Raw genomic sequence first — 91,174 nt, forward strand, 5'->3', positions numbered from 1 at the left:
GCGCCTTGCGGAGGCTAACAACCCTGTTTTACAAGCCATGCTTGCCCATAAAGCACAACCAAACTCTGTTATTGGCTAGTACTTAATGAAAAAGGCCGCCCCTTTTCGGACGGCCTCTTCGTGTTTAACATCCAACCAAATCAAGTTTTTTCAAGATTCTATCGCGCAACTTGCGTTAATTTCATAAGTACTTGTACAGTTCTTCTTTCATGCCCTTTTTGGCAGGCAGTTGCCAGAGCAGTTTGCACCAATTATGATTGCCTTCTATCAGTTCAGGACCTTGTGCGGTAATGGCAATGTCCCAGCCGATAGAGCGACATTCGGGAAAACTTAGCGCGGCTTTTTTGACCATTTCCAAAGTTTCTTGCCAAAAAGGCACTTGAAAACCTACAATCGGTACGCGGGTGACGGGGTGGATGTATTCGTCGGGTTTGGTGATGTCGCTGTACACGCCCGGTCCGCTGACACGCCCCGTTTGGCTGTCAATCGGGGCGGCGATGTTGCCCGCTGCCATGTTGTCCACATGCGAATTAACCGTAATGCGCAAACGGCAGCCCAGCAGTTCCACTTCGTTGTTGCGGTTGAGTTGGGTAAAAATGCGCACCGTATTAAGCCCCGCAGGCGAAAGCCGCATCAAATCGGGGTGCTGCACAATGTACTCTTCCACCAAATCGTTGCCCGTTTGTTCCAAATGCTTGATGAGTTGGTCTTCGTCCATGGTGCGCACATCTACCACTTCCACGCCCACGCCGCACTGCCCGTTGTGGCTTTTGAGCACCAACTTACCCGATGAATTGATGAAAAGTTCGTGCGAAAGGGCTTTATCTTGTTTGAGCGCATCCAGCGATACGTGGCGATGGCGTACAAAATCTTTGAATTTTTGCAAGAATACACGCTTGTCTTCCAAATATACACGGTATTTTTTCGGATTCATGAGCAGTTGGTATTCGTACATATAGCCTGTACCTGCCCATTTTTTCCTTTCTTCGTGCGGCAAATCGTAAAATCGGAATTGGAAATATTCCAAAATGGAAATGTTGTAGCGCAAAACGGCATACAATGCCCTCAGGGCAATACCTGTTTGCGACCAGCCTTTGAGCTCTTGCAAGTGTTTGGCAAATTTCCGATAGCGGGCTTTGTCTAAGCCTTTCAGGTAGTACATCAGATACAGAAGTCGTTTCATTAGTTTGTTCCGTTAAAGGGTTCTACAATCAGGTTTTTTGATACATTGACGCCTTCCCGTTTGAGCACCTTGCGAACGGTGAGCCACAGGATTTTCATATCCAATGCAAAAGAGCAATGGTCTACGTAATAGACGTCGTATTCAAATTTTTTTGTCCAACTGATGGCGTTGCGCCCGTTCACCTGTGCCCAGCCCGTAATACCGGGTTTGACCAAATGGCGGCGGCGCTGTTCGGGCGAATAGAGCGGGATGTATTTAAAAAGCAGCGGGCGCGGACCTACCAAACTCATATCGCCTTTGAGTACGTTAATCAGTTGCGGGATTTCGTCTAAAGAAGTTGCCCGCAGGAATGCGCCTATTTTGGTAGTGCGCAAATGGTTGGGCAGCAGTTGCCCGTTGGCGTCTTTCTTGTCGTTCATGGTTTTGAACTTAATGACGCGGAAAGGGCGTTCGTTCAGCCCCGGGCGTTCCTGAAAAAAGAAAGGCTTGCCCCTGTTGGCAATGAACAAAACGACGGTAATCAGCAGAAAGACGGGGGAAAGCAGCAACAAGGCAACTAATGCTACCGATTTATCTATCAGCGGTTTGAAGAACTTTTGGTACATGGCATCAGGCAGTTTTTGCAGTCATTAAGTTACCCAATTCGTTGGCAGACATAAAATTTACGTCAGGCCATTTTTTGGTCAGTCGGTGCAAAAGTTCTTTGAGCGCCGCAATACCTTTTGCGCGATTTTTCGGGTCTATGTGCCCGCAAAAATTGACGCGGTGCGAACTGATGATAGCGGGGCTTTTCATGCGGAAGGCCGCTTCTATTTGCCCCAATGTATGATTGACCCAATCAAAGCCGCGGTCGTCGGTAGGTTCAAAAACGACGTTGCGCACCATCAGCGCCTGCCCTGCGGCAGTTGGTTTGCCCGTGTAGTTCAGGCTGCGTTGGTGCTGCCCGCTGCCCATGTGCTGGTGGTGGATTTGGTTAATATCAATGTATCGGATGCCTTCCCGATACAGCAAGTCATGGTGCATCGGGTGGATTTTGGACGTGGGCGGCATAAAATGGACGGCGCGGTAGCCGTACACTTCGGCAAAGCGTTGCAGCCCGTCGGTGATGACGGTTTGCAGGCGCTCATTTTCGCTTACGTCCCAAAAGTCAAAGGCGGCGGTGTAGGCAATGGTCGGGTAGTCGCCGTCGGAAAGGCTTGTAAATGAGCGATTTTGCAGCGCGGTGAGCAGTTCGGGGTCGCGGCGCTGCAACTTTTCTTCAAACACTTTCAGGTTGAGATGTTCGCGCCCGTGAAACTGCGGCACCATCAGCCCGCGGGCGATGCTTTCCTGCCACATTGCCCATGCGCCTTCGTAGGCGGCAGGCTGCAAGGCGGCTAATTTTTCGTAAGTCTGCGGCAGTGTTTCGTAGTGGTAGTGCGTGTAGTTTTCCGCTGCCATTTGCTCAAAATTGATGTTGCAGGGCAGCGCAAAAGGCGTAAAAACGGCGTGCCTGCCGTTGGCATCTTTCACCGAAGAGAGCGTTTCGCAGAGCATTTCCAAGTCCTCACGGGTTTCCAGCGTATCGTATGCATCAAAACGCGATTCGGTGCGCAAGCCTGCCTTGTCCATGTTTTGGCGGGCTTTTTTGGAATCTACGCGCACGTTGCCGTAGTCGTCAACAGAAAAAACCACGATTTTACGCCGCGTTTTCCAGCCGAAAAGATTTTTCAGGTGATTGACAATCAGTTGCTTCATAGTTCGGGTTGGGGGATTTCGGATTTAATCGTCAATCGTCAATCGCCCGCAAGGTATTTTTCTACAAAAGCATCGGCGTTGTCGCGCTTGAAATATTGGGCGGCTTTTCGGGCTTGTTGCGCCATGTAAGCATATTGCTGCGGGTTGCGGCTGAGTTCCAAGAGGAAAGCCGCCGCTTCGTCCAATCGGTCGGCGGCAAAGCAGCGCGCATGACCGAACTTTTCGGCGTATTCGTGCAACTGCGAATCTTCACTTGCAATGTAAAGCGACGGAATGCCGTAGCTCATCAGGTTGTACGACTTGCTGGGAACGCTGCCTTTGGCTGTAACCGCATCCAAAATGACCGCGCCCACATCGGCAGCCGACAGCGAATAAGGGAACATATCGTCGGGCTGGAAGGGCAGAAATTGGCAGTTGGGCAGTGCCTTTTCTTTCACCATTTGTTCCAAAACGGGCTTGCGCGGACCTCTGCCGATGATTTGAAACAAGATGTGCCGATGTTCCTGCATTTTTTCGGCAAGGTCTATCAGCAGTTCTACCTGATGGGTCAGCCCGATATTTCCCGAATATTGTACCACAAATTTGTCTTCCAAACCATGCGCTTTGACAAACGGATTGGCAGATTTTTCCACTTTGCGGTCTTCCTGAAAAATAGACCAAATGGGCTGAATGAGCAGCTTTTTTCTGTCCGTGTACTGTTCCAAAAGGTCTGCCATGCGTTCGCCGATGGTAAACAGGCGGTAGGCTTTGGCAAAAGAGCGACGGTTGAGCCGCGCCCACATGCGATACAAAGGGTGCGACTCTTTCATGCCCGTAATTTTGAACGTATCGGGGTACACATCCCAAATAACCATGCTGAACCGATGCGGCAACAGCAGGTTGAGCAGGTAGCCCATCGGCGGAATGGACACAAAAAACACTTCGTAGCCCCGATATTTGGTCTGCAACAGCGCATAGATGCGGACACAAGCCCACAGGTACGACCACATTTTTTTCCACGCGGGGCGCTCTACCCAATGGTTGATGTAAGTTACGGTTACATCGGGGTGCAGTTCTTCGCCTTGTATGTGAACGCTGCCTGTTACCAGCGCCACCCGTTCAAAACGTTGCAAAAAGGCATTGCAAAACCCGACAGTCAGGTAGTTGGATGCCTGATTGACAACAACAATTTTTCTGTTTACTTTACTCTTCATACCGTCTGAAAGACGCTTTCGGATTTCGGATTCGGGAATGCGGATTTGGGATTTTACCGCTAAACCCCGTCAGCGGACGAAATCCCTGCCGGCGGTTTCATACACTAAAAGGTTTTCATACAGCCGCAAATAGTCGCCGTAGCGGTCTTCTTTGTTGAAATGCGCTTCGGCGCGGGCGCGACAGAGCGGCTGGTAGTGCGCCTTGCCCCGTGCGGCAATTTGTTGTACGGCTTGCCAAATGCCCGCTACATCGCCTTTGGGAACGGTAAAGCCCGTTTGCGGGTCAATGGCTTCGGGGCTGCCGCCCGTGTTGTAGGTGATGACGGGCGTACCGCAAGCCAGTGCTTCCAGGTTGGTGGTCGGGAAATTGTCTTGCCAAGTCGGATTAACAAAAGCCGTTGCCGCTGTGTACCAAGCCGCCAATTCGCGGATGCTTTCCGTGCGCGGGATGCCGATAATATCGGGCGGCAGGTTTTTCATCTGCGCAGGCGAAAGCCCCACCAGCGCAATAACGAAATCTTTGGTTATCAGGCGGTTGAGTTGCATAAAATCGTCTAAGCCTTTGCGCCTGTCCCAAATGCTGGCAACGCCCAACAAAATCTTGCGCCCGCCAATCGGATATTTTTGCAGCAAGTTTTCAGCCTCTGCAATCGGCTTAAATTGCTGTAAATCAATACCGTTGTGAATCACCTCTACGGGATGCCGTTGCAGAAACGACTGCCCGACCAATTGCGCCAGCCACCGCGAAGGCGTTACAATGTGCAGGCGGGGCAGGTTGCCGAACCATGCTTTTTTGTCGGCATAGTTTTGCTTGGAACGGTCAAGCCCCCAACTTGCGGGGTAGCAGTTTTTCTTGGGGCATTGGTAGCAGCCCGTTTTCCATCGTTCACAGCCTATGTCGTCAAAAAAGGCGCAATGCCCCGTGAAAGCCCAACAGTCGTGCAGCGTCCAAACAATAGGACGTGCCAATTTTTGCAGAAATTCAGCCAATTTGCCCGCGTGCAGGTAGTAGCCGTGCAGGTTGTGCAGGTGCACAATGTCGGGTTTGAGTGCAGCTATTTGCCCGATGAGCTTTTCGGTTGGTGCGGCGGAAGCCAGCCCGTGGCGGTCAAAAAGCAGGGTTTGCAGCCCGTGCAGGTACATATCAGCCTTTGAGCCGATGCGCAGCAATTGCGATTGACTGGGGCGGTCGCCGCGCCCGAAGGCAATATAGCTTTCATGACCGTTTGCCATTGCCACGCGCCCGATGTCTTCGGCTATTCGCCCCGTGCTGCCCGAATTAACGGTCGTATTGATTTGCAGCAGTTTCATATGGAACAAACCTGACGGGTTTTCAAAAACCATCAGGTTTAACAGGTTGATTAATGACGCGAATTTTGCGGCAGAATCTTGGAAAAATTTAATTTGGTTTTGTGTTGCACCCGTAAGGGACAGGGCATGCCCTGTCTCTACTTTTTCAATTTCAATTTGCCCTGCCCAACCTGTGAGCGGTCTTCAGCCCCTAACAGCGGTTTTTCACCCGTCAGCAAGGCATAAAACTTTTCACCGATGGCATCGGCAGAAAACTGTCGGATGGATTGTTGCGCTGCCTGCCCCATCCGTTGGCGCAGTGCGGCATCGTCCATGAGTGCGGCTAATCGTTCGGCAAACAGTTCGTAGTTGAACAGAGGCACTAAAAAGCCGTTTTGTCCGTCCTGAATCATATCGGAAGGGCCGGCGATGCAGTCAAAAGCCACAACGGGCAAGCCTGCCGATTGGGCTTCGCCAATCACATTGGGGAAACCTTCCGAACTTGAAGTAAAGGCAAAAATGCTGCTGCGCAAGTAGAAATTTTCCACATCGTTGCGCTTGCCTGCCAACTCTACGTAATCGGCAGCGCCCAATTCCTCAATGAGTGCCTGCAAGCGGCGTTTATTTTGCTGTTTGATGGCATCATCGCCTACAATGATGAGTTTCCAATCGGGGCGGCGCACCCGCACAAACAGGCGAATGAGTTCGTCGTGGTGCTTGGTGGCTATCAGCCTACCGACTGAAAGCACAATCTTTTCGCGGCTGAGAGCTGCCTGTGGCGCAATGCTGCGAATCGGGTTGCCGATGACCGCTATATTGGGCTGTCGGTACATGCTTTCGTATATCCGCTTGGCGTGGATGGTTTGCGCAATTACGCCCGCCGCTTTGGGGTAGAGCAGGTTGCGCAAGCGGTCTTGCACGCGCCCCAAACTCTTGTCGGGTTGGCAGCGGTCGGACACGTACACGGGATAGCGCAGCCCGTAGAGCGCCAGCAGCACGAAGTTGTTCCAATATTCACCAAAGCTTAACACGCTGTCGGGGTTCAGTCGGCGGACGGTTTGCCGCACAAACCACAGCGTTTTCAGGGTGCTTAACAGGCGTTTGTTGTTATCAAATGCAAAGGGCGGGCGGTGAACGGTCAGGTTTTCGGGCAGGGTATAGAAAATTTCCCTGTTGATGCCGTAGAGCACCAAATGCACGTCCGATTCGGGCTTTTGGCAGAAATGCGCCGCCAGCTCCGACATCACGCGCTCCATGCCGCCCGCGTGCATAGACGGAATGAGCAAACAAATTCTTTTAGCAGGCATTCATTACTTCGTATAAGGCTTCTACCATCCAACCTTCGTGGTTGTATTTGCCTTCGTACCAGTTCAAATCTCTGTCCCAATAGCCGAGGCAACGGTCGTAAGATTCCATTACATAGCCGTAGCTGATTTCCACAATGAGCGGTTCGTTTTGCTCATTGAATACAAAATCGAACGATAAGCATTGGGCATTTAATTTTTCGGTAACCTCAAAGGCAATTCTGATGCAGCGTTCGTCGAACAGTTCGCGGTCAAACTCCATGATGCCGCTGCCCGAAGCGCGGAAGTCATTTTTGCGGACATAGCGCCGCAGGGCAATGGCTTTGCCGTAGATAACCGCCACGCGGGTATCGTATTTGTTGTTGGGGATAAAATCCTGAAAATAAACATAGCCTGTTTCGCGCTTCAATCTTGCATAGGGCGGCGGCTGAAACAGTCTCAATACGCCTTTAATAGGCTCCATGATGCCCGCCTTTCCCAGCCGATACTTGCGCCAGCGTTCTTTGAGGCTACCCCAGCCGTCGTAGTTGGCAAAGCCGCCGTGAAATGCCTGATGAATCAGTTGTTTTGCCTGTTCGCGGGTGTGTACTAACCGCACATTAGCCGAGGCAGAGCCGCCGCGCAGTTTAAAGACCTTCGGGAACTCGGCTTTTGCTGCCCACTCCATAGCATCGGCTTCATCGTAAAAAACATAAGTAGGCACCAATGGCGCATTGATGCGCTCCAAAAGGTACTTCTGCCCCAGCTTGTCGTCAAAATGCCAAGCGGTGCGAAAGTCGGGAAATACCTTGAACCCTGTGTGCTCCAGCGCAAAAAGAATTTGCTTGGCAATGATGATGTCTTTGGGGTTATTTTGGTGGATATACCACATCAGGCTTCTACAGCCTTTTAACTGATTGGATATCAGGTCGTTTGCATAGCAATCAACCAACTTGTAGCGAATGCCGTTTCGCTCACAATAAGCTATCCAACGGCGCGTTACGCCTGCGTTGCTATTGTGAATGGCAATCATTTCAATTTAAGTATTGTTTTGCCCATAGTTCAAAACCAACCATCAGCCAGATGGCTTCTAAGTCCATAGGAGTAGCGGCAGGAAGGTTGGCGTAAATTTGTTGCAAGTAGGTAGGGTTAAAAATACCCCGATTACGGATACCGGGCAGCCATTCGCTTTCCCAGCGCTCCTTGAATGCACGACTTTTCATAAAAAGTTTCAGGGGAATGCCGAAACCCTCTTTTCTGCGAAAAGCAAAGTCGGTATCAAAAACGGTGGCGCAAATGTCTTTCAGTATTTTCTTGCCTTGCTGCTTGCCGTTGTGGGGTTGTACCAACAGTTGCGAAGGCAAACGGAAAGCAAGCGAAATGAGTTCGTTGTCCAGAAACGGGACGCGATTTTCAATGCCATGCGCCATTGACATTTTGTCTTGGCGCAAGAGCAAATCGGGCAGATAGGTCAGCAGTTCATATTTCCGATGGCGGTTGATTTTGTTCGGGTCTTGTATGTTTTTCAGTACCGAAAGGCGATAAGCCAGCGCTTTTTCCATGACAAAGTCGGGTTTGAGCAATGCGGCATTGTACATGCCTCCGAAAGCCGAACTCATCACCATGCGAGCATCGGGGTCGGTATAGTAGCGCAGGAAATCGGGCAGGCATTTACTGTTGTGTTTGAGCCTGCTCAAAAAAGTGCGCGACAAATATGGGTGGCGGATAGTATCGGCAAAGCGGGGATACCCTGCCAGCGCTTCATCGGCACCCTCACCGCTCAATAGTACTGTTACGTGCTCTTTGGCTTTTTGACTCAACAAATAAATGCCCGTTGTGCTGGGATGGTTCAGAGGTTGCTCAAAATGCCAAGTAACCTTATCCATGATGTCGAAAAAATAATCGCCGCACATCATATACTGATGGGAGCGCAAATCCAACTTGGCAGCCACTTGATTAATGTAGGGGGCTTCGGAAAAACGGGGGTCTTCAAAGATGATGGAGATAGTTTCCAGCGCCCCTTTTTCCACAAAACGGGAGGCGTAATGGGCTACCAAAGAAAAATCCACCCCACCCGATAGCTGGCAACCTAATTTGACATCGCTAATCATCTGTCGGCGGATACACTGCTCCATGGTAGTGTCCAGCGCCAAAAAAGCATCTTCATCGGGCAACATAGTGCCTTGTTCTTCCGCAACTTGATAATATGCTTTTCGGGTAATCTTGCCGCCGGCTGTAATTTCCCAATATTCGCCGGGCGGTATGTTTTCTATGTTTTTGAATAAGGTACGGTTGATGATATTGCGAAAAAGTAAAAATTCATCTAAGTAGGTATCGTCCGGTTCAAAGCGAAAATCGGGCAATGCGCGAAAACTTTTCATTTCCGAAGCAAAAGCCAGCCTGCCGGGTTGTTGCAAAACGTACAGGGGCTTGATGCCGAAGCGGTCGCGCACCAAAAACAATTTTTGCTGGTTTACATCGGCAATGGCAAAGGCAAACATGCCGTTCAGACGGCTCAACATGCCTTCTATGCCGTATTCGCAATACAGATAAAGCGCTACTTCTGTATCGGAAGTACCGCGGAAGCGATAGCCCAATTGTTGCAGCCGATGGGTGTATTCAAAGGCATTGTAAATTTCCCCGTTCATCATCAGGGCTACCTTGCCGTCGTGGCTTAACATGGGTTGATGCCCATTGGCGGAAAGGTCTAAAATACTTAGGCGATTAAAGCCAAACATCAACTCTGCGGGCACTTCCATGCGCATTTCGTCGGTAAAATCAAATGGCTGAATATATGCCCCGCCGAAGTGAATGGCAGCCGCTCCGGAGTCATCAGGCCCGCGATGCCGTTGCAAGGCTGTCATCGTCTGAACAATTTTTCGGTTCGTTTCTAACCTGTCAGTCAGTAGATAGCCCGCGAATCCGCACATAAAAGCAGTTGTTATGGATTAAAAGGTTCATAGGGTATAGATGCTTTAAAACCACCGCTCAAACCACATCTGGAACATGAGCAGTTTCCAGATAAAGGGTTTGTAGTGTAGTTTATTTGCTTTGAACAAAGCCACTTGCTCTGTTACGAAATCCATTTGGAAAACGCCCGAAGCCTGCAAGGTGCTTTGACTCAGATAGTGTTCGGTCAAGTAACTCAAATCGTGCCGCAGCCAAGAGTAAATGGGCAAACTGAAGCCGGCTTTCGGCCGATTCATCATTGTTTCGGGAATGTATTGGTGAACGATGTCTTTCAGAATTTTTTTGCCTGTGTTGCCGTCGTATTTGAACGAAACGGGCAACTGAGCGGCAAACTCTACTAACCTGTGGTCGAGCAAGGGTTCGCGCCCTTCCAATGCAACCGACATGGTGGCGCGGTCTACTTTGGTCAGGATATCATTGGGCAGGTACATCTGATAGTCCATCGCAAGGGCTATATCCAGTGGCTCTTGAAACCCTGTCGGTTTTTGCAAATAGGGTGTAGGGTATGCCTCCATGGGTCTGGTAAACAGTCTATCCGAATAACTTTCGGGGAGGCTGTTCATCAGCCGAAAAAGGTCGGCTGCCTGCTGAAAAGTATCCGTATTGAGCGAATGAGCTACACCGTCTAACCTGTGTTTCAGATAAGCATATCGGTGGGGGGTGCATCTTTCCAGCAACCGCACCGCCATGCGAGCAGGCATTTTCAGCGAGGCAGGAATCGCATTTAGCAAATTCAGTTTGTCGGAAAGCGAGGCATAACTTGTATAACCGGCAAACACCTCATCGCCTGCATCTGCCGAAAGCGCTACCGTTACGTGTTGGCGGGCAATACGACTGACCAGCATGGTGGGAATGGCCGAACTGTCGGCGAAGGGTTCATCATAAAAATATGGCAGCATCGGGATAATATCCTTTGCTTCTTCGGGCATACAGATAAACTCCGAATGGTCTGTACCTAAGTATTCGGCTATTGCCCGTGCTTGCGGTGCCTCGTTGTTCCCCTCCGGAAAGCCGATGGTAAAGGTTTTCAGGCGGTCTGTGCTGTCTTTTTGCAGAATGGCGGCAACGGAAGAGCTGTCATAGCCTCCGCTCAGGAATACGCCCACGGGAACATCGGCAACCATTCGGTAGTTGCAGGCCGAGGCAAGCAATTTGTTCAGTTCCTGTTTGGCCTCCTCGTAGCCAATATCCAACTTGGGCTTCCGATAGTACTCCGTAACGCTCCAATAGGCCTCTATCTGCCAAGATTGTTTGGCAATAGAGAACAGCAGGCTGTGCCCGGGTTCTAACTTATACGTATGCCGGAAAATGGTATAAGGAGCCGGAATGTATCCGTAATGAAAATACAGGGACAGCGCATTGTAGTCTAACTCTTTTTTAAACCTCGGATGTGCGTGGAATGCTTTCAGCTCGGAAGCAAACATGAACAGCCCCTCGGCATAGTAGTAGTAAAAAGGCTTTACGCCCGCACGGTCGCGGCAACACCACAGCGTACCTGCCTCGCGGTCAAAAATGACAAAGGCAAACATGCCGATGAACTCATGCACGCAGGCTTTGCCCCATTGGGCATAGGCATGTAAAATCACTTCGGTATCGGATTGTGAAACAAAACTGTGCCCCAGTTGCTCTAACTGCCTGCGTATTTCGCGGTAGTTGTAAATTTCGCCGTTGAACACGATACTGTATCGGTCGTAATGCATCGGCTGATGGCCGCCGCCGGAAAGGTCTATGATGGCAAGACGCGTTTGCCCCAGTGCTACTACGTAATCTTCATAGCCAAACAATTCCCCACCATTGTCATCAGGGCCTCTGTGAGAGAGTGTTTTTATCATATCGGCAAGTACTTCTGCCGCATTGCTTTCGTTTGCTGAAGCAATAAACCCCGTTATTCCGCACATAATATTATTCGGTTATGCAATTTCCTAATTGGTCAGTGGACATAAATTCTACGTCAGGCCATCGGGCGATAATTTGACGCAATAATGTATGAAGCAGTCGCAGGTTATTTTCTCTGTTTTCGGGCTGTAAGTAGCCCATATAATTGATGCGGTGCGAGCCGATGATGGCAGGCTTTCCCCACCTGAAAGCGATGGCAATTCTTTGCATACAATCGCTTACGCAGTCTACATCGGGCGTAATAGACGGTTCAAAAAAAGCATTGCGCACCAAATAGCGCTGCCCGTATGGATTAGGCTGCCCCTGATAGTGGTATATATTGCGGTAAGCGAATGGCTTCCCTGCAACAGGTGCCCGCTGGTAAGTAATCCCTTGTAAATATTTTACGCCCATGGCAGCCAGATGCGACTCCAAATCGGTGCTCCACGTATAGCAAGGCGCAATAAACGATTCGGAAGGATAGCCCCACAGATGCTCGAAGAGCGCCAAGCCTTCGCTGACAATTGCCGTTTGCACGGGATGCACGGGCTGCCCGTCGGTATCGAACGCATCGAGGTATTCTATGCCGTCGTCTGTTTCTCCTGTATTTCTGGGGCTGTACATGCCCCATTCAAAGGCATCCTTTGCGCCTTTCTCTCCGCGTTGCAGTGCGCGCATCCAGCGGCTTACCTGCACGTGTTCACGCGCATGGAACTGCGGACGGATGAGTTTTTCCTGCATCCCCTGCCGATACAACTGCATTACTTTGTCATGGGCAGGATATTTTTTCAGTGTTTCGGTAAAAGGCTCGTAGAAATACTGCCGATAGTCTGCCTCGCGGATTTTATCAAAATCGGGATTGGCAACCACATTGTTAGCCGTCAGAACAGCCGGATTGCCGTGGCTGTCTTTCACCGAAGCAAGTACCTCAAACAATCGGCTCAAATCATCGTTGGATTCCAGCGCATCATAGCGGTTGTAGGGGCATGTATCTACCGGATAACCTTTTTGCAAAAGCGCTTGAAAGGCTTCTTTTGACGACATCCGTATCATTCCCCAATCATCGGATTCTATTACGACAATTTTGCGGGATGTACGCCAGCCCGGTAAGTTGAGCAGATGATGTTTGAAAGTCTTCAGCATGGGGGGGGACACAATCATTTTTTGACCTTTGACAGGACTACTGCTGCGGGAGTAAATAGCAGTAGCAGCAATTTAGAAGGCAAACTGTTCACCTTGGCTAACTCTTTTGCCAAACTCATATTGGCAAGCACCCGATAAAATGCAAGTGCAAAATGAAACCGCAGTTTGAGCAGCGCTGCATTAGGCACTAAACCGGCGTATTCGTTGATAAATTCCCTATAATACAGAAAGGTTTCTAAGGCAACTTTGGTTCTGGTTCTTTTGGTCAGCGCACCCGCGTTGTTGCTTTCAATGTAGTAAACCCGCAGAATGTCGTTGATGAAGATGGTGTCATAGTCCTTGCCTATGTCGCCCCACAGAAACCCTTCGCCTACTCTTCCTTTATCAAGGTCAAATTTGTACTTTTTGAGTACATCGGTTCGCATACAGCCAAAGCGTTCCTGTGCGCCGGAGAGGTGTTTTTCAAACAGGGTAAAATAGTTGCTCACCATCAGGTCGGCAGGGAATTTACTGCCGATGGGTCGGCCGTTTTGGTCTTCGCAGCAAGCCCAAATGCCGGCAATCTTTTCATTGGCGTGTGTTTCCCATACTTGGTGAAACCGCTCCAACGTATGAGGATAAATCTGGTCATCATGCCCTACTGCTATCAGCAACTCCCCTTCTGCTTCATCAAACGCCAAATTATAGTTGTAATACAGCATTTTGTTGGTCGGGTTGTTGATAATCCGCACAGGGAAATCCGCCGTTTGCCGATACTGCTCCAACACTGCCATTGTATTGTCTGTTGAAGCATCATTGACAAGCAGCCATTCAAAATCTCTGAAAGTTTGCGCCTGTAAACTTTCAAACACGCGATGAATGAATTTTTCGGAGTTGTAACAGGGAGTAAATACCGTAAACCTGTACCTATATGATTTTTCCATGCGATTTCTGATTGAGATGTGATACAGATGACTATATCCCCTTTGGGAAACATTTCAGAGCAGCGATTTGAAAAGTTCCATCAACGGAACATTATCCGTTACCAACAGGGCAATGAAGGGATTGCCGAGAACGGTCGTCAGGCTGATAAAATCGAAGCCGGTGCGCAACTTGAACAGCAACAGAAAAATCAAAAACGGAGCAGCCGCTCTCAGAATATTTCGCTGCCAGAAACTTTGCCAACCAAGTTGCCCGTAAAACAGCAGAAAGCCGGCCAGCATCACCGACTGCGCAATTACCGCAAAGCGGCTTCCGGAAGGGAGATTGGCCGCAATATTGGCAAAAGCCGATAAAAACAAACCGGCGTTGAAGATACGCCGCACAAAAAGCGTCTGCTCCGCAGGGCGAAACCTGATGCCTAAATACAGCAGCAACGACAGCAGCAAAAACAAATAACGCTGGATGCCTTCCGCCAGCAACACGTGCCAACTCAACCCCCCGCCCGTAGCCTGTATTTCCTTAAACTCCTCAATAGAGGCATCGCTCACATAGCCTTTCCGCGTTTGCATAAAGTCGGGGAGCATGTCAAGGTATTGCTGGATTACCTCAATGTTCAACTCCCTGACAAACAAAGACACCACATATGCCACGAAAAGCACATCCGTTTGCTTGGGCAAGAAGCGATAGACCAACAAAAGCGCCAAAAGCAAACTGAAAGAGAAATGCACAAATAGCGCGGCTATGCAGTAGATATACCCTTTTTTCTCTTCCATTAAGAAAATCAGCAACAGGCCGTGAACGAAAATCTGTGCGGCCGTCCACATGCGCACGCCGTTGATTTCCCATATGGGACTAATCATAGCAAACAACACCAACAGCAGCAGCAACAGCCCGTTTGTATGTGCAGGCAATAACCGAACAACGAGTTGAATGTTTCTGAACCAAAACCAACCGAACACGGAGGCAAATAGAGCAAACAGCCATTGCGGATTATCGGTAAAATAGCTGAGCAGCCAAGTAACAACAGGCTGATAAACATCTAATTTGCCCGAGTCGGCATTGTACAGGTAATTAACGATATCCTGAAAATCCATCGGTTGCCGATGCAACTCTTTCAACTCGGCGGCATACCTCGCCGAATCGGCTGCGCCTTCTTGGTCTTCGGGCACTACGAAAGTTAATCCGAAAAAGAAAGAGAACAGCAGCAGGGTCGGAAAGACTTTGGGGTCTCTGATATGACGCAGGCTGTAAAACAGGCTGAGCAGCGGATTAATCAGCCAAAGCGCTACGGCGGTTTTTGAAATTAAAACCTCTTTCCGAATCATGGAGCAAGTGCCAAAAATTGTTTTACCACGTGGTCAATCCGATACTGGTCGGGGTTTTCTACCCTGAACGCCCGCGAGTAATCTCCCGTCAAGAAGTTTATGACTGCTTCCTCGTCCAATGCGCCTGTTTCTATCTGCAAAATCGGTTTGTTGATAATCGCATAATCAATGAGCTTGCTGGGGGTTTGCGCCGTTCCCTTGTTGCCAAAGTTGATGACAAAATCAAACGAAGAAAACTGTTTCAGCAGCTCCAAGCGCGGGATGGGGTCATGCAGCACAATGCGCGAATCGAGTACTGCATATGGTTCTACCAAATCTTTATTTTCGGTGTAGATATGAAACTCATACTCATGCGGCAGCGTTGTCAGCAAGGCAAGCAACTCGCGGGGGTCGCGCCTGCCGGGGATGAATGAACCGCCGTAGCCAAAGCGCACCTTGCCGTCATCCGATTTGCGGGCAGCTGTGGCCACATCCTCGAAACGAAAGCCTTGCGGAATGACTTTGATTTTGGAGTGAAACTCGGGGTAATAACCTCTGTATGAGGTAGGCGTAGGAACGGTGAGGTAATCGGCTTTGCGGCAAAACCATTTTTCAACCCAACCGAAATAAAAAGGCGGACGGAAGGTGTCGTTTTCCTGCCCCATGTAGGGGTCACCACAGTCTGCCACCCAAACTTTGGCAGGGTTTGCGGCACTGCCTTTTCGCCAAACGGCAGCAACTCCCCAGTGAATGGGGAAAGGCACGGCAATAGAAATGAGCAAGTCATAGTCTTTTTCCTCCTGCCGCAGATGTTTGCTGACTTTGAAAAACAATTCTATCAGCGGAAACTCCAAAAACAATTTCAGCGAACGCACCATCAATCGGTTAAACAGTGTCGCAAGCTCCGACTGCCCCGCCAACAGAGGCACGCGCCATTTCATTTTGCCCATGCTTTTAAAGCGTATGGGATACTCTTTCAGCAGTTCTTCCACGCCGGGGGTTTCGGGTGCATATACCGTTACCTCGTGTCCTTGTCTGATGAGTTCTTTGGCTAACTCGGTTGCCCGAAAAGCACGTGGGGAGTTTTCGGGGTAAAAAACATAGGTAACAATCAGTATCTTCTTTTTGCTCATAACGCTGTCAAAATAGCTGCAATTCGTTCGGCTGCTTTGCCATCCCATTTTTCGGGAACAGTTCCTTTTTTCCATTCGCCGCCAAACAATCGGGCAAGGGCAGGCGGAATGGCAGCAGGGTCTGTTCCGATAAGTTCATTTGTACCTATGCTCACCGTTTCGGGGCGCTCGGTGTTGTCGCGCAGCGTCAAGCAAGGGATGCCCATCACGGTCGTTTCTTCGGTGATGCCGCCCGAATCGGTAATGACGGCTTTGCTGTTGGCTACCAGATAGTTAAACTCCAAATAGCCGAGCGGCTCTACAATGTGCAGATTATCGGCTGCAATACCCGAGTCGCGGAAAATTTTTGCCGTGCGCGGGTGAATCGGGAAAACTACGGGCAAACCCTGAACATGGTGTACAATCTGCTCAATCAGTGCTTTGAGTTTTGCCCCTTCGTCCACGTTGGCCGGGCGGTGCAGCGTCATAACTAAATACTGCCCTTGTTTCAACTGTTTTTCATGCCAGAAAGCCGGTGCATGGAAGCGGCTTTTGTTGGCCAGCAGCGTATCAATCATTACGTTACCGACAAAGAAAATACGCTCCTCGGGGATGCCTGCCTTGCGCAGGTTGGCATTGGCAAATTCGCTGGTGGTAAAAAAGTAATCGGTAATGCTGTCCGTAACCATGCGGTTGATTTCTTCGGGCATGGTCAGGTCAAAGGAGCGAATGCCCGCCTCTACGTGCGCCACGCGCGTACAGGCTTTTTTGGCAACAATGGAACAGGCCAGCGTAGAGGTTACGTCGCCCACTACCAGCACCAAATCGGTGGGGTTTGCCTGCAAATCTTTTTCAAAAGCCACCATAATGGCAGCGGTTTGTTCGGCTTGGGTGCCACCGCCGCCGCCCAGATTTACGTCCGGTTCGGGGATGTTCAATTCTTTGAAAAAAGTATCGCTCATTTTGGCATCGTAGTGCTGCCCCGTGTGCACCAACCGATAGGCAATGTCTTTACCTGCCTCCCGCTCCTTTTGAAGGGCGTGGATGATAGGGGCAATTTTCATGAAGTTGGGGCGAGCGCCTGCAATCAGGGTTATGTGTTTCATGTTTGTTAGTCTAATCAATGGTTACACTGAATCTTTTCATCCATACAGAGAACAGAATCAGCCGCCAATAGGCGTAGTCAAAGGGTATTTTACCCGCCTGCATGTCTTGCAGAAATGCCATGCCTTCCTGCCATTTAATCAGCCCTTGGGTAAAACCGACGTTGGTGTCAAACAAATCTAAAAATTCACGGCTGTAATCTTCCAAAAACCAGCGCTGCTCGGGGGTAATAAATCCTTTTTTGTCTTTCCTGTTCCGAACGGTTTCGGGCAGTATGCCTTCCAGTGCGTGTATCATCACTTTCTTGGTCTGGTCGTGGGCGGTCAGATAGTCCAAAGGCAGCGAACGGGTAAACTCCACTAATCGGTAATCCAGAAAAGGTACGCGGGCTTCTATGCCGTGTGCCATAGAGTTGCGGTCTTCCCAGTGCAGATACTTTTGCAGAGGTTCTACGAGCATCTGATAGTTGGTGATTTCCTGTGCATCCTTTTTCTGATAGCCTTGGCGTTCGTATGGATGGATGCCCTTGCTTTCTGCCAGCAAATCATGGTTGATAACCTCATGCAGGCGGGTTCTTTTGCGCGCCTGACCGGACAACCGGAGGCGAACCTGTAAGGGCAGTTCCAAGTAGAAAAGGGTTGAGAGCGAAATCCACGGGTTGGCGGCCATTTCGCGGCGTAACCGACCGAATTGGCAGCGCCGCAGCAGTTGCCGCAGCCGCAGGGTTTCAAGTTCGCCGTAGCAACTCAGGTACTCATCGGCACCCTGCCCGTTCAGCAATACGATGACACCGTTTTTTCGGGCTTCCTGAAACACGTGATAACCCAAAAAAGCCGATTGCGACTGATACGGCTCATCCATGTGCCAGATGATTTGTTCGGTCAGCGTAAACACGTCTTCGCCTTTGGGATATACAAAATGCCCGTCCACATTGGTATGCCGCACAACCTCATCCATCCATTCGCGCTCGTCGTAGCGCTTGTCCTGCGAACAGGAGGAAAAGGTTTTTTGCAATTCTTCCTTGCCCTGTTGTTTCAAAAGCACATTGACATAGGAAACAATGGCGGAGGAATCTAATCCGCCCGAAAGTGCACTGCCCACGGGCACATCGGCGCGCAGGTGCAGTTCTACCGCCGACTGAAAGCGCTCCCGAAAGATATTTTTGGCCTCATTGAAAGTGCCTGTAAAAGTTTCCCGCGGTGCATGATACCACTTGTGCTGGCTCACTTTCTGCCCGCCGCTTTTGGGCAATCGGTCAATTGTCATCGCCAAACAATGCCCGGGCAGAAGCTGATAAACGCCTTTGAACAAGGTTTCGTCGGTATGGTCGGTCAGGGAATGGAGCAGGTAATCGGCAGCCATATCCTGATTCAGTACTGCCCGCCAGCCGCTGCAAACAGTGAACTGCTTAATTTCACTGCCAAAGTAGAACAGACCCGCGGGGGAAACCCAATAGTAAAGCGGTTTGATGCCGAATCGGTCGCGGGAAAGAAATATGCGCTTTTCCTGCCTGTCGTAAATGGCAAAAGCCCACATGCCGTTGAACTTGTGCTGGCAGTCGGTGCCCCATGCCTTGTAGCTGTTGATGATTACTTCGGTGTCGGTATCGGTGCTGAATCGGAAACCCATTGTTTCCAGTTCGCGGCGTATTTCAATGTAGTTATAAACTTCGCCGTTGAAGGTAATCCAATAGCGCCGTTCGGCATCGCACATGGGCTGGTGGCCTTTGGGCGAAAGGTCTAAAATAGAAAGCCGCCTGTGCCCCAATGCTACCTCTGCCTGTTGAAGGGCTGTATCGGTTATTGGTGATTGCGGCTGATAGGCCGTAGGATATTGCCACGAAGCGGCGGCCGTGTCTGCTCCGCCGCATACTTCCACATCGGCATCGTTGAAAAGCACAAAGCCTTCATCGTCAGGCCCCCTGTGGCGGATGATTTGATTCATTCGCACCAAGTCGCCAATGGGGAGTCGTTTGTCGTCAGTTATAATTCCGGATATGCCGCACATTAGGGTAATTTTTTAACAGAAAAAACTGCGATGTAAAACGCGCGAAGCAGGTAGTAGAGCAGAAAAAAAGCAGCCAGCGTAAATATGTTTTTGCGGTTGCCGGTCAGTGAAGCTATCAGCCGTTTGGCTTCTAAGTGGCTTCTGTCGTCAATGTGGTGTTCCTTGCCGATAATACTTTTCAGTTCGGTAATGTTATAGAGCAGCACTTCTTCTACGTGTCGGGAAAGCAGTTTGCTGCTGAGTTGAACAGAACTTTGCGACTTGCGGTACTTTGCGGTTACGGCATTCAGAAAGTATATCTTATGCCCGCTGTTGAGCACACGCATCAGCAGCGGCTTATCGTCAAAAAAAGGATACTTTTCATCGCAGCCGCCCACTTGCAAGTAAAGATTTCTTGCGAAAAAAAAAGTTGCTGCCCATACTTTGTTTTCATGGGCAAGTATTTCTATTTGCCTCTCCCGCGAGGTCTGCGGAAGGTTGAACTCCCACTTGCTGATATCTGCCACAGGAAGCGCATTTGCTTCCTCAAAGGTGTTTATGTATGGTTTTATGTTGGCATACAAGAAACGGATTTCGGGCGCAAGTTGTACCTGCTGTACGTAGCGTGCTATGGCATCGGGCTCAAGCGCATCATCGCCCGCAATTGTTTTAATCCACTCCCCTTGGGCGGCATTTACTCCGCGGTTACAGTTGGGCGAGATACCTGTATTTTTCTCGACGGTAACGAGGCGAGTAGCCACAAAACGTTGGCCGTTATCAGCCAGCCAACGGCTGCAAATATCAACGGTGTTATCTGTTGAGCAATCATCGCTTACCACCAACTCCAAAGGTGAATAGGTCTGCGCTTTGATGCTTTCAAGGGTTTCTATTACAAACGGTGCGGAGTTGTAAGTAATCACAACAATGGAAACAAGAGGGGCAGCATTATTTTCCATACAAAAATTGTTGAATGTAGACAATCAGACCGAGGCGCGCATTGAGTGCTTTGAAGGACAGCAGTGCGGCAAGCAAAAAAACCGGTATGCTCATCCAATGTGCACTTTCGGGCAATGCGAGTAGAACCAAGAAAACAATGACTACCAAAAGCGATTGCAAGAAAAATATTTTCAGATAGCTCGGCGAGAAAGCGTATCCATAGAGCCACCGCGCCAGCAAAAATACTTGCAGGAAATAAGAGCAATAGCCTATGGTAAAAGCAACGCCCAGCCCGGTCAGACCTCCCCACCGATACCCAATCAGGTTCAGTGCCGTTTGAATGAGCAGCGTAACCAGTTCGCTCCAAAAAAAGACTTTTGAGGCGCTTTTGGCAATGAAAACAAAGGCTATTGCCCAACTGGCTGCCTTAAATATCATGCCCAGCGCCGCCCACTGCATCATGGTCATAATAGGCAGAAACTGACTGGAATAAAGAATGACTACCACCCATTTAATGCCGATAATAAACAATATCAGCACGGGAGCGAGAATCAGCAGTGCCACTTCTGCCTGCTGGTTGATTATCTCGGCGGCTTTTTGGTTGTCCGATGCCACACCTGCCAAACGCGGATAATAATCGGCACCCATCGCCGTGAATATCATCCCTACGTAGGTGTTGATAATGGCAAAACCGGCGCTATACAGGCCTACATCGGCAACGCTGCCCGTTTGGCTGATAAAAAGTCGCACAATATAACCGGCACCCATCGTAAGCATGCCCGTAAGGCTGATTAAAAAACCCATGCGCAACATCTCCCTGCCTTCCGTCCACACCTCACAAAAAGCAACGGGAACTGCTTTGAGGGCAATGGTTTTGCGAACAAAGTACAAACTGAGCAACAAACTGATGCAGGATGTGCCGACAATGGCCGGCACGATGCCGTCGTTGCCGTAGAAGTAGTAGAGCGGCAGGGTAAATATCAGCCCCAGCACACTGCCGTAGAGTGTTGCCTGTGCCATTTGTCGGATGTAGCGCATACCTTGCAGGAGAACATCCTGCCCCACCGTCAGTTGATTGAGCAGCAGCGTAACGGACAGCCAATAGAATGCTGCCGTATAGTCGGAGTTGCCGAAAGTTATTTTGCTCAGCCACGGCGCAAGCACAGCCGTTATTACGGCACCCAGCAGCCCTGTTACCCATACCAACTTGCGCAAAACGCCCACGGTGCGTACAATCGCCGCCTCGTTGTCGGAAGCATGTGCTTCTGCAATATTTTTTACTGCACTTGTGGCAAGCCCGAAGTTGGTAAGTGCAGCAATGAAGGTAGTATTGGCTTGCAGCAATCCCGAAATGCCCATCCCCGAAGGGCCGAGCAACAAAGCTATCGCCTTGGAGCGAATCACTCCAACGATAATCTGAAAAACCTGTACGCCTCCGTAAATGGAGGTGGCTCTCATAATTTGTCGGTATGCCGCCCGCTGTTCGCTCATGCGTAAAATCGGCGGATAACATCCGCAACTTGTGCTACGTGTTCAGCAGTCATTCCGGGCCACATGGGCAAGCTGAGGCAGGTGGTCGCCAACTCTTCGGCAATGGGAAAAGCCCCTTTGCGCCAACCCATGTGGCGATATGCCTGCTGCAAATGCGGCGGAATGGGATAATGAATCAGAGTACCTATTTCATGCGCGGTCAGGTGCTGCTGCAGCTCGTCCCTGCGTTTGGTACGCACCACGTACAGGTGATAGGCATGTGTGGCCGCAGGGTGCGTAACGGGCAGTATCAGGTCGCCAATGCCTTGCAAAGCATCATGATACCATGCGGCTACTTGGCGGCGCTGTTCTGTCCAGCCGTGCAGGTGGTTGAGTTTAGCACTCAAAAATGCGGCTTGCAACTCATCTAATCGCATGTTGTAACCGATGACCTCGTTTTCGTATTTCACGCGGGAGCCATAGTTGCGCAATACCCTGATTTTGTCTGCCAACTCGTCGCTGTTGGTAGTTACCGCGCCTGCATCGCCCAAAGCCCCCAAGTTTTTACCCGGGTAAAAACTGGTGCCGTTGGCGTGCCCCCAACTGCCCGTCAGTTTGCCGTTGAAGGTTGCCAAATGAGCCTGCGCATTGTCTTCAATCACTTTCAGCCCGTGCCGATTGGCTATCTGCATAATGGCTTCCATCTCGCAAGCCTGCCCGTAGAGGTGTACAGGCATAATGGCCTTTGTGCGCGGCGTAATGGCCTGTTCAAGCAGGTCGGGGTTGAGGTTGTAGGTATCCGTGCGCGGTTCCGATAAAACCGGCTTTGCGCCTGTGTAACTCACCGCCAGTACCGTGGCTATGTAGGTATTGGAAGGCACAATTACCTCATCCCCTTGCCCGATGCCGCAGGCTTTCAGCGACAAAAACAAGGCATCCAGCCCATTGCTGACACCTACGGTATGTTGCACCTGATTCATTTGGGCATAGGCGGCCTCAAAGTTTTTCACTTCCTGCCCCAAAATGAGCCAGTTGCTGTTGTAAACTCTCTGAAAAGCATCGGCCATTTCGGTTTGTATGGCGCGGTGCATAGGGTCAAAATTGAGAAATGGTATTTTCATTTATTTGGTACAGTTATCTAACAGTGAGTAATTAGCCGTGTTGATTTCATAAAAATCATGCACTATCGTCCGACCGCCGAAACTTTCTTTCCAATCTAACAGCCCTTGGTTGATGAGCTGCCCTTCACTTTCGTTGCAAATGCCGAAATTAAAGTAGCGATAACCTGCATATACTTCATTGATGAGCTTGTCAAACAGGTAGTCCAGCGCACCGGTATTTCTGCCTTCGGCATTGCCGGATATGTATTGGGAATGAGCAACAGTCTTATTTACAAACATGGTACATCCGGCAACCGGCCTGTCTTCCAGATAGACATTGTGCTGCATAATATGCTGCGGGAATCGTTTGGCCAGCAGTTGAATTTCTTTCAGCGAATGAACGGGGGCAACCTTGTGTCGTTCCATTAAGTTAGGTGTAAGTATGTCGTTCCAGAAAGGTTCTAATTCCTCATAACCCGAAACTATCCTCAGCGGATATTTAACGGCTTTTTTGATGGCTCGTATCCGCCGCTCCTGATAGGGTACTTTTTCGGCATGATTGCTAATCACAATAGAAGTATCTCTTCTGTAAAGGCCGGCTTTTAGTTTCATCAGTATCCAGTCAATCTCCTGTGCAGGGTAGAGGTGATACATCACCGGAATCAGTTTCAGATACCATTTTGCAATTGATTTTTCATACAGGAAACTTAAAACTGCCTGCATCATTTCAATCAACTCACATAAACGGGTTTCTTTTTGGGTAACAAAACCGCCGTAAGTAAGCCCCTGATGGCTGAATAAACCTTCGGGGGTTATATTGGCAGGAATAACGGCTTTGAGCAAGTGCCCCTGATAAATCATCAGGGAATAATCTTTAAATCGGTCGGCATGATATTCCATAAAATCCCGCAGGAATAGGAAAGAGCCGTTTCTGGCAGAGATGACAAACTCGTCCCAGACCTCTCGCAGGTCAGAAGAGTAGAGAATAACAGTATAAGGCATATGGCAGCATTCAAAAATGATTTGTTAATTTTCTTATCAAAGTAAACTTATTGCTCATCATACAGCCTATACTTTCCTTAAACTCACACAGCCCGTAGTTGGGTGTGCCATTCTCAGAAGACGGGCCAATATCCACCATCTGCAAGCCTTTTGCTTGATAAAAATTGAATAACTGATATGCCAAAAAGTTAATGGGTTTGTATTCAGAGAAACCGGGCAGGTCGCCCCAGTAAACTACTTGTACAATCTGATGGGTTACATGCGATACAATAGCAGCCGCAATGTATGTGTTTTCAAACTTCACCACGAAACCGTCCATAGGTACAATGCGGGTTGTATCCAATACCTGATGCAGCGTCATTCGTAAAGGATATCCCTTCGCTGCACGGTTAGCGACAATAATTCCATAGGCATCTTCTAATTTGTCAAACGATAATTGCAAAAATTCAAGCCCATAGCTCAGGGCTTTTTTATAGTTTTTTCGGGCATTATGCCAAATACTGTCTAAGTAATGTTCGTTCAACTTGCTCAGAGGGAAGGCGTAGTTGATATCGGCGTATGCCAGCTGATAGCCTGACCGCAACAAACTGTTGAATTGCTTAACAATAAAGCTCTCATGGTAAATGTCGGGCGGCAACACGATTTGTATCGTATGCAAGCCTTTATTCATCGCCCATTCATCGAGCCGTGCAATGCTCTCCTCTATGTGTGCAATTTTTACGTCGGCCTGCAAATACTGAAACCCACCGAAAGGCGCAGAAAAAGGCGAAAGTAACTGTCCCTCGCATGCGCCTGCAATCAACCCCAGCCGCAACTTTGTATCTCTGAATGCCAGATAATATACCTGCGCTGCCTTATAGGCATTGAGCCGATTGAACGGTGCACTGTTGTAAATATGATAAGGTTTATCAAATGCTTGAGCGTATTCTTCGGAGCTTAACTCAATGATTTCCACTGCTTAAATGTTTCGTAGTCCCTGATGTAGTCATTAGCATCATAGGTATGTGAAGCCAGTACCAGGCAGATAGAGCCTGACGAAAAATTGATTTCCGATGCCCATATGCCGGGCGGAATGTGCAGCCCTACGTAAGGGCGGTTCACCATCGCCTGCCGCTGCACTCGGCCGTCGTCGAGCAGTATTTCAAAAGCACCGCTGGCAGCAATCAAAAACTGATGACATTCCTTGTGCGCATGAGCACCGCGCGACTCGCCGCCGGGTATATCGTACAGATAAAATACTCTTTTAACGGTAAAGGGTACTTCTACGCCATTGTTTACAGCAGTGATATAGCCTCTGCGGTCGCCTATTCTGGGCAAGTAAATCAGTTGGCAGTCAAATACTGTATGGTTTTTCATGGACAAGTTGTTGATAGTGTTCAAAGTCATAGATGTAATCGTCTCGGTCGTATGATAAACTTGACAGATGCACCGCCAACGAATTGGTAGAGAAGTTTTCCATGTGTCGCCAAGTAAGCGGCGGCAGGTAAAGGCCGTAATAAGAGCGATTAAGCGAGTAGCGTTGCGTGCTGCCGCCCGGCAAGGTTATAACCACGTCAAAACTGCCGCTTAGCGCAATGATTACCTCCTGCTGTCGGTGGTAGGCATGCCCGCCTCTGATTTCCCCGCCGGGGACATCGTATGTCCAAAACACGCGCTGTATCTCAAAAGGCAGTTGATGAGGATGTTGTATGAATGTAAGGTTTCCTCTTGGGTCGGTAACTTTCGGAAAGTTTATAAGCTGGAAGGAATGCATACCAAAAACTGTTTAAGATGCTGTGAAACAATATGTAGAAGATAAATTTGATGATTCAATTTACTTTTATTAACTTTTAATTGTTTAAAAAAAATTTTTATTAGAAAAAAACAAAAAGCAAAGCCTCGTCAGTCCCATTCACATAATTTTTAAACAAATTCAGGGGCTGTCGTAGATTGATTTTCTAACTTAATAGATGGAGGTTTCTTATGCAAGTATTTTTTGATAAATCTACTTGTTTTAAAACCTTCTCATTATCATATTTTTTACAAATATGAATTAATCGTTTTTTTTATTGTGAAAAATCAAGTTTTTTACTGTATAAATAAATACCCTGCGGTTCTGCAATTTTAATGACAGTACATACCGCTCAATCTTCGTAATAGCCGTATCCTTTTGCTTTGTTTTTCACATCATTGAAAACAAATGTGAGTTTATCCACCTGACCATCGGCATACATTTGATTGATGGATTTAATTTTCTCAGCCGGGGTGTATTTGCATCTGACAACGTAGAGGTTGGCATCTGAATACCGGACTAAGTTTATCGGGTCGCTTACCAGCCCTATAGGCGGCGTATCTATGACTATATAATCGTAGCGTTTTTTCAACTCGTTGATAAGCGTTTCCACTTGCTTGCTCATCAGCAACTCCGACGGATTGGGCGGCACAGGCCCCGCAGGAATAATATCAAGTATTTGTACCACCGAAGGCACTATGATTTTATCCAAATCTGTCAGTTGGCTCAGATAGGTGCTTAGACCCTGTCCGGCATCAATTTCACCGGCCACCAAATCCATACTCAGTTTGGGCTTGCGCATATCGGCGATGATATAAACCACCTTTTTGCCGGAGAGTGCCAGCACCAACGAAATATTGACCGAACAAAACGATTTACCTTCTCCGGCAATGGAAGAAGTTACCATAATCACCTTCGAGCCTTCTTGCTCGTTGCCTAAAATAAAGTTCAGATTGGAACGCAGGGCACGAAATGACTCTGCCAGTGCCGACTTGGGTCTATCTAAAATAATGGTGGATTTGCCTTCTTTATTTTTGATATGCGCCACCGACCCCAGCAACGGTATGCTGCTGATTCTTGCCAATTCATCGGTGTTTTCTATGGTTCCTCTGAACAACTCAAAAAGGAATATCAAACCAATCGGCAGCATCAGACCGCCCAAGAGGCCTAAGGCATAGTTGCGCACTTTTGACGGGCCTACTTGCCTTTCCAAAGAGGCTGATTCTACTATGCGGCTGTCCACCGTAGCTGCGGCACGCATCAAATCTGCTTCGAGGCGTTTTTGCAGCAGCATCACATATACATTTTCGTTGACGGTGTACAACCTGTTGATACCTGTAAACTCTCGCTCGCGCTCGGGAAGCACGCCGGAGCTTGCCTCAGCAGCTTTAATTTGGGCTTCTATATTTTTCAGGGCGAGTGCGTTGGTTGCGCGTGCGCTCACAACGGCTTCCTGCAAACTCTTCTTAACGTTGGCAATTCTCGTATTCAACTCATTGAGAATCGGGTTGCGCTCTTTCCCGTTGCGGAAATAGGTGTTTTTTTCCAATTGCAACTGAATCAACTCCGTAATTAGTGGCGACAGTACTTTGTCGTCCACATCGGCAGCGGTAGGTGCAAGTATCTTGTCATACTCTTCCGACTCTTGCATGTACTTTTCAATGTAGTCTATGTAATTGCCTGTCAGGAGGATTTTTGTTTTTTCTCTTTCCAACTCTGAAACTTTATCGAAAAAAGAAGTGGTGCTCATATAGCCGCTCGCCAGCTTATTGCCGCGCTTGAAGCGTTCCAGCCTGTCTTCCACTTTCAGCAACGACTGCGTAATCTGCCCGAGTTGGGCATCAATAAATTCGATGGTTTTAAGTGCAGACTGGTTTTTCCTTTCTATTTTTTCGGCAATGTATTCTTCCATAAGCAAGTCCAGAAAATCCATGTCGCGGTTAGGATGAGTTGAGTTAATACTCATCTTGATGACATAGGAATTTTTGGGCTCAGGGATGTTGAGGTTGTTTGCATACGAATTAACCAACGATTTGATGCTGTGCAAGCGAAACAGGTACAGTTGTGATAAATCGTTTTCGACTGCGGATTGTTGAGCGCTGATTTTCCGTGAGATAACACAACTGCACTCGTCAGATAATTTGACAGTATCGCCCCAAGTATGTACAGTTGATTGACCAATGGTCTTTTCATCCGTACCAACTTGAAAACCTTGATTTTTGAACGTCAGGTAATAGAGTGCGGAAGGAACGGTTTGGCACAAGGAAACATCCACGACAAATGGCGAGTCCTTATAGATTTCCTCGTTTCGAACGCTTCCTTTGACGTAGTAGCTTACCCTGAACTCGGGGCGTTGTAAAATTTTTTCCAACAACGGCTTGGAGCGAATAACCGCTATTTCGTCGGAAATATTTCTGTTTTGGCTGGAAAACAAGGAAGTAACATCCTTTTCGTCTCTCTCCTGAAGAATTTCTGTAATAACCCCTTCCTTTTCGCCTTTGGCAATAATGGAAGACGACACTAAATAGGTCGGGGTTGTGTATAGATTAATCGTCCATGCGCAGGCAATACCTATAACAGCGCATATAAGTATAACCCACTTATTTGCCCATAGCTTGCCAAGAACTTTTTTAAAGTCCACACTTTCAGCGTCCGGAATGGTAAAGTCTGTTTGCAGCTTGTTCATAACTCGCTCATCTAACGGATTGGACGTAAAATGCCTATCAAATTAGTGATGACAAACAGTGAGTTCACTGCCAACAGATACAGGGTAGCATCTTGGCTGGCAACTGAACGGCTTTTGAGTTTGCCGATAGGCTGCACGTAGATAATGTCGCCGGGCTCCAAGAAGAAATAAGGAGAGCTCAGCAATTTGTCGTTTGTCAGGTCTAAATAGATACTCTGCGCTTTGCCGTTAGACTGGCGAATGAGGCGTACTTTTTCTCGGTTGGCAATGTCGGAAAGCTCGCCGGCAAGAGCAATGGCCTCATAAATGGTTATCTGGTCTTTTTCTACCTGTTTTGTGCCCGGTTGCTGCACTTCACCCAAGAGGGTAACGGTAAAACCAAGCGACCGAACCTGTACATACACATCGTCAAATACTTCGTTGATGCGTTGTTGAATCCGTATGGAGGCCTCTTCGTTTGTAAGCCCTGCCACATGAACAGCGCCTATGTTGGAGAAGGCCACAGTGCCGGTATCGCTTACAACGTACTTGTCGGACGGCGGTAAAAATTTATCCGTACTAAACTTAGATGATACGTATGTAATAATTTGGATGTTAAGCACATCTTTTGGGCGAATCTTATACGTGTAGGAAGGAATCGTAAAAGTTTCGGGATTTTGCGTGGCAGGCACATTACCTTGCTTGTTTTGCAGATAGATGAGCTTTTTGGGGTTGATACATCCCGTAAATGCAAGGATGAGCAATACGCAACAATAAACAACCCCCTTCATTGGAGTGTGTGTCATAGGTGTCATCTTGATACTTTGTTTGTGTAGTTTCTCTATAATAAAATAGCAATTTATCGCTATTTATTACATGGTTCTTCAAATATAATATTGAGTATTACAAAATAGCAAAGAACATTGAAAAAATTATTTTAAAACGCAGGAAATAATAAAAAAAACCATTTCCTCGCGGAAATGGCCATGTAATAATTCAGAAAAAAAAATCCTTTTTTAAGGCTATTTACCCACTTTTATATCCATCTCTGTTTATTGCACATCGGGAACAACCTCGGCATCATCCAGAATGTAGATGAGGTAATCTACGTCGGTGCCGTTCAGGCGAAGTTTGCCTTTAAAACTTACGGTTTTACGGTTGATGCGCATGGGCGTTTTCATGTACACTTCCATTACCGACTCGGGGCCTCCTGCACCGCCGCAAAAAAAGCAGCTTTCATAGGGGTAGCGCGAAAGCACCAAGCACTCGTTGCCAACATCTACGGGCAATAAAAACCCTTTGATAATCACTTCTTTGCCTTCTAAGGCCTGTACGGCATCATCGAACAAAGGGTAATTGAATTTTTGGTTGTACTTCTTGTTGAACCGCTGCTCCCACTTAATTTTTGCCAGTGTTTCCCATGTCAATTTAACGGGTTGCTGCGATTTTGATGCGGCTGCCTGTGGGGTTTGTGCCTCTGTTACAGAGGCCAAACAGGTCAAAATGGCAGCGATTACCAATTGCTTCAACGGTTTCATCATGTGTTTATGTAATTTTTTTGAATATCTTGTTTTGTTACTCTCCTTTTGCCAGCACTGCCGAAATATCGGTTCTGTAAGCGCCTATGGCAGGTATAAGGGCTGTAAGCGCACCAATGAGTAAGGCTCCGCCCAAAATCAGCCACTCTTCGGTCAGGAAAAGCAGCCCGGTAAACTCTGCTTGCTCGGCTTCTTCGCCCAAATAGCCGATGCTTTCTGCCATTGCATGTCCTAAAACAATGCCAAACAGGCTGCCTGCCAAGGCTATCAGTAAGCCCTCGGTCATCACCAAAGTAAAAAGTTTGGTTGGCGAAGCACCCAAGGAGCGTATAACGGCAAGGTCGTAGCGGCGTTCTTTCAAGGCATTATATAAGGCTATGAAAATGCTTAACCCTGCAACTATAATGATTAAATAAGAAAAACCTTGTACGACACTCACGCCGACTCCCAAAATGCGAAACAATCGGGCAACTTCCACAGCAGGTGAGGCGGCCTGCAAGCGGCTTTGCGCATTGATGTAGCGGGGCAACTGGATGGCAGCCATCGGGTTGCGGTATTGAATGAGCATGGCAGTCAGCTCGCGTCCCTCTTTGCCGGGGGGCAGCCCGTTGAGTGTGTCCGGTCGGTCGGTAACTACCGGCATGTGGGCTGTACTGTCTTCGCTGCTGTGGTCTTCGTGTACCATCCAAACGCTGCCGATGGTTGTCAGCACGAGGTTGTCCATTACCGTACCGGAAGGTTTCATGATACCCGTAACAACATACTGATGTCCGGCATGTTCATCGCCTACACCTTCGCCCATGCCATGCGCGCCCGCAAAACGGTCTCCTATTTTCAAACCGCTTTCCTGCGCCACTTTACTGCCAATGGTTGCCTCCATATCATTTTTCCACCAGCGCCCTTGGGCAATTTCGGCTTTGTAGTGTTCGGGGTAGCGCATATCCGTTCCCACAATGCGAAAGCCCTTGTAGCTGTCGCCCAAAGCCATAGGGATGCTGTGCTTAACCATCGGGTGGCGAACCAGCGCGCGGGCATCTTCCAACCCGATGTTGCCCGTCGGATAGTCAATGTGGAAAACGGCAGACAAAATCAGTTGCATGGGGCTGCCCTTAGAACCTACCACAAGGTCAATTCCTTTGGCATTTTTAACCAATTTGTCTTCCAACTGATGGCTTGCCAGCAATAAAAAGACAATTACGGCAATACCCAAGGCCAAAATGAGCGTATTGAGCACATTGCTCAGCGGGCGGGCTTTGATATATTGAAAACTGATAAAAAGTAAGTTCATAACAAGGACTATAAACGGTGATGTTGCGGAATGAGGTCTTTCAGTCTCCCGTCGTGTGTGGCAATTACGAGCGTGGCATTGTATTGGGCAGCCTGCGAAAGCAACAGGTTGGCCACGGCACGGCAGTTGTCGTCGTCCAAACTGGCGGTCGGCTCATCGGCCAAAATCACCTTTGGCTGATTCAGCATAGCACGTGCAATAGCGGCTCGCTGTTGTTCTCCTTGGCTCATCTGATGCGGGAATGCATGCGCGCGATGGCTTAAATTTAACTCTGCCAGTACTCCGGCTATGCGTTTGTTGTCGGTAGGCAAACCGGCAAAGTATTGTGCAGCAGCCAGATTTTGCGTAACGGTCAGCGAAGGCAACAGGTGCGGTTGCTGAAAAATCAGCCCGATGTGCTGCCCCCTAAACCGGTCGGCCTCCGATTGGGGCAGTTGAGAAAGGTTTACATTGGCAATGACGATGCTACCCGCAGAAGCTCGGCGCAAGCCGGCAAGCAGGTGTATCAGTGTTGTTTTGCCGCTGCCCGACCCGCCTATAAGCAGGCTTACCTCACCCTGCGCCAGTTGCCAAGGCGCAAAACGGAGTTTTTTTCCTTCGGAAAATGTAACGGACAACTCTGTGATATCAATCATGTGCTTAAAATGCCTTACAGGCAAAATTCTGTGTTTATTGCCACAATCCCTCGCCGGAAGGTGTTGCAGGGCTATTGTTTGACATTTTTTAAGCCTTTTTAAAAAAACACCAACCGACTGCATATTCCCGAAAGAGTATAGTTTAACTTATTTTTTTCAACCAAAACAAATTTTTTTAATGGCTTTTTACGAAAAAAGGATAAAAATCATCCTATTAATTACATTCATTTTCAAAGTATTTATTGTATTTATCCAATAAAAAAGCCTAAAATAGCGAAAAAATGTATAATTTTTACCAAAAACATTACGTAAACAAATTATTGTAATAATTTGATATTAAAAGTTCTTTTTGGTTACTTTGGGACATCACTAAACTTATTAAGATATTCACTATGGACACTTCTACTGAACATAACTGGGGCAGAATAGTTTCCATGAATTCGATTTTTTCAACTACCCCTGCCGATATCTACAAACTTTCCATTCCTAATCTGTTATATGTTGGCGAAAATGCCATTCATATTTGTACAAAGATGGTGCAGGCGGGGTATGCAGGGCTTACGTTCGAGTATTGGATGCGTGCGGTCGAGTGGCTGATGCATCGGCTGGAAAGCGGGCAGTTTTTGCCTGATGCCATTATCTGCGACCAAACCATGAGTGTAGATGAGATTAAGGCTTTTCAGGAGCATCTGCGCAAAGCAGAAAAATTGCGTGAAATCCCTTTTATCTTACTATCAGATAAGTTAGACAATCAGGCACGCCAAAAAGCTATTATAGTAGATGCCGATGATGTTTACGACCTAAATCTTGACCCGCAAAAGTTGGATTTGAGGATTCGTTTCCTTAAAAAGTTTAAGTCTATCCAAGCTAAATCGGATATTATGGAGGAAGAGCCTGCCGAAGAAAACCCTTTGTTGAAAGACCGATTCAAATACTTTTTGAAACGCAGTTTTGACATTGTGGCGGCAAGCATGGCGCTTTTGCTGTTGTCGCCTTTTTTAGCCGTTATTGCAGCTATTATTAAGTTGCAAGAACCCGGCGCACCGATATTTTACGTTTCCAAACGCGTGGGAACGGGCTATAAAGTGTTTGATTTTTACAAATTCCGAACCATGCGCGTGGGTGCAGACCAAGAGTTGGAAAAACTCAGCACCCTGAACCAGTACGATACCGACAATTCGGGCAAAAAAGCCAAATTCGTTAAAATCAAAAATGACCCGCGCGTTACGCGATTCGGGCAATGGCTGCGCAACACCAGTTTGGATGAGTTGCCGCAACTTTGGAATATTCTCAAAGGCGATATGTCTATTGTAGGCAACCGCCCGCTGCCGCTCTACGAAGCCAAAACCCTCACACAAGACCGCTGGGCAATGCGCTTTCATGCGCCTGCCGGGCTGACCGGCCTTTGGCAAGTAAGCAAACGCGGCAAAAGCGACATGTCCGTAGAAGAACGCATCAGCCTCGATATCCGCTATGCAACCGACAACTCTTTTATGGAAGACATGAAGCTGATTTTGCGTACGCTGCCTGCTTTGCGGCAAAAAGAAGACGTATAACAAACTTCAAGGATGTATGGAAACGAACCCTCTGGTATCCATCATTGCCATTAACTACAACCAAACCGAAATGACGCTGGACTTTCTGCGTTCGTTGTCGCATTTGAGCTATCCGAACTACGAAGTCATTATTGTAGATAATGCATCGCAGGAAGACCCCACAAGCACCATTCGGGTGCATTTTCCCGAGGTACGGGTTATTCGCGCGGCAGAAAATCTGGGCTTTGCCGGCGGGCATAACTTAGGCATGAAAGCAGCACGCGGCGATTTCTTCTTCAATGTTAATAACGATACGGAGATTAAACCCGAAAATGCGGATTTGATAGAGCAACTATTGGCACCCTTTGCAGAAGACGCAAAAACAGGTGCCGTTTCGCCCAAAATTCGCTATTTCTTTCATCCGAATATTATACAATATGCCGGCTACGGGGCTATTCACCCGCTGACGGGCAGAGGATTTGCTATTGGCGACGGCGAAGAGGACAAGGGGCAATACGACAACCCCTCTACCACTCGGTTCATGCACGGGGCAGCCATGATGCTCAGCCGCAAGGTTGTTGAAAAAGTAGGAATGATGTATGAACCGTTTTTTCTGTATTATGAAGAAATGGATTGGAGTGCGCGTATTCTGAAATCCGGCTATCGGATTTACTATCGGCCTCAAACCGTTATCTACCACAAAGCCTCCATGAGTACGGGCAAAAACAGTCCGTTGAAAACCTTTTACCTGACGCGCAACCGCCTGCTGTATATGCAGCGCAACACAGGGAAATGGGCTTTTGCCGTTTTTATGCTGTATTTCATTTGTGCAACTATACCCGTAACGGTTGTGCGCTACCTGCTGCAACGGCAATCGGAGCATTTACAGGCCTTTTTCAGCGCCATTCGCGATTATGGCATGCAAAACATCATACCCCGAAAAACCATTACGACAAACTTACAGCCTGCTATTCACTAAACTCATAACACTATGCAAACTTCTGCGCTTACATCCGCTACCATTGCTCCGCTTACTCACAAAAAAACCGTAAGGGTACTCCACGCCATCCGTCAGGGCAGCATCGGCGGCGGCGAAAGCCATATCATAGACTTGGTAACTCATCTGAATAAATCTGATTATGAGTCGGTTATTCTTGCCTTTTCGCCGGGTGCAATGGTGGACAGGCTGCGGAAAATGGGCTACAAAGTCTATGTGATTGAAAGTACAAACGCTTTTGATTTGTCCACAGGCAGACAGGTGCGCAACCTGCTCAAATCCCAACAGATTGATTTGGTACATGTTCACGGTACGCGGGCGTTCAGCAATCTGCTGCTGCCTGCACGGCAGTTGGGCATACCTTTGGTCTATACCGTTCACGGCTGGTCGTTTCACTCTGACCAATCATTCCCCGTTTATCATGCACGGCGAATGGCCGAAGTGTTTTTCTGCAAAGCTGCACAGCAAGTAATTACTGTTTCGGCAGCCAATCACCTGACAGGGCAACAACTTTCAACCGATTTTCACTCGGTTACTATTCCCAACGGTGTTGATACAGAACGATTCAACCTCAACAACATAAAAGTTGATTTGCGCCCTTCACTTGGCATTCCGGCAGATGCTTTTGTCATCGGGTTTGTGGCACGACTGACCAAACAAAAACAGCCGCTGCTGATGTTACATGCTTTTGAAAAGGCCGTACAAAAAAGCGGCGGCATGGAAAGCAAACTGCATCTGCTCATGGTAGGCGACGGCGAACTGCGCCCCGATGTTGAAAATGTCATCAACCATTCGGAATTGCTGCAAAAAAAGGTCTGCCTGCAAGGTTTCCGCACCGACGTACCCGAGCTGCTGGCTGCCTGCAATGCCTACTGCCTGCCTTCGCTTTGGGAAGGGCTGCCCATTGCACTGCTGGAAGCGATGGCTATGCAACTGCCTTGTGTGGCTACTGCCGTAGACGGCACTTGCAACGTGCTGCAAAATGAACAAAACGGGCTGCTGATAGCACCCGAATCGGTAGATGCACTTGCCAATGCGCTGCTGTATCTGCTGCACGATGACGCAATGTGCCGAAAATTGGGCAAAGAAGCGCGCCGAACCGTAGAAAAGCGATTCAGTGCGCAGGCAATGGCAGACCGCACGGCAGCCGTTTATGAAGAAGTGCTCGCCATGCGTGAGTGATACTTGCTCATAAAAAAATCGGTTTATACAAAAGCGCAAGTAGTTTGCAAAAAACACTTTGTGTAAATTATTGAAAAACACGTATTTAACTTAAATCTGACAGGTTTTAGAGGCCTGTCAGGTTTGTGCATACCTTCCGTTTGCTGCGGGAAAACTTCGGTAAACAGGGCTTTATTTGTTACTTGCCATTGTCCACAAACCACGACCTATGGTTATTACTGTTTTCAACGTCTTGCTTGTCGTCATTGGGGCATGGGTAGCTTTCAACGCTGCTTATTTGCTGATTTTTGCGCTGGCCGGCAGGCTGATTCGCCGCAAGTCCGTGCCTGAAACCTGTGTGCGGCAAAGAAAAATTGCAGTGCTGATTCCTGCCTACAGGGAAGACGGCATTATTGTACAAACCGCACAAAAAGCCCTGCAACAGGACTACCCCGCCGATAAATACGATGTGGTCATCATTGCCGATTCGTTGCAGACCGATACGCTGAAACGCTTACACCAATTGCCCGTGCGCGTGGAAGAAGTTTCTTTTCCTGTCAGCACAAAAGCCCGCGCCATTCAGGCAACCTTGCGCAGACTGCCCGACACATACGATATCGCTTTCATATTAGATGCGGACAATGTGATGGAAAACCACTGCCTCCGAAGGGTCAATGATTGTTTTCAGGCAGGTTTCAGGGCCGTTCAATGCCGCCGCGTGGCGAAAAATCTTAATACAGCCACTGCTTGGTTAGATGCGGCAAGCGAAGAAATCAACAACTGCATTTACAGGGAAGGACATCGCTCGCTGGGGCTTTCCTCGGCACTCATCGGCTCGGGCATGGGCTTTGACTATGCGTGGTTTAAACAATTATTCCTCACAACCGACATTGCCGAAAGCGTAGGCGAAGACCGTGAAATAGCCTTTGCTTTGCTACAAGACCAAATGAAAACAGAGTTTTTGGGCGATGTGCGGGTATATGACGAAAAAGTACAGAATCGGCAGGTGCTGCAAAAACAACGCACTCGCTGGCTGCACGCCTATTTCCACTATTTCGGCAAACACTTTTTCAAAGGTTTGCGCCACCCGATTGGCAATATAGACTACTTCAATATCAGTTTGCAGTATTTAGTGCTGCCGCGCAGCCTTTTTGTAATGCTTTTTGTAAAAGGATTATTGCTTACTTTGATTGGCCAATGGATGGCTTTATCGCCAATGCTCGGCGTTTCTTTTTACGCGATTGCCGCAATAAGCTATGCGGCGGCACAAATTATTGCCTTGCCTGCTTATTTTTACAACAAGGAATTTGCAAGTGCTGTTATGACGCTGCCGGGCGTAGTGTTGCGCATGTTGTTGGCAACCGTTCCCGCCTTCAAAAAACAGCAACAGTTTATCCATACGCCTAAAAATTATCAGGCTTGATGAATTTTTTACGCTGCCGCATGAAATGGCTGATGCAACTACTCATCGGTGTTGTGCTGTTTGCAGGCTATCACCTGAGCTTTCCGGCCAATCGCTCGGAAAGTGATGACGGCTACATGTATGCCCGCATTGTGGCGCAGGAAAGCCCGATAACTACCGAACTGTACGACCTGAAATTTGTACTGTTCCTTTCTTCGGCGCACGGCATATTTTCGCTTGTCAGGCAGATAGCCCCGACAACGGATGCTTACTTGCTCATGTGCCGCATCAGTGCGGTTTGTGCCGTGCTGACGCTGCTCATTTTTTATCGGCTGCTGCATCGGCAAGGCGGCATGAACCGACCGACCGCATTGTTAGGCACAGGGCTGCTTGCTGTTTCTTACCACTTCTGGCGCTATGCAGTGGAAGCCGAAGTATATCTGCCTGCCATTTTAGCGGTTACTGCGCTGTTCTATCTGGCCATGCGCTCGGTAAACCAAGGTCTTTCGCTGCCTGTAGCCGCTCTTATGGCGCTGCTCGCGGGAGTTGCCGTACTTATCTACAAACCTAACATGATTCCCGTCGGGTTTCTGTTATTGCTGCTATTTACGCGCAAGGAAAATCGCCTGCTTACCGTCGGCACGGGTGCGCTGGCAGCGCTGATAGTTGTTGCGGGCTACTATCAGGTGTATCAACTGAACAACGAAGAGCAAAAAAATTTTCTGCAATACCTACTCACCGCTACGCACTCTCCGCATCGCGCGGCTTGGAGCGCGGTTAAAATTGCCGCCGTGATGGGTAGTTTGTTGCTTGCCCCTAATTTTATGTACGGATTTCCTGCCGTTCAGCGATTTTTACAAGCATCGTTTCAAGGGCAATATTTGCAGGATGAAATTTTTGCGGCCTCGCAGTTTCCCGCGACAATTAATGCTGCTTTGATTACGCTGGCAGGCTGCACAGTAATTTTCATTGTCTTATTGGCACGCAGCATCGGCAGGCAAACGCTCCGCGATTTCATCCAAACACCTAACCTGATTGTCATCGGCTGGCTGCTGACCTATACGGCATTACTCATTGTACAGTTAGATTCCTTCTCGCCCGAGCCGTTTGTTCCGCTGCTGTTGCCCATTGCCTATCTGGTAAGCGTCTTTATTTTTAAACCGCTGGCCACACAACCTTTGCTTCCTGCCGCATTTGTGGCAACCGTTTTTTTCCACAACCTCTTGGGCGGATTCGGCATGATATATTCACCCGATACCGAATGGCTGCATTGCCAACAGAAATGGCTGATGCAAAACGCCCGAAAAGGAGATGTGATTGTGGTACACGGTGCTATTGTTACGCAAAAAAAACTTGCCTATTACACACCCGCCAAGGTGCTGGCTTCATCTGTTTTTTATGAATCGCCCTATGCCGTTACCGATACGGTCAGAAGCGACGGGCGGATTTTCCTGCTGACGGACGCAAGCAACCTCAACCGCAAAGGATATCAGCCGACAGGCAACTGCAAGGGATATTTGTATGAAGTTCGCCGTTAGCACGCGCCGTTAAGCAAGTGAGCAATTTACTGCGTTCTTTTCTTTCGATTATTAAACTGCCGGCAGGGACTTTGTCCGCTGACAGAGTCCCTGCCGGCGGCTGAAAGCCCGGTCAGCGGATTTAGATAAACGGGTTTTAAACTGCTCAGTTACTTAGCAAACATTACTTCTTCACCAACTTCCTGACGATTACGCCTTCCGATGTTTCTATCTGCAACAGGTAAACACCCGAAACCTGTGCTTCCAGATTCAACTGCGCGCCGAACAGCAAGTCATTGGCCGTGAGCGAATGAGCGGCAATGAGCCTGCCCTGCAAATCGGTGATGCGCAAGGTATGCGCTGCGTTGCTTTGTCGCAACATCGTCACAGGGAACTTCACCTGAAAGACACCGCCTGCCGAAGGGTTTGGATATATGCGCAACTCGTGTGCCCATACAGGCTCGGTAGGCAGCGCAGTTACATTAAACCCTTCCGGCTCCGAAAATGCCGTACAACCGTTGCGGTCGGTGATGCGCACCCGATAAAAACCCGATTCGGAAGGTTCAAACTGTGCGCGGTTGGCATCGGCTACCTGCACGTTGTCTTTAAACCACTGGTAACTTATCACTTCGCCCGATGTTTCGGCTGTCATACGCCCGTTTTCGGTGCGGATGCGCACCACAGGAGCAGGATTGCGGCGAATGGTGATACTTTCCGACAAAACGGTGCATCCGCCTTCGGTCAGCATACGCACGGCATAAGTGCCCGGCTCACGTGCCGTGAAATTGAGGCTCGCAGCTCCGCCGATTCCCTGCCCGTCTTTCAACCAAAGCAACTCAACTACGTTCTGATTGCGGGCGGCGCTCAACTGCACAAAAATCGCTTCGCCTTCACAGAAGTTCAGCCCTCCCGAAACCGTCAGGCGTGTATTGATGCCTGTTACACTGCTGCCGCAACTCAGGCGCACATCGTATTCCGCGCTGAGCAGCGTCAGTGCAGGTGCTTCGGGGTTCGTAACTTCTACGGTGTAAATACCGCTTTGAGCAGCCGTTGCGCTGTTGATAGGCAGCGCGGGATTGTCGGTAGCAACCACCTGCACGCCATTGCGCAACCAACGGTAGCGGTTTTGTTCGCCTCCCGTGCGGATTTCCAGCAAAAAGCTGCTGCCCTGCTCGGCGTTGATAATTTGCGGCGTGCCGATTCGCGCTTGCGGTGCATAGATGAAGTCTATCGGACGGAACAATGGCATCAGCGGCAGTAAATCAGCAAAATCCAGTTTGTTGGAGTACGCATACAGTTTTTGCAAGCGGCGGAGCGCATCCAAGGGCGGCAAATCGCTGATTTCGTTGTTGTGGAAAAGGAATACTTCCAGCGCGGTCAGGCGACTGATGCTTGCAGGCAGTGCAGTCAGCAGGTTAAACGAAACGTCTAAATAGCGGAGCTGCTGCAAAGGTGCAAATATATCGGGCAGGTGCACCAATTGATTATTGCGCACAATCAGCGTGCGAAGTTTTTGCAGAGAAGTCAATTCAAAGGGCAGAACAGCAAAGCGATTGTTGTTCAATAGGAAGGCTTCCATATTTGCCAATGCGCCAATTTGCCCGCTTAATCGGTCAAATCGGTTTTCGGATAAAATAAGCGTTACCAACTTTCGCAGGCGGCTGATGCCATCGGGAACTTCTCCCGAAAAATCGTTGCGGCTCAGGTCTAAGTATTCCAGTTCTTCCAGATTCAGCACCCAGCCGGGGAACAACCCCGACAGGCGGTTGCCAGACAAGTTCAGGTATCGCAACTTGCCAAAAGCCACAATGTTGGCTTCAAAAACGGCTGCCAAATCGCCGGAGAGGTTATTGCCGCTCAGGTCTATGCCAACCACTTCGCCGTTTTCTACCTTTATGCCGCGCCACGTACCGGGCGGGTCGTTAAAATTCCATTTTTCGTGCCAATCTTCGCCGCCTGTGGCATTGTAGAGCCTGCGCAATCGCTCAATATCCATCGGGTTATTTACCTGCGCACTGTTAATGGTTTGTGTACCGCCCGCGGGCAGTGGATTCACACCTATTTTGGCAAGTTCATTGTTCGCCAACGTTACTTGCGTCTGAGCAACTGTTCCTATCCTAATAGTGCGACCTGCCTGTGCCTGCACGGCAATATCTGCCGTGAGGATGAGAAACAGATTGGTGCTGCGTTGCAAATTCAGGTTTAAGTTGCCGAATGTAAGCGTACTACCTGCTCCTGCGGACGGCACGACGGCCAATTCCCTGTCCTGAGGGTCATAGGAGGCATTGGACGATAACCACAAGCGGAAACCGTTGGGTTTCAGGTCTTGCGCCGTAAATGTCCCTTCGGTGCGCAATTGCAGGCCTTGCAAAACCTGCGCCTGTCCGCGGGCAAACAGGCTGATTACGTACAACGGATGCTTATCCGTATTCGGGTCAATATTGCCCGCATCTACTCCTGCAAAACCAATATTCAGCCCTGCATGAACTTCAAATGCCCTGTTTTCGGAAACCAATTCGGGAGCAGGGACAACGTCGGTGCTGTTGGCCACCGAAATTTGTGCCGTCCCAATGTTGGCTGTCAATTCGGGGGGAATGATTGCCTGCAACTGCCTGCTATTGACAAAAGTTGTGGCTAACCGTATGCCGCCATTCCAGCGAACAACAGCCCCGGGCAGGAAATCATCGCCAAATAAGGTGAGCACGGTCGCTGCCCCTTCGGCAATGGTAAAGGTAGGGGAAATATTTTGCAGTATCGGCGTAAAAGGCAGTGTTCTGCCTACGCCCGTCAGTGCCTGAGCGGTATAATTGGCTGTATTGCCTCTGCCGTTAAAGGCATATACATCTACGGCGTATGGCGTGTCGGCTTCCAGTTGTGCTGCCGAAAACTGCCGCGTATCGTCAATGCCTATGATGCGCACACCGTTGATAATTTCACCCACGTTGTACGATTTACTGTCTTCGGGCACAAAAGGCGGCGTATCGGACAAACGGATGGTGATGAGGTAATTTTCAGGCGCAGGCAGCGACTCGGTAAATTCACCACCCAAACCCGATTTGGTACGGCGGGTAAACCGTAAATCAACAGGCGTAGCGGCGGGTTCGGTTGCCAGAGTGGCCGCTGCTCCGCTCAAAGGGTCGGTGGTGCGGTAAAGCCGTCTTGTACCGTTGCCGTTGTAGGCATACACATCAAAAACATATTCGGTGGCAGGTTGTAAACCGTTGGCAACAAAGCTCAAATTATTGCCCTGTGCCACCACCCAATGGTTGGGAGCCAAGGTTGCACCTACGGCATAGTTGGTGCCGTCTTGTGGCAATATGCGCGTGCTTCCCTGCGGTCTTCTAATGACTAAATAGCCTGCCGCACCACCAAAGGAAGGCGTAAATGCACCTTCAATTTTGCGGTCGGTAATGCCTGAAAAAACAAGTGCCGTTGGTGAGGCATCGGGCGTTTTTACCTGTGTTTGAAAACGTGCCAAAAGCGATGGCGTTATCAGGTAGTTGGTGGCTATTCCCGTACCGTTCAGGGCATACACCGAAACCACGTATTCTGTATCGGGCAGCAGGTTGTTAATGAAAAAGGTATTGAGATTGCCCCGATAAACCACCCGCACATTAGGTGCAATAAAGCTGCCCACAGCATAAGCCACCCCATCCTGTGGCGGTGCTTCGGACGTGCCAAGCGGACGGATGGTTGCCAGATACCCGCTGCAACCACAACCGGTAGTAAGGATAACATTACCTGTGGCACTTGTGGCCGTAATATTGGTAATGGTCAGTGGGGCGGGCTGCGCCAAAGGGTCGGGTGTAGGCGGCAAAGTTTGTACACTACCCGATAGAACAGCACTTATCAGATAGTTTCGCGTAAGCGGGCTGCCATTGTAGGCATACACATCATACGTATAATCGGTTAGTGGTATAAGTGCATAGATATCGTTAAATGACAAACTAACTCCGGAAGCAACCACCATTTGTCCGGCATAAACAGTACCCGGCATGTAAGCCTGCCCGTCAATGGGAAACGTTTGCGGGTCGCCTGTCAGTCGGCGCAATACCAGATAGCCATCGGCAGGTGTAACAGGCGGGTCAAACAGACCTGTTACCTGTACGCCGCTCACGGGGGTAAGCGTCAGGTTCAGCGGCGGGTTGAGCGGCTCGGCTGCTAATGTGGAAAAGTTCGCGGGGTTGCCTGTATCGGGGTTGATATTGTAGGTAATATTGGGCAGATTTTCGTTGTACTCAAACACCTGAACGGTGTACTGCGCAGCAGGCAGCAGGCCTGTTACCGTTACGGGGCCTGCACCGCTGCCATTGAATACGACCTGATTGCCACTGCCGCCGTAAACGGTATTGGCCGTATAGGAAGTATTGTTGAGCGGCGGCGAAACAGGCGACGTATCATCTGTGATAATCACTAAGCGGTGCGTACCGTTGCCGTTTGCCCAGTTTAACTCTGCCGAAGTGGGCGTAATATTAGTTACCGTAACAGCTGTTGCCTGCACGGTTGGCGCCAGCCCTCCGATGGGTGTAACCAAAACAGGCACCCGCGAAGACTCACATGCCAAAACAGGGTCGTATGAGCTTACATAAAACGTAACAGGGACGATTACGGGCGGCGTAATGAACACCCCCGAGGTAGTAGCCAGAGGCGTACCGCCCGTTGGCACATCGTACCATCGGAAATTGCTGACTCCCGTAGCCGTAGCCGAAAGTTCTGCCGTGCCGCCTATTATGGGCACAAGGGTAACGGTTGCCGTTGGCACCGGCAGGCTGCAAACGGTTTGGATGCCCTGCGCGGGCAGCGAATCAATCCCGACAATAGAGGCCGCTCCATTAAATACAAAATTATTTTTCCGAATAATACCCGTCCGCACGGTTTCTCCGCTGTTGGCAAGCGGGGCTATGTCTGCCGTAACCCAGAAATAGCGCACATCGCCCGGGGCAATACTCACAGGCGAAAGTATCAGGAAGTTGATATCTTCGCCGCTGCCTGTGTTGGTCGGGAATGCCGCATTAACCAAGGTAGCGGTGCTGAAATTGTCGGCCGTATTTTGATAAAGTTCAAATTGACTGATGTCGGTATTGGTGTATGTTCCTCTGAACGGAATCAGTACTCCTGTAAAGTCAGGTAAATCAGCCGCACCCTGCGTAACGTTTTCCAAAGAAAACTGCGAGAGTATATGCCGCAGCGTGCCGGGCGATACTAATTGGTCGGGAATGTTGGTAAACGACAGCAGAAAAGCAGGCAGTTGCACAAAAGGCGATGTATTGTCCGCTATATCGGTGGCCGATACGACTAACCTATCGCCTCGGCTCACGCCCGGCAGCGATACCGACCAGTCGCCATCCAAATCGGTTAAAGTAGTGGCTATGATTTCCCTTGCCTGCCGCGGTGCAGTCGTAAAGGCACAAGTAAGGGAATTATCGCGGTAAACGGTAATGGTATCAAAAGGCACGGAACGACCCCGTAATTCCATGAAAGGATTAATCAGGTTAGGGGTAAATGAGGTAACAGTAGGAGGCGACTTGTCATTATTGCCGCCCGCAACTAACTCCGCCGCCGCCAATTCGTTACAGAAAATGCGGTTATTGCGGAAATTATTGCCCGTTCCGCCCGATACTCTCACCCCTACCTGTGCACCGCCAATCAGGTTGGGCATTCCCAACTCGGCACCGCCAATAACATTATCGTTGCCACTGATGCTGATGCCCGCACTCATCGAAGGAATAGCGTCTATATCAATGCCATTGGGTTTTACGGCTATAAAGTTGCCTTGCACCGTATTATTTGAACCTTGCAGTGTAATGGAACCGCCAAGGAGGTTGCGCTCGGCTATATTTCGTCCGCCAATTGTATTGTTATTGCCCACTACGTTTATTTTGCTGACAGAAGGAGTAGCTACAAGGTCGGCATCAGGCTCTCTGCCGATATAATTGCCTTTAACAGACACATTGGAAACACCCGCACTGATGGTAATTTCACCGAATACCCCTCCTGCAATTGCCACTCCCGACAAGTGCGAATAGCTTGCACTGCTTGTAAAAGGCGTTGTTTGCGTATCAAACTGTATAGCCCCCTGAATTTCTATCCGAATATCGGCAGGGGTTGAAAGGCTTACGGCAGGTGCAGCCCCGGGCTGTGTATAGCCGTTAATCACCACGCGGTCGCTAAAACTAAAAGAGCCGATGATAGTATGCGGCCCTGCCCCCGGAATGTTAAAATAAATAGCATTCACCCCGGGCAAAGCATTGGCTTCCTCCGCAGCTGCCCGCAGCGAGCAGTTGCCCGTTCCGTCATCGCAAATGCCATCGCCCGGGTTGCTGTCGGGCGTATTGGCCGTCGTATTCACCACAAAAATACCTGATGAAAGTATTTGTGGCGATGAAAACGGCGAAGTATTACCCGCAGCATCGGTGGCCGTTGCCGTGTAACGGTGGCCGGGGACGGGCGCAAAAGGAATTGACCACGTGCCGCCGCTGACAATGGTTTCGCCAATCAGCAGCCTGCCTTCGGCTGTGTTGGGTGAAGGTAGGCCGTTATTGGTGAAAATCTGTATTCGGTCGCCGTCGGTGCCTGTGCCGCTAAGTGTAAGGTCAGCAGCGGCAATGGCATTAATTGCGGGAGCAGCTTTGTCATTGTTCGCACCTACGTCTAACACAATGCCATCGCCCGTGTTGTTGTAGATGCGGTTGTGCAAAATGCGGTTGTTGGTGTTTGCACCAAGGCTGCCGATAACAACCCCCGCGCCGTTGTGGGCAATAATATTTCCTTGCCATGCATCGTTGCCGCCTATCTGATTGGAAGTGCTGTTGTCATCTATCAATACGGCAGTGCCTGAGTTGCCCAACGGGGCAATGCGATTGGCTGCCACACCAATGGCATTGCCCCAAACGTAGATGCCTGTGGCATCAGCCCCCAAATTAATCGCTGTGCCGCTGATGCCACTGATGAGGTTGCCTGTTTCGGTATTGTTTGAGCGTCCGATAAATTGGTCGGCCGCATTGGCAACCGAAATGCCAAGCGAAGTGGCAACTGCTGCATTTCCTGCCGCATTCGTACCGATGTAGTTGCCTATTACTTTGTTGTTTGTGCCTGCGCCTTCAATTAAAACACCTGTTTCCAAACCGGCTATTACGTTGCGGCGGGACTCTATTCCATTGCCGATAAAGTTACCAAAAGATAAACTCCCTCTGATGGCTACTCCTGTGCCAAAGTTGTTGTAACTGTTGGCGCCCGTTGCATCCAAGCCAATGTAATTGCCAACAATGCGGTTATCGTAAGCATCGTTTATCAGCACGCCCGTGCCGAATTCCTGTACTTCAATCACGTTCATGCCGGCAGGTGTACCGTCGCCGATAATGGTACTGTTTACAAATGTGCCTATGAAAATTCCGCCATCGTTGGCATTAGGCAAAAATGAGTTATCAGGCCTGATACCGATGAAGCAGCCCGTTACTTTGCAATCGGATACATCCAAACCACCGATGTTAATGGCAGCGCCGCTTTGGTTGGTAATGGAAAGCCCACGGACTTCTATGCGCGCTGCCGCAAGCCTCAACCCGTTAGATGTGGCAGCTCCTACACGGTTGATTTCTATTTGGATAACGGCATTATTGGGTAACCCAATGGCATTGCTGTTGGGAACAGCACCGGGTTGCGAATAGCCGTCTATGAGCACCTGTTCGTTAATATCGGGCAAATCGTCGGTGAGGAAGATGGTATGAGGCCCTGCCCCGGGTATATTGAAACGAATCAGGTCAAAGCCTGCGGAGGCATTGGCTTCTTCAATGGCTGCCCGCAATGTGCAGTTGCCCGTGCCGTCGTCGCAAATGCCGTCGCCCGGGTTGGCATCGGGCGTGTCGGCGGTGCTGTTTACCACCAGCTCTTCCGTTTTGAAAATGGCATATTTGCGAGGCGTTTCGCTGATGGTCATATTGCTTGCTTCCATAAAAAAATCTAACCCGCCAAAAACAGCAGAGGGATAGCGCTGCCATACGCCGTCAAATACATACAAGCGTTGGAAAGCAGGATTGCCGACATTCAAAGCCGAGGGGTAAATCATGCTGAAAGTACCTACGGCAACAGTTCCCGCACCTGTGGGCGCTTGCATCTCAATTTCAAAGTTGGCATAATCGGAAGTTAATGCAGGCGGGAAAAAACCGATTGCGGCAGGCTCCATCACCCGAAAGTAGTAAATGCCCGCCGTGGCCATGTCGCCTACATTAACCGTAATCGGGGAACCCACAATTGTGGCCATCCTCAACTCTTTGGCAGGCTCTGCCGCATTGAAAAATACGCCCCAGCGACCCGAGCCGTTGGTTTGTACAACCCCTCCTTCGGGATATGCCACAATGCCGCCCGCTACAATCAGGTTGTTTGCACCCAACCGTATGCTGCCGCTGCTCAGGAACAGGGCGTTGGTTGTTATGTTTCCTGCCGGTAGTTTGACGCTGTTGCTGACTTCCAGCGTGCGATAAACCGAAAGTGCGGGAATGATTTGCGTAGAACTTCCCCCGAAATGAATCGTGCTGTTTTCTCCCAAGCCGGAAGTTGTTACCAGCAACTTAGCATCTGTAAGCCCCGCTACGGCACCGTCTAATCGGAGTTGGTGGTCTTCGCCCTGCATGTCGAGGATGCCGTCCGCATCTACCTGCATCAGCCCGCTAATCCGCAGACTCTGCGGAAAAATGGCGGAAAAACTCCATATGCCGACTTTTATAATGAGCGAAGAAAGTAAAGTCTGTTGAGGCGAACTGTACTTAACTTCGGCTGTGGGCGTGTTCTTTTCAATGAGAACGCCCACACTGCCCGATATGTTCTCTACCGTAAAATTAACATTGGCACCACCGATAAAAGCGATTTGCCCAATGCCCGATGAGGCAGTGATAACGGCAGTGCTTGCTACCTGTTGCAGGTTGTTAAGCACTTGCAGTTGGCTGTTTCCCCGCAAGTCCAACGTACCGTCCGATTGCACAAAATCGCCTTCTACTCTCAGCCGCCCCGGGTCGCTCCCCGATGACAACCGCAAAAAACCGCCTGCAATGTTTGCATCTCCCGTAACGGTCAATTGTCTTGGGGCAGTAGCAGCCAGATTTAGCGTACCGGTACCTGTGCTAACCATATCCAGCGATGTCAGCGTGAGGTTGCGGTCTATCAAAAAATCACTGCTTTGTCCGCTGCAATCCCACGTCAAATTACCAAAAACGGGGGCTCCCCAATGGTCAAATTCCGTGGCATCGCTGATGCCGCTAATCAATACGGTTGATAAAGGTTTATAAATAGCCGCTGGAATGCTGTCGCCATTGACATTGTGGATGTATGTTGAACCGTCGCGAAAGTCTATCAACCCTTGATTGCCCGCACGGAAGGCACTGAGCCTACCATATCCCGAGGCTGGCCCTGCCACATGTGTTGCCTCAATGCTGCCTTCAATCACAAAAATTGAAAAATTATTGGCAGGTCGCAAGCAAAATACGGCATTAGGGGCTGAACCGCCGTACAGTTGCAACGACTGCCCCGACGCATGAACGAAATTACTCAATACGTTCAAGAAAGTAGGTATGGTAAGCGATGTAGTAAAGGCCACTCTGTCCGATGAGCCGAAATTGACAATTTCCAATCCTCCGACTGAGGTATTGGTAACTGAAAAAACAACCGTAACGCTTCCCGTTTGCACCCCTGCCAGCGACGAAATATCGGAGCCGTCAAAAATAGCGCGGTCTATAATGCCGGGGACACCTGCGCCGCCTGCCCCGCCTAATGTAAGCGACCAGTTAGCCGTGCTGTTCCATACGCCACCGATTCCACCCACCCAGTAATAGTCTGCGGCCGAAGTCTGTATTGCCCAGAATAACAGTACGAATAAGCCTGCAAAACTTTTACGACACCATTTTTTAAAAAAGAAAACGTTTTGTAAATAATACGGCATTTTTTTATCGTTTAGTATTTTTAGCTTTAATTACCTGATTATCAGTTCTAATTTACGATAAATAACGGACGAAAAAATGCCCGAGTAAGTTTTTAAAAATTAATTCATCTTTTAAAAAAGGCTATTCGTAGCTTTCTTTTTATTTAGCTTTCTTTTCCTACTTTCTTAGAATTACTGCAAATTGCTCATTTTCAACAAATTACACCTTTAAAATGCTACAAATTTGTGTAGATTGCAAGTAAAAATGCTACAAATTTGTGCCTACTCTCCTGCTTGTCTGCTACTAATTTGTGTTGTTTCCCCGCTTAACCGCTACTAATTTGTGCATGTTGTTTTTTTAGAAGTTGTTGATATTTTAAACACCCCCTTTTGACTGCTACAAATACGTGCATCCCCCTTTTCCCCTACTGACTGCTACAAATTTGTGTATGTGTGCATGCTTAACTGCTACAAATTTGTGTGCTGCAACAAAGCCAACGGCAGGCGCTTATTTCCGCATCAAGTCGCGAGTTGCTGACTGCTACAAATTTGTGTACACCTGTTTTTAACTGCTACAAATTTGTGCGTGCGATGCTTTTTTGCCCTACCAACAGGCTCCCTTTGAATTGATAACTGCTACAAATTTGTGCAATGCTTTTTTTTACAATTTCTGCTACGTAAAATTTTGATTTGTAGCAGCTATCAGTTAAGTTAGAACGTGTTTTTGCATGATTGCAGCGTATTTACTGTACATATAGTGCTAATATGATTCACATGAAAGAAAAGAAAAAACATCCGATACACTATACCGTATTTCATCCAAACATACTGATAGGCGTTAATACCGAACTAAAACTGGCAGAACAACGGCTGTATATGGAAGTGTTAAATTTCAACCATTTGGCCGAGCCGGACAGGTTAGACTATGAAATACCCTACGAATTTATCACCCACAGCACCGACAAAAAGGTTATCCAGAAAAAGGCACATCAGGAGTTTACCCGCATTGCCGAAGTGCTGCAAAAACGTGTTTTTCGCTTGGATAAGGAGTTTATGCAAACGCATTTCAACGAAAAATATGCCGTTACTTTTAACCCCTTTCCGGTGATTAAATACAAGGAAAAGCACTTTCAAGTGCGCCTGAATGAGTATTTAAAGGCTATTTTGGTAAAATTGGAAACCGGATTTACCAAAGGCGATATTGAATTGCTTCGCACCTTCCGCAGCGAATACTCTTTTTTGATGTACTGGCTCATCCGCGAACAGCAGTGGAAACAGCGCGGCGGCATGTTGGAGTTTACGGTTGAGGGCTTGAAAAAAGCCTTAGGTTGCGAAGACCAATACGAAGGAAGATTCAATAATTTCAAGGCACGCGTATTGGACGTAGTCTATGAAGAATTTAAAGGGACTTGGGTAGAGTTTGAATACGAAATCGTGCGCGGCGGAAAAGGCGGCAAAGCCATTCAGGCCATCCGATTTCACTTTAAAAACGATGCACAGCAAGAACGCACGCTGGCCCCTGTTGCGCAATATGAGTGGGAAAACGAACTGTTGCGCTATGGCGTACAGGAACGCGATATATGGCGCATCCGCGACTGGGTAAACACTTCTGCACCTTTGAAAGACGATTACATCTGGGATTCGTTCTATGTGGAAACCTGTATTAAGATGGCGCAGGAGCACTACCGCAGCAAAAAACAGCAACAGAAAGCCAAACAAATACAAAACATGGCTAACTACATTTATGCTGCTTTGATTAATGGCTGGTGGTTGCCCGAAATAGAGTTTCGCCGCAGTGAATTGCAGAAAAAGTCTTTGGCGATGCTGGTGCAGTCGGGTGCTAAAAGAAACCCTGCACCCGTAACGGCCGAGGCAGCGGAAAATGCCGCTGTGTCTGCTTTGACCAAAGCAACGGCCTATGCGGTGGAGCGGCAGGCCGAAATTCCATTTGCTGCTGCCAAGCCCAAGTTTACCATGCCTTATGCCGATTTTCAGGCAACCTATCGTGCGTATTGCGAAGCCACCGGCGAAACTGTCGGGGAGGCTGAGTTTGCCACACGCCTTGGCTATGTCATCGCCGGCGATGTGGTGGAAAAACGGTAGTCTTCCCCCTTTGATTTTTATGTGTTCAAGGAGCTATCCGCAAGCAAGGGTAGCTCCTTTTAGTTTTTACAAAAGGCTTTCCAAAGTATCCATCAATGCCTTTGCTTGTTCTAAGGCACTTCTGTTGCGTTTTTTAACGGCCTGCCCCAATAGTTTGACAATATTGTTTTTCACCTGTTCGGCTGCTTTTGCCGTGTCATTAGCGGTTGCGGTGTCTGCCGATACGGCTGCCGGTTCGGGGGCAGCGGTTTGCTCTTTGGCTTTTCGGTAGGCTTCGGCAAAGCTGCTGCCGTTCATGATGTACTCTCCCATTTCTGCCAATATATCGTCTTCGTTGGCAAGATTAGTGAGCTGCAACTTGCTGAATTTGACGCGCTTGTTGAGCATGTCCCATTTGAGTTGCTCGTTGCCTTGCGTGAGTTTGTCTAAGGCCTCGGCAAACTTTTCATCGGTTCGGATGGTTTTTTCCGATACCTGATGTTGTTCTGCCAATCGCTCGGCGGTGCGCTCGCCTTCACCTGTCTTCTGAAACTGATTGCTGCCTGTGCCGCCTATTTTGCGTTTTTCCTGTTTGTATTGCAAGCCGCGCAGGTAGGCTTTGGTTTCTTCGGTAACGTTGCGCTTGCCCAACTGGTTGTTAATCATCCAGTCTTTGGCGGCTTCTTCATCGGCAAAGTCAATCAACTGAACGCGAAACGGCAGGTTGTAAGTGGTGCAAATTTGGTAGCGGTTATGCCCGTCTATCAGGATATACTTGCCATCGCGTTGCCAAACGATGAGCGCATCGCGGCAGCCTTCTTTGCGGATGTTGTCTTCCAACTGGCGGTATTCGTCTTCGGCCAGCGGCGGAATGAAGTGCTTGAACTGTTCTTCAATAACAATGTTTTCGCGGATATATTCCAACGATTGTTGGTTTTGCTTTTCCGCTTGTTCTACCAACTTATCAAATTTAAATGCCTTTTTTGCCATGCTTTACAGTAGATTTTTTACACACTCAAATCACTCAACCATCCCGTCAATCGTTTCGTCATCTCATCCTTGCCCGACTATGCCACCTGATTGCCTATGATTTCTTTGGCTAGTGCCATGTAGTCTTCTGCGCCTGCCGAGCGGGGGCTGTATTCAAAAATATCTTTCCCAACCGATGTAGCTTCTGCCAAACTGATATTTTGGCGAATGGCCGATTGATAAACCTTGCCGTGATAGATATCGCGGACGGTTTCGGCTATGTGCTGACGGAAAACGGTTTTATTGATTTGCGTAATGAGCAGTCCGGCAATTTCAATGGTCGGGTTTAGGTTTTCGCGGATGCTTTCTACCAGCCGCAAGATGGTTTGCAGACCTTTTACGGCCAAATATTCGGACTGCACCACAATCATTACTTCGGTGGCTGCAATCAAGGCATTGGTGGTCAGGATGCCCAACGAAGGCGGACAATCTATCAGAATAAAATCGTAGTTGTCTTTGACGGTGCGCAGGGCATTTTTGAGGCGAAAATAGCCATTGACATCGGCTTGCAGTTTTACTTCGGCTTCCGACAGGTCTAAATCTGCCGGTACAAGGTCTAAGTTAGCCGCCAAATTCATAATAGGCAGCGGTTCGTTTTCACAAACAGCCTGATAAATATTTCGCTCGGGCTCTTCCACACCGATTGCCTGTGAGAGGTTTGCCTGCGGGTCTATGTCTATGATAAGTGTTTTCCGGCCATTAAGGGAAAGGGCTTTGCCCAAGTTGAGCGTGGTCGTAGTTTTACCCACGCCGCCTTTGTGGTTGATGATGGCGATAATTTTCATCCGTTGCAAGTTGGTTTGACGTGTACGAAATTAGGATTTTATATGGTTTACACAAAAAAACAGCAGCGTGGTAATATTTACCGCGCTGCTCTTGGGGGTGTTGTTACTTAAAAAACTTTATTCAGACCACCAAACGCCAAGTAAGAAGAAAGCCATGCATCTAATTTTTGGAAGGTTAGAGAAGCTGTTTGCAGCAATTCATCCTCCGCTTCGGGATGGTTACTTGCAAAATCGCTAAGTAATGCCTGAAATTCTTTCCACATATCCCCCAGATTTTCGGTGCCGTAGCTGTTGAAGTATGCCGCACCTTGTTCGGCAGTAAAACCGAATTTTCTTGCCAGTGCGCGGCTAAGAAATTGTCCGCCAAGTGTAGAACCTTCCATGACATAGAGAAAACCCACGCGCTGCGCATCGGTTTGAAGAGGCGGCAGGTCGCTGCTCAGAGGCAGGTTGGCGGGGTTGATTTGTAAAAACTGCAAATCTTTTATAAGCATCGGTGTTTTGCGGCGGGCTACGATGTTAAATCCGGCCTGTTGCCACAGCGCCGACTTTTCCAGCGGCGGTTCGCAAACGCTGTAAAAGCCGTAGAACTTACTCAGCAAATGCGCATAGGCCTCTTGTGTGATGGTTTCATCCACAATGGCTTTGGTGAGTGTATTCTGCTCAATCTTATCATGATGGGCGGCAGTAAACTCTTTTAGCTTTTTATGAATACTCATCTGTTCTCTCTCCTATTGAAACTTCAAGCCTTACAGCGTATTGATTGAGGATTAATCAAGGCAACCTGCTTGGCTTTTTAGTCATACAAAATAAACAACAGAATTAATATGAGTGAATAAAAACAGCATTTCATATTTTGAAAATCAGCAACACATCGGATGATAGGCATGATTACAACAACCCGCAGCGTGGTAACATTTACCACGCTGCTACTTTTACTGCTACAAAAAAGTGCATGGTTTATCGCCTGTTTTTCTTGGGATTCTGCTAATTTTAAGTTCGCTAACTAAGGTAAAATTCCCATGCAAAAGCTACCGCGCAGAGATTTCCTGAAAACCACCGGCCTTGCAGGTTCTGCATTGGCATTGGGTTTTGTTTTCGCCGACAAAAAAGCTGTATTAGCCAAAGTGGCAGACAGTGGCTCATCTGAAATTACGCCGTTTATCAGTATTGAGCCAAGCGGTAAGATTACGTTGATTAATCCACGCCCCGATATGGGGCAGGGGACATTCCATACCATCCCTTCATTAATTGCCGAGGAGTTGGAAGTAGAAATGAGCCAAATTACGGTCATTCCTTCCGATGGCAACCGAAAATACGGCGGGCAACTTTCCGGTGGTAGCGGCTCTGTGCGTGCTTCATGGAAACCGATGCGCGAAGCGGGTGCTGCTGCCCGTCAGATGCTGACGCAGGCTGCCGCACAGCGGTGGAAAGTGCCTGCGGAGGAGTGTTACGCCGCCAATGGTGAAATTCATCACCGACCTACGCAACGTAGGCTGTCCTATGGCGAACTGTCCGCAGATGCTGCCCGATTGGATGTACCTAAAAACCCGGCGTTGAAGCCTGCCAAAGATTTCCGCATCATCGGTAAATCTGTTCCGCGGATAGACGTGCCTGCCAAAACCAACGGAACGGCAATATTTGGCATGGATGCCAAAGTGCCGGGGATGTTGTATGCCTCCGTTGCCATGCCGCCTGCCATTTGGGGCAAAGCCGTTACCATAGACGACCGCCGCGCCAAAGCCGTCAAAGGTGTGAAGCAGATTGTCAGGGTAAAGCGCCCGATATTCAGCAAGGCTTCCGAAGGGGTAGCCGTTATTGCCGACAACTACTTTGCAGCCGTTCAGGGGCGTAAGGCGCTCAACATTACTTGGGAAAAAATGCCGCACAGTACTTTTCAGCAACAGGCCTACTTTGAAAAAATGCGTGCGTTGGCTAAGCAGCCCTACGGCATTGCTCACGAACACATCGGCGACGTGAAGCCTGTTTTCGCAAACGCCGAAAACAAAATTATTGAAGCTGTTTACGAAACCCCATTTGCTGCACATGCTGCCATGGAGCCGCTGGTAGCACTGGCACACGTAAAGGAAGACGGCTCATGCGAACTCTGGGCGCCTGTGCAGTCGCCCGATGGTGCAATTGGCGATGTTGCCCGCGAATTGGGCATAGCACCCGATAAAGTCAAAATACATGTGCTTTTTATGGGCGGCGCTTTCGGCAGAAAAGCCTTCTATGATTTTGTGGTACAGGCTGCCTTGCTTTCCAAAGAAGTAAAAGCACCTGTCAAGCTCATTTGGACGCGCGAGGACGATATGACACAAGGCCCTTTCCGCCCCGCGATGGTGAATAAACTGCGTGCTGCCATAGACCCGCAAGGCAATGTTACGGCCTTGCAGCATACCGTTATCGGCGGTTCCATTCAAAACCAATGGGGAGGCTTGAAAGCCGACAAAGCCGACGACTGGGCAATGGAAGCCATTGACCGCGAAAACAGCCCCTACGAAATCCCCAATTTCCTGTTAGACTACCACCATGCCGAAACGACCGTGCCGCTGCTGTGGTGGCGTTCGGTGTATTCATCTACCAACGCTTTCGGACATGAGTCGTTCATAGACGAGCTGGCACATGCTGCCAAAAAAGACCCCTTGGAGTTCCGCCTGCAACTGATGCACAAGCACGAGCGCTTCCGAATAGCACTGGAAACCCTCCGCGAAAAGGCGGAATGGAACAAGCCGCTGCCGCAGGGAAAAGCGCGTGGCGTTGCTATTGTCCGTTCGTTCAATACAATTTGCGCAACGGCGGTTTTTATTTCCAAAAATGCCGAAGGTGCTATACAAATAGACCGCGTGGTGAGTGTGTTGGATTGCGGCATTGCGGTCAATCCGGACAATGTACGCGCTCAGACAGAAGGCAATGTAGTAATGGCACTATCCACAGCCGTGAAAGATGCGATTACCTTTGAGAATGGTCAGGCAAAGCAGCAGAATTATAACAGTTATCGCCCGCTGCGCATCAACGAAGTGCCCGAGATAGAAGTACACATCGTAGCCAATAACCATGAGCCGAGTGGGGTAGGGGAACCCGGGCTGCCACCTGTGGCACCTGCTTTGTGCAATGCTATCTTTGCCCTGACAGGCAAGCGCATTCGCACACTACCGTTTTCGTTGGCTGTATAGAAGAAAAATATTAAAAAAATTTGTTGAACCATCCAAGGCTTTTTGAGATACTTGGATGGTCTTTTTTGTTTTTTGCATAGACTTTTTTGAGATATTATTGAATTTTTAATCTACAAGTCAGGTTTTTGTTGAGTCTCAGTTAAACAAAATATTTTACTATTTGCTTGGTTTATTGATAAAATTTTTATAAGACCGCAATAAACTGATGTTGATACCGTTTTCTTTGCAGAAAGGCAACCAGTCCTCTCACTAAACACCAAAACAGTATTAACTATAAAATCTCACCGGTATGTTACCTTTCAGTATTGTAGGCAAGGAGCGGATGCAATCCTTCCGTTTAGCCGAGCGCACGGCGGAACAATTGCGAAAAGAGGCCGAACGGGCTACTCAGTTTGTAGAAGCCATCACTCAGGGAAAATTAGACGAAGCACAGCATACCATTGCAGATTTAGTAACCGAGCAACCATCGGCTTTGACCCGCGCCTTGTTGAAAATGCGCGAAGAGATGCAAAACATCGCCGCCAAAGAAGTAGAGCGCCAATGGGCAAATGAAGGGTTGGCAAAGTTTGTTGAAATTCTGCGAATAGGTACACACGATTTGGAACTGCTCTACAACAGCATTATTTCCAACTTGGTAAGATATGTCAATGCCAATCAGGGCGGTCTTTTTGTGGTCAATGAAGAAGACGGCCGCGAACCGTTCATAGAAATGGTCGCCTGCTATGCCTACGACCGCCGCAAGTTCTTGCAAAAACGCATTGAAATAGGCGAAGGACTGATAGGGCAGGTGTATTTGGAAAAAGAACCCATTCAATACAACGCACTTCCGAAGAACTACTCAACCATCAGTTCCGGGCTGGGTGCGGAAAGCCCCAGTGCCCTCTTGATTGTACCGCTGAAAGTGAATGAAAAAGTAGTCGGTATGATTGAGTTGGCGGCGTTTCAGCCGTTCCAACCCTATCAGGTAGATTTCATCCGCAAATTAGGAGAAAACATCGCCTCTACGGTTGCCAATGCGCAGGTGAGCAAGCGCACGCAATACTTGTTGCGCATTTCGCAGCAGCAAACCGAGCAACTGCGCTCTGCCGAAGAGGAGATGCGGCAAAACATGGAGGAGTTGCAGGCCACACAGGAGGAGATGCAGCGCAAGGAAATGGAGATGAACGGATTGTTTGCGGCCATAGACCTGACGCTGTGCATGGTTGAGTTGAATACAGAGGGGGTGATTACTTCTGCCAACCATCGTTTTGCCGAACAGTTAGGCTTTACTACCGACGAACTGCGGGGCAGAAAATTGCACCCCATGTTTGTAGCCGGCCGCAAAACGGGCACATTTGAGCAGTTGTGGAATCAGGTAGGCAATGGTATTTCGCAAACGGGCAACTATTTGTTCAGCGGCAAAGGCAGCCGCCAGATATGGTTGCAGGCGGCTTTCAGCCCTGTAAAAGATGCCGATGGCAACATTCGCAAAGTGCTGATGCTGGGTCAAGACATTACGGCCAACAAAGAAGCGGAAATCCAATTCCAGCGCCTCTCATTGGTTGCAGACAATACCGACAATGCCGTTATCATCACCGATGCACAAGGCATTACCGAATACGTAAACCGCGGCTTTGAGCGCATGACAGGCTACAAAGCCGATGAGATTATCGGCAAAAAGCCGGGGCACATCCTGCAAGGCCCCGATACCGACCCCGAAACGGTGGCGCGTATCAGTCGGAAACTGAAAACCAAGCGTTCATTCAGCGAGGACATCCTCAACTACGGTAAGGACGGCAAACCATACTGGATTTCGCTGACCATCAACCCTATTTTTGATGAAGAGGGAGAGGTGAGTAAATACATCTCCATTCAGGCAGAAATCAGCAAAACCAAGTTGCAGGCCATTGACCTCAACGGCAAAATGGAGGCCATCAACCGCGCCAATGCCATTATTGAGTTTGATACGCAGGGGAATATTCTGACTGCCAATGAAAACTTCCTGCAACTGATGGAGTATTCGTTGGAAGAAATCAAAGGCAAGCACCACAGCATGTTTGTACCGCCCAAAGAGCTTGCTTCGGAAGAGTACAAGCATTTTTGGGAAAAATTGGGCAGTCAGGCAGGCTTCAACGACGGCGAATTTGAGCGCATTACCAAATCCGGCAAATCTGTATGGCTCAGAGGCAATTATAACACCATTGTTGACCACTTGGGCAGACCTACAAAGGTTATTAAGATTGTGCAGGATATTTCGGCTGAAAAAGTACTCCTGATGGAAATTCAGCAGAATAACGAAGAATTGAAAACACAGGAAGAGGAAATCCGCCAGAACATGGAGGAACTCCTGAGTATTCAGGAAGCGCTGCAAGCCAAGCAGAAGGAAGCCGAAGCCATTGCACAGAAGTTTACCAATATTCTGGAAGGTTGCGCCGATTCGGTGGTTACGATTGACAAAACCGGCACGATTAGTTTCTTCAACGCCGCAGCCGAGCAAATGTGGGGCTATGAGCGCAGCGAAGTTATTGGCAAGAACGTGAAAATGCTGATGTTCTCCGAACATGCCACCCACCACGACCGCTACCTGCACAACTACGAAACTACCCGTCAGAAAAAAGTAATCGGCATAGGCCGCGAGGTAGAGGCACGCCGCAAAGACGGTAGCAAAGTACCCATTCTGCTTACGCTGAGCGAAGCAAGTTTCGAGGGCGAGTCGGTTTACACGGCATTCATCAAAGACATCACCAAACAGAAGGAGTTAGAGCAGCAAACGCTGCAACAAATAGAGGAGTTACGCACACAGGAAGAGGAAATCCGCCAGAACATGGAGGAACTCCTAAGCATTCAGGAAGCGCTGCAAGCCAAGCAGAAGGAAGCCGAAGCCATTGCACAGAAGTTTACCAATATTCTGGAAGGTTGCGCCGATTCGGTGGTTACGATTGACAAAACCGGCACGATTAGTTTCTTCAACGCCGCAGCCGAGCAAATGTGGGGCTATGAGCGCAGCGAAGTTATTGGCAAGAACGTGAAAATGCTGATGTTCTCCGAACATGCCACCCACCACGACCGCTACCTGCACAACTACGAAACTACCCGTCAGAAAAAAGTAATCGGCATAGGCCGCGAGGTAGAGGCACGCCGCAAAGACGGTAGCAAAGTACCCATTCTGCTTACGCTGAGCGAAGCAAGTTTCGAGGGCGAGTCGGTTTACACGGCATTCATCAAAGACATCACCAAACAGAAGGAGTTAGAGCTGCAAACACAGCAGCAAATGGAAGAACTGCGCACACAAGAAGAAGAAATTCGTCAGAATCTGGAAGAGTTGCAGGCCAATCAGGAGGAGATGCAGCGCACCGCCATGAACCTCAACGGGCTGATGGCTGCTATTGACACCACCATGGCAACCATAGAGTTTGATATGGAGGGGCTTGTGCTGGATGCCAATACAAACTTCTTGGAAATAATGGGCTATCGGTTGGAAGAAATTACAGGCAAACCGCACCGCCTTTTTGTGGATGCCAAAGAAGCCAGTACGCCCGATTACATCAGATTTTGGGATAACCTGCGCATGGGCAGGCCGTTCATGGGAGAAGTTAAACGCTTGACCAAAAACGGAGAAGAGAAATGGTTCAATGCCAGCTATATGCCCGTAATGGACAGACACGGCAAGCCTGTGAAAGTAATCAAACTCGCACAGGAAATTACGAAGCAAAAAATGGTGAATCTGGATGTTACCGGACAGTTGGATGCCATCCGTCGCTCTTTTGCCGTTGCCGAGTTTGATATGAAAGGTCATTTGACGGAAGCCAATGAAAATTTCCTCGACCTGTTCAATTACGGTATCAATGAAGTAGTTGGCCGCCATCATAAGCTGTTTGCCGGCAAGGAAGAATCGGAAACCAATGAATATGCGATGTTTTGGACGAATCTGCGCAGCGGCAAAGCACAGGACGGAGAGTTTAAACTGTTTAACAAAGCAGGCCATGAGGTCATAGCCCGCGGCAGCTATAATCCGATTATGAACCTGAACGGCGAGCCTTACAAAGTGGTGGCTTATTTACAGCAAGTGATTATCAAGAAAAACGGCAGGTCTAAGGACAAAACCGCCGTAGAAGCAACCGACGAAAAGGCCGGTTGATAGATGTTAATACTTTTTGGGTTATTGATTTTTTGCAGCAGCGTGGTAACATTTACCACGCTGCTGTTTGCTTTATGAAGCGCACTCTTCCCACCGATACCCGCACAGCCTGTGAAAAGTGCTGCCCCAATCTGCTTCCTGATTTTCAAAAACCATCAGGATTTAACATTTTTACAGCCTGAATTTAACTGTTAACAACATGCTACGAATGAAAAAACTGCTCTCGGCGGTGATTTGCTCGGCTGCGCTGGCAGGTACAGCACAGGCACAAGCCACGTTCCGTGCCGATACGGTACAGGCAGGAAAGTTTGACAATGGGAAAATGTGGACTTTTGATGCGCCGCCCAAAGAGTTTTGGAAACAAACTTACGGTTTTGAGCCAACCGACCAATGGCTGGAAAATGTACGCCTCAGTGCGCTGCGTTTCGCTTCTTGGTGCTCGGCTTCTTTTGTGTCTGCCAATGGTTTGGTGATGACCAACCACCATTGCAGCCGCGATGTAGCTACCAAAGTGCAAAAGGCAGGCGAAAATTTCAATGAAAACGGCTTTTATGCAGCCAAACTAACCGATGAGCGCCGCGTGGCCGATTTGTACGTAGACCAGTTGGTAAAATTAGAAGACATCACTGCGCGCGTGCAACAGGCAATGGACAAAGGCAAAAGTGACCAAGAACAAATCCAACTGCGCGAGTCGGAACTTGCCGCCATCCGTAAAGAGTATGCAGAAAAAGACGGCTGGAAAGGTTTAGAACTGCAAACAGTTACTTTCTACAACGGTGGCCGCTACTCGCTCTACGGCTTCAAACGCTACAAAGATGTGCGTTTGGTGATGATTCCGGAATTGCAATTGGGCTACTACGGCGGCGATTATGACAACTTTACCTATCCACGCTATTGTTTGGACTTCACATTTTGGCGCGTGTATGACGACAACGGTCAGCCGCTGAAAACCAACCACTACTTTAAATTTAACCCAACCGGCGCGAAAGAAGGCGAAGTGGCTTTCGTAATCGGCAATCCGGGACGCACCAGCCGTCAGTTTACGGTAGCCGACTTGGAATTTATGCGCGATATTCAGATTCCTGCACAGGTAATGACGCTGCGCAACCAGTCTGCCGCCCTGAAAAAGGTATATGACCGCACCAAGAGCGACAGCATACTGAACATGATTTTCAGCATGGAAAACACCATCAAAGCGCGTTCAGGTGCGTTAAAAGCCTTACAAGACCCATACATCATCGCACGCCGTGCGGCCTTTGAAAAGCAGTTCAAAGCAGCCGCCATGCAGAAAAATAAAGAAGCCGGCAGCATTTGGGAAGCTATCGCCAACTATCGCAAAGAATACCGCGATGTATTACCTCCTGTTTTGGCCTCACAAGCGGCATCTACTGCCTTTCAGGCTGCGCAAATGGTATTTATGCTGGCGCAACCTTCGGCAATGGATGCAAACACCATGAAGCGCATGAGCGAGCAGGTAGAAAAACTCGGCAAACCTACCGAGGATGAACTGGAAGCCGACTTGTTCCGCGCCGATGTGATGGAGTTGGTGGCGATTCTGGGTGAAAGCGATATGACCGTGAAGCAATTATTGCAAGGCAAAACCGCTGCCCAATTTGCCGATGAAGCACTCAAAAACACCAAAGTTTACGATGTTGCTTTCCGCAAATCGCTGATAGAAAAAGGCATGACGGCCATCAATGATTCGCAAGACCCTGTGGTGCGCATGGCTGCCCTGCTGATGCCGCGCGTGCTGGATGCCAACCAAAAAATTCCAGCACTGAACACTGCCCTGAACGCACAGCGCAGCAAACTGGCGCGTATGCTGTATGACGTGTACGGCACATCCATTCCGCCCGATGCTACCTTCTCGCTGCGTATTTCCGACGGCGTTGTAAAAGGGTATGACTACAACGGCACCAAAGCGCCTGCCGTAACCAATTTCTACGGATTGTTTGAACTGAATACAGCTTTCGGACAAAATTCGGACTGGAGGCTGCCTAAGCGCTGGTTGGAAGCTAAACGCACACCTGAGTTCCTTGCTTCTCCGCTCAACTTCGTAAGCACCAACGATATCATCGGCGGCAACTCCGGCAGCCCGATGATTAACCGCAACGGCGAAGCCATCGGCCTGATTTTCGATGGTAACATAGAAAGCCTCGAAGGCGACTATATCTACCGTTCGGACTACAACCGCACTGTTTCTGTACATGCCGGCGGTATCATGGCCGCTTTGAAACATGTGTACAAAGCAAAACGCTTAGTAACCGAACTGGAAACAGGTAAGTAATCAGGTATCAGCCTCTTTTTAGAAAATAAAAAACCCGACAGGTTTCTAAAACCTGTCGGGTTTTTTATTGGAGCGGTTTTTCAGAACCTTAAAGCAACTGTTGTTTAATCCTCGTTCGTAGCAAACCACATCGGTTTGGTGTGATAATCCACGTCGTAGCCGCCGTTTGCACGGAAGTTGGCGCTGTTCCAATCCTCTTCGGAGAACGAAGGCGGCAACATGCGCTGAACAGGCTTGCCGTTGTTCTCTACTGCCAAGTTGGTCGGAATTTGGAAACCCATGAAAATATTGCCATCGTAGTTGTAGCGGCGCAAGTCCGACCAGATTTCAATTTGTCCGTAGAGGGCGATGTATTTCTGCGACATAATGTGGCGCAATTGCAAATCGGTGCCGTTTTGCGGGATAGCTGTTTGCAAGTAGCTGTTAATAGCCGCAGGCGCAATGCCTACGCGCTCCATGTGCGCACGGATACCATTCACAAAGGCCGTGTAAGCCAGTTGGCGATTGCCAAGCCTGAAAGCGGCTTCTGCCTTGATAAACTGCAACTCTGCATAAGTAACCAGCGGATACGGCGCGCCATCCTGATGGATATACTTGCCGTAGATGGTCGGGAAATTGGCAGTTTGTCCGGCAGGAATACCCTGTGTAGGTACTAAACCGTGCACTACGTTGGTCGTCGCATTGGGCATAAACATACCCAGCAGGCGCGGGTCGGTTACGTTGTTGAAGTATGTGCCGTTCAGCAGGTTTACAATCATGCGCCCCTGACGGTTAGCATTGAAGTTGGCACGCGAAGGCCCCATGAAGCTGTAAAAATCGGAACGAACGCCCGCGGTCGTAGTAAAGCGCAGCAGTGCGTCATCGTCATTGTTGCGGAATGCTTGGTCAACCAGTTCAATAACGCGCTGCGGATTGTAGGAGCGCTTGTTGGAAATATGGTTGGCCAGTCGGGCTTTGATGGCAAATACAAAACGCTTCCACTTGTCCGTATCGCCGCCGTAGATGCTTTCAAAGCGAGGTAGGTTGGGGTCAGGAGTGCCGCTGCGGTCGTCTAATTCGCGCAGAGCTTGGTCGCACAACTTATCGGTTTCTTGGTAGATGAACTTTTGAGAATCGTATTCAAAAGTTGCCAGTGTATTATCCCATGCCTGACGGTAGGGCATTTCGCCAAAGAGGTCGGTGCTGATTTGCCAACTGTAAGCGCGGATGGCAGTACAAATGCCCTGATAGCTCCGAAAACCTCGCTGTTGGGCAATGCGCTGAATCTGATTCAGGTTAGAACCAATTGCCCAATAATGATTGCGATATGTTTGACTGCCTACAAGGCCGCCGCCTACGGCTCTTCTACCCATTCGGTCGTAGTTATCGTTGGCCGTAGTTTGTTGCCAATACTGCGTATATCGCCCGATAAAGCGCACATCAAACATCGGCCCTTCGCCCATCGCATAAATTAGTTGCGGCAAATACAAATGTGGTTGCGCTTCCTGTGGCAGGAATGGGTCTTTGTTCACATCCAGAAACTTATTGCACGAACTGAAGGGTATAACCAGCAGCAGCGCCAATAACATCCATTTATTTTTCATGTCTTTGTTCAATTTAAGTGGCTCAAACGTGTTTTACGAATGATTAAAAGCCGGCACGAAGTCCAAGCGCAAAAGCAACAGGTGCAGGCACAGAGTAGTAGTCGAAGCCCATTGCACCGCTGCCGCGTGCAGAAGCATTCAGACCGTTCACGTCGGGGTCAGCGCCGGTATAGTTGGTTAGCAGCCAGAGGTTGGTGCCCGTAGCCGTTACTTGCAGGTTTTTCACAAACTTAGAACCTGTGAAAATATTGTTGGGCAGGGTATAAGTAAAGGTTACATCGCGCAAGCGCAGGGCTTTGATGTTCTTCTCAATGAACAGTTCCTCAATCAGGCCGGGGGCGGTAGAGCCTGTACCCAAGCTGCTGAAATAGGCGCGGTTCAATTCTACCTCGCGTGTATTGGGCGTTCCGTCGGGCAGCACGCCTTGGAATACTACACGCTGGCCGCGTTGCAGGGTGCGGGTGCTCAAACCTAAGTTGGTCAGTGCCCAGTCGGTAGCATTGAATACATCGCCGCCCCATCGCAAATCGAACAGGAACGAAAGGCTGAAGTTTTTGTATTTCAAGTTATTGGTCAAACCAAAGTTAAACAGTGGCTGACGATTGCCGATTTTGGTATAAGTATTTTCGCGAATCGGATAGCCTGCCAGTGTGCCTGTGTTGGCAATTACGATGTTGCCGTTGGCATCGCGGCGCATGGTATTGCCTGTGATGGTCATGATGGATTCTCCCGGCACATAACCTGCGCGTGCACCGCCTGCCAGCCATGTATCGGACAAGTAAAATTCGGTATAACCGTTTGGTAGGCTTAATACTTTGTTGCGGTTCAGGGCAAAGTTGCCAATCAAGTTCCAACTGAAATCATTGGTGCGCACAGGATTGGCATTGAGCATTATTTCCACGCCCCTGTTTTCTACTTCGCCGGAGTTCAGGATTTGCAGGATGTAGCCACTGGCATAGCTCAGGCGCGGTTGTACAATCTGATTGCGGCTCGTCATGCGGTAGTAGGTGAAGTCTATGCCTAAGCGGTTGTTGAAAAACTTCACGTCAAAACCTGTTTCAAACGAGGTGGTTCTTTCTGGCACAAGGTCGGGGTTGGGGCCGAAGAAACCGACGTTATAGCCGCCACCTGTTCGCGTAAATTCTTGCAAGGCAGGCAAAACCTGATGCGGAGGCGCATCTTTACCTACTTCGGCATAAGAAATACGCGCTTTGGCAAACGATACTTTGCCGCTGGGCTCCAATCCCAAGATTTCGGAAATAACGGCATTGCCGCTGATGGACGGATAGAAGAAGCTGCGGTTAGCGCGCGGCATGGTACTGCTCCAGTCGTTGCGGCCTGTTACACTCAGGTAAACCATGTTTTTGTAGTCCAATTTCAACTCGCCAAACACGCTCACCAAACGACGTTGCGTACCGCGGGCAATTACCTCACGGGTGGCCAGTGCCGTTGAGCTGATACTCAAAAGGTCGGGGTCAGCTAAGTTTTCGCCGTAGCGTGAGTCCACACGGTACAGTTTGTCTTCTGTGTAATTACCCAAGGTGAAGGCTGTATTGAAATCGCCGAATTTTTTCTTGGCATTAATCAGCAGGAAAGAGTTGAGCAAGCTGCTTTTGTTTTCATACTCCGAAAAAATACCGCCTACCAATCGGGCAATATTTCGGTTCGGGAAACGTGCCCACGACTGAGGGTCGTAGAATGTCATACCGTAGGTGTAGTAGTTGTCATATCCTAAGCGGCCGGTAACGTTGAGCCAATCCAGTACATCATAAGAGAGGCTGCCGTTCAGCAATACGCGATTGGTTTTGTCTTGGGTAATGTTGCGTTCTAAGTTGAAGAAAGGGTTGTCAAATACGTCATCCGCTTGCCCGTCGTTGTTGATGTCGGCAATGCCGGTGAGTGCGCCGTCTTCACCGCGAGTGTTGCGGATGTCGCGGGTACTGGGCCATGTAAGCGCGATATTATAGGCGCTGCCTGCTCCTTTGGTAACGGGCGGACGTTTGGCAAATGAGTTGGTGTATTGCACCGAAGTAGTCAGGCGCAGTTTTTCGCTCAATTTAGCGCCTGTACTCAGGCGGAAAGTATTGCGGTCAAATTTGGTGTTAGGAATAGAACCGTTTTGATTGAAAACGCTGCCCGATGCGTTGTAAGTAAACAAATCGGAGCCGCCGCTGATATTGATGCTGTGCATCTGATTGAAACCCCACTTAAATACGCTGCGCAGGTTGTCGTAGCGCGGTGTACCGGGAGGAATTTCAGCCCCCCAGAAGCCCATGATAACGTTCGGGGCAGTGGCCGTAGAGGTGGTGGCCGTCAGCGTACCGGAAGCAAACGGGCTGAAACCGTACACGTCCTGCAATTGCGGGAAGCGAGTGATGCGCTCCCATTGGCTGTTGGCGCTGTACTCAATTTTCATAGAGCCTTTTTTGCCCTTTTTGGTGGTGATAATGATGGCGCCGCCCGCAGCATCAACGCCGTAGAGTGCCGCTGCCGCAGGGCCTTTCAATACCGTTACACTTTCAATGTCGTTCGGGTTTAAATCGGCAATGCGGTTGGTGTAGTCGGCATTTCGGTTGGGTGCATCGCCTACGATGAAGCCTTCGCGCATGGTGCTGTTGTCCACCGGCACGCCGTCAATTACAAAAAGCGGCTGGTTATTGCCGTCCATGGAGGTAGCGCCGCGCAGCACAATTTGCGAAGATGCCCCGGGTGTACCGCCTGTCAGGCCTACGTTTACCCCTGCAATGCGTCCTTGCAAGCTGTTTACTATGTTGGGGCGCAAAGTTTCCGCCAACTCTTCACCCTTTACTTCCTGTACGGCATAACTCACTTCCTGTTTGCTTCGCTCAATACCGAACGCCGTAACCACTACCTCTTTCAGCTCGCGGGTATCGGGTTGCATACTGATGCTGAAATCAGACTGATTACCGATTTCTACCTCGCGGGTCTTCATACCGATAAAACTGAATACCAATGTTTTGGCATTGGCATCTACCACAAGCGAGAAGCGACCGTCCACATCGGTAACGGCGCCTCTGTTCTGCCCTTTAACCGTTACGTTCACGCCGGGCATGGCCTGCCCGTCTTCGGCGGAAGTAACCCTGCCCGAGAGGGTACGCTGCTGTGCAAAGGCAATACCTGCCCAGCAAATCAGCAACAAAGCATACCCCATTTGGTAAAGTTGTTTCATATTCATCACATAATTAAGTTGGTTAATCAAATGTACGGAATATGTCCTTTTGAAGTCAAATAATGTGGAATGTTTTGAGAATTGAATCGTCTGACGGCGCGGGGTCTTGGGTTGCTTCGGTATTTTTGCCGCGTTTTTACTTAATTTTGAACACCTTACCGGTAATACAGTCGCTTTTTGCCTTGATGCAACTACTTTTTGCCAAGTCGTGGTAAAAAACAAGTTAGGTCAAGGCAGCTGCGGCAGCACAACAATACATTAGCACATTCTTTCTTCCGGCTTTGAAAAGTTTACTAAACACGTTTTTATGGAAACCGAAATTTTGGCACGCATTCAATTTGCGTTCACGGTTGCTTATCATTACATCTATCCGCCGTTAAGCATCGGCATTGGTTTACTGCTGGTGATTTTTCATGCCTCTTACCTCAAAACGGGCGACAAAGCGTACGAAAACCTGACTAAGTTTTGGCTCAAAATCTTTGCGCTCACCTTCGGTTACGGTGTTGCCACGGGCATTATCATGGAGTTTGAGTTTGGCACGAATTGGGCTGTTTACTCGCGCTTTGTGGGCGATGTGTTCGGCAGCGCGCTGGCAGCCGAAGGGCTGTTTGCGTTCGGCTTGGAAAGCACGTTTTTGGGCATTTTGCTCTTCGGTTGGAACAGGGTTTCGCCTAAGATGCACTTTATTTCCGCCGTCGGGGTGCTGTTGGGGTCTATGTTCTCGGCTATTTGGATTGTGGTTGCCAACAGTTGGCAACAAACCCCCGCAGGCTTTCACATTGTAGGCGAAGGGCTCAACGCCAGAGCCGAAATTACCGACTTTTGGGCAATGGTGTTCAATCCTTCAAGTGTGGACAGGATTATCCACGTGTGGCAGGGCGCATTTTTGGCAGGCGCTTTCATGGTATTGAGTGTTCATGCTTATTACATCTACAAAGGCAAGTTTGTAGAAATTTCCCGCAAAGCCTTCAAAATTGCTTTGGTAATTGCCGTCGTTTTTTCTTTGGCGCAGCTGCTTTCGGGGCACAGTTCAGCCGACGGCGTGGCTAAAAATCAACCCGCCAAATTAGCCGCCATGGAAGGGCATTACCCCGCCAATTCGCCCGCCGACTTGTACCTGCTCGGTTGGGTGGACAACGAAAAAGAACAGGTAGCGGGCATAGCCGTTCCCGGCGGGCTGTCGTTTTTGATACACCAAGATTTCAACGCCCCCGTGCAAGGGCTGTGGAACTTCCCCAAGCAAGACCGCCCCTCGCAAGTAAATGCCGTGTTTCAGTTTTACCACATCATGGTTGCCATCGGCATGGCGATGATAGCCCTGACGCTCTTTGCCCTGCTGATGTGGTTCAGGGGCAAGCTGTTTGACAGCAAGTGGCTGATGATTGTGTTTATTTTCTCGGTGCTTCTGCCGCAAATTGCCAATCAGGCGGGCTGGTTCACTGCCGAAATGGGCAGGCAACCGTGGGTAGTTTACGGGCTGTTGCGCACAAGCGATGCCCTCTCGGAAAGCGTGAAAGCAAATCAGGTGTTGTTTTCCTTGATTCTGTTTTTTGTGCTCTACACCCTGTTGTTTGCCTTGTTTTTGTACTCGCTTAATAAAAAAATCACGACTGCCGAAGATTTGCAACCGACCGCGTAAATCTTCAATTGTTCAACGCAAAAAAATACTGTTATGGAATACTTTCTGGGGATAGATTACCCGACGCTTTGGTTCCTCATTGTCGGGGCTTTGCTTTCGGCTTACGGCATTTTGGAAGGTTTTGATTTGGGGTCGGGTTCGCTGCATATTTTCCTACGGCAAGACCAAAGCCGCCGCATCAACATTAACGCCATTGCCCCCATTTGGGATGCCAATCAGGTGTTTCTCATCATTGGCGGGGGAGCTTTGTTTGCAGGTTTTCCGGTGATGTACGCTGCGCTGATGTCAAGCATGTACATTCCGTTTATGGTGTTCCTGTTTTTCTTGGTTCTGCGCGCAATGGCTATCAAATACCGCAGCGCCGAAGACAAAGCATGGTGGCGAACCGCTTGGGACTGGATTTACTTTGTTTCCAATGTTTCCATTTCTTTCCTGCTCGGCGTAGTAGTGGGCAACGTGCTGCAAGGTTTGGCAATAGACAAAGACTTGGAATACAAGGGTGGTGTTTTCTTCGGATTTTTCAGTTTCTACTCTGTACTTGTCGGGCTGACATCCGTGAGTTTGTTCATGATGCAGGGTGCGGCATTTTTGCTGCTCAAAACACAAGACAAGCTCTATGCCCGCCTAACCATGATTCTGCGCAATGCAGTTGTATTTTTCTTGGTGAGTTTTAGCTTTACATCACTCTACACCTTGGTTTTTATTGAAGGCGTTGTTGAAAATTTCAGGGAAGAACCCGAATATTTCATCGTTCCTGTGTTTACTTTTTTGGCCGTAGCCAATATTCCGCGCTTAATCAGGCAAAAAAAGTATGAGTTGGTGTTTGTATTCTCTTCACTAACCACCGCATTTTTGATGATGTTGGTTGCGTTGCAACTCTATCCGGTATTGCTGCCTTCTACCATAGACAGCAAATTCAATATTACGATTTACAACGCGGCTTCTTCCATGAAATCTTTGGAGATAATGCTCTTGTTTGCCGCCGTTGGCACGCCTTTGATTGGGCTTTACATGTGGAATTTGTACAAAACTTTCAGAGGCAAAGTAGAATTAGACGATTTCAGTTATTGAGCAGGTAAGCAAATTTTTTGGAATGCGGGGACACGGGTTTTTACGCAGATTTGTTTTTGTAAATAGTTCAATCAGCGTTTACGCGTGGTATTCGCCAAAATCTGTCTTCCAAAAGATGTGTTTTAATTTGCCAACTGATAACTATTCATCTAACCATGACAACTGTTAAAAAAACATACCCCGTATTGCATATGTCCTGTGCTTCGTGTGCGGCAAGTGCCGAAAGCATTTTGCAGGCGCAGGAAGGCGTCGTTTCGGCAGCGGTCAATTTTGCCAATACCTCCGCCGCTGTTGAGTTTGACCCCGAAAAAACCGACAGCACCGCTCTGCAAAAAGCCCTGCAATCGGTCGGCTACGATTTAGTCATTGACGAAAGCGAAGAAGCCCACGCCGAATTGGAAGCCCGCCAACAAGCTGATTTTCAGGCGTTACAACGGCAGGTGATTCTTGCCCTTGCGCTGGCACTGCCCGTTATGCTCATCGGGATGCTGGCAATGGACATGCCCTATGCCAACGAGATTATGTGGGTGCTTACAACGCCCGTGATGCTCTTGCCGGGCAGGCGTTTTTTTGTTTCGGCATGGAAGCAACTCAAACACCGCACCGCCAATATGGATACACTGGTGGCACTCAGCACGGGCGTAGCTTACGGCATGAGCGTTTTCAATACCCTGTTCCCGCACTATTGGCACGAGCGGGGGCTGCACGGGCACGTCTATTTTGAAGCCGCCGCCGTGGTCATTGCCTTTATTTTGTTGGGCAAATGGCTGGAAGAGAAAGCCAAACGCGGCACTGCCTCAGCCCTGAAAAAACTGATGGGTATGCAGGCAAAAGTTGCCACGCGCCTCAACGAGTACGGTTTCCCCGAAACGGTGCGCATCAGCGACATCCAAGCAGGCGATAAATTACAGGTCAGAGCAGGCGAAAAAGTGCCCGTGGACGGAAAAATTGTTGAAGGTGAATCTTTTATAGACGAAAGCAGCATGACCGGCGAACCGTTGCCCGCTTTCAAACAGGCAGGCGATACGGTTTGGGCAGGCACCATGAACGGCAACAATCCTTTTGTGATGGAAGCCGTGCAGGTAGGCAGTCGCACACTCTTGGCACAAATCATCCAAAAAGTGCAGGAAGCACAGGGCAGCAAAGCCCCCATCCAGCAGTTGGCAGACCGCATCGCAGCGGTGTTTGTGCCCGTTGTTATCGGTATTTCCTTGCTGACTTTTGCGGTGTGGTATGCTTTCGGCGAACCAATGCAAGGTTTGTTCGCTGCCATTACCGTGCTGGTAATTGCCTGCCCTTGCGCTTTGGGGCTGGCTACGCCTACGGCCATTATGGTCGGCATTGGCAAGGGAGCAGAAAAAGGCATCCTCATCAAAGATGCGGCAAGCCTCGAACTTGCCAAAAAAATGGATGTGCTGGTGGTGGATAAAACCGGCACGCTGACACAAGGCAAGCCAAAAGTTGTTCATTACCAATGGTTTACCGACTCGGCGGAGCAACAGTCGGCAGCGGCTTTGCTGGCAGCCATTGAGCAGCAAACCCAACACCCGCTGGCAGAGGCAATCGTGCATCACTTGGCAGAACAGGGCATTGCAGCCGCCAACGTTTCGGGCAGTTTTGAAAGTATTGGAGGCAAGGGCATCCGTGCTACCGTTGGCGGGGCAACCTATCACGTCGGCAGTGCGCAACTGATGCGCGAGGCAGGAATTGCCCTTCCCGATGAACTGACAAGCACGCAGACAGCACAAACGCAAGTATTTTTTGCCGATAGCAGCCGTTTGCTGGCAGCCTTTGCTTTGCAAGATTTGCCCAAACCCGAAGCCGCCGAAGCCATCCGCCAACTGACTGACATGGGCATTGCCGTTCACATGCTCACGGGCGATAATCACGCTACTGCGCAAGCAATCGCCAAAGAATTGGGCATCGCACACTTTCAGGCAGAGGTTTTACCGCACCAAAAAGCCGACTACATAGCCGAGTTGCAGGCGCAGGGGCACACCGTAGGCATGGCAGGCGACGGCATCAACGACAGTGCCGCCCTTGCCCGCGCCGATGTGGGAATCGCTATGGCACGAGGCGCGGATATTGCCATAGATGCGGCAGCCGTTACCCTGATGCACAACGACTTGCGCAAAATTCCCGAAGCCATTCATCTTTCACGGCGCACGGCAGCCGCCATTCGGCAAAACCTGTTTTGGGCGTTTATCTACAACATCATCGGTATTCCCGTTGCAGCAGGTTTGCTCTATCCCTTCACAGGCTTTATGCTCAACCCCATGCTGGCTGGTGCGGCGATGGCACTCAGCAGCGTGAGCGTAGTCAGTAACAGTTTGCGCTTGAAGTGGGCGTAGGGTTATCTATCCATAGCCAATGGTTTGCAACTATTGGCTATGAATGCTGTCAATTTTGCATCCCGATTTACAAAAAATGCCGCTAAAATTGATAAAAATCTGCCAAAAAGACATCAATAAGGCGTATTTAGCCTCTTGCACGGCTTTTGATACGTGATTTGAGGGACTGATAACTAACAACTAAACAACAAAGCATATGAAAATCTTCAATCGCGACTTTAAAGTTGCGCTGCCCTCTTTTGTGGAAAACTTTTTTGATAATATTTTCGGCAGCAACAAAGATGCAAATACCACGCTTCCTTCGGTCAATATTGCCGATGAAGATGCGGCATTTGACTTACAAGTAGCTTTACCGGGGTTGAGCAAGGAAGATATTAAACTGGAAATCAGCAATAATGTGCTGGTTATTTCTGCCCATAAAGAAAATTCAAGCGAGCACAAAGGCGTAAATTGGTTGCGTCGCGAGTTTATCCAAAGCAGTTACTACCGTGCTTTTTCACTGCCTGCCGAAGCCGATACAGAAAAAATTTCGGCCAAAATGGAAAACGGCTTGCTCACCATTCGCGTAGGCAAAAAGAAAGAAGCACTGCCCGCTTCTCGCAGCATCAAAGTTCAATAATGACTTACGGAATCACTTTGCAGGCTGTAAGCTAAGTAAGCAATTTTGAATATCTTTTTCTACCGCAAGGTTCGCCAAGGACTTAGCGGTAGAAAATTTTTAAACGCATTTTACCTAAAACAAGCAATTGCGCAAATTTATCCGTCGCGTGTTTGATTGCTGATAAATCAATTCAATAAGAAAGGAGGGTTTACCATGAAAGAGTTGAGTATGGGAGTTGGTTTAGTAAGTCTTTCCTATCTGTTGGTATTGTGGACAATCTATCGCGGACGTGCCTCATGGCGTTTGTTGAGACGGCGGGTAACTGTTTTCAACAAATTGATACAGTGTGCAGTAAGCAGATATTTGCTGCCAAGCAAATATGCGCAAATGGTTGCAGCGGAAGTGTGTAAGTTGAAAATTGCCTGATTTACCTTGAAAATGCGGCGCTGTACTGCTGAATGAGGTGTTCTACGGCGATGTGCAGCAGTTTTTCGGCCGGCGTATTGGCAGCGAATGACATTTGAGGCTGCGGAGGCTCGGCATTAACGGGCATATCGGAGCCGATTTTTTCCCAACTGATGTGCCCTTGCTTCAAGGCGAAGCGGGCGGTAAGGTAGTCATTGGCAAAAACAGACCATGCCAGCCCGCGCTGCTGCACATAATGAATTTTAACCTGTAATTGTTCGGGGGTAAGTTCTGTTTGCATTAATGTGTTGAAAACCAATCCATTACCTTGTTTTCGGATGCTTAGGTTGTCATCGCCGGGGTTGAAAAAATCGCGGCGGATTTCGTAATCATACACCTCATTGTTAAAAATCACCCGCCCGGAAATGGTATGGGGCAATTTTTCGGGCATATCGGGATAGCGGAATAACTTCGCATAACGCAGTACGAACTGCTGTACAGCTATTCGCACGGCATCATCGGGGGTAGTGGTTGCCACGTTGAATCGGCTGATTTCGGCCGATTTCTCAAAAGGCGTAAAAGCGCGCTCCATGCGATTACCGCTGTACGCGTATTCTATTTTGCCTGTACTCCACTGAAATTCAGCTTCATAGAAATGCGTGTAGGATACAGCCCATGAATAATCCAAGGGAGTGGCGGCATAGATGCGCACATGCGAAATTCTGCGACTGTCGCCGCTGATGTAGGCATCACTGCTGTAAATTTTATTGGATTCTACCTCTCCCGTGGCTTTGCTGTGCTGCACGGTGCTGAGCGTAAAGTTCCACAGGTCGGGTGCTTTGGATGAAGGCTCAAAGATGTAGTGGTAAAATTTGCCGTCCTGCGAAAAAGTACGACTGTATCTTTTCTGAGCCTGCAACCATAGCGGAAGGCCGCACAGCAGCAAACTAATCCACAAAAGTTTTGATAAGCGCATAGAGGCTGTCGCTGTCAAAAGGCTTTACTACAATATCGTTCATGCCTGCCTGTTTTACTTTTTCTTTGGTTTCGGGCATGGCATCGGCCGTAAGCGCAATGATAGGAATTTGGGTGTTGATACCCGAATCGGGAGCAGCGTTGCGGATGCGTTGTGTTGCTTCTATGCCATCCATCACAGGCATTTGGATATCCATTAAAACGATGTGGTAGCTGTTTTTGGCTAACAGTTCTAAGGCTTCTTGCCCATTGTTGGCAAAAGTAAGGCTCACATTCCAACGCCCCATAATCTGTCTGGCAACAAACTGATTGATAGTGTTGTCTTCTGCCATCAGAATTTTTAACCCTTTGAGGTCTTGCGGGATACTGTCTGACATTGTAGTTTTCTGATTTTCAGGTACTTGTTCGGTAAGTTGTAAAACAACATGGAATTTAAAAACTGCGCCTCCGCCTTCGTTGTCTTCTACGGAAATGCTGCCGCCCATCATTTCAACTAATTGTTTGGTGATGGCAAGGCCTAATCCTGTTCCCCCGAATTTGTAGGCTATTTCCTTGTCGGCTTGTCTGAAACTCTCAAAAATAATACTTTTTTTATCATCAGGTATGCCGATACCGCTATCTGCCACGCGAAAATTGAGCCTGTACAAGTTGTCGGATAAGTTTTCCCCGCTCACAGAAATTTTTACATAGCCCTTCTCCGTAAACTTAATAGCATTGGAAAGCAGGTTATTAATAATTTGCTCCATGCGAAGCGTATCGAGCATGAGTATATCCGGAATGTTGGCATCTGCCTCAAAAGTCAGTGCGAGTTTTTTGCGTGTTGCCTGCCAGCGCACTCTGGTCAATATCTGTTCGAGCAGGGCACGCCAGTTAGCAGGGTGTGGGTTCAGTGTTTCCTTACCGGCTTCTAATTTGGAAAAGTTCAGTATTTCGTTCACCATTTCCATCAGACTGACCGATGCCTGATGAATTATTTCAATATTGTAGGGCTGTATGGCTGTGTGGTCATCTATCATCAGGCGGCTCAGTACCACAATGGCGTTGAGCGGGGTGCGGATTTCATGGCTGACTTTGGAAAGGAATTGCGACTTGGCCTCTACCGCCTCACGTGCAGAGTGCAAGGCTTGCTCAATGGCTCTTTCGGCTTCTTTCTGTTTGCTGTGGTCGTTGATGCGCAATAAGGTTAGTTGTTGGCCTTGTCGCATAAAGCGCGTAACGGCCACGCTGCCGGTAAAGGTGCTGCCGTCGGTGCGGGTATAGACACGCTCTCCTTCCCATTTGCCTGTTGCAACAATGGTGTCTGCTACTTTTTTGTGGAATTCGTCGGAGATACTAAGCGCAGTTTCATTGACCAACTTGCCTTTGATATCCGTTTTGTCGGCATAACCAAACAGCGCGAGCGCAGCAGCATTGCAGTTTTCAATGCGGGTTGAGGCCGTATCAATCAAAAACAGGGCATCGGTTGCATTTTCAAAAACGGCTTCAAAAGTTTTTTGGCTTTGCAGCAGTTGTTCCTGATAGCGGCGGATGGTACTGATGTCCAAGAGATAAGCCAGCACCATCTGCTCGCCGTTTTCGGCTGTTATGGGGTACATAACACCTATGTTGGTACGTTTATAGCCTTTTACTTCAAAATGTTCTTCAAAAAGCACTCGTTGTTGCGTAGCGAAACATCGCTTCAATTTTTCCGTTCTGAGAGCTGCCCGTTCCCAATGAGTGCCTGTTATTGCGGCATACTCCATTTCCGTTTTGCCGATTATTTGCTGCCGCAACTTGACGTCTTCAAAAGATGCTTTATTGACAATACGGAAACGCAATTGATTGTCAAAAACGGCTATCGGCAGCGTAATGGAGTCTATAAGGTTCTCATAAAAATTGCGTTGGCTGTTAATAATTTGCGTGCTTCGCCTTTGCAAATCGAACCATATGTACAAACCGGAAATTCCCGCTATTATGCTGCCTATGCGGGACGAAAAAATCACGGCGTAGCGGTTTTCGGGCGACATTCCTGCCAAATTAAGCCCTGCTTCACTGTAAGACATCAGAAAAAAAAACAATACATTGGCGGCAATGTGTACCCATACTTCGTAGGAGTTCTCTTTTTTAAACAAGGCAAAAAAAGCTGTCAGAAAAGGAAAACAGTACAGGTATGCTTCTGTGTGGCCGTCTAATACTACCATCCCGATAAAAGCAATCGTTCCGTACATGGAAACACAGGCATAAGTACGTGCCCGTCGGAACTGCCCGAGGTGGTTGAGCCACCATATCGGCAGGAAGAAAGACGCACACAGCAGCATGAAACCTGCAAAAACGAAGTCGCCGACAAGCAAAGCAACCAGCGTATTGACCAGCAATATGGGAATACCAACAGCGCCCACCTGATTGACGAGCGCCACAGTGTCGCTACCAATGTCTTGTGTTGGCTGCCAACGATAGTAACCTATGGTAGAGAGTTGATTCCAGATAGACCTGAACACTGCTGATGAATTTTGTAGGAAACGTTTACAGGCACGTGCTTATTGCAATATAAGCGCTTAATGATGGCTTTACAAGCGAAAATTACAATTTTGTGTAAATAAACTTGTGCTAAATGATGCTGCTGACGCGGTTTGCTCCTACGCCGAGCGGTTTCCTCCATTTGGGTAATGCTTTTTCGTTTATCATTACTTGGCTGCTGGCGCGTTTGCAAGGCGGAAGTATTTTGTTACGTATTGACGATTTAGATAACGAACGGTTTCGCCCCGAATATTTGGAAGATATTTTTTACAGTATAGACTGGCTTGGCTTAGACTATGACCTTGGCCCCTGTGGTGTGGCAGACTTTCACGCGGCATGGAGCCAGCATAGCCGCATGGATTTATACAGGCAGCTATTGCACGAGCTGCAACCCCACCTGTTTGCCTGTGTCTGTTCGCGCAAAACTTGGCAGGAAGCCAGCACCGACGGCCAATACCCGGGCACTTGCCTTGCCAAAAAATTGCCTTTGACAACCACTGATGTTGTTTGGCGGCTTGTAACACCCGACAATCAGTTGATTAGCTTTTGTGAGGCAGGGCAAATACAACCCGTGCAAGCATCTCCCTACGAATGGATGCGCCATCCGGTATTGCGGCGTAAAGACAGATTGCCAGCCTACCAAGTAGCTTCTGTGGCAGACGATTGCTATTTTGGCGTAAATCTGGTAGTGCGCGGTGCAGACCTGTTCGCCTCAACGGTAGTGCAGTGCTATATAGCCGAGTGCATTGGCGATGCTCGTTTTCGGCAGATTGTATTTTTTCATCACCCCTTGTTGAAAGATGCGAACGGAGAGAAGTTGTCAAAGTCGGCAGGCAGTACGGCCTTAAAAACCATTGCTTCCACAGAAAAAAGCCCTGCAAAAGTCTATGAGATACTTTCGGCTGCTTTGTTACCCGCAGAAACTCCTGCGCGCTCGGCACGGGAGTTGTTAGAGCGGGTTTCTGTTGATAAAATCCTGAAAATCAGCAATTTTTGAGTATATTGTACATTGTTATCGCGCAGAAAAACAAATTTGTTATTCCCGATACAATATACTACCTTCACACACGTTTATTTTTTTGGTGTTCACTTTTATCCTCTGTTTACGTATGTTACACTCGCTTACCGAGGCGCTCATTGAGACCGTTGTGCTCATTGATTCCTCTGATACCGATTGGGATTGGTTTTATCTAACAGATTAACTTATGCAGACATCGGTAGAATCGTTTTGAAGCGCCCGCATTTCAGGTATGAAACGGGCGCTTCTGTGTTTCATAGGTTTAACAGACTTTTTGGCAGGGCTAAACATTTTTGGAACAATTAATGTTTATACAATAATAGTTTTCACTTAAAAAGAAATGATGTCAAACATGAAACACACATTTTTAACAGGCATTTTTGCCTTGGCAGCTTTGGTTCTGGCAGCTTTTGTTGCGCCTAAAGAAACTTATAAAATCAACACAAGCGCTTCTACCATTGGCTGGGTAGGCAAGAAAGTAACCGGTCAGCACAATGGCACTGTGAAAGTGGCCGGCGGTACTTTGGAAGTAACCAATGGCAAAATTACAGGCGGCGAGTTCTCTATTGACATGAACTCTATCGTTTGTGAAGACTTGAAAGATGCAGCCACCAACGCCAAACTGATTGGCCACCTGAAAAGTGATGACTTCTTTTCAGTAGCTAACCACCCGACCGCTACTTTTAAAATTAAACATGCTAATCCGGGGGCGGTAAAAGACGGCAAGCAGATGTACCGAATTGCCGGCAACCTGACAATCAAAGGCATCACCAAGCACGTAGAGTTTGATGCAGAAACCAAAACCGAAGGCAACAAAATGATGGCTATGGCAGCCTTCAAAATTGACCGCTCTAAGTGGGACATCAAGTTTGGTTCCGGTTCTTTTATAGATGACATCGGCGACAAGATGATTTACGATGACATTGAGCTGACATTGAACGCAGTGTTTGAAAAATAATCTGACCCGTTAGTTTGTTAAAGTTGATTGATTGATGATTCAACGCCTGCCCAATCAAGGTAGGCGTTTTTTGGGGTTGATTAATCATTCCGGCTGGTTTTGGTGTCATGGTCGGGCAGTGCCGTAAAGAATTCGGGCAGTCGGCGCAAGTAGTTTTTTATTCTTTTGATAAGGGCGCTGCTTACGGAGCCATCTCTGAAAAGCGAGCGCGCAGATGTCCATGCTACTGCCTCCGAGTGGCGCACATATACAATTTTGCCGTGTTTCATCAGGTCAAAAGCCATGCGCCCGTCTTCGCCTACAATGCGGCGGGTATCGTAGCCGATAGCAAGTGCAGGGGCTTTTTTGAATGCCATTGCTGCGCCCGGTGCATTTAAAAATGGCCGTTTAATGTTTTTGAGTTCCACAGGAATCCATTTGAGCCATTCATAGAGCTGATACTGCCAACGGGGAGCAACCTCATCGCCCCAGAAAGCATATCGCCCAAAGGCACAACTCACCGAAGGCTGGGCGAGGTGTTTCATCAGTGCTGACAAATAGTTTACCGGATACAGGCAATCGGCATCGGCAGAGAAAACATATTCACCTTTGGCAGAAAGCAAGCCCCTTTGACGCGCCGCCCCTACGCTTTGTATGGTTTCCAGTACAGAGGTAACATGCAGGCGGTCGAGAATTGCCTGTGTGCGGTCTGTTGAGTTGTTGTTTGCCACAATAATTTCCAACGGAAAATCGGTTTGCAAATGCGACAGGGAATCTATGCAAGGCAACAGATTAGCTTCTTCGTTATAGGCAGGTATCACGATGGAAACCAGCGGTTTATCGCTTATGATTTTATCTAAACGGCTGTTGATGGCTGCTATTTTCTCCTCTTCGGAAATATGCCTGTCGGCATGGTATTGCAACAGTTGCGTTACCCATTTCGGATTGCTGAAGCTAAACATAGGCATAAGGTGTTGATTGCTTTGATTGTCAGTAGTTTATTGCATTGTTACGTGGCTTGCGGCTGCCATACGAACAGTCTTTCTAATATGGTATTTCGGCTGAGTCGGTAAAATAAAATCGGCAGCCCGATGCCTCCGACAACCGCCAGCGCCAGCAACAACAAGGCATGGTCTATTCCTAACAGCCGATAGCCTGCAATCCGAATGCCTGACACTACCAAAAAGTGCATAACGTAGATGTAGAGCGAATGGCTGCCCACATAGCGCAACCAATCGGCCACTTGCTGATGTGCCAACAGAAAGGCAATTTGTAAAATCAGGGCTTCTCCGAATATGGAGACTGCCAGATAAACCAAGCGCCCCTTCAAGTCCATGGCTGAGTGCGCCGGCACGCCCATGTAGTAGGCCAGCCAAATGGTTTGAGCAACCAGCACAGTTGGCAGCAGTACGGCGGTAACTTTCGGCGAAGCAATGCGCCTTGCGTTTTCATCATCTAACAGGTAAGGCGCCAAAGCATCGCCAATGGCAAAGTAAAGCCCAAAGAAGAAAATATCTGCCAACGAAAACAGGGGCGTATTTACAAAAGCGCCGGCCAAAAACAGCAGCAGCCCGATGCCTGTCATCGTTCGGCGATTCCATTTTCCGTATTGCAGTGCAAGGGCATACAGCAGGTTAATGGCAAAAAGTGCATACAAAAACCAGAACTGCATCAGCGCGCGCGGATTGTACAGAATGTCCAAAAATGCAGCCCAACTCATCGGATAGTTGGTATAAGGGGCAGCCGCTATTTGTACACCGACCTGAATGGCAGCCCAGACAAAGTAGGGGTAAAGTATGGTTTCCCATTTGTAGCGGATAAACAAGCCCATGCCGCGTTTGTGAAAGCTGCTGCGTACAAACATACCCGCCACAATAAAAAACATCGGCATACGTAGGTTGTAAACGCTTTCTTGCAGTATGTACGACCAATAAGGCAAATCCGTGCCGATGCTCATATGCGCAATGCCCTCATAGGCATGACGATATACTACCATAATAATGGCGATGCCGCGCGCATAATCAATCCATCCCAAACGATTTGCCTGACTCATGAATGTTTATTTTAAATGTTTGATGGTCAATCTGTTACCGGTGGCTTAACGGAGTTGTCGGGTGATGGCCGAACGTAAACCTCTATGTATGACACCTGCGATTGTCGCGGCCCCGGGAAACTGTCTATGCGCACATAATGCTGCTGCAAACAGCGACGTACTGCCCAAGGGTAGAAGTTGTTCAGTTTCGGGATAGCCTCAAACAATGCGATGTCATATTGTTGTTGCTGAATTTTGCGGCAGTATTCATCTACTTGTTTGTTAAACATTCCCACTCCCAGATGATGCCATAAAGGAACATTTTTTTCGGGCTCATAGGGCATTTCGTAGGCCAGCGGTGTGAGTTCGGTCATATTCAGCACGCGCAGCCGTTTGTTTTTTTCCTGCACCATTGGCAGTTGCATCAGGCGGTTAATGCCTGCAATGGTAGAGGGGTGCATTTTCATTTTTTCAAACGAACGGTAGCCTTTTACTACCTGCCATTCTGCAGCAGCTTTGCCCAGCGAATCTTCCATCGGGTCGGGTACGATGTAGGTGTTTCGCGATATGATGTTCTCCGTGTAGCCTGCGGCGGGTTTCTTTTGCGGCAGATATGCCAACACTTTATCGCCCACCTGCCGCCAGTAATAGTTGCCCCAAAAGAGTGTTACCATCAGTGTTGCTGTTGCAAACGGCACAAAACGGTTGAGGTATGTGCCGATATTCAGGTAAGTAAAGGCAAAAGCAAGGGCAAAGCTGTGGAAAAAAATGTGATTGTCGGGCGGAACATAGCTTGTTACCTGAAACAATACAGCCTCTACCAAAATACCCGCCGTGAGCAATACGGATACCATAAACGGCTGATTGAAAAATACTTCTTTCCATTTGGGAGCTTCTATGAAGCGGTTTATCAGTATCAGCAAAACGGCAAGCAGGTAGAACTTTTCCCACTTGGCGCCCATCATAAACTCATTGATGAAGTCGGGGAGTGCAACCCGCGAGTAGTGCGGCAATTGCCCATAGTTAAACCAGTAAGTAAATCCGCTGTTGTAAAAAGGCAGAATGAACAGGCAGGCAATGCCTACGTAGAACACCAAAAAGAAAAACAGCGAGCCGATTTGACGGTTGGCAATGCTGTGGTACAACAGCAGCGCAAGGGCTATGAGCAGCCCCATTGCGCCGGCATCTTGCTTGGTGAAAAAAGACAGGAACAGAAAAAACGCTGCCCCAGCCAAATTGGCAAAAGAGGGCTGTTTCAGCATGTGCCGCAACAGGAAATAAAGCCCGGCCAACTGAAAAACAATGACCGAATGGTTATACCAAGGCCAGAAATTGAGCAACATGTACGACAAACAGAAGGTTAGCACTGCCAGAAAGCGCACCTGAGGCCTGATGTCCAGCGTATGGAGTATGCCGCGAAAAATCAGCCCCGATGCGATGTTGATAAACACCTGCGCCTTGATGAGTGAGGTCATAAACGGGCCGAAAAGGAAAAAGAACAATGTAGGTATCAGCCAATAGCCAAAACCCAACGGCAAGCCAAAGTCGCGGTAGGGAATTTGCCCCTGATAGAGGCGGTATGCGCCTTCCCATGAAAGAAAGATATTGATGCGGTAGTTGTAGTCAAACAAAAGCGGAACGGTTGCTACGGCTACTATGAGCAACAGCTCAAACACCATGAAAGTGCGCGATATGAGCAAAGGCTTATTCATGTGTCGGTTTTAATTTTTGAAACAAGAAAGCAAATGACTGCTTGTAAATGTTGAATGTTTTCATTGCAACCCCCGCAATGCGTATGGGTACGTATTTGCGCAGCGTCGCATAAGCAAAACCGCAGCCTACCGACATCCCGACGAACAGCCCCATGGCAGCACCCGTTCTGCCCGCAAGGGAAAGTAAAGTCAGTTCTGCGGCAATACAGCAAGCGGCAATCAGCAGGTTGATGTAAAAGTTCAGGTGCGGTTTCCCGATAGCATCCATCGTATTGCCGAATTGCCGCATGAAGGGTAGTAATAAGCCCGTAGCCAGCATCCACTGCAAAATCGGGGCGGCTTCGGTGTACTGCGCGCCGGCCACTATTCGCAGCACCGGTTCGGGCAGCAAGATAATCAGCAGCGAAACAGGCAGCAGAAATACCCAATTGGCAGCTACCGACCACTCAAACAAGTTGGCTACACTTTCTTTACCTTCTTCTGCCATTGCGCGCACCGTTTTTGGGAAAGAAATTTCCGCTACTGCGCTTGCGGGCAGGTCTGTCAGATTGGTGATGCGCCCTGAAACGCTGTAAAGGGCTGTGCCTGCCGTGCCTGCCATGTTAGCTACCAAATAGCGGTCGGCACTGCGGGCTATATCGGAGAGGATGGCTGTTCCGGCCACAAAGCGCCCAAAACGCAGGATTTTTCCTGCCCATCCGAACAAGGCATCGGCAGAGAGCGGTAAAATCAGCGGTCGTGCAAGCCGCCACGCCGTAATGGCCGAAGCGGTTACACCCACCGATTGCACAAGCGCAAGGTCTGCAACAGTAACGGCATAGCCGGATAGAAAAAGCCCTGAAACGCTTATCATAATGATACCGTGCCTTGTGAGTTGCACCCAAAAGATGGACTTAAAATCGGCAGCCGCAAGCAGTTGTATTTCAAAGTGATGTGCCGCTACCAGCATGATTAAAGCCGGGCAATAGAACAACAGCATCTCCATTGTTTCTTGCGGTAAAGCCGTATGAACAACATACAAGCCGACAATGAGCAGGACAGCCACTCCCGTAAGTGCGGCATTGAGCATTAGCGAGGCAGACTGTATCTGTTGCCGATGTGTTTCCTGATTGTGCGTCAGCGTAATGGTGGCATTTTTCAGCAGTGCTATTTTGAAAAGCTCAAATATGGTGGCAGTTATCATCAGCAGGTCATAAAGCCCTTGGGCTTCTTTGCTGAGCATCCTGACCAGCAACAAAAAAGTAGTGATTGTACAGGCAGAAACACTCAGGCGCTGCATGAGCGCAAACAAACCTGATTTGAGCCAATAAGACCCGCTGATTTTTTCCCGCCAACGGTGGAAAAAAGCCGTCATTACTTCACCTGTTCAATCGGGATACCGATTAGTTTTTCCAAATCGTATTTAGCTATAAAATACTCTCTTTCAGAGGTCAGGCGCGCAATCTGTGCATTTTTATAGATGCGGGTGGCTGTTTCGTATTCTTCCAGCGTTCTTTCGCCATTTTTGAATTGTTGCTCTAAGCTCAGGTATTTCACGTATGCGTCTTCGGCTATTTCCTGCTGGAATCGGAAAAGTTCGCGTGCGGTGTAGTAAATCTGGTACTTGGTTAAGGCATCGGCGCGAATTTGCAGTTTCAGCAGGTTGTAGTCTTGTGCCGCTATCTCCCTGTCCTTTTTGGCAATTTTTACACCGTTACTTATGCGGCCAAAGAAGTCAAAAGTGATAGCTACACCGAAGTTGTAGCGGGGAAAGAAAATGTTGCCTTGCTGGTCTTTGTTGGTGCCAAAGGTTTGGCCAATGTTGAACTCGTTGAGGTTGCCCGCAGCATTGAAAGCGGAAAGCCACATCGACCTTGCCATTTTTACCTGCAAGTTGGCTCTATCGGCGTTCAGTTCGCTGCGTCTGATTTGCGGGTTGTTTTGCCATGCCAGAAATACTATCTTTTCCTTAATACCGGTTGTGTCGGAAATGGCAGGTAAGATGATTTTTTCGTAATTGATACGATTGTTCGTTTGTGCTACCATAAGGTGCGAGCCTGTCAGCAGGAAAAGCAGCAGGCAAAAGGTGCGTGTTCTCATAGGATATTGTTTGTGAAAGTAAGTTTATTCATCAGTGAAGCAAGGATTTTATACGGGCTTTTCCAATAATCGGAGTTGCGCCGTTATGGGCATCAATATAAGGAAAAAAATATTGTCGCTCAATTGCGCAATTTGCCCCAATGCACCGCTGAAAAGCACGGCTATGGAGGCTGCATATAAGGCACGTGTCAGTTTTTTACGGCTGTGGAACATATTCCAAACGGCAAACAGCATGATGGCTAAATAACTCAAACATTGAATCAGCAGCCCTATCCATCCGGTTTCCAGTACAGTCCGCATATAACCGCTGTCGGGGGGGAAACCTGCCAGCGGATGATGAGGCTGGGTTTGTTCGCCTAATTCCCCTGTTGTGCCAATGCCTCCGCCAATAGGATGCGACCACATGTAGGGCTGTGCCCGCTTGCGGTTAAAATCGCGGACGTTCATAGAGGCGTCTTTAGAAGGGTGAAATACTGAACGGATGCGGTTCAGTGTGGGGTTGTAAACAGGGGCAAAAAGAATGAACAACAGTAACAGGCCGCCTGCTGTCATAATGGGAATGGCCGCCTTATGATGCAGGTTCAGCAAAAAAAGCATCACCAAGCCGGCAAAAAAGACCGCGTAGGCAGTTCGGGTGCCGGAGTAAGAAGCTCCCAGTGCAAAAAATATCACCATAATGCCGAGCACAACTTTGGTTCGCACGCGAAAAGGCGCCAGCATAAGCCCTGTACAAAAAATACCGGCCATTGCCATCAAAATACCGAAAGTCGCCGGGTCGGACAAAGAAGAAAATATTCTGAATTTGCCGTCCACAAAAACAAGCCCCATAGACTTGGGGTTAGAAATCAGCAAATTGTACTCAAAAGCGGGCAGCCCGAACCATTCACAATAGCAGCCATAGAGGCAAACGGCAAAAGTCATCCAAAGAATAATGACCAAGAGTTGCTTCAGGCGTTGAAAAGATTGTACTTCATGCAGCACGACTGCTTGAAACAAAAAGAAACTAAGTGTTTTTCTAAAACCAATCCAATAACCCTCATGGCTTTCTAAGTCGGGGTTCAGTACCTGTAAGGTGGTGTAGGCCAGCACAATGCCCAGCGAAACGGTAACAGGATTCCAGAATTTAAATCGGCTTCTGTCGGCATTGCTTACAAACATGCTGATAGCCATCAGCACAACTAATAAGTCGTTAATAATGCCAAACGGAATGGCAAGACCTGTCAATCGGGTAATAACCGGGCCGGCATACATCAACATAAATCCGCAGGCAATGGCAAACATGCGATAGCGCAATATGAGCAGCAGGACTATTAACCCCGCCGGAAAGGCACTCAGCGCAACGATATTGGTGAAACCTAACTGCTGTACGGCTACGGCAAACACTAAGATAATCAATACCATGCCTGTAATGCCCAGCCAGTTGGCGAGCCGCTCCTGCCATATCAGCCGCCTCATGTACGTACCGAAGGCTGTTAAGGAGTTCGCTATATATGATGCCGGATGTGCCATGGTTACAAAAACATGATTTTAATGAAAGCATAGACCATCATTGCCATAATGGCAAGCATGGATACGACCATGCTCACCGTCTCTGACGGCTTGGGGCTGTCTGTTTCGTGGTTTTGCATGCCTTCAACAGGTTTACAGATGCATATTTTCCGGATTGACTCTGTTGAGTACGCCCCCCATGAAAATGCCGTTGGGCTTTTTGAGGCGTTCTATGTTTGCGCGGTCGGTGCGGTCGAGCGTATGGTAAGATGCGCCTATGCAAATAATGCGTTCGGCCACCGGTGCAAGTTCCATTGCATCGGAGTGCTGTGCCATATCGGCAGACTCTATCAGGATATAGTCATACAATTGGCTGCAATACTTGATAAACCGTTGCAATGCGGCAAGTTGGATGGTCTCCACCGGCGAGCAATTGCTCTTGTTGCATCCGATAACCTGAATAGGGCCGACGTATGTGCTTTGTGCGTCTGAGGCGAGGTAGCTGCCGGTTTCCAATATTTTTTCAATTTTGTTTTTGGCAGTATATGCTTCCGTAAGCGCATTATCGGAAAAATTGAGGTCTAACAGCAGCACCTTTCTGCCCGACTTTACCAATGCGTTTGCCAATGAACGGATAACCATTGTTTTGCCGTCGCCTTTTCGGAAGCTGGTAAAAAGAATAACTTTTTTCCCCGATGTGTCTAACTCATGACGCAACAGGCGGATATTCTCTCTGAAAAGTTGCAATACATGGGCATTATTGGCTTTTGTGCTGCCAAAGCTAAACCCGGAAGTAAGTACAACTTTGGGTGGCGTTGCTTCTTTGGAAACGGTCGGAGCAATGGTTACTGCTTCTTCGGCAGAGTTTTTCCGGCTGATTTCGGGCAATACGGCAAGCAGCGGTATTTTGGTCTGTTGGCTGAAAATCGTAGGCGTACGCATACTGTTGTCTAAAAACTCCAACAAGAATATGACCATAACGGCAAGCATGAGCGCACCGGCACCGGCTATCAGCGTTATCAGGATGCGTTTCATGCGTTGCGACTCCTGTGCGGGTTGGCCTGCAATTACTTGCTTAATGCCGCTCATCATATTTTTGCTTTCCAACACTTTGTTGTATCGCTGCAATACTTCTTCATATTCTTTGCTGGCAAGGTCGAGGTTTTCTTGCAACAGTTTAATGCGCGCGCCTTTTTGTGCAAAGGTAGATTTGCTGCCTGCCACTGCTCTCAGTCGCATACGCAAGTTTTCTAATGTTTGCGTGCTTGTCGCAATCTGGGTTTTGTATTCGCTGCGGAGGTCGTAGGCTTCCTCCAAGCGCGCCGCAATATTTAGCCCACCGCCACCCACAACGCCCATTCGGCTCAGTTCAGTATTGATGAGCACAATAGAGTCTAATATTGCCTGATTGCTTGGGTTGCGTTTGCGCCGTTGTTCCAGCATCAGCAGCGCCTGATTAAGTCTGCGTACCGAAAGATTGCCGGCAGAGATAGAAGACGCATTGCCTTTTTTCTCTTCTTCCAATTTCGCTATTTTGGCCTCTACGTCGGCAAGTGCCAGTTCTGCGCGGCGTATTTTTGCTTCTTCGTCGGTAATTTTTTCTTCCAAGCTGCTGATTTGTTTGAGTGCCGCATCGCCTTCTATATCTACATCCAGCAGGTTAGCCGCATGTTGGTACTGTTTATATTCTTCCAGCGCCTGTTCTTTAGCCCATTGTTTAGCTTTCAGCAAACTGTCCAAACGCTCTACGGTTTCTGATGCCTGTACGATATTGAGGCTGTTGTTGTAGCGGGCAAACTCCTCAAAAATCGTATTGACAATATAGGCCGACAGTTGGGGGTGGTCGGTAGTGGCTGATATGGTCAGGTAGTCCGTAAATCCGTTGCGGGCTACATAGTAGGCCTCGCGCAGCGATTTTTCGGAGTAACCGTATGCTTTCAGCACCCTGAACAAATCTTTATCTTCTTCCTTGTTCAGGTCGAGCATTTCCATATTGCGCAGTTTGGCCTTAAACGCCGAGAGGTATTTCAACTTTTCTTTTTCACTCAGCAACGGTTCACCCTTACTGTTCAGCGGCTGTCTGAACGGCTCTTTTTCCGATAAGTCGTGAATCATCAAGCGGTATGCTACCTGATTGACCACAATAGGCGAATTGATATTCTCTATCAAGTTGTTGAATTTGATATCGGTTTCATAGAATCCTCCAACCCTGTCGTCGGGGTCAAGCTGGTTCGTAACCGTAAACCCTGTGGCTATTTTAGTAACCGACTGATACAAATTGTCGTATCGTGCGGCCAACAGGTAGGCAACGGCCATTGCAACTACCATGATTAATAGAAGCCAAAACTTCTTTTTGTACAGGGCGCGGAAAATCAGGTAGAGTTCCATAGGATAAATACAATTTTTTATTGAATAAGTGAATATTTGCAACATTTGTAGCAAATATTACTTTGTTGCTTCAAATGTAATAAAATAACTAATATTATCAAGAAAAATACTGAAAAAAAGATTCATTGGCTAAAGCAAGCATGGCTTTATCACCCTTTGTATCGCCATACGCATAAATATAATCATATTCGGAGAGTTTAAAGGCTTGTTTGATGCGTGTAGCTTTTTCTTCTCCATTGCAATTTTTTGATGCAAGTTTTCCATTTATAAATCCGTTTTTTACAGATAAAATGGTAGCAATCACGCGAATCCCTTCCAGATTTGCCCAAGGCTTAATCCAGTTTTCAGCCGAAGCGCTGACAATAACTACGGTGTGTTGTTGTTGCAGGTGGTAATAAATTCGCTCGCGCGCCGTTGGCCGAATTAACCGTGGAATGCGCTCCAAGCTGTATTTGGTTGCCAGTTGCTCAAATTCGGCAAAAGGCATTCCGCCAAAAAATGCTGTCAGAAAATACTCTTTGGCCGCTGTGGCAGAAATCAATCCCGCCTTGTGTGCGGCAAGCATGGGCGCAAGCCGCAGCATGGTTTTGAAAAAAAACAAATTGCCCCGTGCGTAGCGGGCGAAATCGAACAGGGTATCCTTTCGGGTAATTGTACCATCAAAATCGAACAGGGCAAGCACCTTGCCGCCCGTACTTCCCCTGATTTCGGGGGTATTGACTTCCATACAATCGTTTGTTTGTCGTTATAGTTGTCAAGGTCGGAATTTTTTTAGAAAACAAGGTACAGCCTATCTGTTTTTACCTTGTTATCTTGCCACTCGAACTACTCTGACTTACTTGCTTATGACAGCTTTTTTCTGGGTTTGCCTGTTGCTGATTGTTTATACATACATTGGTTACGGCATCTTACTATGGTTATTGATACAAGTTAAAAGGCTTTTTGCACCGCCAAGGCTTACCCCTGCACTACCTGACGAACAATTGCCTTTTGTCAGTTTTATAGTGGCTGCCTACAACGAGCAGGACTACATTGTTGCCAAGGCTAACAACACGCTATCGCTCGATTACCCGCCCGAGAAGTTGCAAATTATTTTTATTACCGACGGCTCAACGGATGCTACACCTTCGCTTTTGCAGGCTTTTGCCGACCGTATTACCTGCCTTCATCAGCCCGGGCGTGCCGGTAAAATAGCGGCTGTTCATCGTGCCATGCAGTTTGCCGTCGGTGAGATATGTGTATTTACTGATGCCAACACCATGCTGAATAAAGAAGCGCTGCGCGAAATTGTAAAGCATTATCAACACGCCGATGTAGGGGCGGTGGCAGGCGAAAAAAGGGTTGCTTCTGCCGACAATGCCACTGCGGGAGAGGGGATTTACTGGAAATATGAAAGTTTTCTGAAACGGTTGGATTACGAACTTTTCAGCGTGGTAGGTGCGGCAGGCGAACTGTTTTCCATTCGTCGGGCTTTGTACATGTCTGTGCCTGCCAATACCCTGCTCGATGACTTTATGATTTCTCTTCGCATAGCTGCCCGCGGATATCGCGTGGCTTATGCACCGGAGGCTTATGCTCTGGAAACGGCCTCTGCCAATATTAATGAAGAGATGAAGCGTAAAATCCGCATCAGTGCGGGCGGGATTCAATCCATCATATGGCTATTGCCGCTGCTCAATATATTTCGCTACGGGTGGTTGAGTTTTCAATACATTTCGCATCGGGTTTTGCGCTGGTCGCTGACACCGCTGGCGCTGTTGCTCATCCTTCCGCTCAATGTCATGCTTTGGCAGCAAGGTGTTGTTTACCAAATATTACTGGTCGGTCAGGTTATTTTTTACACGGCCGCAGCAACAGGCTGGCTGCTGGCAACCCGACGGGTGAAGGTAAAAGCCTTTTTTATTCCCTTCTATTTCGCCATGATGAACTACTGCGTATTTCTTGGATTCCTGCGCTATTTGAAGGGAAGCCAGTCGGTTTTGTGGGAGAAAGCCAAGCGCGGCTAGCTGTTTTGTACTTTTATTGTCTTTTACAAATACTTTTTTGTGTTTCAAATTAAAGAAGTATAATTTTTTATTTGAAATTTTATATTTAATGCAATATAATTGTATGTTTGTCGTTGTAAAGTAAAATGACAACGCCGTTGAGGTATGATAGCCCATAGGTAAAAACTACTAACAAATGCAGCAACCCGTTTGGTATGAATTCAAATTCTCTTTCTCATGACAACAATCGCTTTAAATCAAACAATGACAAAAAGAGGAATGATTGTATGGAAGATGTTGCTGCTTGCAGTCATCTTCATCGGGCAGTTATTTCCTGCATTAGCGCAGCGTTTGCAGGAACGACGCACCACAAGCGGTATCGGCTACATGGAGTTTCTACCGCCTGACTACGCCACCAGTGGTAAAAGGCATCCCTTGATGATTTTTTTACACGGTATAGGCGAACGCGGTAACGGCACGACCGACTTACGCAGAGTAGTTATGTGGAATACGCCCATCCAGATGGCAGATGGCGGCAATAACATGACTTTTACCGTTAATGGACAACAGTTTTCCTACATTATTCTAGCTCCTCAGCTAACATCCAATTACGGCAGTTGGCCTGCTTCTTACATAGACCAAGTAGTGGAACACGCCAAGGCGACTTATCGGGTAGATGAGTCGCGTATCTATATTACCGGCCTGAGCCTTGGCGGCGGCGGTACATGGGACTATGCGGCTGCCTATCCTCAAAAAGTAGCGGCCATCGTTCCTATTTGCGGCGCTTCATGGCCCAACACCACGAAGGTAAACGCTTTGGCAACCAATAATATTCCCATATGGGCAACCCATGGCACGGCTGACGGTATTGTTGGCGTAGGTTCTACAACAGGTTGGGTGAGCAGCCTTAACAACCATCCGACACCTCCCACGCCTCGCCCTCGCATGACACTCTACGAGGGTGGCGACCACTATATCTGGGATAAAACCTACAATTTAGACCCTGCAATCGTAGACCCCGGTGTCCGCGACATCAATATCTATGAGTGGATGTTGCGTTACAGCAAAGACGGCGTTACGGCAAATGCCGGCCCCGACCTGACACTCACTGCACCTGTAACAAGTGTGCGACTGAACGGCTCGGCAAGTGCTCAGGGTACACAAATTGCCTCTATCCAATGGACGCAAGTAAGCGGCAGCCCTGCAATCACTATTCAACAAGGCAATACGGCCACCCCAACGCTGTTAAACGTTCCCATCGGTACATATACTTTTCGCATGACAGTTACGGGCGCTAATGGCAAAACTGCTACCGACGATGTAATAGTAAAAGTAGAACGGCTCAACTTATTACCCGTAGCCAATCCGGGCGCCAACCAGAGCATTACGTTGCCTGCAACACAGGTTGTATTTGACGGCAGACAGTCTTCCGACCCTGACGGCAGCATTACATCCTACCGATGGGAGCAGGTAGGCATCGGCAACAATTCGGAGGCCGTATTGATTAACTTCACGGGCAGCAGCCAGCAGGGATTGCCATGGAACAACACACCATCGGCGACCAATAGCGGAGCAGTGATAAACAACCTGCGCACGCAAGGCGGTCAGAGTTCACCGATAAATATCACGCTTCAATCCAATTGGGGAGGGAGCAATGAATTTGGTTCTACGGCCAACAACACGGGCGTAGTGCCTGACAACGTGATGCGTTCCTGCTTTTGGT

Annotated in this window: 61 protein-coding genes; 18 read left to right on the forward strand and 43 right to left on the reverse strand. The window is 48.5% G+C overall.

The genetic code is table 11. The features are described from left to right. Nucleotides 1-181: 181 nt before the first annotated feature. The 27 genes from NDK19_RS13415 to NDK19_RS13545 form a co-directional block, all read right to left on the reverse strand. Nucleotides 182-1,183, reverse strand: coding sequence for a sugar-transfer associated ATP-grasp domain-containing protein (locus tag NDK19_RS13415; protein WP_250632410.1), 1,002 nt, complete (start codon nt 1,181-1,183; stop codon nt 182-184). Continuing rightward, entirely contained in the window at nt 1,183-1,788 is a 606-nt protein-coding gene (locus NDK19_RS13420; RefSeq protein ID WP_250632411.1) for a sugar transferase, read from the reverse strand. The genes NDK19_RS13415 and NDK19_RS13420 overlap by 1 nt, the downstream gene beginning before the upstream one ends. 4 nt (nt 1,789-1,792) lie before the next feature. After that, on the reverse strand, nt 1,793-2,920 hold the full coding sequence (locus tag NDK19_RS13425; protein ID WP_250632412.1) for a hypothetical protein: 1,128 nt from the start codon (nt 2,918-2,920) through the stop codon (nt 1,793-1,795). A gap of 38 nt (nt 2,921-2,958) precedes the next feature. Next, a complete protein-coding gene (locus tag NDK19_RS13430) occupies nt 2,959-4,113 on the reverse strand; it encodes a glycosyltransferase family 4 protein (RefSeq protein WP_250632413.1) in 1,155 nt (384 codons plus the stop codon). Between the two features lie 69 nt (nt 4,114-4,182). Further along, nucleotides 4,183-5,457 (reverse strand): glycosyltransferase, encoded by a 1,275-nt coding sequence (locus NDK19_RS13435; protein WP_250632414.1) that lies wholly within the window; start codon nt 5,455-5,457, stop codon nt 4,183-4,185. 104 nt (nt 5,458-5,561) lie between these two features. Beyond that, a complete protein-coding gene (locus tag NDK19_RS13440) occupies nt 5,562-6,710 on the reverse strand; it encodes a glycosyltransferase family 4 protein (RefSeq protein ID WP_250632415.1) in 1,149 nt (382 codons plus the stop codon). Further along, nucleotides 6,700-7,719 carry an ATP-grasp domain-containing protein gene (locus NDK19_RS13445; RefSeq protein WP_250632416.1) on the reverse strand — a complete coding sequence of 340 codons (1,020 nt, stop codon included), beginning with the start codon at nt 7,717-7,719 and terminating at the stop codon, nt 6,700-6,702. Before NDK19_RS13445 ends, NDK19_RS13440 begins: the two co-directional genes overlap by 11 nt. Nucleotide 7,720: 1 nt before the next feature. Then, nucleotides 7,721-9,616, reverse strand: coding sequence for an asparagine synthase (glutamine-hydrolyzing) (gene asnB, locus NDK19_RS13450; RefSeq protein ID WP_250632417.1), 1,896 nt, complete (start codon nt 9,614-9,616; stop codon nt 7,721-7,723). 45 nt (nt 9,617-9,661) lie between these two features. Then, entirely contained in the window at nt 9,662-11,554 is a 1,893-nt protein-coding gene (asnB, locus tag NDK19_RS13455; RefSeq protein ID WP_250632418.1) for an asparagine synthase (glutamine-hydrolyzing), read from the reverse strand. A gap of 4 nt (nt 11,555-11,558) precedes the next feature. After that, a complete protein-coding gene (locus NDK19_RS13460; RefSeq protein ID WP_250632419.1) occupies nt 11,559-12,674 on the reverse strand; it encodes a hypothetical protein in 1,116 nt (371 codons plus the stop codon). A 14-nt stretch (nt 12,675-12,688) separates the two neighbouring features. Beyond that, complete coding sequence (locus tag NDK19_RS13465) at nt 12,689-13,597, reverse strand: glycosyltransferase family 2 protein (RefSeq protein WP_250632420.1); 909 nt, start codon at nt 13,595-13,597, stop codon at nt 12,689-12,691. A 54-nt stretch (nt 13,598-13,651) separates the two neighbouring features. After that, nucleotides 13,652-14,920, reverse strand: coding sequence for an EpsG family protein (locus NDK19_RS13470; protein WP_250632421.1), 1,269 nt, complete (start codon nt 14,918-14,920; stop codon nt 13,652-13,654). Next, entirely contained in the window at nt 14,917-16,032 is a 1,116-nt protein-coding gene (locus NDK19_RS13475; protein ID WP_250632422.1) for a glycosyltransferase, read from the reverse strand. Before NDK19_RS13475 ends, NDK19_RS13470 begins: the two co-directional genes overlap by 4 nt. Next, complete coding sequence (gene wecB / locus NDK19_RS13480; protein WP_250632423.1) at nt 16,029-17,117, reverse strand: non-hydrolyzing UDP-N-acetylglucosamine 2-epimerase; 1,089 nt, start codon at nt 17,115-17,117, stop codon at nt 16,029-16,031. The genes NDK19_RS13475 and wecB overlap by 4 nt, the downstream gene beginning before the upstream one ends. A gap of 10 nt (nt 17,118-17,127) precedes the next feature. Further along, nucleotides 17,128-19,122 (reverse strand): asparagine synthase (glutamine-hydrolyzing), encoded by a 1,995-nt coding sequence (gene asnB / locus NDK19_RS13485; RefSeq protein ID WP_250632424.1) that lies wholly within the window; start codon nt 19,120-19,122, stop codon nt 17,128-17,130. After that, nucleotides 19,122-20,057, reverse strand: coding sequence for a glycosyltransferase family 2 protein (locus tag NDK19_RS13490; protein ID WP_250632425.1), 936 nt, complete (start codon nt 20,055-20,057; stop codon nt 19,122-19,124). Before NDK19_RS13490 ends, asnB (NDK19_RS13485) begins: the two co-directional genes overlap by 1 nt. Beyond that, a complete protein-coding gene (locus NDK19_RS13495) occupies nt 20,047-21,528 on the reverse strand; it encodes an O-antigen translocase (protein ID WP_250632426.1) in 1,482 nt (493 codons plus the stop codon). Before NDK19_RS13495 ends, NDK19_RS13490 begins: the two co-directional genes overlap by 11 nt. Continuing rightward, the gene (locus NDK19_RS13500; protein WP_250632427.1) at nt 21,525-22,628 is read right to left on the reverse strand and encodes a DegT/DnrJ/EryC1/StrS family aminotransferase; all 1,104 of its coding nucleotides are present in this window, start codon (nt 22,626-22,628) and stop codon (nt 21,525-21,527) included. The genes NDK19_RS13495 and NDK19_RS13500 overlap by 4 nt, the downstream gene beginning before the upstream one ends. Then, the gene (locus NDK19_RS13505) at nt 22,629-23,609 is read right to left on the reverse strand and encodes a GNAT family N-acetyltransferase (protein WP_250632428.1); all 981 of its coding nucleotides are present in this window, start codon (nt 23,607-23,609) and stop codon (nt 22,629-22,631) included. Between the two features lie 10 nt (nt 23,610-23,619). After that, nucleotides 23,620-24,564: a hypothetical protein gene (locus NDK19_RS13510; RefSeq protein WP_250632429.1), complete on the reverse strand. Its 945-nt coding sequence runs from the start codon at nt 24,562-24,564 to the stop codon at nt 23,620-23,622. Continuing rightward, nucleotides 24,546-24,965, reverse strand: a complete 420-nt coding sequence (locus tag NDK19_RS13515; RefSeq protein ID WP_250632430.1) for a sugar 3,4-ketoisomerase — start codon at nt 24,963-24,965, stop codon at nt 24,546-24,548. Before NDK19_RS13515 ends, NDK19_RS13510 begins: the two co-directional genes overlap by 19 nt. Continuing rightward, nucleotides 24,943-25,362, reverse strand: coding sequence for a sugar 3,4-ketoisomerase (locus NDK19_RS13520; protein WP_250632431.1), 420 nt, complete (start codon nt 25,360-25,362; stop codon nt 24,943-24,945). The genes NDK19_RS13515 and NDK19_RS13520 overlap by 23 nt, the downstream gene beginning before the upstream one ends. Before the next feature lie 370 nt (nt 25,363-25,732). Beyond that, nucleotides 25,733-28,066 carry a GumC family protein gene (locus NDK19_RS13525; protein WP_250632432.1) on the reverse strand — a complete coding sequence of 778 codons (2,334 nt, stop codon included), beginning with the start codon at nt 28,064-28,066 and terminating at the stop codon, nt 25,733-25,735. A gap of 11 nt (nt 28,067-28,077) precedes the next feature. Further along, nucleotides 28,078-28,860 carry a polysaccharide biosynthesis/export family protein gene (locus tag NDK19_RS13530; protein WP_250632433.1) on the reverse strand — a complete coding sequence of 261 codons (783 nt, stop codon included), beginning with the start codon at nt 28,858-28,860 and terminating at the stop codon, nt 28,078-28,080. A gap of 237 nt (nt 28,861-29,097) precedes the next feature. Then, the gene (locus tag NDK19_RS13535; RefSeq protein ID WP_250632434.1) at nt 29,098-29,586 is read right to left on the reverse strand and encodes a DUF3299 domain-containing protein; all 489 of its coding nucleotides are present in this window, start codon (nt 29,584-29,586) and stop codon (nt 29,098-29,100) included. Between the two features lie 34 nt (nt 29,587-29,620). Beyond that, nucleotides 29,621-30,871, reverse strand: a complete 1,251-nt coding sequence (locus NDK19_RS13540; RefSeq protein WP_250632435.1) for an ABC transporter permease — start codon at nt 30,869-30,871, stop codon at nt 29,621-29,623. An 8-nt stretch (nt 30,872-30,879) separates the two neighbouring features. Then, on the reverse strand, nt 30,880-31,506 hold the full coding sequence (locus NDK19_RS13545) for an ABC transporter ATP-binding protein (RefSeq protein WP_250632436.1): 627 nt from the start codon (nt 31,504-31,506) through the stop codon (nt 30,880-30,882). Between the two features lie 434 nt (nt 31,507-31,940). Here NDK19_RS13545 and NDK19_RS13550 point away from each other — a divergent pair, with 434 nt between their 5' ends. The 5 genes from NDK19_RS13550 (at nt 31,941) to NDK19_RS13570 (ending at nt 38,139) form a co-directional block, all read left to right on the forward strand. Continuing rightward, nucleotides 31,941-33,062 (forward strand): sugar transferase, encoded by a 1,122-nt coding sequence (locus tag NDK19_RS13550; protein WP_250632437.1) that lies wholly within the window; start codon nt 31,941-31,943, stop codon nt 33,060-33,062. 16 nt (nt 33,063-33,078) lie between these two features. Then, nucleotides 33,079-34,020, forward strand: coding sequence for a glycosyltransferase family 2 protein (locus tag NDK19_RS13555; RefSeq protein WP_250632438.1), 942 nt, complete (start codon nt 33,079-33,081; stop codon nt 34,018-34,020). 12 nt (nt 34,021-34,032) lie between these two features. Continuing rightward, nucleotides 34,033-35,220, forward strand: coding sequence for a glycosyltransferase family 4 protein (locus tag NDK19_RS13560; RefSeq protein ID WP_250632439.1), 1,188 nt, complete (start codon nt 34,033-34,035; stop codon nt 35,218-35,220). Nucleotides 35,221-35,428: 208 nt separating this feature from the next. Next, nucleotides 35,429-36,622, forward strand: a complete 1,194-nt coding sequence (locus NDK19_RS13565) for a glycosyltransferase (RefSeq protein WP_250632440.1) — start codon at nt 35,429-35,431, stop codon at nt 36,620-36,622. Next, nucleotides 36,622-38,139, forward strand: coding sequence for a protein O-mannosyl-transferase family (locus tag NDK19_RS13570; RefSeq protein WP_250632441.1), 1,518 nt, complete (start codon nt 36,622-36,624; stop codon nt 38,137-38,139). The genes NDK19_RS13565 and NDK19_RS13570 overlap by 1 nt, the downstream gene beginning before the upstream one ends. A 163-nt stretch (nt 38,140-38,302) precedes the next feature. Here NDK19_RS13570 and NDK19_RS13575 read toward each other — a convergent pair whose 3' ends face one another. Beyond that, the gene (locus tag NDK19_RS13575) at nt 38,303-48,046 is read right to left on the reverse strand and encodes a CSLREA domain-containing protein (protein WP_250632442.1); all 9,744 of its coding nucleotides are present in this window, start codon (nt 48,044-48,046) and stop codon (nt 38,303-38,305) included. Between the two features lie 753 nt (nt 48,047-48,799). On the opposite strand from NDK19_RS13575, the gene NDK19_RS13580 reads away from it, so the two are divergent. Continuing rightward, nucleotides 48,800-50,128, forward strand: coding sequence for a replication initiation protein (locus NDK19_RS13580; protein ID WP_250632443.1), 1,329 nt, complete (start codon nt 48,800-48,802; stop codon nt 50,126-50,128). A 66-nt stretch (nt 50,129-50,194) separates the two neighbouring features. Here NDK19_RS13580 and NDK19_RS13585 read toward each other — a convergent pair whose 3' ends face one another. From NDK19_RS13585 to NDK19_RS13595, 3 genes are all read right to left on the reverse strand, one after another. Beyond that, nucleotides 50,195-51,097, reverse strand: a complete 903-nt coding sequence (locus NDK19_RS13585; protein ID WP_250632444.1) for a ParB N-terminal domain-containing protein — start codon at nt 51,095-51,097, stop codon at nt 50,195-50,197. A 77-nt stretch (nt 51,098-51,174) separates the two neighbouring features. Continuing rightward, a complete protein-coding gene (locus tag NDK19_RS13590) occupies nt 51,175-51,921 on the reverse strand; it encodes a ParA family protein (protein ID WP_250632445.1) in 747 nt (248 codons plus the stop codon). A gap of 107 nt (nt 51,922-52,028) precedes the next feature. After that, a complete protein-coding gene (locus NDK19_RS13595; protein ID WP_250632446.1) occupies nt 52,029-52,640 on the reverse strand; it encodes a biliverdin-producing heme oxygenase in 612 nt (203 codons plus the stop codon). Nucleotides 52,641-52,943: 303 nt separating this feature from the next. Between NDK19_RS13595 and NDK19_RS13600 the strand changes: the two genes are divergently transcribed. The 3 genes from NDK19_RS13600 (at nt 52,944) to NDK19_RS13610 (ending at nt 61,501) form a co-directional block, all read left to right on the forward strand. Then, a complete protein-coding gene (locus NDK19_RS13600) occupies nt 52,944-55,097 on the forward strand; it encodes a xanthine dehydrogenase family protein molybdopterin-binding subunit (RefSeq protein WP_250632447.1) in 2,154 nt (717 codons plus the stop codon). 289 nt (nt 55,098-55,386) lie between these two features. Beyond that, on the forward strand, nt 55,387-59,214 hold the full coding sequence (locus tag NDK19_RS13605; protein WP_250632448.1) for a PAS domain S-box protein: 3,828 nt from the start codon (nt 55,387-55,389) through the stop codon (nt 59,212-59,214). A gap of 208 nt (nt 59,215-59,422) precedes the next feature. Then, complete coding sequence (locus tag NDK19_RS13610; protein WP_250632449.1) at nt 59,423-61,501, forward strand: S46 family peptidase; 2,079 nt, start codon at nt 59,423-59,425, stop codon at nt 61,499-61,501. 104 nt (nt 61,502-61,605) lie between these two features. On the opposite strand, the gene NDK19_RS13615 is transcribed toward NDK19_RS13610, so the two are convergent. Together NDK19_RS13615 and NDK19_RS13620 are read right to left on the reverse strand one after the other, a co-directional pair. Beyond that, on the reverse strand, nt 61,606-63,084 hold the full coding sequence (locus tag NDK19_RS13615; protein WP_250632450.1) for a SusD/RagB family nutrient-binding outer membrane lipoprotein: 1,479 nt from the start codon (nt 63,082-63,084) through the stop codon (nt 61,606-61,608). 43 nt (nt 63,085-63,127) lie between these two features. After that, nucleotides 63,128-66,274, reverse strand: coding sequence for a SusC/RagA family TonB-linked outer membrane protein (locus tag NDK19_RS13620; protein WP_250632451.1), 3,147 nt, complete (start codon nt 66,272-66,274; stop codon nt 63,128-63,130). A gap of 307 nt (nt 66,275-66,581) precedes the next feature. Here NDK19_RS13620 and NDK19_RS13625 point away from each other — a divergent pair, with 307 nt between their 5' ends. The 5 genes from NDK19_RS13625 to NDK19_RS13645 all read left to right on the forward strand — a co-directional run bounded on the left by NDK19_RS13625 (nt 66,582) and on the right by NDK19_RS13645 (nt 72,362). Continuing rightward, on the forward strand, nt 66,582-67,913 hold the full coding sequence (locus NDK19_RS13625; protein WP_250632452.1) for a cytochrome ubiquinol oxidase subunit I: 1,332 nt from the start codon (nt 66,582-66,584) through the stop codon (nt 67,911-67,913). Between the two features lie 33 nt (nt 67,914-67,946). Further along, entirely contained in the window at nt 67,947-68,984 is a 1,038-nt protein-coding gene (gene cydB, locus NDK19_RS13630) for a cytochrome d ubiquinol oxidase subunit II (RefSeq protein ID WP_250632453.1), read from the forward strand. 155 nt (nt 68,985-69,139) lie between these two features. After that, on the forward strand, nt 69,140-71,335 hold the full coding sequence (locus tag NDK19_RS13635; RefSeq protein ID WP_250632454.1) for a heavy metal translocating P-type ATPase: 2,196 nt from the start codon (nt 69,140-69,142) through the stop codon (nt 71,333-71,335). A 196-nt stretch (nt 71,336-71,531) separates the two neighbouring features. Further along, nucleotides 71,532-71,954, forward strand: coding sequence for an Hsp20/alpha crystallin family protein (locus tag NDK19_RS13640; RefSeq protein ID WP_250632455.1), 423 nt, complete (start codon nt 71,532-71,534; stop codon nt 71,952-71,954). A gap of 195 nt (nt 71,955-72,149) precedes the next feature. Then, nucleotides 72,150-72,362 carry a hypothetical protein gene (locus tag NDK19_RS13645; protein WP_250632456.1) on the forward strand — a complete coding sequence of 71 codons (213 nt, stop codon included), beginning with the start codon at nt 72,150-72,152 and terminating at the stop codon, nt 72,360-72,362. A 1-nt stretch (nt 72,363) separates the two neighbouring features. On the opposite strand, the gene NDK19_RS13650 is transcribed toward NDK19_RS13645, so the two are convergent. Together NDK19_RS13650 and NDK19_RS16970 are read right to left on the reverse strand one after the other, a co-directional pair. Continuing rightward, nucleotides 72,364-73,317, reverse strand: a complete 954-nt coding sequence (locus NDK19_RS13650) for a hypothetical protein (protein WP_250632457.1) — start codon at nt 73,315-73,317, stop codon at nt 72,364-72,366. After that, the gene (locus tag NDK19_RS16970; RefSeq protein ID WP_250632458.1) at nt 73,289-75,793 is read right to left on the reverse strand and encodes an ATP-binding protein; all 2,505 of its coding nucleotides are present in this window, start codon (nt 75,791-75,793) and stop codon (nt 73,289-73,291) included. The genes NDK19_RS13650 and NDK19_RS16970 overlap by 29 nt, the downstream gene beginning before the upstream one ends. A 113-nt stretch (nt 75,794-75,906) precedes the next feature. Between NDK19_RS16970 and NDK19_RS13660 the strand changes: the two genes are divergently transcribed. Continuing rightward, nucleotides 75,907-76,809 carry a glutamate--tRNA ligase family protein gene (locus NDK19_RS13660; RefSeq protein ID WP_250632459.1) on the forward strand — a complete coding sequence of 301 codons (903 nt, stop codon included), beginning with the start codon at nt 75,907-75,909 and terminating at the stop codon, nt 76,807-76,809. 373 nt (nt 76,810-77,182) lie between these two features. Further along, the gene (locus tag NDK19_RS13665) at nt 77,183-77,788 is read left to right on the forward strand and encodes a YceI family protein (protein WP_250632460.1); all 606 of its coding nucleotides are present in this window, start codon (nt 77,183-77,185) and stop codon (nt 77,786-77,788) included. 80 nt (nt 77,789-77,868) lie between these two features. Here NDK19_RS13665 and NDK19_RS13670 read toward each other — a convergent pair whose 3' ends face one another. The 8 genes from NDK19_RS13670 to NDK19_RS13705 all read right to left on the reverse strand — a co-directional run bounded on the left by NDK19_RS13670 (nt 77,869) and on the right by NDK19_RS13705 (nt 88,193). Next, complete coding sequence (locus NDK19_RS13670) at nt 77,869-78,735, reverse strand: glycosyltransferase family 2 protein (protein WP_250632461.1); 867 nt, start codon at nt 78,733-78,735, stop codon at nt 77,869-77,871. Nucleotides 78,736-78,776: 41 nt separating this feature from the next. Beyond that, nucleotides 78,777-79,820 (reverse strand): acyltransferase family protein, encoded by a 1,044-nt coding sequence (locus NDK19_RS13675; RefSeq protein WP_250632462.1) that lies wholly within the window; start codon nt 79,818-79,820, stop codon nt 78,777-78,779. 26 nt (nt 79,821-79,846) lie between these two features. Continuing rightward, nucleotides 79,847-81,511, reverse strand: coding sequence for a hypothetical protein (locus NDK19_RS13680; protein ID WP_250632463.1), 1,665 nt, complete (start codon nt 81,509-81,511; stop codon nt 79,847-79,849). After that, entirely contained in the window at nt 81,504-82,865 is a 1,362-nt protein-coding gene (locus NDK19_RS13685) for an oligosaccharide flippase family protein (RefSeq protein WP_250632464.1), read from the reverse strand. Before NDK19_RS13685 ends, NDK19_RS13680 begins: the two co-directional genes overlap by 8 nt. Continuing rightward, a complete protein-coding gene (locus tag NDK19_RS13690) occupies nt 82,865-83,590 on the reverse strand; it encodes a TolC family protein (RefSeq protein WP_250632465.1) in 726 nt (241 codons plus the stop codon). The genes NDK19_RS13685 and NDK19_RS13690 overlap by 1 nt, the downstream gene beginning before the upstream one ends. A 48-nt stretch (nt 83,591-83,638) precedes the next feature. After that, on the reverse strand, nt 83,639-85,099 hold the full coding sequence (locus tag NDK19_RS13695) for an O-antigen ligase family protein (RefSeq protein ID WP_250632466.1): 1,461 nt from the start codon (nt 85,097-85,099) through the stop codon (nt 83,639-83,641). A gap of 132 nt (nt 85,100-85,231) precedes the next feature. Then, nucleotides 85,232-87,466: a GumC family protein gene (locus NDK19_RS13700; RefSeq protein WP_250632467.1), complete on the reverse strand. Its 2,235-nt coding sequence runs from the start codon at nt 87,464-87,466 to the stop codon at nt 85,232-85,234. A gap of 97 nt (nt 87,467-87,563) precedes the next feature. Beyond that, on the reverse strand, nt 87,564-88,193 hold the full coding sequence (locus NDK19_RS13705) for an HAD family hydrolase (protein WP_250632468.1): 630 nt from the start codon (nt 88,191-88,193) through the stop codon (nt 87,564-87,566). A gap of 118 nt (nt 88,194-88,311) precedes the next feature. On the opposite strand from NDK19_RS13705, the gene NDK19_RS13710 reads away from it, so the two are divergent. Together NDK19_RS13710 and NDK19_RS13715 are read left to right on the forward strand one after the other, a co-directional pair. Then, entirely contained in the window at nt 88,312-89,472 is a 1,161-nt protein-coding gene (locus NDK19_RS13710; protein ID WP_250632469.1) for a glycosyltransferase family 2 protein, read from the forward strand. 243 nt (nt 89,473-89,715) lie between these two features. Next, the coding region (locus tag NDK19_RS13715) for a carboxylesterase family protein (protein ID WP_250632470.1) at nt 89,716-91,174 on the forward strand (1,459 nt) is incomplete at its 3' end.

It is taken from the genome of Rhodoflexus caldus, from assembly GCF_021206925.1.
GTDB classification, from domain to species: domain Bacteria; phylum Bacteroidota; class Bacteroidia; order Cytophagales; family Thermoflexibacteraceae; genus Rhodoflexus; species Rhodoflexus caldus.

Coding starts and splice junctions, on each gene's coding strand:
- NDK19_RS13605 (WP_250632448.1), top strand. CDS start 55,387: ATGTTACCTTTCAGTATTGTAGGCAAGGAGCGGATGCAATCCTTCCGT.
- NDK19_RS13500 (WP_250632427.1), bottom strand. CDS start 22,628: ATGAAAATACCATTTCTCAATTTTGACCCTATGCACCGCGCCATACAA.
- NDK19_RS13430 (WP_250632413.1), bottom strand. CDS start 4,113: ATGAAGAGTAAAGTAAACAGAAAAATTGTTGTTGTCAATCAGGCATCC.
- NDK19_RS13470 (WP_250632421.1), bottom strand. CDS start 14,920: ATGATTCGGAAAGAGGTTTTAATTTCAAAAACCGCCGTAGCGCTTTGG.
- NDK19_RS13555 (WP_250632438.1), top strand. CDS start 33,079: ATGGAAACGAACCCTCTGGTATCCATCATTGCCATTAACTACAACCAA.
- NDK19_RS13590 (WP_250632445.1), bottom strand. CDS start 51,921: ATGAAAATTATCGCCATCATCAACCACAAAGGCGGCGTGGGTAAAACT.
- NDK19_RS13425 (WP_250632412.1), bottom strand. CDS start 2,920: ATGAAGCAACTGATTGTCAATCACCTGAAAAATCTTTTCGGCTGGAAA.
- NDK19_RS13710 (WP_250632469.1), top strand. CDS start 88,312: ATGACAGCTTTTTTCTGGGTTTGCCTGTTGCTGATTGTTTATACATAC.
- asnB (WP_250632418.1), bottom strand. CDS start 11,554: ATGTGCGGAATAACGGGGTTTATTGCTTCAGCAAACGAAAGCAATGCG.
- NDK19_RS13475 (WP_250632422.1), bottom strand. CDS start 16,032: ATGAGCAAAAAGAAGATACTGATTGTTACCTATGTTTTTTACCCCGAA.
- NDK19_RS13495 (WP_250632426.1), bottom strand. CDS start 21,528: ATGAGCGAACAGCGGGCGGCATACCGACAAATTATGAGAGCCACCTCC.
- NDK19_RS13615 (WP_250632450.1), bottom strand. CDS start 63,084: ATGAAAAATAAATGGATGTTATTGGCGCTGCTGCTGGTTATACCCTTC.
- NDK19_RS13575 (WP_250632442.1), bottom strand. CDS start 48,046: ATGCCGTATTATTTACAAAACGTTTTCTTTTTTAAAAAATGGTGTCGT.
- NDK19_RS13620 (WP_250632451.1), bottom strand. CDS start 66,274: ATGAAACAACTTTACCAAATGGGGTATGCTTTGTTGCTGATTTGCTGG.
- NDK19_RS13695 (WP_250632466.1), bottom strand. CDS start 85,099: ATGGCACATCCGGCATCATATATAGCGAACTCCTTAACAGCCTTCGGT.
- NDK19_RS13505 (WP_250632428.1), bottom strand. CDS start 23,609: ATGCCTTATACTGTTATTCTCTACTCTTCTGACCTGCGAGAGGTCTGG.
- NDK19_RS13550 (WP_250632437.1), top strand. CDS start 31,941: ATGAATTCGATTTTTTCAACTACCCCTGCCGATATCTACAAACTTTCC.
- NDK19_RS13445 (WP_250632416.1), bottom strand. CDS start 7,719: ATGATTGCCATTCACAATAGCAACGCAGGCGTAACGCGCCGTTGGATA.
- NDK19_RS13530 (WP_250632433.1), bottom strand. CDS start 28,860: ATGACACCTATGACACACACTCCAATGAAGGGGGTTGTTTATTGTTGC.
- NDK19_RS13640 (WP_250632455.1), top strand. CDS start 71,532: ATGAAAATCTTCAATCGCGACTTTAAAGTTGCGCTGCCCTCTTTTGTG.
- NDK19_RS13415 (WP_250632410.1), bottom strand. CDS start 1,183: ATGAAACGACTTCTGTATCTGATGTACTACCTGAAAGGCTTAGACAAA.
- NDK19_RS13665 (WP_250632460.1), top strand. CDS start 77,183: ATGAAACACACATTTTTAACAGGCATTTTTGCCTTGGCAGCTTTGGTT.
- NDK19_RS13635 (WP_250632454.1), top strand. CDS start 69,140: ATGACAACTGTTAAAAAAACATACCCCGTATTGCATATGTCCTGTGCT.
- NDK19_RS13580 (WP_250632443.1), top strand. CDS start 48,800: ATGAAAGAAAAGAAAAAACATCCGATACACTATACCGTATTTCATCCA.
- NDK19_RS13465 (WP_250632420.1), bottom strand. CDS start 13,597: ATGGAAAAATCATATAGGTACAGGTTTACGGTATTTACTCCCTGTTAC.
- cydB (WP_250632453.1), top strand. CDS start 67,947: ATGGAATACTTTCTGGGGATAGATTACCCGACGCTTTGGTTCCTCATT.
- NDK19_RS13515 (WP_250632430.1), bottom strand. CDS start 24,965: ATGAAAAACCATACAGTATTTGACTGCCAACTGATTTACTTGCCCAGA.
- NDK19_RS13460 (WP_250632419.1), bottom strand. CDS start 12,674: ATGCTGAAGACTTTCAAACATCATCTGCTCAACTTACCGGGCTGGCGT.
- NDK19_RS13435 (WP_250632414.1), bottom strand. CDS start 5,457: ATGGTTTTTGAAAACCCGTCAGGTTTGTTCCATATGAAACTGCTGCAA.
- NDK19_RS13700 (WP_250632467.1), bottom strand. CDS start 87,466: ATGGAACTCTACCTGATTTTCCGCGCCCTGTACAAAAAGAAGTTTTGG.
- NDK19_RS13685 (WP_250632464.1), bottom strand. CDS start 82,865: ATGACGGCTTTTTTCCACCGTTGGCGGGAAAAAATCAGCGGGTCTTAT.
- NDK19_RS13440 (WP_250632415.1), bottom strand. CDS start 6,710: ATGCCTGCTAAAAGAATTTGTTTGCTCATTCCGTCTATGCACGCGGGC.
- NDK19_RS13490 (WP_250632425.1), bottom strand. CDS start 20,057: ATGGAAAATAATGCTGCCCCTCTTGTTTCCATTGTTGTGATTACTTAC.
- NDK19_RS13570 (WP_250632441.1), top strand. CDS start 36,622: ATGAATTTTTTACGCTGCCGCATGAAATGGCTGATGCAACTACTCATC.
- NDK19_RS13660 (WP_250632459.1), top strand. CDS start 75,907: ATGATGCTGCTGACGCGGTTTGCTCCTACGCCGAGCGGTTTCCTCCAT.
- NDK19_RS13520 (WP_250632431.1), bottom strand. CDS start 25,362: ATGCATTCCTTCCAGCTTATAAACTTTCCGAAAGTTACCGACCCAAGA.
- NDK19_RS13650 (WP_250632457.1), bottom strand. CDS start 73,317: ATGCGCTTATCAAAACTTTTGTGGATTAGTTTGCTGCTGTGCGGCCTT.
- NDK19_RS13625 (WP_250632452.1), top strand. CDS start 66,582: ATGGAAACCGAAATTTTGGCACGCATTCAATTTGCGTTCACGGTTGCT.
- NDK19_RS13525 (WP_250632432.1), bottom strand. CDS start 28,066: ATGAACAAGCTGCAAACAGACTTTACCATTCCGGACGCTGAAAGTGTG.
- NDK19_RS13585 (WP_250632444.1), bottom strand. CDS start 51,097: ATGGCAAAAAAGGCATTTAAATTTGATAAGTTGGTAGAACAAGCGGAA.
- NDK19_RS13560 (WP_250632439.1), top strand. CDS start 34,033: ATGCAAACTTCTGCGCTTACATCCGCTACCATTGCTCCGCTTACTCAC.
- NDK19_RS13690 (WP_250632465.1), bottom strand. CDS start 83,590: ATGAGAACACGCACCTTTTGCCTGCTGCTTTTCCTGCTGACAGGCTCG.
- asnB (WP_250632424.1), bottom strand. CDS start 19,122: ATGTGCGGCATATCCGGAATTATAACTGACGACAAACGACTCCCCATT.
- NDK19_RS13670 (WP_250632461.1), bottom strand. CDS start 78,735: ATGCCTATGTTTAGCTTCAGCAATCCGAAATGGGTAACGCAACTGTTG.
- wecB (WP_250632423.1), bottom strand. CDS start 17,117: ATGAAACACATAACCCTGATTGCAGGCGCTCGCCCCAACTTCATGAAA.
- NDK19_RS13610 (WP_250632449.1), top strand. CDS start 59,423: ATGAAAAAACTGCTCTCGGCGGTGATTTGCTCGGCTGCGCTGGCAGGT.
- NDK19_RS13540 (WP_250632435.1), bottom strand. CDS start 30,871: ATGAACTTACTTTTTATCAGTTTTCAATATATCAAAGCCCGCCCGCTG.
- NDK19_RS13680 (WP_250632463.1), bottom strand. CDS start 81,511: ATGAATAAGCCTTTGCTCATATCGCGCACTTTCATGGTGTTTGAGCTG.
- NDK19_RS13420 (WP_250632411.1), bottom strand. CDS start 1,788: ATGTACCAAAAGTTCTTCAAACCGCTGATAGATAAATCGGTAGCATTA.
- NDK19_RS13705 (WP_250632468.1), bottom strand. CDS start 88,193: ATGGAAGTCAATACCCCCGAAATCAGGGGAAGTACGGGCGGCAAGGTG.
- NDK19_RS13565 (WP_250632440.1), top strand. CDS start 35,429: ATGGTTATTACTGTTTTCAACGTCTTGCTTGTCGTCATTGGGGCATGG.
- NDK19_RS13535 (WP_250632434.1), bottom strand. CDS start 29,586: ATGATGAAACCGTTGAAGCAATTGGTAATCGCTGCCATTTTGACCTGT.
- NDK19_RS13675 (WP_250632462.1), bottom strand. CDS start 79,820: ATGAGTCAGGCAAATCGTTTGGGATGGATTGATTATGCGCGCGGCATC.
- NDK19_RS13545 (WP_250632436.1), bottom strand. CDS start 31,506: ATGATTGATATCACAGAGTTGTCCGTTACATTTTCCGAAGGAAAAAAA.
- NDK19_RS13600 (WP_250632447.1), top strand. CDS start 52,944: ATGCAAAAGCTACCGCGCAGAGATTTCCTGAAAACCACCGGCCTTGCA.
- asnB (WP_250632417.1), bottom strand. CDS start 9,616: ATGTGCGGATTCGCGGGCTATCTACTGACTGACAGGTTAGAAACGAAC.
- NDK19_RS13595 (WP_250632446.1), bottom strand. CDS start 52,640: ATGAGTATTCATAAAAAGCTAAAAGAGTTTACTGCCGCCCATCATGAT.
- NDK19_RS13645 (WP_250632456.1), top strand. CDS start 72,150: ATGAAAGAGTTGAGTATGGGAGTTGGTTTAGTAAGTCTTTCCTATCTG.